Raw genomic sequence first — 112,443 nt, 5'->3', positions numbered from 1 at the left:
ACGACACCGAATATCCCGGCGGCCCGCCCAAGGCGCCGTACGACATCACCGGCTATACGCTCGCCTATCAGATGGGGATCGGCTTCGACCGCGTCCTCGACGGCTTCGATGCCCCGACCGAGCACGTGCCCGACTTGCTCACGCCGCCGCCGGGGCGGATCGTCGGATCGGGCGACGCCGGCTGGCTGGTCGGACATGAGACCAACAACGGCTTCATCCTGACCAACCGCCTGCTGAAGGCCGGTGTGCCCGTGCAGTGGCTGAAGGCGGAGACGACTATTGCCGGACGGACGCTGGCGCCCGGCGCGATCTTCGTGCCCGTAAGCCCCGCAGCGCGCGCGATCCTGACCCGTAGCGTCGCCGAGCTAGGCATCGATGCCTATGCCACCGGCAAAACCCCCGGCGCAGGGTCGATACCGCTCAAGCCGGTGCGTATCGGCCTGGTCGACCGCTACGGCGGCAACATGCAGGCGGGCTGGACCCGGTGGATCCTCGAACAGTTCGAATTTCCGTTCACCGTCGTCTATCCAAAGGAACTCGATGCGGGCGGGCTGAACGCCAAATATGATGTGCTGCTGTTCGCTGACGGCACGATGCCGCTGGTCCGCGGCGGCGGCTATCCCGGCGGCGGCCGGTCCGACATGCCCAAGCCGGCCGACATCCCCACGTCCTATCGCGACTGGCTGGGCGAGGTGACGACGGGGACCACTGTGCCGGCGATCCGGGCCTTTGCGGAAGGCGGCGGCACCGTGCTGACAGTCGGCAACGCCAACCGTCTGGCGACGCTGCTCGCGCCACAACTGCAACCCGCGCTGGTGACGAAGAAGGCCGACGGCACGCTGACGACGCTCGCCAAGACGGACTTCTACATCCCTGGCGCGATCGTCCAGGCGAGCGTCGATCCGCGCCAGCCGCTTGCCTATGGAATGACGCCCAAAGTCGACCTGTTCTTCGACGAGAGCCAGCCCTTCCGCCTCGACGGCGGCGCGGGCAACCGGGTGGCGTGGTTCGACAGCGCGAAGCCGCTGCGCAGCGGGTGGGCCGTCGGGCAGGAGAAGCTGCAAGGCACGATCGCGGTGGTGGACATCGATCTCGGCCGCGGCAAGCTGTTCGCGATGGGACCCGAAGTCACGCAACGGGCGCAACCCTATGCGACGTTCAAGCTGCTGTTCAACGGCCTGCTCTACGGCCCGGCGATCGCGGCGAGCCGATAGTCGCGGCGGAAACCTCGACGGGCGATCTGCTGTCGCGAACGGCGTCCGTTCGAGCTTACGCGCCGTTTCGGTCAGCTTTGGTCCGCCGTTCGTGCTAAGCGAAGTCGAAGCACATGGGTCTCATGCCCTTCGACTTCGCTCAGGGCGAACGAGAGTGAACCTCGCTCTAAAATCGCTGACGTCAGTTGGGGGACTTGTGCAAGCGGCTTGCGCCCATCCGCGACCGGGCGGCACCGATGCTGGCGAGCATCAGTTCATACTGATCGCCCGAGAAGCCGGCCCGGAAGAACGCCTTCACCTCATGCGCGGGAACGGCGAAGCCGCGATGCCAGCTCAAGACCGCCATGCGCCGCAGCGCCTCCAGCCGCGGGTCGGCGAGATGCGGGCTGCGCCTGGGCGTGCCGAAGACCTTGCCGAGGGCGAGCGCGAGCCGCCCCGGCTGGTCGAGCGACGATAGCCGGTCCCGCTGCGCGAGCGCGACGACCGACCATTCGAGGGCGCTGAGCGCGGCCGGTTCCGCCGCCGCGGCGTCCGGGCCACCGGCCCCGCAATAGGCGGCGAGTACGGGATCGCCCGAGAAATCGACATAGGCCATAACATGTCCTCCCTTGCTGTTGGGCACACAGTCGGCAGACGCGACAAGGCGTCCGCCGCGCCCCGAACGGGGCGTGACGCTGGTGCTGGGGCGCAGATCATCGACACCGGCGACGCAGGGTCGGGCGCGAGACGATCTCACCAATTCGATATTGGATACTCTGGTCCGCGGACCCGCCGGTTTACGGGGCGAGTACCAAGGTAAAATCAGGTTCGAGCATAGCGGCATCCTCGCGAAGGCCGAGGTGCCAAGGCGACACCCTCTTCTATACTGACTGGTATATTAACGGACGATCGGGTCGTCAACGACTTTCTATACCGTGCGGTAAATTATTTTATCGCCCCGGCCACATCAGCAGGCTGGTCTCGACCACGCGTTCGAGATCGGCCCGCGTCGCGCCCGATCCGGCCTGGACCGCCATGCCCTGCAGGATCGCGTAGAGGTAGCTGGTCAGCCCGGCGACATCGACGTGATCGGGCAGGTCCCCGTCCCGCTTGGCCCGTTCGAAGCGTTCGACGAGCGCCGCCTGCGACGACGCGCGACGCTCGATCACATCGGCCTTGATCGACGCGGCTTCCGCCCCGCAGGCGGTCGCGCTGATGACGCCCAGGCACCCCTTCGGATCGCAATTGCTCATCTGCGCATCGATCGCGCCGCGCATGAAATATTCGGCGACTGCCCGCGCGGTCGGCTGTTCGAGCGCCGCGCGCGTGTAGTGGAGCTTCTCCGCTTCGTAGAGGTCGAGCGCCTTGTGAAACAGCGCCTCCTTGTTGCCGAACGCCGCATAGAGGCTGGGTTTGGAAATCCCCATCGCCTCGGTCAGGTCGGCCATCGACGCCCCTTCATAGCCCTTGGACCAGAAGACGCCCAGGGCCGCCGCGAGCGCACGATCGGTGCAGAATTCGCGCGGACGCCCTTTGACGGCGGGTGCTGCATCAACTTCCATAACGACCGGTATTTAATCCTGACCACTACAGAAGCAAGGGGTTAGCCGGTCAGGTCGCCGCTTGAGAGCACCGTGAGAACCTCGCGATCGGGATTTGCGCTGCCCTGTCGCGGCTATGCCCGCGCGATCGTTTCAACCCAGCTTCCGATCTGCGACTGCTCCATATCGGTCGTATTGAACACGACGATCGTTTCGCTCCTTGCGAGCCGGTGCGCGATGTGTGTGCGATACGCCTGCACCTTTCCGGTTTCCCACGCCCATGGCTCACCCACGACCGGATGGATCCGTCCGCCTAGAACATATTCCTGTGCCGGCCATCGCACTTTCGCCAGCTCCGTTCGCGATGCCGGTTTCAGCAGCGGGCCGTGAAAGATGCCGTGCGCGGCGCGAACGGCGTCCCCCACCGTCCCGGCGACATTGCCCGACGCTGCCAGAAACGCGGGGACCGTCGCCATCTTGCGCACCGGCGGCGCGACAGCGCCATAGGCGGCTGCCAGATTCGGAACCATCCGCTGATCGGACTGAACGAAGCCGGCGCCGGACATGGCCAGGGGTCGCAGCACCAGTCGTCGCATGACAGCTGGAAACGCCTCTCCGGAGACTCGCTCCAGAATTTGCGCGACGATCGCCCAGTTGAGCGCCGCATAATCCCACCCGTCTCCCGGCTGGAAGGCCAAGTCGCCGCCCCCGAAGCGCGCCACGATGTCCGCCGTCGCTGCGGTGGACGTGCGCAGGTCCGGCTCGGAAGCAAGCTGGCGGCTAAGCAGATCGGGGATACCGCTCGTGTTCGACAGCAGATGGTGCACCAGCACGCGATTGCCGGTGTCGGCCCGGAATTGCGGCAGATAGGTCGCGATCGACGCATCCAGACGCAGTCGGCCCATCTCCACCAGCCGGAGCGCGGCAACGCTGGTCAGCCATTTCGACGCCGAGCCCCACCGGATGGCGGTCGCGGCCGAAAACGGCTGCCGTTCCTCGACATCGGCGAAACCGGCGGATCGGACATGCTCGATCCGACCGTTCCGCGCATAGGCGATGATGCCGTTGAAACCGGCCGGAAGCGCGATGCCGGCGATCGCATCGGCCTTGCCCCCGCCGATCCCTCGCGCCGACGCGGCCGAACCGACGGCCACCGCGGCTGAACTCACCAGAAAACTGCGTCGATCGATCATCAAGGGTCCCCTCCCGATGCTCGACTCTATCAGGCTTTCGCCGTTTCAAAATCCCGAACTTCGACCCCTATGCCTTTGCAGGATGGTCGGAACCCCCTCAGCGCTGCTTCTTGGTGATCGTCGCGGTGAAATCCGGATCCTTCTTCGCCACCCAATCCACGAACTTACGGATGTTCGGATTATCGAGCAGGCCCGTGACGTCCATGCCATGCCGCTGCAGTTCGGAATTGGTGAAATTGGCGATCAGCGTCTGCTGGCAGATCGGATGCATCGGCACGACGTCGCGGCCGCCGCGGCTCTTGGGCACGGGATGATGCCAGACGATGATCTTGCCGGTCGGTCGGCCGCACAGCCAGCACGGCACCGGTGCCGCCTCGGCATCGTCCTCCTTCGAAAGGTGATCATAGGGGTCTTGTTTTGAACGTCTGGCCATAGCTCGATCCAATCGCCGCGAGTGCCCGGCCCGTAGCAAAGCGGACGGCTGCAACCTAAGCAAAGCTGAAGAACCGCCACGTGAAGGGACGAGAGACATGACCGAGCCGTCGAAGCCCTGGGACGCCGCGCTGGTCCGGAGGTGGCTGGAACGACGCTACGCGGCGGCGCGGCTGGATCAGGCGGCGGCGGACAGGCGCGGCTATGATGCCCGCGACGACTTCGACAAGGCCGCTGCGGAAGAATGGGTCTGCCGCGCGCTGAAAAGCGACGACTGCACGAACGATCAAAACGCACTGGCTGCGCGTCTCAAGGCGCTGATCGGCCAGGACGACTATCCCGCGACCAGCCTGTACGACGATATCCGGTTCGAACGGCATGTGCGCAGCTATCTGCGGAAGCTGGCGAAGATGACGAAGGCGAACGAGGGCTTCGAAAAGACGTTGCGCTATCAGTGAAGCGGCGGCGGCGCGGATCGTGACGCTTCGCCGGCCAAGATCAGCGCCGCAACGGCGCATAGACCGGCCGACAGCAGGAACAGGCCGCTGTAGCCGAACGGTGGAATGATGCCGATGGCCAGCATCGGTACGATGATCGTCGGCAAGGTATTGGTCAGATTGAACCATCCGATGTGGCGGCCGTGGCGTCGTGGGTCGGGCAGGATACGCAGCGTCTGGCCGCTATGCAGGGCGAGGAATGCCGCGGACGCGGTGGCGAAGAGCAAATACGCGAGAACCGCCGCGACCCATCCCGTGGTCCCGGCCATTGCGGCCAGGCCGACGCCGGCACCGATCGCGCTGCCGGCCAGCATCCGCATCGGCCGGCCATGGCGGTCGATCCACCTGCCCAGGACAGTGGCGAGCACGGCCGCCGCGGTCAGGCCGAGTGCGAACAGGGTGGTCACCTGCGCGCCGGCTATTCTAGGTTCGACCGAGCGCAGCCAGAACAGCAGATAGCTCGACGGCCCGCCGGCCGCGACCTGTACCAACAGACGCGCGGCCCACATGCGGCGCGCGACCATAGCCGGCGGATGCGTGGTTTCAGGTGCCGGCGACTGCCCGGTCACTCGATCCGTCGATACCAGGATCGGCGCGATCATCGCCGCGGCAACCAGCGCGACCAGCCAGAGCCGATCGGCGACCTGCCCGTCCACGCCGGCCAGCAGCAGTCCCGACCACGCCCCCACGACCGGCGCAAGCGCGAGCCAGCCGCCTAGGCGCCCGGCCTGGTCCGGTGGCATGCGATCCGCCGCCCAGGCCGCCAGCGGAATCAGGATGCTGTTGAGGGCGACCTGCCACACCATCACGGTGACCAGCAGCATGGTGATATGATCGATCCTGCCCAGGACAGGCAACAGGCCGACGGTCGCCACCAGTCCGCCACCGATCCAGATCCGGCGGCGACGCGTCCAGTCGCTCGCCATGCCGACCGCGACCCCGCCGATACTCGCGGCAATCGATCCGGCGAGGAGGATCAGGCCGAGCCAGCGGACATCCTCGCCGCCCGCCAGCACCGACACCCGCCCCGGCAGGACCAGGACGAGGAACGGCGAATAGGCGATCACGCTGCCGGCGGTCGCGATGGCGTAGAGGATGAGGAACGACCGCGTGCGGGCGCTGGTTGCTGTCGCCGCCGCGTCCGTCATCGCCGATGTCCTCCCCTCGCCCGTTGGATCCGACTGACCGAAGGGCGGCATCGGCGTCAAGCGCGGTGGCGCGCGGCCGATCGACCGCGCGCCACCAGCCCAGCGGCTCAGAACGTCACGCGACCACGGATGCCGTAGCTGCGCGCGTCGTTCAGGAAGCGGATGTTCAGCGACGAGCCGACCAGCGCCTTCTGCGACACCTGCTCATCGAGGAAGTTGCTGGCCCAGGCCTCGATCCGGAACTTGTCGATCGTATAGCCCAGACCCAGGTTCAGCGTGACATAGCCCGGCTGGCGATCCGGGAAGCCCGCCGCCAGCGCCGACTGGCGCGTGCCGTTCAGGAACACGATGTCGTCTTCGTTGAACTGGGTCAGGAAGAACGACGAACGATAGTTGAGCAGCGCCTGCCAGTCGAGGCGGCCCGGGCCGGCATCGAACCATTGCGACAGGCGGGCGCTCAGGTTCATCTTCGACGCCAGCGGCAGGCGGTTGCCGACCAGGCTGACCAGCGGCGAATTGCCACCCGCGCTGTTGTCCTGCGCGCGCGCGTCGGCAACCGTGCCGGTCGTGATCTTCGTGTCGAGATAGGCCGCGTTCAGGTCGAGCGCATAATGGCCCGGCAACTTGATCCGCAGCTCCGCCTCCGCACCATAGATCCGCGAGGCGCCGATGTTGCGGTTGACCAGCGAATAGCCGTTGCAGACCGGCGGCGTCTGGGTGGTGTCGCGGTTGATACACGTCAGGTCCTGAAAGACCTGATCGTTATAGTCGTAGTAGAAGCCGGTCAGGTTGAAGATCGCGCGGCGGCCGAACAGGTCGAACGCGTTGCGGCTGCCCGCCTCGTAAACGATCAGGTCCTCGGGCTGGAACGCCTCCGGGATGGTTGATCCGTTGAAGCTGTCGTTGAACCCGCCCGACTTATGCCCGGTCGAGACCTTGGCATAGAGCATGTGATCGGCGGTCAGGTCGAATTCGATGCCGGCGCGCCAGTCGACGAAATTGAACTTCGCGCTGCCGGATTGCTGCCCCGGAATCGCCAGATTGGCATAGCTGAAACCGCCGTTGGTGTTTGACGGGTTGCGCGCCGGGCAGTTGACGAAGCCGTTGTCGATGTCGGGCCGGTCGATGCACGTGCCGTTCGGGTTGGTGCCATTGGCGATCGCACCGATCTGCTGGATCAGCGTGTCGCGCGCGCCCGGCGTCGCGATGCCTTCGATCAGGAACTGCGCGAGCTGGCGCGGCGTCGTCAGGCCGGTCACGTTGAAGTTCGGGCGATCGAGCAGCGCGGGCCGGAAGCCCTCGGTGCCCAGACGCGTGCCGAAGCAGCAGGCGTAATCCTCGCCGCCCAGCGTCAGCGCCCAGTTGCCGCCGATGCCGTAGCGTGATTTCTTCTCGTTGGTGTAGCGGATGCCGCCGATGACGCGCAGACGGTCGGTCACGTCATAGGTGCTGTCGAGATAGACGGCGTAGCTCTCGCCCTTGACGTCGGGCATCGTGAATTCGGTGCCCGAGTAACAGCAGTAACCACGATCGGCGAGCGCCAGATAGCCGACCTGCTGGTCTTCCTTGAAGTAGAAGCCACCGAGATTCCAGCGCAGCGACTGGTCGTTGTTAGCGAACAGGCGCAGTTCGTAGACTTGGCTCTGCGAGCGGGTCTGCCAGAAATTGCCCGAGAAATTGTCGTACAGTACGGTGTTCAGGTTGCGGCCCGGCCAGTCGGTGAAATCGCTCGACGCGTTGACTTGGTAGAAGTCGACCGAGCGGTAGCTGCCGGTCGCTTCGGCCGAGAAGGTGCCGAAATCATAGGCGATCTTGCCCTGAACGCCCCACAGCTCGTTGCTCATGTCGCCCTGCAGGCCGCGATAGACGACGCGGCGCAGGTCGAGGTCTTCGGGGCGCAGGCCGGTCGCCTGGACCGCAGCGAAGATGTTCGCGCCCGGATAGCCGGTGCCGGTCTCCTTGCCGTAATCACCGATGACCGACACGCTCAGCCGGTCGTTCGGCTGGAACAGCAGCGACACGCGGCCGGCGTAATTCTCTTCGAGGCCGGCGGGCTTCAGGTCGCGGGCCTGGGCGCCGGTCGACACGTTCTTGAAGCCATAGTCGCGGTTCACATAATAGCCGGCGACGCGCGCGGCGATCGTCTGCCCGAGCGGAATGTTGATCGCGCCTTCGGCAGCGTAGGAATTGCGGTTGCCGTACTCGGCCTGAGTATAGCCGCCCCACTGGCCCAGCCGCGGCTTGGCGGTGATGATGTTGAGCGTGCCGGCCAGCGCGTTGCGGCCGTAGAGCGTGCCCTGCGGCCCCTTGTTCACCTCGACCCGCTCCAAGTCGTAGAACATCAGGCCCAGGCCGCGCGGGCGCGGGATGTAGGTGCCGTTCAGGTGCGGCGCGGCGCCCGGATCGCCCAGTTCGGTATTGTTCGCCGAACCCACGCCACGGATGAAGATTTCGACATTGCCTTCCTGATTGGCGATGCTCAGCCCCGGCACCGCCGCCTGAAGCTGGCGCAGTTCGACGATGCCGTCTTGGCGCAGCTGGTCCGACGTCAGCGCCTGGACCACGCCCGACACGTCCTGCAGATTCTCTTCGCGCCGGTTCGCGGTCACCACGACTTCGGTGGTGTCCTGCGCGGCCGCCGGCTTGGTGTCCTCCGGCGGGGTCGTCGTCGCCTGGCTCTGCGCCATGGCCGGAACCGCCACCGTCGTCAGCAGCGCGGCCAGCGCCGCCCGCCCGAATGTCCCCTTGGTCATAGTCTCTCCTCCCTGATATTCTGGTTTATTTGCAAGCGAGCACCGGCCCCGACGGCGACGTGATGCGCGCCGAGGACAGGGTGATGTCGAGGGTGCCGGCGGTGGCGATCGCCAGCGGCTGCGTGACCGACTTCATGTCGACGCCCGCCTTTTCGAAGCAGCGCAGCGGCACGGCCAGCCGCGTCCAGCGCGGGTTGGCCGCCGCCTGGGTGAGCAGTGCGCGCAGCGGGAAGCCGCCGCTGCACCCCGCGCCGCACGCCATCAGCAGGCTGACGTCGGCGGTCGGCGCGGCATTGACCTTAAATTCCATTTCCAGCGCCAGTTCGCCGTTCGACTGGCGCGACAGGTCGACCGGCGCCTCGCCGGCGATCGCGGCCATCGCCAGCCCTGCGCCGGTCCAGCGGATACGGACCGAATCCTCCTGTGCGACACGGTCGGCGGCGCGCGCGTCGATCAGCGTCGGGCCCGGATTGGTCGACAGCTCGCCCGGCTTGCCGAGCAGCAGGCGGCGACCGGCGCCGGGCTTTCCGGCGGCGAAGACCGTGCCGATATCGGCGGCGGACGCGGTCGCGCGCACCTCCGGCAACGGCGCCAGATCGCCGCGGTCCGCGGTCGTCAGGCCGAAGCCGTAGGGGAACAGCGGGTCATACTTGGCGTCGCCCACATTGACCGCGGTCTGATCGCTCGCGCGTGGCCAGCTGTAGGGCAGCTTGCCGCGGAACTGGGCCTTGCCGAACAGCACATCGGCGACACCGCCGCCCTCCGAGCCCGGCAGCCACGCCGCGACGAAGGCGTCGGCCGCGTTCAGGAACGGGTTCACCCACATCGCGCGGCCCGACAGGAACACCGCGACCGTCGGCACGCCCGCCGCCTTCAGCGACTTCAGAAGCGCCAGGCTCTTCGCGTCGTCATAGCCGACGTCGGGGCGGTCGCCCTGGAACTCGGCATAGGGGTCTTCGCCGAATACGACGATCGCCGCGTCGGGCTTCTTGGCATAGCGGCCATCGACCGACAGCGTCGCGGTGCCGCCAGCGTCCTTCACGGCAGCGTCGATGCCCTGCCAGATCGATTCGGCGTTGGGGAAGTCGTCGGGCTTCGTCCCCGTGCCCTGCCAGCTGAGCGTCCAGCCGCCGGTCTGTTTGGTCAGATTGTCGGCGCCGTCGCCGGCGACCAGGATATTGGCACCCGGCCTCAACGGCAGGACACTGCCTGCATTCTTCAGCAGGACGAGCGATTCGCGCACCGCCTGACGCGCCACCGCGCGGTGCTCGGCACTGCCCAGCAGCTCGAACTTGCCGCCATAGGGGCGCGACGACGGCTTGCCCGCCTCGAACAGGCCCGCACGCAACTTCACGCGCAGAATGCGGCGCACCGCGTCGTCGAGCCGCGCCATCGGCAGCGTGCCCGCCTTCACCTGCGCGAGCGTGGCGTCGTACAGCGCCTTCCAGCTGTCGGGCGCCATGAACATGTCGAGCCCGGCGGCGATCGCAGGCGCGCAGGACGTCGGCGAACAGCCCGCGACCTGGCCATGGCCGTTCCAGTCGCCGACCAAGAAGCCGTCGAAGTTCCACCGCTCCTTCATCACGCCGGTCAGCAGCGAACGGTTGCCGTGCATCTTCGCGCCGTTCCAGCTGGAGAAGCTGACCATCACCGACTGCACGCCGGCATCGAGCGCGGGCAGGTACGGCGGGCTGAACAGCGTGCGCAGGCCGCTCTCGGAAATCTGGGTGTCGCCCTGGTCCTTGCCGCCGGTGGTGCCGCCGTCGCCTAAGAAATGCTTGGCGGTGGCGATGATGTGGGGGCCACGCAGCCAGTCGCGGTCCCCGACCTTGCCCTGCAATCCCTCGATCAGCGGACGGGCGTAGCTGCTGGCGATCTCCGGCGCCTCACCAAAGCCTTCGTAGGTGCGGCCCCAGCGGTCGTCCCGGACCACCGCCAGCGTCGGGGCGAAGGTCCAGTCGAGCCCGGTCACGCGCATCTCGATCGCGGTGACTTCGCCGATGCGGCGCAACAGCTCGGGATTGCGCGTCGCGCCCAAGGCGATGTTGTGCGGAAACAGCGTGGCGCCGACAACATTGTTGTGGCCGTGGACCGCGTCCGATCCCCACATCACGGGGATGCGCGGCAGCTTGCCGTTGGGCTTCATCGACGCGGCGTAATAGGCATCGGCCGCCGCCAGCCAGTCCTTCGCCGGCGCGTTGTATCGCCCGCCCGGATCAGAATTGCCGCCGTTCAGGACCGAACCCAGGTGATAGCGATACACGTCGTCGGGCGTCACGCTGGCGATGTCGCCCTGGACGATCTGGCCAACCTTCTGCTCCAGCGACATGGCGGCGATCAGTGTGTCGATCTGCGCTTCCAGCTTGGGATCGGCGGCAATCGACAGGACTCGTGCGGGCCAGCCGGCCGGCGTCGCGTCCTGTGCGTTGGCGATGGGGATGGCGGCGAGGCCGCTCAGCGACAGACCGAAGAGGAGGGACACGCGTAGTGACAAGATTTTCCGACGCGCCAACCGACCTCTCCCCTTACACACCGACAACGTTTACCGTTCGTCTGACAACGTTTACCGACGTCGGTCGACTTTAGTCAACCCGGTTGTTAGAGGTGGAAGCGCACGCAAGGTTGTAGCTGGGGGACGCCATCTCGAAACGGACGACCATCGTCGATATCGCGCGGCTGGCCGGGGTTTCGATCAAGACGGTGTCGCGCGCGCTGAACGACGAACCGCACGTCAGCGACACGGTGCGCCGCGCGGTGAAGGACGCGGCGGTCCGGCTCGACTATCACCCCAATATCGCCGCGCAGAGCCTGATCGCGAAGCGCAGCTACCTGATCGGGCTGACCTACGAGCGGCCCAGCCCCAGCTATGTCGTCGACCTGCAGAACGGCGCGCTGGAGCGGCTGGAGAACGAACGCTATCGCCTGGTCGTGCTGTCGTTTGGCCATGTCGCCAGCCGACCGGCGGATCTCGGCACCTTCCTGCTGCGCGCGGGACTGGACGGCGTGCTGCTCGCGCCCCCGGCGTGCGACCAGCCGATCGTGCTCGACCTACTGGACCGGCAGAAGCTGCCCTATGCCCGCATCACCCCGCACAGCATGCTAGATCGCGGGATCGTGGTGACGATGGACGAGGTCGCCGCGGCGAGGACGATCGCGGCGCATGTCCTGGAACAGGGACATCGCCGCATCGGCGTGATCCTGGGGGATCCGTCGCACGTCTCCAGCCACCAGCGGACCGAGGGCTATCGCCGCGCCTTTTTCGATGCCGGCGTTACGGTGGACGACGCGCTGATGGTGGCAGGCGACTATACCTATGAGACCGGCTATGCGGCGGCGCTCGACATGTTACGGCACTCTACCCGCCCGACCGCGATCCTGGCGCAGAACGACGACATGGCGGTCGGCGCGATCGCCGCCGCGCGCGACTTGGGGCTACAGGTGCCGCACGACGTGTCGATCGTCGGGTTCGACGATTCCGACGTGTCGCGCACCGCCTGGCCGCGGCTGACGACGATTCATCAGCCGGTACGCGAAATGGCCTGGGATGCCGCCGACCGACTGATCGCGGCGGTGGGGGATGGCGCAGACGCAGGGCGCCGTGACCATCCGCATCAACTGATCGTCCGCGCCTCGGTCACACCACCGCCCGCTATCGCTTGAGCGGCGGAACGGCGTTGCGGATCAGTTCGCGTGCGGCCTCGGGGTACCAATGCCCGGCCGGCGGCAGGCGCACGCCACGCTCGGGGTCCTCGAGCCCGGCCCCGCCGCGGCGGCACTCGCCATCGGATTCACCGGGAATCTTGATCCAAAGATAGGCGTCGACATAGGGGTCGTCACTCTTCAGCGTCGGCCGCCGACCGAGTCCGCGGCCTGGCGGATTGCACCAGACTTCGGCATCGGCATATTTTCCGGCGGGCGGCACCCAGCTGCCGCGCCCGTTGCGGCTCGTGTCGAGGATGGCGTGCTTCTGGTGCGCGGGATCGCGACGCAGCCCAGCGTCGGCGAACAGTCGGTCATAGGCGCGCAGGGTCCGCACGGTGGTCGCTTCCGCCGCCGGACACCGCTGCGGTGCGATACCCGCGCGTGATATCAGCGCGATGCAGTCGCTGACCGCACGTGCATAAGCCGCCAAGCGAGCGTCCGACTCGAAATTGGAGACGTTGAGGAAAAAGCCCGCGACCCGGCCGACATCCGCCCGAACCAGTCGCGCGGCGATTTCGCCCGGCGCCAGCCAGCTGCTGGTCGTCCCGTCCAGATAGATGCGCGCGCGCGGCAGTGCCGCCAGCACCGCCACGGCCGCGCGAACCTGCTCGAAACGCTCCGTGGCAGCAGCAGGATCGAGACCCATCGGACGACACCCCTCCAGCCCGCCATCGAGCCGGCGCATCCACGGAACGACACCCAGTCCGTCGGGTTCGAGCACGACGATCGCCGGCCGATCGCCGATCCCCGCAGCGAACCCCTTGATCCACGCCAGATACTGCGCCCCGCTTGCGGCGCCGCCCGCCGAATAAAGCGCGCAGTCACGGAACGGGATGTTGTAGGCGACCAGCACCGGTATCGCCCCGGCCGCCGCCGCCCGCGTCACCAGCGATCGCACACGCGCTTCGACCTCGGCCGGGGTACCATCGGTAAACCATGCCGCGGTCGGAATCGCCGCAAGACGCCTCGCATCGCTTGCGGTCTGCTTGTCCGACCGATCCGCGACGGCGGCGGTAACGCTGAGCGGATCCACGAACGGTGCCGATCGCTCCGTCGTCGCTGAGGCGACCATAGCCAGCAGAGCCATCACTGCGTATCGCATGCTCGATCCACCCGCCGTTCACGGCAAACCGCGTCGATGCCCGCCATGACGGAGTCTTACTACCAACGCGCGACGGTTGTCAGCAGCCCGCCCGCTGGTTTCTGCGACGATCGGGCGGCGTCACGTCACGGTCATGGCGATACGGTCGGGGGACGTGGAGGACGATCGCTTTGGGCGAGGCATCGCATCGCCCTATAACCCCTACCCTAACGGGCGGTGCATTTTGTCTGACAGTGCCCATTCCAGGATTGCCGCTGATCGGCGCCCGCGAGCTGCGGCGGCGAGGCATCCTGTCCGGATCAGGGCCCGGGAGAATGCCTCGCTTGATCGATTAGTGCTTACGCCGTCAGTCCTTTCGCGGTGTTCAGATGCGCCGTGACGGTTGGCACTAGATCCGCTGCAAATGCCTTGAGCGAGGGCGTGTCGCCCGAGGCTGCATAGGCTCTCAGTACATCCAGCGTTCGTTGGTGGCCCGACGCCTGCGCAGCAATATAGCCCTGATCGAAGGCCGACCCGTTCAGCGCCTTCATCTGGTTCAGCGTCTGTTGCTGCTCCGCGGTCAGCGTCGGATCGGGCGTAACGGCTGGTGACGCTTCGGCCGCCGCGGTCTTGAGCTTTGCGGTTGAGGCGGTGTGACCGTCGATCATCTTCTGCGCGAAGGATTTGATAGATGCCGACGCGCTCTTCGACAGCGCCAATTGCGACGTTGCGATTTCGAAGGCGTCGCTGGCGGCAGCCGCGTTAGCAAAGCTTTGCGCCGCTGTCATTGCCGGGGCGGCGGGCGGTAGGGCAACTTCTGATGTGTTGGCAGTTTGCACAGCCGTATTCGTCGCCGTGGTGTCCGCCCCCTTGCCGCACGCTGACAGTGCTAGGAAAGCGGTCGCAGTGATGATTGTCGTCCTGATGGTCATGGCAAATTTCCTCTGCGCGCGGTGATACGGCTACAGCGTATGCGCGCGGTCCCTGTTCCCCGCAGGGACACGAATGCGCGCCCGCTTCGTTACATAGCCTGCCGCAGCGGTGCGGCTGCTACTCAGGGACAGGCGCAATGGGTATCTTCGGAAATATCATGGACAAGATTTTCCGGCATAAGCAAACCGAGCCGGCGTCAGCGCCGACGGCCTCGACGCAGCAGATGCCGCAGCCGACGCCGGTTCCGGCCGCCCCCGCTTCAGAAGTAACTCCCGTTCCGCAGGCTGCTCCGGCCGCGACGCCCGGCGTAGATGTTGGCGCCGTCCTATCGGAAATGGCGGCGATGAAGAACGGCGGCGGGAATTACCAGACGTCCATCGTCGACCTCTTGAAGCTGCTTGATCTCGACTCGAGTCTCGCAGATCGCAAGGAGTTGGCCGAAGAGCTGAACGTGCATGTTGGTGAGGATGGAAGCGCGGAGCAGAACATCGCACTCCATAAGGCGGTGATGAATAAGCTTTCTGAAAATGGTGGCGTGGTTCCGGATAGCCTTCGTCAATAAACGCCGCAGACCGGCGGGCTGTCAGTCAACACGAACCGCTTTGTTAAAAGCGCGTCGCTCCGCGTCGAAGGGCGCAAACATGGTCGAGGATTGGGAAGCCGCTCTGGCCGACGTGGATGTTTCGGGAGCGAAGGGCATCCTTCGTGATCTTGCCTCGCTGCGCAAGCAGCTCGAAAAGGATACGCCAGACGCTGACCGGGTCCACGCCTTGCTGCACCATCTTGGCGCTGCCACGTCCAAAATCGCCGACAAGGCGGATAAGTCGCAGGAAAAGCTGAAAGCTCATGGCTAGGCACTGACGGACGCCGGCGAAGACCAGCCAGATGAAGAAGAGGATGTCGAAGCCGCAGCCGCCCCCAAGCGTGCTCGCAAGAAGTAAACAGGCGACCGGGTGCCTGCCTGGTATCCGGTCAAACCGGCGGCGGGCAGATAACAGCCTATTCGACCGGATCGAAGATAGTCCTCGCAAATTCGAAGCGCTGACAGTCGTAAGACAGCGCGATCGGCCAAGTGAACGTCGAGTTGGCGGCCTATGTCCAGTCGAGTTGCATTCCGCCTGACACTATCCTTGGATCACTTCCGGCGATGAATTGATGTGGCGAAAAGTGCTATCTGGATTGCGCGGACGAGGTATCGCATGGCCTTACAGGCCCTCCCCTGACGGCCGGGGCTTTTGGTCTGACGGGGCCCGCGGATCGAGTGACGCGGCTGAGAAAGTCGAGGAAGGTCGCCTTCTCGAAATCGGTGAAGCCGGTGAGCAGTTCGTCCTCATGCGAGTCCAGCCGCTGCGAGCAATCGTCGAGCAGGGCAGCGCCGCGCGGCGTGACGGTCAGCGTGAAAGCGCGGCGATCGATCGGATCGATGTCGCGCATGATCAGTCCGGCGTCGGTGAGTTCGGTGATGAACGCGACCATGTTCGCCGGCTTGATACCGAGCAGCCGACCGGCGGTGCCTTGATTGACCCCCGGGTTCGCTGCAACGACTGAAAGGATGCCGACCAGGATCTGCCGCATCCCGGTCCCCTCGACCGCATGCGTGAATTCGGCGGAAAAGACCGCGGCGGCGCGGCGAAGATTATAGCCGATGCGTTGGCTCACGACTCCGATGTCGTCGCTTGATCCTGCCATCACCATACACCCTATAGGCCCGGCCCTGCTACATAGAACCGAAGGTATATAGTTGAATTTACGCCGCGTCTATCGCACCAACCTGCCCGTCAGCGGTGAAAGACGTCGTACATACGGTCCAACGCCGCATCGAACAGCGGGCGCTCCTCCGCACTCAGCTGCGCCAGCACTTCGGCCTCGACGTCGAGCATGATCGCGAACAATTCGTCGAGGACCTTTTCGCCTGCAGGCTCGATCGTCAGTGAATGACGGCGGCGGTCGACGGTGGAGCGCGTCCGCCGTGCCCACCCCCGGCGTTCGAGGTCGTCGACAATCTGCACCGTGATAGATTTGTCGAGGCCAACCGTGCTCGACAGCTCCTGCTGCGAGATGCCGGGATTGGCTTCGATCAGCGCGAGCGATGAAAACAGACCGGCCCTGATACCATAGCCCGTCGTCGCCGCCGCGAAGCCCGCCGACAGCTGGTTCTGCACGCGGCGCATGCGAAAGCCGACATAATCGCCAAGCCGTCCGAGCCGAAGCCGACCGGGTGCGTCACCGTTGCCTGCTTTGCTGTCTTCGTTTTGCCCCGCCACTCGCCCCGCTTCCCGTGAAAATGAAGTTGTTGACAGATTGTTGATTTTATCTACTGTTTTGTCGAACAAGAGTAATAGACGGTCCGGTTCGCAGGCTGTCAATCGAAACGGAGGGGTCGTGTCCGACGCAATCGTCGATGCTGCGCCGGCGCAGGCTGACGAAGCGCCTGCGGCCCGCCCAACCGGCCCGGCAGGCAGGATCGCCTTTGCGATCGGCGTGATCGGCCTGCTGCTGGCAATGGCAGCGGACGGCATCGCCGTTCTGGGGCGGCACACCGGCTTTCCGCTGCTTGGCGCGATCGAGATCGTGCAGACCGCCATCGTCCTGATCGCCACGTCGGCGATGGTCAGCGTGACGCTGGCGCGTGGCCATGCCGCGGTCCACATCCTGACCGAGCGCCTGCGCCCGGCCTGGCGCCTGAGGTTCGCTACCCTGGCCAACGTGCTGGCGGCGGTCACCGTCGGATTGCTGGCGGCGGGATCCATCCTGCTGCTGGTTGACCTGTGGGGCGGGTTCGAGCGGTCGGAACTGCTGCACGTCCCTTTGCGCTGGCTGCGACTGCTGATGGTCGTCGCGCTACTGCTGGTGGCCGGCATCTTCGTCCGGCACGCGGTGACCGGAGCGTCGCATGACGCCTGAGCTGATCGGCCTGACCGGCATCCTGGGGCTGCTCGTCCTGCTGACGCTGGGCGTGCCGATTGGCGTCAGCCTGGCGCTGACCGGTATCGTCGGCATCGCGGTCATGATCTCCCCCGAAGCGGCGCTGGCGAAGGCGGGCGTCGTCGTGTTCGAGGTCGCGACGAAATACGAACTCGGCGTGCTGCCGCTGTTCCTGCTGATGGCGCATTTGTGCTTCGCGGCGGGCGCCAGCCGGGACTTTTTCGACGTGGCGGCGCGCTTTGTCGGGCATCGCCGCGGCGGGCTGGGGCTGGCGTCGATCGCGGGCTGTGCCGGGTTCGGCGCGATCAGCGGTTCCAGCCTGGCGACGGTGGCGACGGTCGGTTCGGCCGCGCTGCCGGAGATGCGGCGCGCTGGCTACAATCCCGGCTTCGCCGCCGGCGCACTGGCCGCGGGGGGCACGCTGGGGGCGCTGATCCCGCCGTCGGGAGCGCTGATCGTGTTCGGCATCATCGCCGAACAGTCGATCGGCAAGCTGTTCGTCGCCGCGGTCGTGCCGGGGTTCACCCAGGCACTGTTCTACATGATCGCCATTGCGATCCTGTGCGCGCTGCGCCCGGACCTCGGCCCGCCGTCGCAGCGAGTGCCATGGGCATATCGGATGCGCGGGCTGCTCGGGATCGCCGACGTCATCGCGCTGGTCGTCTTCGTCATCGGCGGGCTGATGATCGGCTGGTTCACGCCGACCGAGGCCGCTTCGGTCGGGGTCGTCGCCGCCTTCCTGCTGTGCGCGGTGCGCGGTGCCTTCAACCGTGCGGCGATCGGCGAGGCCTTTGCCAAGACGCTGTCGACGACAGGGATGATCTATCTGATCATCTTCGGCGCGATCCTGTTCGCGACGTTCATCAGCGTGACCGGCATCGCCGACCTGATGTCGCAGACGGTGCGCGACCTGCACGCGAGCCCCACGGTCGCGATCATCGCGATGGCGGTGCTACTGCTCGTGCTCGGCTCGTTCCTCGACGGCCTTGCGTTGATGCTGCTGACGACGCCCATCTTCCTGCCGATCGCGATCGAGCTCGGCTACAGCCCAATCTGGTTCGGCATCTTCTTGGTCCGCACGATGGAGATCGGCTTCGTCCATCCGCCGCTCGGCCTGAACGTCTATGTCATCCAGGCGATCGGGAAGGATATCCCGCTCGGCGCCATCTTCCGCGGCATCGTGCCGTTCCTAGTCGCCGATTTCGTCCACCTCGCCATGCTGATCGCCTTCCCGCTGGTCACGCTGTGGCTTCCCAGCGTGACCGCCGGCTGATGCGTATTCTCCCGATCCTCGCTGCCCTGCTGCTGGCCGGCTGCTCCGCCGCACCGGCGCCGACCGCCGACTATGTGCTGACCTACGCCAGCCCCTATCCGCCAAGTCATCCGTTCGGTCTGGCGGACCAGGAGTGGATGCGCTGGGTGACCGACAAAAGCGGAGGTCGGATCGCGTTCCGGCCCTATTGGTCGGGCGCGCTGCTGTCGTCGGACATGAGCATGGAGGAAATCCGCCACGGCATCGCCGACATCGGCCTGATCACACCGATCTATTCGCGCGGCGGCGCACATCTGCTGCGCGGTCAGGCGGCCTTCTACGGCGGCATTCGCGACATTCCGGATCAGGTCGCGGTCTACGACTGCCTCGCCGCGCGCTTCCCGCAGTTCGGTCGCGAGACCGAAGGGCTGCATGTGCTGGCGGTACAGGGCGGAAACTTTCCCGGCATCCTGACGCGCACCCGCCCGGTCCGCACCCTGGCGGACCTGCGAGGGCTGCGGCTGCGCGCACAGAGCGACGCAATCGACATTCTAAAACAGCTTGGCGCCGATCCGGTGAACATGCCGATGGGCGAGGTCTATTCGGCACTCGCCAAGGGCGTCATCGACGGCGTCGTCGCGCCCGCGGATACCATCCGCAGCCTACATTTCGCCGAAGTCGCTCGGCACTTCACCGCGCTGCGCTTCAGCCGCGGCGCCTACCCGGCCCGCGCGATGTCCGATCGCGCGTGGCGCCGCCTGCCGGCCGACCTGCAGGCGGTGCTGACCGCGGGCAAGCCGGTGTGGGAGGGCGCGCTAAACACGCAGTTGCTGAAGGCGGAGGCCGCCGGCGTCGACTATGGCAGGCGCGAAGGCATCCGCTTCTACGCCCTGCCGCCGCAGGAACAGCGCGCGTTCGACGTGCTGTATAACAAGGACGCCCGCGCGCAGGCCGTGCGTCTGCGATCCGTCGGCATCGACGCGCTCCCGATCTACGACGCCGCACAGCGCCTGATCGCGGCCGGTCCCATCCGATGTTCGAAGGAGGATGCGCGATGAGCGCCCCGCTCGCCGGCGTGAAGGTCGCCGACTTCTCCTGGGTCGGCGCCGGTCCGCGCGCCACCAAGGACCTCGCCGATCTGGGCGCCACCGTCATCAAGATCGAATCGCGCAAGCGCCTGGACCTCGGTCGGCTGAGCCCGCCGTTCGCCGGCGGCAAGCGCGATCCGGATGCGTCGACCTTCTTCGCGATCACCAATACCAGCAAGCAGGCCGTGACGATCAACCTGGGCGATCCGCGCGGGGTCGAGGTTGCCAAGCGGCTGGTCGCCTGGGCCGACATCGTCGTCGAGAATTTCAGCCACGGCTATATGGACCGCATCGGCCTGTCGTACGACACGCTGCGCGCGATCAGGCCCGACATCATCCAGGTCAGCGTCAGCGTCGCCGGTCGTTCCGGGCCGCTGGGTACGATGCGCGGCTATGGCAATTCGGCCGGCGCGCTGTCGGGGATGGCGGCGCTGTCCGGCTGGGACGATCGCGGGCCGCACATGCCGCCGTTCGCGTACGGCGACGTCGTCGCGCCGATGTTCGCGACCGTCGCGATACTTGCCGCGCTCGAGCATCGCCGTAGGACCGGCGAGGGACAGCATATCGATATCAGCCAGGTCGAGCCGCTGGTCCATGTCATGGCCGATGTCTTCGCCGAGCGTCAGGCCGGCCTGTTGCAGAAGCCCGGCAATCGCGACGCAGGGATGGCGCCGCACGGGGCCTTTCCGGCGCGCGGGCACGACCAATGGGTGGCAATCGCGGTCCGCGACGATGCCGACTGGGCGCGGCTGGCCGAGCTGGCGGCGATCGACGATCCCCGCTTCGCGACGCTCGCCGGGCGCAAGGGCGCGGAGGATGCGCTTGACGCCGCGCTGTCGGCATGGACGCGCGGGCAGGACAAGCATGTGCTGGCCGACCGCCTGTCCGCCGCCGGCATCCCGGCCGAGCCGGTCGCCGACGGACGCGATGTCTTTACCGATCCCGAACTGATCGCGCGTGGCCATTTCCAGCCAATCGTCCACACGAAACTCGGCGCCTGCGATATGCCGGCACCGCCGCTGCGCTTTTCGCAGAGCACGATCGCGGTAGGCCCGCCGCCCAACCTCGGCGAGCACAACCATGCCGTTTTCGTCGATCTGCTGGGAATGGACGCCGACGACGTCCGCGCTTTGATCGAAAGCGGAACTCTCGCATGACCGGCATGTTGTCCCACTTGGTCGTCGTCGATCTGACGACGGGTCTTGGCGAGATGGCCGGTCGGATGCTCGCCGAGCTTGGCGCCGATGTCGTCCGGCCGGTGCCGGGCACGCCCGCCTGGACGCATGGCAGCCGACCGGTGTCGGCGGCGGAAGCCGACGCCCTGCTCGTCCGCGCCGACATCCTGTTCCGCAACCCCGGTCGCGATCATGACGTGCTCGCCGCGGCCAATCCCGCGCTGATCGACGTCGTTGTCGCGCCTTTCCTGCCCGGCGGGCCGAACGACGACCGTCCGGAAACCGACCTGACGCTGATGGCGCGATCGGGGCTGATGACCATCGTCGGCGACCCCGACCGCGCACCGCTGACGCTGCCGGGACGGCAGGCCTATGCGCTTGGCGGCATCCAGGCGGTGATCGGTGCGCTGACCGCCCTGAACGCCCGGGCCTCCACGGGACGCGGGCAACTGGTCGAGGTTTCGGCCTATCAGGCGGCGGTGCTCGCCAATTATCGCGAGCCGCTGACCTATGGCTGGACGGGGCGCGTCGGCGGACGGACGGGCAATTTGCTGATCCGCGGGAAATCGGGTGTCCGCCAGATCTGGCCCTGTGCGGATGGGTGGGTAACCTGGGCGCTGGTCGACAATCCGCCGATGATGCGCGCCATGGTCAAGGCGCTGGGAGACTCCGCCGGGCCGCTCGGCTCGGTCGATTGGGACGCGGTGCTCGTCGCCGACGTGCCGCGTGAGACGTTGCTGGAGTGGGAGACGATCGTCGAGGCGTTCTTCCTGCGTCACACGCGCGCCGAGTTAGGCCGCCTGTCGACCGAAACCGGCTTGGGGCTGTCTTGGATCGACACGCCGGAGGATGCGCTGGAGAGCGCGCATCTGCGCGCGCGCGGCCTCTGGCGCGACGTCGATGGCGTGACGCTGCCGGGGCCCTTGTGGGTGTCGTCGCTCGGAGACGCCGCATGAGCGCGCTTAGCGGGCTGACCGTCGTCGATTTCAGCAAATTCCTGCCCGGTCCCTATTGCACGTGGTTGCTTGCCGAGCTCGGCGCCGAGGTGATCCGTATCGAGAACCCGCGCGAGCTGGCCAAGCAGCGCAAGGTGTTCGGCTGGGACAAATTGTCGGAGGAGGAGAACGCCCGGCTGCGCGCCTGCGACGTCTTCGCCCGCGGCAAGAAGAGTGTCCTGATCGACCCCGGCAGCGACGACGGACGCGCGGCGATCCACCAACTGATTGCCGGTGCCGACATTCTGGTCGAGGATTACCGACCCGGCGTGATGGCCGACATGGGCTATGGCTGGCCCGAAATGGCGGCGCTGAACCCGCGGCTCGTCTACTGTTCGGTCACGCTGTGCGGTCAGACCGGCCCCTATGCGCGCCGCCCCGGGCATGATCCGGTCGCGCTGGCGATCGCCGGGGCTCTATCGCGAATGGGTGAAGACCCCGAACGCCCCGCCTTCCCCGGCGTGCCGGTTGCCGACCTGCTGAGCGGATCGAATGCAGTGATCGGCATCCTCGCCGCACTGCTCGCCCGCACGACGTCGGGACACGGCCAGCATGTCGATATCGCGATGTCCGATGCTTCGCTGCCGCTGATCGCCAACGTCATCTCGCGCAATGTCGACCTGTCGCAAGCGCCGCCCAAGGGGATGCACCGGGCTGACAGCGGCATCTGGCGGACGGCGGACGATCTGTATGTCGTGACGACCGACATGGAGCCGCGCTACTGGCGGCTGTTCGTCGAGGCGATCGGCCTGTCCGAGCTGGCCGACCGCCAGATGGACCGCGCCGGTTGGGCCGAGATGAAGGCGCGCATCGCCGAGCGCATCGCAACCCGGCCGCGCGACGAATGGCTCGGCATCTTCGAGCGCGCCGACACGCAGTATGCGCCAATCCTGACCATCGCCGAAGCGCTCGATGATCCGCACAACGTGGCGCGCGGCATGGCGATCGATGTCGCACTACCCGGCGGCGGTACCGCCCGCCAGATCGGCAGCCCCGTGCGGCTGGGGGACGCCGCCCCTGCCCGCGCTGCCTCCGCACCCGGCGCCGACACCCGCACCGTCCTTGCCGCACTCGGCTATTCCGAGTCCCAGATCGCCGCCCTCGAAGGAACACTGTCGTGACCGAACCGCACCGCCAACGTCCGCTGGAGGGCCTGCGCGTAATCGACCTGACGCGGGCGCTGGCTGGCCCCTATGCGACGCTGCTGCTGGCCGGACTGGGCGCGGAGGTCATCAAGGTCGAGGATCCGCGCGGCGGCGATCTGGCGCGCGACAACAGCCCCTATGTCGGCCGCGACGGCATCTCGGTCGAAAAGGTGCATGACGACGACCTGTCGGTCTCCCACCTGACGCGCGCACGCGGCAAGCTGGGCGTGTCGCTAAACCTGAAAGCACCGGGGGCGACCGACGTCTTCCTCGATCTCGTGCGCAGCGCCGATATCGTCGTCGAGAATTTCACCGCCGGCACCGCCGATCGTCTGGGCATCGGCTATGCCGCGGCCAAAGCAGCCAACCCGCGCATCATCTATTGCTCGCTATCCGGCTTCGGCGCGACCGCGCCCGAGGGCGGCAAGGCAATGGATATCATCATTCAGGCGCTGTCGGGCGCGATGTATGCGAGCGGCGAGGCCGATGCGCCGCCGGTGCGGATCGGCATCCCGATCGCCGACATGCTGGCGCCCGTGTTCTCGGTCATCGGGATTTTGTCGGCGCTGGAACAGCGCCACCGCACCGGGGTCGGCCAGCATATCGACGTGTCGATGCTGGGCGCGCTGACCAGCTTCGTCGCGATCGAGAATTGGTCGGCGATGGCGGCGGCGGGCATGCAGGCCAGGACTGGGCTGACGGTGCAACGCCTGTCGCCGTTCGGCGTGTTCGAATGTCGCGACGGCTTCATCGCGCTCGTCGCGGTGCACGAGAAGCTGGCCCAGGGCCTCTTCCGCGCGATGAAGCGCCCCGACTTCGCCGACGACCCCCGCTTCGCCACCCGCGACGCGCGTGTGGCCAATGCCGCGCTGTTGGAGGCGAACATCACCGCATGGTCGTGCGGCCTGTCGGTCGTCGATGCGGTCGCGGCACTGGAGGCCGAGGGCGTTCCGGTGGCACCGGTGCGGCATCCCGACGAGGCTCTGCTAGACCGCCGCGTGATCGAGCGGCGCGAGGCGGTTCCGGTCGCGCACCCGTCCTACGAAGCCGACATCGACCTGCGGACGGCGGGCGTCCCGATCGTCTTTTCCGATGCCGATACCGGGTTCGACGATGTGCTGCCGATCCGCATCGGTGAGCATAACGATCGCGTGCTGGTCGACACGCTGGGCTATTCGCCCGACCGGATCGACGACCTGCGCGCACGTGGAGTGATCTGATGGCGGATGCGGCCGCGGCCCTCGCTCGACTCATCGCCGCCTGCGACGATCCCGGCGCCGTCGCCGAGACCCTGCGCGCGGGTGGCCGGCGCGTGGTTCGCGTGCTCGGGCAGGATGCACCCTATGCGCTGATCCGGGCGAGCGGGCTGACCCCGGTGCGCATGGTGCCGCGGCCGGGCGCGACGCCGCAGGCCGATGCGCTGGTCGGGGGCGGTGTACTCAGCCAGCGCGGCCGGTCGCTACTGCAGCAGATCGCCGCGGACACGAGCGGCGATCCGCTGGTCTTCACTCATGCCGACAGCGACCTGCCGCAGCTGTTCGCGACGATCCGCGATCTGATCCGCAACGGAGAGATGCAGGATCGGCCGATCCATATGCTCGATCTGGCGCATCTGCCGCGCGCGTCGAGCCGGACGTACAACCGCGCGCGGCTCGATCAGCTGGACGCCTGGCTCGAGCGCATTGGCGGACGGCGCGGAATCGACGGGCTGGCCGATCGAGCGGCGATCGAACGCGTCCGTCCCGCTCTGCTGGATGGGCTCACCGGCATCGCGCGAATCGCCGCCATCGGTGCCGCTTGTGCGCTAGAGCCCGAGCGATGGACCACGCTGGTCGATGCAGTGCGTCGCGACGACATGGCGGCGGGCACGACCGTCTTCGTCATAGGATCGCCGCAGTATTCGACCGCTCGCCAGCGTGACCTGACGGCGCGCGGCTTGGTCGCAGTCGGCGATGACCAGGATTGGGGCGATCCGTTTGTCGACCGCTGGGCCGACAGTCCTGCCACCTTCGACGCCCTTGCCGATCCGGCGCGGCTGAGCCCCCGGATGCTATTGCGCGCGCCTGATCGCCTGGCGCAGGTGGTGGCCCGGATGCGCGCGCTTGACGTTCGGCATGCCATCATTGTGGAGTCTGCTGGCGACGAGGCAGCGGCGTGGGATGCCGGCTATTTCGCGCGGGAGCTTGCTGCCCAGGGGTTCACGGTCGAGCGTGTCGGCACGGCGCCGCCGGCGGTCGCGCTGCCCGCCACGTCCCGCCCCGCCCCGCCGCCATCGGGCCGCCGCAGCCGCAAGTCGCTCGCGTCGCTCGCGAGCTTCGGCACTTATCAGCGCGAATGGTTCCAGCAGGTCCGCGCTGAGGTCGCCGCCGGGGCACCACTCGCGGTCGTCAACGCCAACTCTCCGCAGGAGGTGCTGCGCGCGATGGGCGTGCCGTTCGTCGTCAACCAATGGTGGGCGTCGATCGCAGCGGCGAAGCAGCAGTCGGGCCGCTACTTCGCGCTGCTGGCCGAACATGGCTATCCGAGCGATACCGAGGCCTATAGCGCGCAAGGCATCGCCGCCGCGTTCGACACCGACGCCAGCCAAGCGCCGTGGGGCGGCCTGCCGCGGCCGAGTTTCGTCCAGGCCGTGCTCGGCACCGATGCGACGCCGCGGATCTTCGACCATTGGGCGCGCGAGACCGGTGCTGACCTATTCCTGTTCGAGCGCAGCGTCGAATCGCGCATCGACTTTCCCATCGACTGGTGGGACAGCCTGCAGGACCGCTGGGATACGACGCTGGAGCCCGAGCGGATCGACCTGATGGTCGCCGAGCTGCGCGCCCTGATCGAGCGGATCGAGGCGGTCAGCGATCGCCGCTTCGACCCCGAACGGTTCGTGGAGATCCTCGACCTGGTTAACGAGCAGGAGGACTATTACCGCCGCACCCGCGACCTGATCGCGCGCGCGCACCCCGCTCCGGTGTCGATCAGCGACACGATGCCGGCGACGATGGTGCCACAGTGGCACCGCGGAACGATGTGGGCGCGCGACGCCGCCAAGGCATTCCACGACGAGGTGGCGGCGCGGCACACGGCCGGCGAGGCGGCGTGCCCGAATGAGCGCCTGCGGCTGATGTGGGTGGGTCGCGGCATGTGGAGCGACATGGGCTTCTACCAGCGCTGGGAGGAGAGCCACGGCGCGGTCTTCGTGTGGTCGATGTACCTGGCGCTCGCCGCCGACGGCTACATCCGCCGGTCCGCACCGGGGCAGGACCCGATGCGCGCGCTGGCTGCCCGGTTCGTCACCATGGGCGACGAATTGCGCATGCCGACCTGGGCCGGTGCCTGGCATGTGCGCGAGGCGGAGAGCCACGCGGTCGACGGTGCGATTGCGCTGTCGGATGCCGACCCGTTCGTGCTGCGCGCGCTGCGCCGGGCCGGCGTGCCGGTGCTCGCGCTGGATCTGGACAACTACAACCGCGAAGCCAGCGACGCTGCCGAGATCGATCGGCGGATCGAAGATTTCCTCGACGGCGACGTCACCCGATACCGCGCACGACGCTGAGCATTTGGTAGGGAGCGACCGGCCGGCCGCTCCCCACCGATGACGCGTCAGAACTTCGCCCGCAGCGACACGGCGAACTGCCGGCCGATGGGATTGGCGGCGGTCGCGTCATAGCCGCCGCTGCCGTTGCCCGATGGCGCCAGATTGACGAACGGCGGCTGCAGGTCGAACAGGTTGCGGACCTCTGCCCCCAGCGTCAGCCCGCCCAAGATCCCGCGCTTGTTGCTGCCACCCAGATCCCAGGCAATGCTCAGGTCGACCGGCGTATAGCTCTTGACCTGCTGCGGCACGGTCACGGCATTGTTCGTATAACCGCCGACATGCGTCGCCTGGACCTGGAGGCGAACCGGATCGAGATCCCACGCGATCGCCCCGCGCGCCTTGAATTTCAGCGGGAAGAAGATCGTGTTGCGACGATCGATCAGCGCAGCATTCTCTGTGATCGCGACTTCGTAGCGGGTCAGGTAGGTGCCGCTGAGATTGATCTGGAACCGGCCGAAATTGTCAGTCGGCAGCGTGTAATTGGCAACGAAGTCGATCCCTTCCGTCAGCGACTTGCCAAGGTTGTTGTTTCGGCCGTCGACGAACAGCGTGACGTTGGTCGGCAGCGCGCCGACGACGCCGATGCCCGAGGCGATCAGCTGCTGGACGCGGGTCGCGGCGTCAGCCCCGCGGGTGATGATGCCCAGGCCGGCGAACGATTGTTCGCGCGACAGGATGGCGAGGTCGGACAGATAGGCCTCGACCTGGTTTGTGTATTCGACGTTGAAATAGGTCAGGCTGAGCCGCAGCCGGCTGCCGATGTCGAGGTCGCCGCCCACCGACCACGTCGTCGCCTCCTCCGGCCGCAGCCCCAGGTTCTGCCCCGAAAGCGCGACGCCGACGATCGGCGAGCCGCCGGGGTTCTGGTAGGTCTGGACGAACAGATTGTTCGAATTGCCGTAGATCTGCGAGATGAGCGGCGCGCGGAACGACGTGCCGTAGCTGCCGCGCAGGGTCAGCCCATCGACCGGGGTCCAGTTGACGCCGAACTTCGGATTCGTCGTCTTGCCGACGTCGCTATACTTGTCGTAGCGGACCGCCGCATTCAGCACGAGCTTGCGGAAGCCGGGGATCGCATTCTCGCTGCCGAAGATCGGCAGGAGGACTTCGGCATAGCCTGAATCGACCCGCCGCGTGAAATAGCGGTAGGCAATCGGCGTCCCCACGACGCCGCGTGCCGAGCCGAGGATGGTCAGGATCTCTTGCCCCTCATAGCCCGCGGCCAGCTTCACGTCGCCTCCCGGCAGCGAAAGCAGAGTACCGTTCAGGCGCGCCTCGTATCCAGTAAAATGGTTGAGCGTTGGGGCGAAGAAGATGCTGTTGCTGATCAGCTGTCGCGTAGCTTCCGTCGTGCGGCCGAGACCATAGGGATCGAACGCCGTCGCCGGATTGCTGCTGGCCAGCGCGGCGTTGAGATTGGCGGTGGTCAGCCCGCGATAGGTATAGGATTGATCCTCGCCCTGACCGTAGCTGTAGATGCCCTCGGCCTCCCAATCGCCGAACAGCTTGACGCGCACGCCCGGCGAGATTTGCCAGTTCTCCGCGCTGCCCGGATTGCCGTTGATCGGCAGGTCGTTGATGAAGTTGTAGGCGATCGTATAGCTGGTGCCGGTGAACCCGGCCGGTCGCACGAAGAAGGCATTGGTCTGCGGCACCGTCAGCGTCGCGCTCTGCGAGGCCGGGTTGCGGAAGAAGGTACGGCGCGAGAAGAAGCCGTCCGCGAACAGTGTCACCCGGTCGCCCAATTCCTGGGTGACGGTCATGTTCGCCGAATCATACGCCTGCTTCGGAAACAGGTCCTGCCCGATCAGGTCGTTGCACAGATTGGCGGTGCCGGCGACCAGGCTGCCCGCGTTCGCCTGGGTCAGTCCGCCGGTGGGTATGGCATAGGTGGTGCCACCGGCGATGATGGTGCCAGGCGCGCAGCGGTTGACGCGGTAGTCGTTGCCGCCGGACGCGCGCTGATCGGAGGTAAAGAACGAGCGGTCGTCGCCGCTGAGGTTCGAGCGCTGGACATGTTCGAACGCCAGCATGATCTGCCCCTGGCTCCACTTGTGCCCGACCGCGACCCCGACCTGCCATTCGTGGAAGTCGTCGCCGAAGCCGTATCGGCCCGACGCCTCGACCCCGTCCAGCGAGCGACGGGGGATCAGGTTGACGACGCCTGCGACGGCGTCCGAGCCGTAAATGGCGGAGGCGCCGTCGGCCACGACCTCCACCCGCTCCAGGCCGAGTGTCGGGATGACCGACGGGTCGAGCGCGCGACTGTTGTTTACCGCGCGGTGGCCATCGATCAGGATCAGCGTCGCATAGGGGCCGATGCCGCGCAGGTTGACGCTGTTGCCATAGGTGATGTTGCCGTTGCCGCCCGACTGGCCGCGCGAATTCTCGCTGACGCCTAGGTCGAACACCTGCGGGATCTGCTTGATGAGGCGGTCCGTCGTCACCGCGCCCGAGGCGATGACGTCCTCGCGGCCGAGCGCGATCACCGTCGACCCGACCGGTGCCGCCCCGCGGACGCGGCTGCCCGTCACGATGACGTCGCCCTCGACCTGATCCTGCGTGATCGTCGAGGGGCCAGCTTCGGGCGTCTGCACGTCGGGTTCGCTGGCCGGCGTCGTCTGCTGCGCGAAGGCGGGCGGGGTCAGGCCAAGCAGGACCATGCCGGTGGTGGCCAATGCGGCGGTACGGATGCTCTTCATAAGTCGTCCTCCCCTGTTTTTATCGTTGGAATATCGGTGTCGCCTCGAACGGCAGGTCGATCCGGGAGCCGGCGGCGGTGCCGGTCATGATCGTGAATTCGGGCGCGGGGTTAGCGGCCAGCGCCTTCAGGTCGCGCTGGCGTGGGTCGGCGCCGGTCAACGTCACCCGAATGCGGTGCCCGGCGCCAAAGGTGTAGGCGCGCGGCGACAGGCTGAAGGCGAGTTCCGCCGACACGCCGGGCGTCATCGGCGCGACATCGGCGCGCAGGCCCGAATGATAGGGCAGATCGAGCTTGTCGTAGGGCGGTGTCGAAAGCTTGCGGTGCGACGCGGCCAGCCGGCCGTGCGCGATTACCCGCACCTTTCCATCAGGCGCGACGTCCTCGACATAGGCGAACAGGATCGCGTCGTGCCGATCGATCGCCGTTTGGATCCGGGCGATCGGATAGCCCTGCAACCGCGCCGGGACGGCGAGCGGCGGCGTCGTCCAGCTCGGTCCGAAGCCGGTCAGCGGGCGCGGCCAGAAGGGAAAATACTCGCCCGTCTCGACATCGTAGCGCACCCGGAAACGCCGCGTCGCCGCCGCTCGCGGGGCCTGCAGCGACGCGCCGGTGTCGGCGGCGAGGAACAGCGGCGTGCGCTGGATACCCACACCCGGCAACCTGTTCGCGCGCACCATCGCCCCGGCCGCGCCGTCCTCCCGCCACCAGGCATAGCGGGGCTCGCGGTCGATGCCGTTGTCGATCCCCTTCAGATACCGGTCGAAGAAGCGCCGCTGTTCGGCGGCGATGTCGAATTGGGCCGGCCCCTCGCAATGGCTGCCCGGCCCGAGGATCAGCTTGCCCGGGATGTTGCGCGCCGCGAGGATCATCTGCTCGGTCGGCTCATCCTCCCAATTGTTCCAGAAATACCAGGCGATCCGCGGGTCGCGCAGAGCCTTCAGGTGGGTGTAGGGGCCGACCTCTTCCCAAAAGCGCGTGCCGGTCAGCGGCGACACGCTGTCGCGGTACGGCATGCCAGCCCACAGCGCGGCCATCGGCGTGTTGCGTGCATGCTGCGAGACCGCCTGCTTCAGCAGGGCCCCGTCGCGATCGGCGTCGACGGGAACGCTGGCCGCATCGACTTCCAGCGGCTCGTCGGGGCGGGTGTTGAATTGCGCGGTCACCCCGCCGTTACGGACGAAGCTGTACTTGTCGAGGTCGGTGGCGGCGGTGAAGACCGCGCGCACCGCGGGCGGTCGCGTGCCCGCGATCAGCATCGTCGTACCGCCAAGGTAGGAGCAGCCGGTCAACCCGACCTTGCCGTTCGACCACGGCTGGCGTGCAATCCAGCCGACCAGGTCGTAGCCGTCGTTGGCCTCCGTCCGGTCGAGAAAGCCGCGGCGCGCCCCGAACGAAGCGCCCTTGCCGCGCACGTCGGCGATGACGACGGCATAGCCCTGCTGCACCAGCGCCGGAAAACCGAAGATCGCCTGATCGAAGGTCTGCGCGACGGCGCCGTCCTTCAGGTAGCGCGCGCGATAGGGGGTGAAGGCGAAGATGGTCGGGACGGGACCGGACTCGCCGGCCCGGCGATAGACGTTGACCGCCAGACGGGTCCCGTCGCGAACCGGAACGTAAAGGGAGTGACGCTCGACCGTGTGCGCGGCCGGCACGGGCGATTGCGCGACCGATGCACCCGCGGCGGCTGCCACGACGCCCGCAATCGCGACTGCGATTCCTCTCCTCACAGACCCTCCTTCCGGTGACCTATCGGTCATCTCAGATTGAGAGTGCGGCATTTACATCTATAATTCAACTGTTTTTATATAGATGATACGTTCTATCCGCGGAAAGACGCGGGCAAAAACATCACTTCGCTGTTGAAAATTCGGCGCCCGCGCTGAAGCCGGCGCCATCGCATCACCAAGAGTTGAGCGCTTGAAGGAGCAGCGGATCCGCGCGGCAGGCATAGGATGTGGCGGACTTCCGGTCGCCGCCGCGGAAGACCGCCGAATTGGGCGCGGCGCAGAGTGCCCGCGTCAGTGCCGGCTGGCCGTCTCGGTTGCGGGCACCGACGATCCGATCGGGCGCGTGCCCCTTTTCTACCCAACGGACGAGGGCCCAAAGCATGTCGCGCGTCGGGTCGCCGGGGTAGCTCGGTTGACCCGAAGCGCCGAAGCTGTCGACACCGGGACCACCGCTGCAATGATACATGCCGGGCACCATGAACAGGCGCACCGCCGCCGCCAATCGCTCCACGCCGCCGTTGGCGCGCGCGAGGTCGGCATAATAGTCGAGCGTCGGCCGGGCGATCACCGAGGGATCGGCCCATCCCTGATAGATGATCGCCTTCCCACCACGCGCGAGGAACGGCGCGATCCGGGTGCTGTCGGCTCGCAGGCCGGGCATGACGCGGTTGATCGCGGCAAGGTCGGCGGTTCGCCTGAACCCGTCCTCGTTCCACTGCGGATCGTCATAGACCGCATCGGCCCACATCGCGCGCAGCAGCGGCGACGGCGGCCCCGGTCGCGTGCGGACGCCGGGCAGCAGCCCGCGGTCCATCGGCCGCCCCTGCTCGTCAGGCATCGGCGCGACGATCCGCTCGAGCATGGCCAGCTTGGGGGCGTTCAGGCAGTCGGTCGTCTGTCCAGGCTTGCAGGCCAGATCCGCAGGCTTAAAGCGGCAGGCCAGCGGGTTCTCGACGATCCCGTCGACGACACCATCGGCCCGGTCGCAGGCCGCGGTGGCGTGCCGCTCGTACAGTGCCCAGTCGGCATCGCCGAGCGCACCTTCGGGATCACGCTTCTGCAACAGCGCGCTCCACATCATCCGAACCGAGACGAGCGGCATATACGGCCCGGGCGCACCGGCGATCACGCCGTCATAGTCGCCGGGATAGGCCTGCATTTCCTTCAGCGCCTGGCGACCGCCGCCCGAACAGCCGGTGAAATAGCTCCGCTTCGCGGGCCGGCCGTAGAAGCGGGCAACGATGGCCTTGGCGGCCTGCGCGGTCAGGTGGACGGCGCGATGTTCGTAGTCGACCCGGGCGCGCGAGTCGGCCATCCAGCGCGCCTGCGTCGCCTTATGCCCGGTATCGGTCGTGACGGTGGCAAAGCCCTCGGCCACGCGGCGGCTCATGTCGACGTAATTGTAGATGCCGGCATCGCCCCCGACCCCGGCACCGAGCAGCCGTCCATTCCAGGCCGTCGGCAACCAGAGCTCGAACCCGATGCGCCCATCGATCATGGCCTCCACCCGGCAGAGCGGCCGCGACACCGGCAGCGGGGCATAGGCGCGCTGGTCGACCGTCGGCATCCAGCCGGCGGCGTCGGCAACCGGCGTCGCGCGCACGATCGTCGCACCGCCCAGCTGGGCGCCAGCGAGAGTCGCGCACGCAGCGGCCGCCATCAGCAGCATCAGAACTTCACCTGCGCCGTGATCGCAAACACCCGTGGAATCGGATTGGCCGCTTGCGGATCATAGCCGAAGTTCGTGTCGACGAAGGGCGGGTCTTCGTTGAACAGGTTGCGGACGTCGGCACCGAGCGTAACGTTGCGCGTCAGTTCAAACCCGACCGACAGGTCGAAGGTGTCGTAGTTCGAGATGCGCTGCCGCGGCGTCACGGTGGTGTTGAAATAGCCGGCTAGATGATTCCACGTCAGTCGGCTGCGCAGTCCGCCCCATTGCAGGCCGACATCGGCCTGGCTGCGAAACTTCTGGGTAAAGCCGAAGGTATCGACGACGCTGATTAGGCCGGAGCCGGGCACGGCTTCGAACAGATAGTCGAGGATGTAACTGCCCTGGATGCCCGCATCCATCCGCACATCATTTATCGACCAATTGTAGTTGAGCGCGAAGTCGAGCCCGCGCAGCAGCGAGGTGCCGAGGTTCTGGCGGCGCCCATCGGCAATGAAGGTGACCTGGCTCTGATCGATCACCGCGTTGAGCGGCAGGCCCGAGCCCACCAGGCTGGCGATCGTCGCCGCGCTGGGATTGAACTGGACGAACTGCCGATAGATCGGATTGGTAAGCAGGCCGGGTGTGCCGCGCAGCGCCTGGATCTGGTCGGTATAATCGATACGGAAATAGCTGACCGAAGCGACCAGGCCGGGCACCTGCGGCGGCGCCGCCTCGACCGTGAACGACCAAGTCTTCGCCTTTTCGGGCTGCAGGTTCGGGTTGCCGCCGGCGATGCCGATGCCGATCTGGTTGCCGGTCGGTCCGGGCAAGGTATCAAAATACAGCCCGGCGCCGCCGCCGACGGTCGATACTTCGGTAAAGGTCGGGGCGCGGAACGAGGTGCCGTACGTGCCCTTCAGCGACAGGCCGCGGAACGGTTTGTAGGTGATGCCGATCTTGGGATTGGTCGTGCTGCCGAAGTCGCTGTACTTTTCGTAGCGGAGCGCGGCGCTGAGCGACAGCTGCTCCAGTCCGGGCGACGCGTTGGTAGCACCGACAATCGGCACGAACAGTTCGCCGAATACTGCGTCGACGTTGCGCTCCCCCGCGCTGCCGACCGCAACCGGTGCGGCCGACGTACCAGTCTGCAGGTCGGTGAAGGTATATTCGACACGGTGCTCGCCACCAACCGCCAAGCGGACGTTGCCGCCAGGTATGGCGAACAGCGTACCGTCGGCCTGCGCGTTGAAGACGTCCAGCCGCGTGCGTCCGGTAATGACGAACAGATTGTCGATCAGCCTCGCGTAGGTTGCCGGGTTGTTCGTGCCCCCGAAGACGTTGAGCGCCGTCGCAGGATTGGTGTCGCGCAGAGCCGCGGCGAGCGCGGCGGCATTGGCGCCATTTTGCCGACGATTGTCGACCTCCTCGCTTTCGCCGTGCGAATAATAGGCGGTGGCGCGGAAATCGCCGAACAAGTCGACCTCGACCCCGCCGACCGCATTCCACGTCTCGTTCCAGAAGCGCCGCTGAATCTGGCCGAATTCGGGATACAAGGAATAGGCGACGGTGACGCATCGCGTGCCAGTGGGAACGCCGGCACTGGCCGGGCACAGGCCGGGCGTCACACCCGGGGGCGCGACGTAGAAGGGGTTGGTGCTGGGCACCGCCGTGTTGATGTTGGCGATCAGCGGCAGAGTGCCCTCGCGCCGCGACCAGAAGCCATCGGCGAACAGCCGCACGCGGTCGCCGATCTGCTGGCTGACCGCGCCCGTCACGCTGAAGCGCTGCTGATCCGGAATGACCTCCAAATCCTTGTCGTAGAAGCAGCGATTGGCGGTTCCGGCGGCGAGGCTGCCGGCGGTGCCCGCGGTCACGCCGCCGGCGGGAATGGCATAGGTCACGCCATTCGCAGTGACCGTCCCCGGGTTGCAGGTCAGCACGCGCAGGTCGCGGCCCCCGCGCGGACGATTGTCGTTCTGATAGAAATCGAGGTCGGTGCCGAGCAGCGCGGAGTTATAGGTCCATTCGCCAGCCAGCATGGCATAGCCGCCCTTCCAACGCTTGCCGGCGATTGCAGAGGCCTGGCGTTCGTCATAATTGCCATCGGTGAACCCGTAGCGTCCGCGCACCTCGACCCCGTCGAAATCGCGGCGCAGGATCAGGTTGACGACGCCCGCCACAGCGTCCGAGCCATAGATGGCGGACGCGCCGTCGGCGATGACTTCGACCCGGCTGAGCGCGATCGAGGGCAGCACCGACGGATCGGTGAACTGGCCTTGCGTGCCCTGCGGGGGAAAACGCCGACCATCGTAGAGCAGCAGCGTCGCGTTGGTCGAAAGTCCGCGCAGGTTGATGCCGGCGCCACGGGTCGCGTTTGCCGCGCCATTCTGGGCCGATCCGCCTGCCCGGTTCGCGCCCAGCGACACCACCTGCGGCACGCGACGCAGCAGGTCGTTGGTGGATGTGACCGGTGTCTCGGCGATCTTCGACTGGTCGATCGCGATGACGCTCGACCCAACTGGTGCAATCCCGCGGATACGCGAGCCGGTGATGATGATGTCTTCGGGGCTGGCCTCCTCCTGCGGCACGTCCGCCGCGGTCGCCGGGACTGCCGGCTGCGCGTCGACCACGGGCTGCGCGGTCTGCGCTGTGGCGGCCGTCGCCGTGGCGAGCGCGAGCACGCCTGTCGCGGCGCTCAGAAGCAGTCGGGTGGGCGTCGTCGTCATGCTCAGGTCCTCTCTATGCCCGTCCCGCTTGTGTCCGCGGGTCCGGGGGTAAGTTGGTGATCAGTTGGCTTCGGCTCGCGCCGCTCGCACCGGCCTGGCCGCGAGCCGTGGCGCCACCGACAGCAGCACAATCGCAGCGATCAGAATGCCGGCCCCGATCAGCTCCGCCGGGCGCGGATATTTCAGCCCCCAGCCCCAGGCGAGGATCAGCGCAGCGCCGACACCAGCGACCAGGCTCGCGGCGCGTTCGAGGGGCACGCAATAGGCGTTCTCGCGCGGGTCGAGCAGGATGATGATCGCAAAGACCGAGACGACCGTCAGCGTCAGGCCGATCACGAACAGGGGCCAGATCACGGGATCGGTCCAGACGGACAGGAAGCCCCAGCTGAGCTCGCTCGACTGGCCGCCGATGCCGCTTGCCGAAACGATCGCCAGGAACAACACCGACAACGGCAGCGCCAGCACCTTCTCCTCGACGAAATACCGCCGCACGGACGCGGGATCGCCGCTCTTCGACACCTTGGTCATCACGACGAGGCGCAGGAAATAGCCCGCGGTGTAAAGCACGACCGTCAGGATCGCGATCGGCGGAAGCTTTAGCCCTCCGCGATCGCCGAGTGTCAGCATCAGCGCGCCCGCCACCATTGCGAGCGCCGTCCAACTCCACCAGCGCACGCGCCGGCCGAAGGCGAGGTCGACGAGCGGCGCAATGATTAGAATGTCGCCGCGCATCAGCAGCTGAATGAACGGGATACTGACGTTCGGGATCGTGAACGACAGGGGCACGGTGAACAGCACCAGCGCGGTGCCCAGCCCCGACAGCAACGTGTAGCGCGTCGGAATCGGCACGCGCGCGCCGGCGATCGTCACGCCGTGCGCATCGCGGTGCCAGCCGGACCACCAGATGAAGATATAGGTGAGTACGGTGCTGATGATCAGCGACGCCGGTAGCGTCTCCAGCCCCGTCAGCGGACGGCCGAGCCCGGGATGCGGCGTCGACGACAGCAGCTTCAGCAGGATCGCATTCGGTAGATAGGCGAGGAAATACAGGAGGACATAGCCCTCCAGCGGAAAGTCGCGCGCGCGCATCACGCCGCCGCCCCCGCCAGTTCGACCATGTCGTCCCTCACCACGTAGCGGGTGTCGAGCCCCGCCTCGCGCGTCACGGCGGTGACATAGTCGACGACCTTGCCGTAGTGGTGCGTGCCGGGCGGACAGAAGCGCGGCACCGCGTCGCGGTCGATGTAAAGTGGCAGGAAGCCTGCGCGGATGACCCGCCCGGCGGCGATCTCCAGCCGCGCGACCATCGACAGGCGCGATGCAGGCGGGAAATTGTACAGGCTGTCGAAATCCGGCTCCCAATCCTCCGCCAGGACCCTGATCTCGTTGAAGCTCTTCGACGCCGCGTGCGCTGCATCCATGCGCAGGTCGGTCGCGAAGTTGCAGAGCGAGTGGAACACGGGCTTGCCGTCGATCAGTTCGCAGCCCTTTAGAATATGCGCATGCCCGCCCAGGATCGCATCCGCGCCCGCCGCGATCGTCGCGCGCGCGACGCTGCGCTGATAGTCGGCGAGCGTCGCGCGGACGAAATGGATGCCCCAATGGTGCGACACGACGACGACGTCGTGGGTCGACTTGGCGGCCCGGACATCGGCCTCCATCGCCGCGAGATCCTCGCCATGCGGCCAGCTGTGGATGCGGGCGGGCGTGCCCGGTTGATCATGCTCGATCTGCTCGTAATGCGTAAAGGCGCGCATCGGGGCGCAGCCCGGACGCCGCTCGGTAGCCCAATAATCCTGCGGCAGGATCGAGGAATAGGCAAGGATCGCGACACGCGTGCCGTCGCCAAGCGTGATGCTGACAGGCGCGCGCGCCTCCGCGATCATGGCACCGGCACCGACGACCTGCATGCCCGTCCGCGTGATGTTCGCCCGCGTTTCGAGGAAGGCGTCGTTGCCCCAGTCGAGCACATGGTTGCCGGCCATCGAGATCACGTCGAAGCCCGCATCCGCCAGCGCATCCGCCCCGTCAGGCCGCGCGAGGACCGCGTGGCGCGCCTGGGGTGCGCGGACGCCGGACATCGCGAAACTCGTCTCCAACTGGCCGAAGACGATGTCGGCCGCCCGCAGCACGTCGCGGGTCTCGACGAAGCTTTCGGCGTAGTCGTCGCGATCCATCGCAAGATCGCCGGTTGCGAGCAGGACGTGCGTCATGCCGCGGTCTCGAAGCGGATCGGGACCGACAGCGCGCCGATCTCCGGAAAGCGGGTCGGCTGGGGTTCGCCGGCAAGTGCAAAGCCGGGGGCGGCCAACAGCTCCTCCACGGCGACGATCAGTTCCAGCCGCGCGAGTGCGGCACCCACGCACATGTGCGGGCCGCGACCAAAGGCGACCGAGTCCTTCATGTTGGGCCGATCGATCCGGAACCGGTCGGCGTCCGTGAACACGTCCTCGTCGCGGTTGGCGCTGGCATAGACCAGCGCGATCGGTTCACCGGCAGGGATGGTGCGCCCGCGGATCGTCACGTCCTCGACCGCCGTGCGCGCAAAGCCGCGGTACGGCGTGTAGAGGCGCAGGAACTCGTCCACCGCCGCCGGCACCAGTTCCGGGTCGCCGCGCAACTGCGCTTGGAGCGCCCGGTCGCGCGCCAGATGGACCACGATCGACCCGATCATCACGCTGGGTGCGATGATCCCGACGACCAGCACCTGCCGGATCGTACCGACGATCATCTCCTCGGGCAGCGGCTCGCCGTCGACGCGGGTCGCGAGCAGGGCGCTCGTCGCGTCCTCGTCCACAGACATCGGATTCGCCTTGCGATCCGCGACGATCGCGCGCGCCATGTCGTAGAGCCAGAGGCTCGATTCCTTCGTGGCCGCGATATCGTTCGACTGGACGGCGATGTTGTAGCGTTTGCCAACCGCGGTCAGGTCGCGAACCTGATCGGCGGTCAGGTTCATCCAGTGCGCGAAGGTCGCGATCGGCATATGCGCGGAGAAATCCGCGACCACATCGCCGCCGCCGGTCGCCACCATCTCGGCGAGCAGATCGCGGCAGATCGTACGGATCACCGGCCGCAGCCGCTCGACGCGGCGCTCACTTAGCAGTGGCGCCAAGGCCCGGCGGTACGGCGTGTGTTCGGGCGGATCGAGGTGCAGCGGCGGCCGGCGGCCGGTGAAGGCAACCTTCGGTATGACGTTCTGCTGCGACGTGATGAAGGTGCGCCAGTCGGCCGCCGCATTCGCCACGTCGTCATGCTTCATCAGCGCCCAGATTCCGCCCCATGCGTCGCTGTGCGCGACCGGGCAGGTCGCCCGCAGCCGCGCGTAATCGTCATGCGGACTGTCGAAGGTTTCTGAGACGAGCGGGTCGAAGTCATGACTCATAACAATCGAAGTATCGCTTTATGAAAGCGCTTGCAATGATGATCTTTGCCACGCCGGCGATCTTCGGCCTATCATCGATTATGACCATGCCGCGTGTGCCCCGCCTGGACGATGTCGCGACCCTAGCTGGCGTATCCCCGGCGACGGTCTCGCGCTTTCTGAACAACCCGCACATGGTGAAGACCGCGACCGCAGAGCGCATCCGGGCGGCGATCGAAGCGACAGGCTATGTCCCGAACATGACCGCCGGGGCACTGGCGACCAACCGCTCGCGCCTCATCGCCGCGCTGGTCCCCGACATCGCGCAATCGATCTTCAACGACACGGTCGAGGCGATGATCGACGAACTGTCCGCCGACGGAAACAGTGTCGTGCTGGCGCTGACCGGCGCCGACAACCGCCGGCTCGACCGCGAGATCAACGTCGCGCTGGCCCGCCGGGTCGACGCGATCATCCTGACCGGCATCGTCAGCGACCCCGAAGTGCGGGCGCGATTGCGGGCACAATCGGTCACCGTCATCGAGACCTGGGGCCTGCCCGACGACCCGATCGACGTGTCGGTCGGCTTCTCGCACCGCCAGGCCGGCGAGGAACTCGCGCGGTTCCTGCGAGGACGCGGCTACCGCCGACCGCACCTGGTCGTGCCGCGATCGACGCGATCGGAACGCCGGGCGAGCGGATTCATCGACCGCTGGATGCGTGAGGGCGGGCCAGAGCCGACGCGCCTGGACGTCAATGTTCCCAGTCACTTCGGGCAGGGCCGGCTGAGCTATCGCGCGCTCGCCGACCTGCCCGTACAGCCCGATGTCGTCGTCTGCGGGTCCGACTGGATCGCGCAGGGGCTGATCGTGGAGGCACAGGCGGCGGGGATTCGCGTGCCCGACCAGATCGCGGTCACCGGCTTCGGCAACCTGCGCCTTGCCGGCGACATGCGGCCGACGATCACCTCTGTCGACGTCGATGGCGGCCGGATCGCGCGCGAAGTCATCCGCGTCCTGCGGGCGCGCACTGCGGGCGAATCGTTCGACACCCGGATCGACGTGGGCTTCCGCATCATCGCGCGGGAGAGCGCATGAAAGGCCTTGCATAGCGTAGCCGGTCGCGTAGCTTTATCCCATAACAATATGGGAGAGCGACGATGCGAACACTGTTCTTTGCCCTGCTGGCCTGTACGGCCAGCGTCGTCGCGGCCCAGCAGCAGGCGCCCCGCGCCCCCTCCCCCGCCGATGCCGCGAGGGAAGCGGCCCCGCGCGCCGCGGCCGACAAACTACCCGACGCGGCCGGGACCGGCCCGTACAAGGCGATCAAGGAAGTCGATCCGACACTGCGGAACCATGTCGTCTATCGCCCCGCCGTATTGCCGCGCGACCGCAAGCTGGGTGTCATCCTGTGGGGCAACGGCGGCTGCCGCGAAGATGGGGCAAGTGCGCGCCAGCATCTGGGCGAACTGGCCAGCCACGGCTATCTCGTCATCGCCCCCGGCGCGATCTTGAGCGGGCCCGGCGCCCCGCCTCCGGTGCCGGAACCGACGGGCCTCTACATTCGCACCACCACCGCCGATGTAATGGCCGGACTCGACTGGGCTTTGGCGGAGAACGCACGTCGCGGAAGCCGCTATTTCGGACGGATCGACCCGGCGCTCATCGGGGTTGCAGGGCACAGCTGCGGCGGGTTGCAGGCGATCGAGGCGGCCGCCGATCCGCGGGTGAAGGCGGTAATCGTCCATAACAGCGGCGTCTTCGCCGACGGCAGCAATCCGATCCGCGGCCTAACCGTCGACAAGTCGATGCTGGCGAAATTCCACACGCCGGTGCTGTATATCCTGGGTGGGCCAACCGACGTCGCCTATCCCAACGGCACCGATGATTTCCGCCGGATCATGCATGTGCCGGCCATGCTGCTGAACCGCGACGTCGGCCATGGCGGCACGTTCCGCGAGCCGAACGGCGGCGCGGTGGCAATGGTGTCCGCGCGGTGGTTCGACTGGCAACTCCGCGGCGATCGGGCGGCGGCCAAGACGTTCGTCGGGCCGAGTTGCGGCGTGTGCACCGATCCGACGTGGACGGTCGAGCGCAAGCGGATCGGTTGACGCTGGTGCTTTAGCGGCACCGCCCGCCACGGACACACGGTCGCAGCATCGGCGGCGGCGTATGGTCCACGAAACCGGCCGGCCGCGCGGGCCAACGGCCTTGTGTCAACCGCGCGTCGAGATAGCGCAGGCTGGCGAGTACGGTCTGCGGGGCGAATGTGCAGTGCCCCGCTCCCCGCACCCACAGGCTGCGGACGTCGCCACGCGCCGCGTCGACATAGCCTCGCTGCAACGACGGGGATGTCAGGCCGTCGCCGACCGCCTGAACCGCGACGAGAGGCACCGTGGGCCGCGCGTTTGGCGTGTAATGGGCCATCATGTAGCGGACCGCCCTGGGCGTCGCGGCGATGCGCGGCGCCGCCTGCAACCGCGCCAGATCGGCATCGAGATCAAGATCCGCGGCACGATAGAGGGCTGCAACCATCTCGCGGCGCCCGGACAGCGCGAGCTGCTGGCGATAGTCGACGCCGACGTTCCACGAGAAGGCGCCCCCCGCCCGCGCCTGCTGATCCACCCGCGGCAGGAACACGCCCCGGACAAAGCTGCGCGCGATCTCGTCGGCCTGCGCTGCATAGTCGGTCGCCGCGGGCTCGGCCCGGTCCGGGCTGGTCCACCCGGGGATGCCCGCGAGCACGCCCGCCAGCGAGATCCGCGCCCGCCCCGACGGTGTTCCCGAGACTGCAGCCAGCGCGGTCGCGACGCGCTTGCCGTTCGCCATGTCGTCATCGACGTCGACAATCCGAATGCCTGCATCCGGGGCGATCAGCGTCCGAAAGGCGCTCGCTCCATCCAGCGCCATGTTCATCATGCCGAGCGCACCACCGATCGACGCGCACAGGGCGACGCCCCCGTCGATCGCTGCGGGACGCTGCTCGGCAAGCGCGGTCGTCACCAGTCCGCCCATCGAATAGCCCCAGGCGATCACTCGCCGCGGCTTGCCATAGCGGGCCGCAAAGGCCGCGATCGTCGCGCGCTGCGCCGGCACCGCCTCTGCCAGCGCCCAGCCGCCGCTGCCGTAATCGGATCCCGCGATGGCATAGCCCTCGGCCAACAGCGCCGTCTTCAGAGCGGCGGGAGCGCTCTCCGGCCGACCGGCTACCGGCGAATAGCCGCGGCTCCAGAGCAGCAACGTCCCGTTCCAGTTGGCGGGGCGTTCACCCTCCCACCGCATTCCGCCGGACCGGGCCGGCACCGGGGACGGCGCCCGTTGTGCCTCGACCGGCGCGACTGCCGCGATCACAAACATCAGGGATACCAAATGTCGCTTCATAGCCACCGGTCGCTTTCCGCTTGCTTTCCGTGATCCACAAATGAAAGCGTTTGCAAAATATGGAGACCGACGCAACCGCCCAGCCCGTGACACGCCGTATCGCCGAACATTTTGATGCGACCGGTTTCGACGATCTGCCGCAGGCCACTCGCCACGCGACGTGCCGGGCGCTAGTCGATGCCATGGGCGTCATGCTTGCGGCGACCGCGCTCGCGCCCGATGCGCAGCCGTTCCGGGACCAAGCCATCGCCGACGGCGGCGTGCCGGACGCTCGGCTGCTCGGCTGCGACACGCGGGTGCCGATGGCGGCCGCCGCGTTCGCGAACGGCGCGCTCGGCCATGCGCTCGATTTCGGCGACACGTTCGACGCCGGCCCCGCACACCCCAATGCCGCGCTGGTGCCTGCGCTGCTGGCGATCGCCGACGCGCATCCTACAATCAATCGCCGAGCGTTTCTGACCGCGATGGCGCTCGGCAGCGACCTGGCGTGCCGCATCAGTCTCGCTCCGGCGCGCCCGTTCGAGGACGGCGGCTGGTATCCGCCGCCGTTCGCCGGAATGATCGGCGCCGCGGCGGGATGCGCCAAGCTGCTCGGCCTCGACGCTGACGGCATCGTCCAGGCGATCGGCCTTGCCTTGTGCCAGGCAAGTTTTCCGGCCGAGATAAAGTTCGATGCGGACACCCGGCTGCGTGGCGTGCGGGAGGGGTTTGCCGCGCGTGCGGCCGTCAGCGGCGCGCTGCTCGCCCGGCGCGGCGTCCGTGCCTTCGCGGCCCCGCTGGAGGGCCGTGGCGGCTTCTTCGCGCTTCACGGCGGTGGTCTCCGCGCCGACGTGCTGCTCGCCGACATCGGCGCGCGCTTCCTGGGGGACGAGGTCAGCTTCAAGCCCTGGCCGGCCTGTCGCGGGACGCACGCCTATATCGAGGCGGCGCTTGCCCTCCGGTCGCGGATCGCGCTTGCCGACATCGCGCGGATCGAGGTGGAGATCGGCCCGGTGCAGGAGATGCTGGTCGAACCACGCGCCACGAAGGTCGCGCCGTCGAGCGCGATCGATGCCAAATTCTCGATCCCCTTCACCGTCGCCGCGGCGCTGGTCCACGGAACCGTGACGCTCGACACATTCGCTCCGGCGTCTCTGTCCGATCCGGAGGTTCGCGCCCTCGCCGATAAGGTCGTCCCGCTCCGAAATCCGGCCTGGGGGCGCGCGCAGGCTGCGAGCGGGAGCGTCACGATCGTGACGCAGGATGGCCAGCGGCTGCACCTCGCCATACCACAGGCTGCCGGCCACCCCGATCGCCCGATGTCGGACGACGACTTGCGCGCCAAATTCGTCGATTGCGCGACGCGGGCAGCGATGCCGCTGAGCCGGCCACAGGCCACGCGTCTTGCGGACACGATCCTGGCCGTCGATGGGAGTGCAGATTTCCTGACGTGGTAACCCAACTTCGTGCCGGTATGCGATCAGCGCGTCATCGAGTAGGGCCGCTCGGCCGGCGCGGTTGCCCAGCTTCGGTTCGGCGTCCGCGACATGCGGAATTCCAGCGTCCCGCCAGCCAGTAGTTCGTCGTGCCGGATGTAGCCGCGCTGAAGCGGTTGGCCGTTGAGACGCACCGATCCGACGTACCGATTGGCGTCGCCCAATCCGCGCGCGATGACGGTGAAGCGCTTCCCGCGCGGCAGGGTCAGCGTGGCGCGGTCGAGGAAGGGGCGGCCGATGACATATTCGTTCGTCCCCGGCGTGACCGGATAGAAACCGAGCGCGGTGAAGACCAGCCAGGCGGACATCTGCCCCAGATCGTCGTTGCCCGACAGCCCCTCGGGGATCGCCCTGTACTGGCTGTCGACGATCTGCTTCAGCCGCTCCTGTGTGCGCCAGGGCTGGCCCGCGTAGCTGTAGAGATAGGCGACGTGATGGCTCGGCTCGTTGCCGTGAATATACTGTCCGATCAGGCCGGCGATGTCTTCGGCATGGCTGTAGTCGAGCTTGGAATTGTCATAGTCGAACATGCGGTCGAGCTTGGCGACGACCGCCGCGTCGCCGCCCATCGCCCGGAACAGCGCGGCCTGATCGTGGGGGACGAACCAGCTATATTGCCACGCATTGCCTTCGGTATAGTCCGACCCGTAGTTGATCGCGGTCGGATCGAAGGGCACGCGCCAGCTGCCGTCGGCCTTGCGCGCGCGGAGAAAGCCGGTGTCTGCATCGAAGCTGTTGCGCCAGTTGCCAGCGCGCTTGTCGAAGGCAGCGGCGACGTCGCGTCGCCCCATCGCCGCCGCCATCCGCGCAATGGTCCAGTCGTCATAGGCATATTCGACTGTCTTGGACGCCGCTTCCGGCTCGCGGTCGATGGGCACGTACCCGCGCGTCATATACTCGCCGAGCCCGCCGTAGGGGGCATAGCTGGCGCTGGCGACCATGGAGTCCAGCGCGGCGTCGGCATCGAAGCCGCGGATACCCTTCAGATAAGCGTCGGCGATCACCGGCACCGCGTGATAGCCGATCATCGTCCAGGTTTCGCGTCCATGGAACTGCCAGACCGGCAGGATACCGTCGGGGCTGGCGGCGCGGCTGGCAACAAGCGAACGGACGATCTCGGCGTTGACCGCCTCCGGCTGCACCAGTGTCAGCAGCGGATGCTGCGCGCGGAACGTGTCCCACAGCGAAAAGGTCGAGCGGAAGGTGAAGCCGTCGGCACGGTGGATCTGATCGTCAGGCCCGCGATAGCGGCCGTCGCTGTCGCTCCACACGCTCGGTGCCAGCAGGCTGTGGTAGAGCGCGGTCGACACCATCCGGCGCATGGCTGGCTTGCCGGTCAGCTCGACGGCGCCCAGCGCCTGGCCCCAGGCGGCCTGGGTGCGGGCGTGAACCGCCTCGAAGTCGCCAGGCTCGCTTGCCAGATTGGCGACCGCGCCGGCCTCGTCCACGCCGGAGATCGCGACCTTCACTTCCAGCGGGCGGTCGAGCGGACCGAAGTCGAGCCGCGCGACGAGCGCCCGGCCCAGTCGCTCCGCCACCGCATCGCTACCACGGCCCGGCCCCTGAAAGCCTTTGTAGGCGACGTCGGTCTCGCGATTGTCTAGCGCGTGACCCGTGAGCGGCGCCGAGAAGCGCATCGCGAAGAAGAACTTCCGCCCCGGCGCCCATCCGCGAGTCTCGCGGAACCCGGTCAGTATGCCATCGGGTCGCAGGCGCAGCCCCGACCACAGGGTCTTGCCCGGGTAATTGTAGAGTGACGAGCGCAGGTCGAGGACGAGGTGGGCCGCCTTTCGAGCGGGAAAGCGATAGCGATGCACGCCGATCCGCGTCCCTGCGGTCAGCTCCGCCCGCACGCCCGGCCGGTCGAGCGTCACCGCGTAATAGCCCGGTCGCGCCACTTCGGTCGCATGGCGGAAGGCCGAGCGATAGCCCGGCGCCTCCGGTGTTCCGGCCTCCATCGGTACGACGTCGCCAGCGACCGGCATGACAAGCAGGTCGCCGAGATCCGAATGTCCCGCGCCCGAGAAATGGGTGTGGCTGAAGCCCTCGATCGTCGGGTCGTCGTAGCGATAGCCAGCGGCGTGGCGGTAGCATTCGCGAATTACGCAGCGCGTGTCGGTATCGGGCGACAGCTGCACCATACCGAACGGGGCGACGGCGCCGGGATAGGTATGCCCCTCCCCACCCGTACCGATGAAGGGATCGACATCGGCCATCGTCCCACGCTGCGTGGGCGCCGCGGCGGACAACAGCATCATGGCCGGGATAATCCACCGCATCGTATCCAGCCTCTCGCTATTTGGGCGGCATTGTCGCCGAGCCGGACGGCCGTGCCAACCCCGTCCGCGGGAGGGAGGTCGAGTTCCGGGATCAGGTCGCGGCGTTGGCGAGCACCGCGTCGAGCAGCCCCGGGAATCGGCGATCGAAGTCGTCACGGCGCAGCGTGTTGATCATCTCGCGCCCGGACTGCGTCGTCTCGATCAGGCCAGCAGATCGCAGCAACTTCAGGTGATTGGAAAGCGTGCTCTTCGGGATGCTGTCGCACGGTGCGGCATCGGTGCAGCTCAGCCGCTCGGTCGCGGCGAGCCGCGCGACCATGCCCAGCCGATTGGGATCGGCCAAGGCGTGGAGCGCCAGATCGAGCGGCACGTCCTCCAGCCGGGGATGGGTGAAGCGGGGCATGAAAGGCATATAGGCGTCTCGGCATAATTTAATAGTTCGGGAATATTGAACTGTTTAATCGATGCCCCATCTTTTGCCGGCTGACAGCGCACGACGCCGTGATCGCGGGCGAGATTTGGAGATTAGTCATGTCACTTAAGGGTAGGAAAGCGCTCGTCACCGGCGGATCGCGCGGAATCGGCTCGGCTATCGCCAGGCGGCTGGCGGCCGATGGCGCGACGGTGGCGATCACCTATGCCGGCAATACCGCGGCGGCCGACGCGACGGTCGCAGCGATCCGCGACGCGGGCGGCACCGCCTTCGCCGTGCAGGCCGACGCCGCCGATCCGGTGTCGCAGCGGGCCGGGGTCGAACAGGCCGCAGCGGCGCTCGGCGGGATCGATATCCTGGTCCACAATGCCGGTGTCGCCGAATTCTCGACGGTCGCGGATGATAGCGACGAGACCTACGACCGCCAGTTCGGCGTCAATGTGAAGGGCCTGCACGTCGGTACGCGCGCCGCGCTGCCGCACCTGAATGACGGCGGGCGGATCATCCTGATCGGCAGCATCTCGGGCGATAAGGCGTTTCCGGCAACCTCGGTCTACAGCGCGACGAAGGCGGCGGTGGCAGCCCTCGCCCGCGGTTGGGCCAAGGACCTCGCGCCGCGCAACATCCTTGTCAACACCGTGCAGCCCGGACCGATCGACACCGACATGAACCCCGCCGACAGCGAGTTCGCCCAGCAGATGATCGAAGCAATTCCGCTCGGCCGCTATGGCCGGGTCGAGGAGATCGCCGGTGCCGTAGCGTTCTTCGCGGGACCGGACGCCACCTATATCACCGGCACGACTCTGAATATCGATGGCGGTGCAGCGGCCTGATGCAAAGCAATCGCCGCTCACGGCAACCGTAAGCGGCGACACTGCTGGCTGTCAGGCGGTCTAAACTGGGCTGCTGTCAGCCTAAAGTAAGCTGCTCGACCCGCGCATAGACAGCCGACGCGTCGCCGTTCGAACCTGCAATGACATCCCCGAGTTTACCGTCGCCGAGAAGGGCTGGGATCTCGACTGAACGTCAGACCGATTGAAGGTGGCTGATTTTCGTCGCCAACGCGTGGGATGCACTTTGGGGCATTGGCTGCACGAACCCGCAAAAGGGGGCAGATCGTCCCGCAGGGACGCCTGCGAGAGTTTCGCGGCAGCCTGCAATGCGCCTGCTACTGCACAGGGCATTTAGCAGCCAGAAGCTCGTCAAGAACCTTTGATTGCGGCCATTCTCGCAGGTCAGGCGCCCGACATTTTGCCAAAACAGTTGGGCAAGAAAGATTGCTACTTTCGGCGGGCATTGGGTCATACTCGCGAGGTACGCCAGCACGCGGGATGATCGGCAGATAAACCGACGGCGACCCTGAAGTGGGCCGCAGCCCGTCGATCGCAGCGGAATGCTGCTGCATCATCTCCCGTACCGCGCCCTGAAGACGCAGTGAATCCCCGTACGGAAAACCGTATCGATGGTTATCAGCTGACTCTCTGCTGGAGAGATTTGTACGGAAGGACCGCGGAACTGCCCCATTTTTAGGGACTTCTCCAGTTACCGCAAAAACTTGCAAACTGGATGGCGGAGACGGAGACCGCCTTCGCTGCTTCGTAAGCTATTGATTTTACCAGATAAAGCACCAAAGCGTCGCCTCCATTCTTTCATGCGTTCTTATCGCACGAAAGGCACGACTTGGCGCAAAGCCAGCCAGTTGCCCACCTCTAGCAGTTAGCCGGCTTCGTCCAACCAACCTTCGACCGCTTCGTTAAACTTATCGACAATATCCGCTCGCCCGCAAAGGCTAGGCGTCGTCAGATAGCTATACGTTTGCGTCACCGCCCGGCGCAGTTCGTCCGCCGTCAGTTCCATCGCGAACACGTTGGCGAAGTCGTGAATATCGACAACGGCAATGTCGCGGCCATAGGGCGCAAGGAAGCGGATCATTTCGGCGGGTTCGGCAAGGTCGTCGTCGCGGTTCACGTTCGACGCTATGATGGTGTATTTGCGAAGGTTCGCACCGTCCATCTTCTTGCGGAAGTCGCCAACGCGGTTCTTCCAATCAGGGCGGACCGTCACTTCGTAAGCGCGCACAAGGTCGCCGTTCAGCAGTTCTTCAATGTCGCCCGCTGTCGTGTCGAAGCGGTCGGACGCATGAACGTGATGCGTCCGAATGTCGTAGCCGTATCGCTGGCGATGGACGAAGAGCAACGCTGCGATAAGGAATTGCTGAACGTTGCCTTCAGACGGAATGGCAATCAGCGAATAGAACAGCTTCCACGCACGGGCGTAGGTTAGCACGTCGTCGCCAACCGGCGGTAGCGGCGCGATGACCTTGCGGCTTTCGGCGAACCTTGCGGCCATATAGTCGGCGGATAGCTTGCGCTGTTCGGCGTCCAGGCCGGCGAGCGCGCGGGCAAAGGCGTCGAACCGCACGTCGTTCTGAAGGCGGGAATTGGTGACGTTGCCTTTCCAGCCAAGATTTTCGCCGAAGGCTGTAATGGCGTTGTGAAGCGTGATGCTGCGAAGGCCAAGTTGCGTCGCCAACCGCTTGTCGCCGTAGGTGCCGCGAATGCCGGTCGGAATCGAATTGCAATCCCATGCGGGATCTACCGTCGCATAAAAGACGAAGAACAGCGACGCTAAGCGAACGCTGTTGGACCCGTGGCCAAGCTGGCCGTCCATCGCCGCGCGCGCCGCAGCGGCGGGCAGGGCCGTTAGTTTTTCGCCTTCAATGAAGGCGTCCAGCCGTTCAAGCGCAACGTCAACCGCGCGTTCGACCAACACATTCCGGGGCATTACGCCGCCACCAACAGCGGCAATGAAGCTTCGGGCTGATAATGCGTCATCGGCGAAATCGTCGCGCCTTCAAGCTGGCATTGCAGTGCCACACCTAGCGCGTGGCCGAGCATCGGCGGAACGGCGTCGCCAACTTGGGTATATTGCGATGACCGCGAACCGGCGAACCACATATCGGCGGGGAAGGTTTGGATTAGCGCCGATTCTTCCAACGTCATCCGGCGCGCACCGGGAACCGTGCCGTCGCGTGGCGCGCCCCCTGCCATCAAGTGCACCGAATAGTCAGGCGCAATGTCCATCGTATCAATCCAATGCGTCTTATAGCCGCCCGCCGAAGCCAATATCGTATGGCATGGCGCGCTAAGGTCGATTGGTCGCCCGCCGCCGTTATAGACATGCCCGGCGTAGGGGCTTCGGCGCGGGTCCGGATACTTCGCATAGACGACCGGACAGTCTGGCGGTTCGCCAAGCGGCGACGCCTTGTCGATGACGCTGCCGGACGCGACGTGCGGTGTGTGGGCATCCGGTCCATGCGTCGGCTTCGGGAACCAAAACGCGCCCTTCTTCATGCCCACAATGATAAGGCGACGACGCTTTTGCGGAACACCGTAGTCTGCTGCCGATACGACGTGCCACGACACGTTGAAGCCTAACGCTTCAAATTCAGCCAACAGTTCGGCAAGGTATTGGACGCGGTTGCGCGTCGCCAAGCCCGGCACGTTTTCTGCCAAGAAAGCGGCGGGCTGAACTTCCTTCAGTGCACGCATAAATTCGGGGAACATGTTGCGGGGGTCGGCGGTGCCCTTCCGCAAGCCACCGGTTGAGAACGGCTGGCACGGTGGCCCGCCGAAGATTACGTCAACCTTGCCGCGATAGCGTTCGAACGAAATGCTGCGAATGTCCGACCGGAAATGTTCAGCGGTGGGCGTGTGAGCATCGTAAGTGGCAACGGCGTCTTTGCTTTTCTCGACGCATGCCACGGGCTCGATACCGGCGCGTTTCATGCCTATGGATAAGCCGCCAGGGCCGGAAAACAGATCGAGTGCCTTCATACGCCTAGCATGACCCGGCCGGCTCACATAGGCAAGTTTGTTCCGGCTTAGTTCCCAAAACTTAAGGCGCATAGCCGGGTTCAGCGGACGGGCTTCCGGATCGCAAGATTGGCGGAGACGGAGGGAGCCACACCAGAGACACTATCCAATTGTGATGGAACGAAATTTATCGCGGAGCGGCTAGCCCCGAGCCCCCGACCGTGCCCCCGGTTTCCAAGGAAGGAAGCTACCGCGCGAACACCGAGAGGGGTAGGCCGACCGTAGTCAGGCACGTCGCTGACCACAACCCGCGGGCATCGAATTGGGCGTCCGGAGGATCGTGCTTCGATCCAAATCGCTCCCGCTGGTCATCGGTCCATCGCCCGGTTCCAGAGCTTAGACTGCAACCTGAGCAGGGTGAACGTGCAGGCCGCGGCAACGGCGCCGCCGATGACGGCGCACACGGCCAGGCCGGAACCGGCGAGGTGCGCAACGAGCGCGGCCAAGACACCGCAGAGCGCGGCCTCGACCAGCGCAATGAGCGAGGCGTTCGTCAGCAGCGTCTGACCAGGAATCTTCACCCCGACCGCCGCCTCACCAGGATCCCCGGACTTCCGCGGCGCTCCGATCCGCTCCTCCAATGCCGGCGCGGCCTCTGCATAGAAGCGCATGACCTCCTCGGCCTGTTGCGCAAGCCGACTGTCCTCGACGCCAAGCTGCACGCACCGCAGGAACGTGACGAGGCCGACCATCAATAGCACGAGCAGCAGCAGGACCGCGAAGACCATGAAGACCGGACCGAAGTTCGTCGCCGGTGCGAGGAAGCCGAGCGCCACCAGCGCCATGGACGTTGCCTGCAGGAAGCTCGCCGATCGACCGGTGGTCTCGGTGATCGTGCCCATGCGCTGCGTCTGCAGCACGTAGTGCCGGCCAACACCTCGGTGACATCATGAAGCCGGCCGACCCGGCGAGCGCCGCGATCAGCGAAAGGCTGCGACATGTGCTCGACGCCGAAACCGACGCCGACCTCGAGGTCGAGGAGATGGTTCAGCGACTGCACGCGCGCCTTTTCGTTCGCGAGTTCGGCGGAAGGGCGCGCGAGAAGGGCGACGGCGCCCTCGACGACAGGCGTCTCGCCCGCGTCCGGGACTACGTGGAGGCGAACCTCACCAACCGTCTCGACCTCTCAGAGCTCGCCACGGTGGCCGCGCTCAGCCCGTTCCATTTCCATCGCAGCTTGGCGAATGCGACGGGATTCAGTCCGCACGTCCTCGTGGCGACGATGCGGGCTTCGCGAGCCCGGGCGATGATCCTGGCCGGAGCGCGACCACGCGACGCCGCGATGAGCGTCGGATTCGGCACCGTGCGCAGGATGCGACGCTGGATGCCGCTGCGCGTTACCGCTGCCAGTCAAGCGGACCCAGTCATGGACCTGCCGTGACCGCCGCGTCGCCATCGCCTGCCGGGCGGTCACCGGACGCTTAACGCGCGATCGCCTAATCCGATTCGAAAATGCAGCCACTCGTCAGACGGGCATGAGGAGGAGCATTGAAGACTTTCACCACCGCCGATGGGGCCTCCAAACTGAGATACCTGGAGTTCGCCGGTGACACCCCGCCGTTGCTGATGCTGCACGGGCTCGGCTGCTCATCCTCCCTCGAGTATCCGCACGTGGCGTGCGCGCCGGCACTGCACGGCCGCCACGTCATCCTGATCGACCTCCTAGGCCACGGCTACAGCGACCGCCCCGCCGCCTTCGGCTACGGCGTGCTCGACCATGCCGAGGTGATCCGCGACTTCGTCGAGGGCATCGGTCTCGGCCCAGTCGACATCTACGGCCACAGCATGGGCGGGTCTGTCGCGATCGACGCCGCCGGCCTGCTCGGTGACAGAGTGAGGCGCCTCATCCTGTCAGAAGCCAATCTCGACAGCGGCGGGGGCGAGTTCAGCCGACCGATCGCCGCCGCCAGCGAGGCGGACTACGTGGATGGCGGCCATCTGCGCGCATGCGAGGACGCGATGGCCGCCGGCGACGAGGGCTGGGCCGCAACGATGCGGGCGGCCTCGGCCGCGGCGGTGCACCGGGGCGCCTCCTCCCTAGTGGCAGGCGGGTCGCCCGACTGGCGCGCCGGCTTCCTGACGCACCCGGCCCGCAAGACGTTCGTCTTCGGCGAGCACAGCCTCCCGGATCCCGATGCGGACATGCTTAGATCGAATGGAGTCCAAGTGCTCGTGGTCCCGAACGCTGGACATTCGATGAGCCTCGAGAACCCTCACGGCCTCGCGGCGGCGATCGCGACCGGCCTGTTTCCCTAGGTCGACCGCGCCGCCGCCGGTGGGTGGTTCTGCTGGCTGGTCGGCTACTTTCGGTCGACGCGGGCGAAAGCATCGTCGTCGGATGCAAACCCGTCGACGACCTGGCTCCAGGCATCGTCCTCGGGGAACAGCGCCGACCGCACGTAAGCCCAGGTGGCCCGCTGAAGCTCGGCGACGCGCTCCGGATTCTCGTCGCTCGTCTCGTTAGCGTCCCAGCCCGAGATGCCACCGAAGATGTGCTCGGCCCCGAACACGGTCAGCAGCGTCTTTGGTGAGGGCGCCAGGTTGTAGGCATCGGCGCGCCAGTCCTTCCGTGTCGAGAAGTTCGGGTTGAAGTCCTTGTCGCCGGCGACGACCAGCACCGGCCGGGTCATCGTGCCGTAGTCGGTCTGGACGCTCTCGGGATAGTGCTCGCGCAGCCAGGGAGCGGCGCCCTCGGGGCCGCCGGCGGGGGCTATCGTGACGAACGCCGAGATCCGTGGTTCCGACAGGTCGACCTTCTCGCCGGTATGGATGTCGGTCACGGTCGCGCCGGCGAGCACGGCGGTGGTGTGGCCGCCCATCGAGTGCCCCACCACCGCCACGCGGTCGCGGTCAGTGCGGCCCGCCAATCCCGGGACGGCAGCCTCGATCTCGTCGAGGCGGTCGAGGATCGCGTGGAAGTCTAGGGGGCGGGAACGCCAGAACACGGCTCCCTCCGGACCCTTCGGATCCAGAGCAAGCGTCTTCGAATCCTGATGCGTCGCCTGGATGACGACGAAGCCGTGCGCGGCGTAGAATTCCACAAGCGGCCCGTATCCGCGAATAGACGACAGGAAGTTGGACGCACCGTGGCCGTGCGACAGCAGTAGGATGGGAAGATCGTCGCCGGTGGTAGGCATGGTGACCTTCACCTCGAGCGGAACCTGGCGTCCGGGCACGTCGAGGATGATCGGGCTGTAAGCGATGATCGGCGTCGCGTCGGGCAGCGGCTCGCGGTCGGGCTTGATTGTGGGTTCGGACATTTCGTTCTCCTTTGCCCGACCGATCTGGAAGCCGAAGTCCGTATCCGCTACGGTGCAAAGTCCGTAATTGTTTGCCGAAAGTCCCAATTGAGCGACCCGATCGCCCAGATCACCGAACTGCTCGAACCCGTCGCTAGTTTCACGAAGCTGGTGACCGCGGCGGGATCGTGGACCGTGCGGCGCGAGGAGGTCGAGCGTCCGTTCTACTGCGCGGCGCTTGACGGCAGCTTCCATCTCGCGGTGCCGGGACGGGAGCCCGTCACCATCGGCGAGGGGGATTTCCTGCTGCTGCCACTGGCGCGCCGGTTCGAGACGTTCAGTCTGGACCGCAAGCCGGGCGACCACCGCGAGACGATCCCCGTGTCCGCCGGGCCTGGCGCGGTCCGTGTCGGCGAGCAGACAGGCGAACCCGACGTCCGCCAGATCGTCGGGTACGGGGAATTCGGCTCGGAGAACGCGGCGCTCGTGGCGGCACTCCTCCCGCCGATCCTGATCGTTCGCGGCGAACCCAGGCTCACCGCGCTGGTGCGGCTGATCGACGGCGAGACGCGGGCGCAGCGTCCCGCGCGTGGCGAGGTCATGACGCACCTGCTGACGGTCGTGCTGATCGAGGCGCTCCGCTCGACGGGTGGCTCCCTCCCCACGCCGGGCCTGCTGAACGGGCTGGCCGACTCGCGCCTCGGGTCCGCGCTGCGCGCGATCCACGCCGATCCCGCACGGGCGTGGACGGTGACGCTGCTGGCATCCGAGGCGGGCCTCTCCAGGACCGCCTTCTTCACACGCTTCCAGAGGCAGGTCGGCATGAGCCCGATGCGCTACCTCCTGCACTGGCGGATGCTGCTGGCGCGGCGGCTCCTGGGCGACCACGGCGCCGCGGAGGTCGCCGCGAGGACGGGCTACAGCTCCTCCAGCACTTTCAGCACCGCCTTCTCGAAATACACCGGGCGATCGCCTTCGGCCTACCTGCGTTCGGTAAGGGCGACCGACGCCGCCCCGGCTGCGGGAGCTGGCACAGAGGGGCTGGTCTAACCTGCCGTCTATCCCATGGCCGCGATCCTCGGATCAGGCAGTCGGAACTGCATTGCGCGCGGACCAGAGCTGATCGGTGCGGACCATCTCGATGAGGTCGTCCGGGAAGCAGCGCTGCTGGAGCGCGAGCAGATCGTCGAAGCCGCCGTTCAGCCAAGTGTCGTATTCGTCCGGCATCAGCAGCACCGGCATCCGGTCGTGGACGGGGCGGATCGCCTCGTTGCAGTCGGTCATCGCGCCCGAGTAGACGTCGCCCCACTCGGCGCTCTTCCGCCAGAGCCCCCCCAGGCGAAAATCGGCTGGCCCTTCACGTTGAACCACGTGCGCGTCTTGGCACCCTTGGCCCCTTCCGCCTCGGCAAAGCCGGTCACGGGGATCAGGCAGCGCCATTCCGGTTTCCGGGCCAAGCCGACCCACATGTTCTTACGGAGATCGGCGATATTGTTGACGGGCTTCGGCTTCGACTCCGGCCTCATCGTCGCGAGCCGCAGCGGGAAGCCCCACGTCATCGACTGCAGGACGCGCCGACCAGCCTCCTCGCGCACAACCAGCCCAGGCGACCCGGGATAGCTCTCCTCGGGGGCGTTGAACTGCTGCACCGGGACCTCGACGCCGAAGTGCGCGGCGACCTCGGCGGCGCTCTTCCGGACGGTGTAGAGATTGCAGATGAAACGGCCCTCCACTTTCATGGCTCGATCAGCGTCCAGCCCCGATGTCCGATAGCTGACCTCACAATACCGAGGAATACGCCACACATGCAGACGAGTCAGCGCTTCCCCTGTTCGGCGAACCAGTCGGCATAGGGGGTGTTGCGCGCCAAGTGGCGGTTGAGGTCCGGCGCCCCGTCGTCCCACCAGACCGGGCCGCGCTCGCCCAACGCGTGCTTCGCAGCATCGACCGCGGCGTGGGCACGCTTCTCCGCGACGGCGTCGCCTTCGCGCCTCGCCGCGCCGACCGCGCGACGGGCGTCCATGAGTTCGTCGACCAGGCGCTGCCGCTCGGTCGCGCCAAGGCCCGGATCGGACATCCGCCACAGCCGGCCGCGGACGACGAAGTAGCGTCCATCAGGCGTTACTGGATTGCCGCCTGCCGCAGATCGGTCATCGGCCATCCGGAACAGCGCCGTTCGCGAGGCTTCGAAACGTCACCGACCAGCGCGTCTCGTCCATTTCCGCGATGCTATGCTCCCACTCGTGCCGGACCTCCCCAGCCATGTGGTAGATCGACCGCTGCGCGAGCGGCGCACTGGTGCGGAGGAAGCCGTCCGGTCGACGGCGCCGGAAACGCATCGTCGCCTCGGCTCCGAGCGAGATGCCGACCACATGCCCGAAGACCGGCCGGTCACGGTGCCAGCCTATGCCGGCGCCCGGATCGTATCGGATCAGCAGCGCCTGCTCGAGCGTGTCCTCGCCCAAGTCGGCAAACGATGCCGCCCGGCGTCGCAAGGGAAGCAACCATTTCGGAAGGGGCTCGCCTTCCGCAAGCGCGCCGCCGTCGAAGTCGTAGTGCCAGCCGAACGACCGCGTCACCCGCTTGCCGAGCCAGCCCTGGAAACGGAACGGGGACAGCGCCTCCGCATCGATCCGGGCGATGAGGTCGGCCTCCTCCTCACGGTCGACGATGTCCTCGCCGGACGAGAGGCCCGGGATGACGGGCGTGTCGAACAGGTCGGTGAAAAGCGTCGCCATGCCAGGGATCCAGAGCGCCGTTGACTAGATAAGGGCGAGCTGCGGCCGACCAGAAGGCGGCGGCGCGTCGCTCCGCCACCGGTCGGCGGTGTGCTCGACGATCATCCGGCATGCGTCCATCGGCGATCGGAACTGAAATCCGATCACGTCCTGGATCGAGCTCTGGAGCCACCGCTCGTGCTCATCGGCGGCCAGCAGTACCGGCATGCGGTCGTTGTAGGGCATCACGGCGTCGTTCGCGGTCATCGTCATTCCCGCGAACACCGGGCCGAACTCGGGCGTGTTACGGCAGAAGCCCGCCCAGGCGAGCAGCGGTTCCCCCTCCACCGAGAACCAGGTCCTCGTCTTCGAGCCCGCGTCGCCTGCCGGGTTGGCGAAGTGCGTGAGCGGGATGAGGCACCGGTATCGCGTATCGACCACCACCTTCTTCCACATCGGATTGGTCAGGTCGGCGAGCAGGCCCAGCCGCTGAGGCGGCTCGTTGCGGATCGCCATCTCGGTCGTGACGCGGGTGAAGCCCCACGTCATCTGCTTCAGAGCGCGACCGGCCGCCGACTGCATTACCGCGAGGCCCGGCCCACCCTCGACCGTCCGCGTCGGCACCACGGCATCCGTCGCCGGCGTCCCGAACAGCGCTCCGATCTCCGACATAGTGGCGGTGTTTGCGTAGAGCCGCGACATCGGCTCGAATCTCCTTGCTGGTCGAGTTGCTGGTCGAGCTTCATTAGCACGGAACATGACGGGAACAAAATCGAGACCTTCGGATGATCCGCGTCATCGACCGACGGACGATCAACCGCAGCATATCGGGTTGCGCACAGGCGAAGGCCGCCCCAACTGGGTCGGCATGGCAGAGCGCTCCGAGAAGACGCAGAAGGGCAACCCCCACGGCCTGACCGTCAGGCAGCACGTCTTCCCGCGCGCCAGCATCCTGAGGTTCGACGCCGGCGACGGCGTGGAGATCCTGGACATGAAGCGGGAAGTGCGTCGCCGGTCCAATGCCGACGATCCGCTGTTCTGCGCCGACCGCGCCTGGGGCCACGACCCCGAGGCGGGCTGGATGAAGGACAAGGAGGACGCCTTTCAGTCCCTGGCGACCGCGGTCCTCCTCGCTCCACCGGAAGCGTTCGACGACACTGAATCCGAGGTCATCGGCGAATTCTACGCCCTGTGGCAGGCCAGGGCCGAGCGCAGGCACCTTCCCACGCAGCGGATCGGCCCGAAGGAGGACTTCGTGCGGATGCGCCGCGACTACAGCCCCGACGAACTCGAGCAGCTGGAGAAGGCGGGGATCACGCCCTTCCGCGGCGACGGCTCACTCGCGATGAGCCACATCATGGGCCCGGTTATACGGCTGGCGATGGACAGGATCAGGCAGGGAATGGAAGGCCGGCGATGGCGGGTGGTGACGGCGGCGGATGGTGAATTCTGCGTGCCCGACGTGCCAGCGCACGGGATCATCCCGCTGTCGCCGTCGGTGGCCCTGCACAGCACGCGGGGCGGCGCCGTCTCGAAGAGCGACGTCGCGAAGATCAACGCGGCGATGGCGGAGCATTCGCGTGAATACCTGCTGGCATCCTCGCTCGCGAACTGCCCCGGTCTGGAGAAGTTGATTTCGACCGTGGCGGACTCGGCCGGCGCCGCTACCTGAAGTCTCGGGTCCGGACCTTGATCCCTTCCACCGGCTCGCCGGGCACGATGCCCGATCCCAGGCGCAGGTCCGGAATGTAGATGTCGCGCGGTCCCTTGCCGAGGGGACGCTCCGCCGGCTCGCGCGGGTCCGGCGACATCCCGTGCTTCACGACGTCGGCGCGGCTGACGCGGTAGACGTCGGCGACATCCGTCCTCCCGCCGACGCTGGCCAGCATCGAAGACATGTCGTCGAGCCTCCTGGCGATGATGTGGATCACGTCGCCCTCCCGCTGCACCTGTCCCCGCACACCCATCATCGAGGCGCCGAGAACCGTGCGGCGGTTCGCCTCGAATGTCTTGGTCCACACCACGAGGTTGGCGACGTCCGTCTCATCTTCCAATGTGATAAACATTACGCCCTTCGCGGAGCCCGGCTTCTGACGGACCAGCACGATCCCGGCGAGCTCGACGTAGCGCCCGTCCCTCACGCCACGCAGTTCCGCGCAGGTGATCATCCGGCGCGCCCTCAGCTCGTCGCGCAGGAACGCGAGCGGATGCGCGCGCAGGGACAGACCGGACGCGCGGTAGTCCTCGACCACCTCGGCCCCTTCACCCATCTCGGCCAGCTCGACCTGCGGCTCGACCGACTCGCGGCGCAGCAGCCCGTCGCGCTCGTCGGCGGCGGCGAACAGCGGCAATGGCGCGTCGCCCAAGCCCTTCACCTCCCACAGTCCCGAACGGCGGCTGGCCCCGATCGAGCCGAACCCGTCGGCGTCGCCGATCCGGTCGAGCGCGCCGCGTCCGACGCCGGCGCGGCGCTGGACCTCCTCGACCGAGCAATAGGGCTCGTCGCCCCGCGCGGCGGCGATGGCCGCGCCGTCCGCGTTGCTCAGATCCCGCGCCATGCGCAGCCCTAGCCGCACCGCCTTGTACCGTCCGTCGCTCTCCTCGAGCGTGCAGTCCCACCGGCTGGAGTTGACGTCGATCGGGCGCACCTCGACGCCGTGCGCCCTCGCGTCGCGGACGATCTGCGCCGGGGCGTAGAACCCCATCGGCTGCGCGTTGAGCAGCGCGGCGCAGAACGCGTCGGGGTGGTGGCACTTGATCCACGACGAGGCGTAGGCGATCAGCGCGAAGCTGGCCGCGTGGCTTTCCGGAAACCCGTATGAGCCGAAGCCCTCGATCTGGCTGAAGGTCTTCTCGGCGAAGGCGCGTTCGTATCCACGCGCGATCATCCCGTCGATCAGCTTGTCCTTGAAGTGGCTCACGCCACCGGTCAGCTTGAACGTCGCCATCGCGCGCCTGAGAAGGTCGGCCTCCGACGCCGAGAACCCCGCGCACTCGATCGCGACGCGCATCGCCTGTTCCTGGAAGAGCGGCACCCCGAGCGTCTTCTCCAGGACGCGCCGCAACTCCTCGGTCGGGTAGGTCACCTCCTCGAGTCCGGCCCGGCGGCGGCGATAGGGGTGCACCATGTCGCCCTGGATCGGCCCGGGCCGGACGATCGCCACCTGGATGACGAGGTCGTAGAACGTCGTCGGCGCCATAAGCGGGATCGACGCCATCTGCGCGCGGCTCTCGATCTGGAAAACGCCGAGCGTGTCGGCCTTGCGAATCATGGCGTAGGTCTCGGGATCCTCGGCCGGGATGCTCGCCAGATCGAGTTCGACCCCCTTGTCCCTCTCCATGAATTCGAAGGCGCGGCGCATGCAGCTGAGCATCCCCAGCGCCAGCACATCGACCTTCATGAAGCCGAGCGCGTCGATGTCGTCCTTGTCCCACTCGATGACCTGCCGGTCCTCCATCGCGGCAGGCTCGATCGGCACCAGCTCGTCGAGCCGGTCTCGCGTCAGCACGAAGCCGCCGGGATGCTGCGACAGGTGCCTCGGTGTGTTGATCAGCTGCCGTGCCAGCTCCAGCGTGAGCGTCAGCCGCCGGTCGCCGAGGTCCATGTTCAGCTCCTCGGCGTGCTTCTCCTCCACGCCCTCCCGGCTGAAGCTCCAGACCGACGACGACAGCCCGGCGGTCATGTCCTCGCTCAGCCCCAGCGCCTTGCCGACCTCGCGGACCGCGCCGCGGGCGCGGTAGCGGGTGACGACCGCCGTCAGCGCGGAGCGGGTCCGGCCGTAGGTCTCGTAGATCCACTGGATGACCTCCTCGCGGCGCTCGTGCTCGAAGTCGACGTCGATGTCCGGCGGCTCGCGCCGCTCCGCCGACACGAAGCGCTCGAACAGCAATTCGGACCGCACCGGGTCGATCGACGTGACGCCGAGCACGTAGCAGACGGCGCTGTTCGCCGCGGACCCGCGGCCCTGGCACAGGATGCCGCGGCGGCGCGCCTCGGCCACGATCGAGTGCACGGTCAGGAAGTAGGGCGCGTAGTCGAGTTCGCCGATCAGCCGAAGCTCGTGCTCGAGCTGGGTCCGGATCTTGCCGTCGATGCCGCCGGGATAGCGGACCGGTGCCTTCTCCCACGTCAGGCGCTCGAGCTCCTGCTGCGGGGTGCGGCCCGGCTCGGCGATCTCGTCGGGATACTGATACCTGAGCTCAGCCAGGCTGAACGCGCAGCGCGCCGCCATCTCGACGCTGCGCGCCACCGGCGACGCGTCCTTCAGGTAGCGCCGGAACAGCCGCTCCATCTCCTCCGCCGTCTTGAGATGGCGGTCGGCGAAGCGCTCGCGCCGGTCGCCGAGCTCGTCGATCGTGCACTTCTCGCGGATGCAGGTGACGACGTCCTGCAGGAGCCGGCGGTCGGGCGAATGGTAAAGCACGTCGTTGGTGGCGACGGTCGGAACGCGCGCGACCGCCGCGAGCGCCGCCAGGTCGCGCAGGCGGACCGCGTCGCGCGGGCGGCGGCGCACGGTCAGCGCCATGTAGGAGCGGTCGCCGAAGATGCGCCGCGTCCGGGCGAGCTGCTCCTCCGCCACCGCGTCCGCGCGGTCCGGCACGAGCAGGGCGATCAGCCCCTCGTTCCATTCCTCCACGTCGGCCCAGCCCAGGACGCAGCCGCCCTTTCCGCCGCGCGTCTTGCCCGCGCTCAGCAGGCGGCACATGCGGGCATAGGCCGCGCGGTCTGCCGGGTAGACGCACAGCGCCGTGCCGTCGGTCAGATCGAGGCGCGTCCCGACGATCGCGCGCACGCCAGTCGTCCTCTCGCCGTCCCAGGCGCGGACCATGCCGGCGACCGATCCGCGATCGACGACCCCGAGCGCGGGCAGCCCGAGCAGCGCGGCGGCGGCGAACAGCTCCTCGGGGCTCGACGCGCCGCGCAGGAAGCTGAAGTGCGTCGTGACCTGCATCTCGACATAGGCCGGCCCGCCGCCGCTCATGCGAACGCGCCGTGGATGAACCAGCGCATCGGGCCGGTCGACGGGTTCACCCCGTCCCCGAGGCGGAACAGCCAGTAGCGACCGCCCGTCGCGGTCTCGACCTGGTAGTAGTCGCGCACCGTATAGGGTCGCTCGCCCTCAACGCCTCCGTCGCGCCACCACTCGCCGTAAAGCCGCTCCGGGCCGTCGCCGCGCGTCACCGGGAAGCGCCGGCCGCGCCAGACGAACATGCGCGGGGCGTCGTCGGGCAGCAGCGCGATCACGTCGACCGGCTCGGGCCGCGCGAGCATGCGCGCGGGCCGCGGCAGGTCGTCATCCCAGGCGACGCCGCCCGGCACCGCGAGCGCGACTGGCCGATCGACCGAGCGCTCGGGCATCGCACCCGCGCGCGGCGCCGCGCGGTGGAGGCTGCCGCTGCCGAAGCGGTTGGACAGCGCGTCGACGAGCGACGCGAGGTCGGGACCCCGGCCCATGCCGGTCTCCAGCCCGTCGCGCTGGGAAGCGCCCATCGCCTCGGATAGCGGGACGATGAGCGTCATCGCCTCGATGCCTAGCCCCGGCTCGACCGTCTCGACCTTGGCGCGAAGCAGCTTGGCCATGTGCGAATCGTCGCGCGTCGGCGTCGCCGTGCCGACGCGGACCGCCTGCAAATGCCCATCGACGCGGTGGAAGAGGCAGTCGAGGCGGCGCGCCCCCCTGCCGACGCGGACCAACTGGCCGACGACGTCGGCCGCGAGGTCGCCGATCACCCGGCCGAAGGCCTCCGGCGTGGCGATCGGCTCCATGAACGCGCGTCGCGCTCGGGGAAGGTGCTCCGGGAAGATCGGCTCGATCGGCTCGGGCATGTTGCCAAGCGCCTGGTCGAGACGCCTGTGCAGGGCCCGCCCGAACCGCTTGGCGAGCGGCCCCCGCGGCGCGCCGATCAACTGCTCGATCCGGTCGAACCCGAGCTTGCGCAAGCCCTCCACCGTCGGCTGCTCGAGCCTGAGCGACGACACCGGCAACAATGCGATCGCCTTGCGGTGCTCACCCGGCTCGACCGTCACCGGCCGCCCCGCCGGCACGTGGCGCGCGACCGCATGTGCGCAGCCCGCCGTATCGGCGACCGCGATCTGGACCGTGAGGCCGAATGCGGACGCGCGGCGATGCAGATCCTTCAGCAAAGCGCGCTCGGTCGAGAACAACGACGCGCAGCCGGTGACGTCGATCCACAGGCCGTCGGGCGGATCGGGCGCCACAAGCGGCGAATAGCGCGACCCCGCCCACAGCGCGAGACGGCGCAGGCCGTCCGCGTCCGCCTCGGGTTCGGCATCGACGACCTGAAGCCCCGGCGCGAGCATCCGCGCCTTCGTCACCGTCATGCCCGGCGCCGCCCCGAGCGCGCGCGCGGCCGCGTCGACCGCAGCTATCACGCGGCGGCCGTGGACCGGGATCGCGGTCGCGAGCGGACCGACCGCGGGCGCGCCGGCCTCAGGCCGCGACTTGGCGGCCGTCCTGCGCAACCGGTCGGTCGACCACGTCGGCAGGAAGACCGATGCGACCCTTCTCATCGCACCCCTCCACGATCCAGGCGTGCGGGTTCCCGCCGCGCGCGCGTTCGAGCTCCACCCGCCAGCGCGGACGTCCGAGGCTGGGGATGCCGAGGTCCTGGCTCGGCACGGCCGTGATCCGCCACCGCGTGACCGCCGCCGTCCCCTCGGCCGCCTGATCCATCCTCGACGACCGGCGGAAGACGAACGCCGCGACGCCCGATGCCTCGGCCGCAAGCTGCAGCCGCTTCGACGCGGTGGTCGAGTATCTGCCGATCTCGCCGACGACGCCCGCGAGGCCGGCGTGGTGCAACGACTCCTCCATCGCCAGCAGCACGTTCGCGTCACTCCCGGCCTCGACGTGGATCACCCGGTCGGGGTGGAGTCCAGCCAGGTGGAGCGCCGGCGCGAACAGGTCGCGCCACCTCAGGCACCAGAGCACCGGACCCTCGATGCGGGCGAGGATCCCGGCTAGGAAGATGGTGGCGCTGGCGTCGTCGGCGATGTCGGGACCGCCAGCCACCTCATGCAGCGCGCCCGTGGCGATCCCGCCTCCCGGAAGACGCGAATCGAGCGCATCCACGCCGAATGGGATAGCGCCGTGCCGGGCGCCCGTGCCCTCGATCCGCGCGATGCGCGCACGCAGATCTTCGAGGACGACGGACTGGAGCATGGCACTGATGGACTCGCGAGGGCGGGGATTCGTTCCTTATTTGTTCTTCTCGTCCAAGCCTTGTCAATTAATCTGTGGCGTCGTGCATCATTACCCAACGCGCGGGCTGCCGCGCCGACCCAGAGGCGAGGGTGAGATCGCATGTGGTCGGCGCCGAGGCCGGGACGCGGACGCAGCGCCGGGCGCCGGCGTGCAAAGAGCGATGCGAGGGCCGAGCAATGAATTGATGCCGCTTTGTCCGCCACCGGGAGGCGGATCGTCAGTCGACGCTTGATACCTTCACGTCCGAAACCTTGACGCTGCCGCCAGCCGCATTGAGATTGAGACCGACCGCGGTCATCGGGGCTGTGATCAGTTCGGACATCGTCGCGGCCCCGTCGTTTAGGAAGAGTTCGACGGAGCCTGCATCGACGAACAGGCTTAGCTTGACCGTGCCGGCGGAAAAGTCGCAGGCCACACTCCGGTTTGCGCGCCAGGCGTCGCTGTTGGGAGCGTTTGGACCGCTCGTGTCGCGCTTGATGAACGCGGCATTGTCGCGCAGGGCAAGGCCCGCCTGCGTGAAGTAGCCGTCGCCGCCGCGGACCGAGAGCCAGAGGCCGGTTGGCCACGCCGATCCGACCCGCGTCAGCGTCAGGTCGATGCGGCAGGCGACGGCGCCGGCGCCAGCCGGCCATGAATAATCGGTGCCCTCGCTGATCGTCTGGTCCGAGCCCGATACGGTCCTAGTGAACACCGAGCTTTGAGAAGCGAGCGGTGTGCTCAGCAGCCTTGGAGTTCCGTCGACGATCTTGAGCCGCAACTGGCGGACGATGCTCTGCTGGCCGCGGTAGCCGTAGGTCGTGGTAAGCTGGTTGGCGTAGGCCCAGTTGCTCATCCACCCGATCGCAAAGGCCGACGCGAGCGGATCGGCTGCCTGCGGATCGGCCCAGACGACCGTTGCGTAGAAATCGGCTCCGCCATCCAGCCATCGGCCGGTGGGGGACATTGCGGTGAAGTTGGTTCCGTCGAAGTCGCCGACCCAGTAGTAGGTCCCGCCGGTGAAACCAGTCGCGTTGCCGTCGCCACCGACGAGCAGCACCCACTTGTCCGACGACGTCATCCCGTCCGCATTGTAGAGGTGTAATTTGAAGAGCTGCGAGCATTCCATGATGCCGCCGACGAGGCTGGACAAAAAGCCACTCGCATAGGTCCACCGCTTGAGATCCGGCGAGGTGTAGATGCCGATCTTGCCCTCCTCAGACAGGGTCAGGACCCAGCGGCCCGTTGGTTCGTGCCAGAACACGGAGGGATCGCGGAACGGCCTGTTGCCCGGGAAGTTGGGAAGGACGATTGCGTGGAAGGTGAAGGTGGCTCCGCCGTCCAGCGAATACCACAGCGCGCAGGACTGATTCTGCCCTGCGGCGTTGTCGGCGGGCATGGTGACGATGGCGATGAGGGCGCCTGCACCGAAGCCGGCGGTGTTCGCGGCATCGATGACGGTGCTACCTGTCCAGATGTCGCCTAGGGCATTCGTGTTGCGCGGTATCGAGACGCCGCGGTCCTGCCAGGTGACGAGGTCGCTTGAGGTCCAACGCCGCCACGCGGTGCCGCCGGCCGGATAGGTGGGATTGAACAGGGCCCACATGGTCCAACTGCCGCCCACGCGGATCGGACGCTGCGGATCGTTTATCCAGCCACCTTCCGGAGCGGCGATGTGGTATCGCGGACGTCCGTTGGCGGCCGAGGCGGTGTTGGTTGGAGTTGGAGTTGGGCTTGGCGTGCTCGGCGTCGGAGGGGGCGAAGCGGTAATGGTGCCGCCGGCGGAGGTGGATCCACACGAGCTTATCACGGGAAGGGCCGCGATCATGCCCAGCGCCCGGCGCCGGGTGTAGAAGGGGACGATGTCCATTGGTCGAGTTCCTTCCATTGTGTGACGGCGATGCGGCGGGCTGGCGCCCAGGGTCACGGGCGAGCGTCTGGCTCGCGTCGGAGTTGGGTTGACTGCGCAGGGATGGAAGCGAGGCGGACCGCATGGATGGCTGCTCGCCGCGCCATGCGGTCCGCGTCGTCCGGCTACATCTTGAAGCGGAGACCGAGGCTGTAGTAGCGACCCTCCACCCGCAGATCGCGACCGAAGTATTGGGTTTCGTTGTAGTAGCGGTAGTTGTTGAACGGCTCTCCCAGCAGATTGCTGGCGTTCGCCACGATCGTGATCCCCTTCATCGCTTCGTAGGACAACGAGAAGTCCAGGCGCGCCACCGGCCGCGAGATCTCACCGGCATACAGTTCCTCGTTGGCATTGCGATTGTAGCTGTTGATGAAGTTCGACCGGCGGTTGTAGGACAGCCGCGCCGAGAGGCCATTTCGTTCGTAGAAGGCGGTCAGGTTGTAAGCCCACTTCGACAGTCCGGGAATCCTTACCTGGCGCGCGCCCTCGCCAAGCACGGTCGGCAGTCCATTGGTGCCGTCGAGGTAGGTGACGTTCAATTGAGTGCCAAAGCCCGACAGAAAACCGGGCAGGAAGTCGAAGAACGTCTGAAACGAGGCCTCCGCGCCTTTAATCTTGCCCGCTCCGGCATTCTCGGGCCGGTTGATCTGTATGAGGCCGTAGACCGGATCCTGCACGTCGCGAGTGTAGTTGTTGATGAACCCGAACAGGTCGCGGTAGAACACGGCGACCGTCGCCGACCCGTTCTTGGAGAAATAGTATTCGAAGGTCGCGTCATAGTTGTCGGATGTCAGCGGCTTCAGATCTGGATTGCCGCCGCTCCCGAAGGCCGCGTAGCGGGGTGGCGATCCGTCGGGCCCTGGATTGTTGCGCGTGATGTTCAACGAGGGGTTGAGCTGACCGAACCCAGGTCGCGTGCGTGTCTGATTGAAGGCCAGGCGTAGCTGAAGTTCATTGGAGAAGCGGATTCTGGTCTGGATCGACGGCAGGACGTCGACGTAGTTCTGACGTGTGGTCTGCGCCACAGGCTGACCGTCGATGCGCGAGAAGCCCGAGTAGCGGCCGTCTGTGTTGACCACGCGCACGCCGAACGTTCCGTCGGCGCGCACCTCCCCACCCAGGTCAAAGTCAAACTTCCCTTGGGCATAACCGGCATAGCTTGCCTCGCGGGCGCGGAAGCCCCCGAACGGATCGTATGGGATCTCCTCGGTCGCGAACTTAGTGACCGCCTCACGGATTCCGAAGTCGTTGGGATAGAGCACCGTCAGTTGTTGAACTGTTCGAAGCGTGGCCTGGCGAAGCGCATCGACGTTGTCGCGGATCGACTGCCGCGGAGCGGCTAGCCAATTCTGAAAACGCTGCGGGTCTCCCCGAAAGCCGTCGCTGATGAGTTCGAGCGTGCCCGTCGGCAGGCTGTCCAGACGAAGTCCGGCGAACGCGGTGTATCCGTATCGATTGTTGTTCTGCACCGCCGCGGTGCGGTCGGTGGCTCGGATGCCGAATTGGAGGCGCGGCAACCAGGACCAGTCGGTTTCAAGGTCGAGGTCTAGCCGACCCTGCACCCCGTCGCCTTTCGTGACGAAGTCCCGCTGGAAGTAGCCCCGCCAGAGGGTGTTGGCCGGGTTGGAGATGTCATAGTTGCCGAGGTCGAACACGGCGGAGCCACGCACATCCCAGTCGACGTTGATCGTCGGAGCGGTCGCGAGCTGGGCGTCGACGCTGTCCTCCTTCGCCTTGTACTTCGAGTTCGTGTAGGCGAAGTCGCCGGAGAGGGTCGCCCTTCCGGTCTTCCACTTGAACCCCACGGCGCCCTGATAGGTGTCGGTGCTGTCGTCCTGCGTCGAGCGGAAGAACTCGGGCACGTAGCCCCCGGTCTTTGTGAAGCTCGCAGCCTTGTTCGGCTCGCCGGGCACAAGGACGACGTTGCTGATCGTCGGTAGTTGGCCGGCGGCGCTACGCCGCTCGAAGTTCACGTTGAACGCGTCGCGCAGGACGTCACCGCGATAGGCCTGCCAGAGGCCCTCCGCATACACTTCGAGATCGGCAGTCGGCTTCCACTGAACAGTGCCGTTGATCGCGGGACGATGGCGCACGCCCTTTTCGTAGAAGTTTCCGGCATTCGCCGGGAAACGGAAGTTGCCGACGCCGGGGGTGGTGACCGGGATGTCATCGCCCGGATCACCCTCGTTGAAGCCGCGTGGGCTGATGATGGCCGAATCGGCGTAGCGGTCGGCGTTGCGGTAGGTCGTCCGCACGTAGCTGAAGTTGATGAGCGCGCCGAGTTCGCCGATCGGCGTATCCCACCGCTTGGTAAGCAGGAGGTTGCCTGCCGGATCGAAGGATCGCGACTGGTCGTTGTAGGACGCGCGGATCTCGCCGGCGATCTCGGTATCGCGCACGTCGAACGGGCGGCGGGAGCGCAGGTTGATGAGGCCGGCCAGGCCGGGTTCGATTAGGTTCGACGTTCCGGACTTGTATACCTCCAGGCCGGCGGCGACGCCGGCCGGGAAGTCCTGCAGGTGGAGCACGCGGTCGTCCGCGGTGAAGAACTCGCGGCCGTTGAAGGTCGTGGCGACGTCGGGCAGGCCTCGCACCAACACCACGCCAGCCTCGTCGTTGTAACGCAGCACCTGGACGCCGGGCACTCGCGCTATCGCCTCCGCGGCGTTGTTGTCTGGCAGCTTGCCGATGTCTTCAGAGACGATCGCGTCGACGATCGCGTCGGAACTGCGCTTGATCGTCTGCGCGGAACCCAGCGAGGCGCGATAGCCCGTGACGACGATCTCGCGAGAAGTCGTGGCGTCGTCGTCGGTCGTCTGCGGATCCGCCGCCTCGTCTTGGGCGGGAGCGTCCTGCGCCGTGGCGGGCGCGGATGCACACAGCGCCGCCAAGGACGCCGTTACGAGTAGCAGTGCGTTTCTGGTCTTCATGGTATCCTCCCAATATCGTTGACTGTCGTCGCTTCTTTTGATCGTTACGGACGCACGACACCCTCGCGCCGCCGGTGGCGACGTCGTGGGTCGTCCATGGCTTTCCGGTGCGGCTGGGCCGCGTTAGGTCGAGGCTGGGTTCATCCGCCGGTTCCACTGTTCTGCAACGGCCAGGCCGTGAGGTTTGCGGTTGCGGTTCCGCCGCGGGCGCTCGCACTCCAGGAAAGCGGGCCGCCGCCACGGAAGAAGCGGTCGGTGATGGTCTGCTCGCCGCCGTTCACGAAGACCTCGACGATGGACTCGTCCACCAGGATCCGCAGTCGGACCTTGCCCTTGATCTCGACCGGAGCGACGTGCCGGTTGGCAAATCCGTCATGGAAGTGTGGGCCCGATCTCGTCCGGTCCACGAAAACCTCGTTCCCGGTGGGATTGACGCCCACGATTGTCTGCCAGCCCTGCCCGTCGGTCAGCGTGATCGCGATCTGCTCCGCATCGCCGACATCGAGGTCCATTTCGAGTTCCGCCTTACCGCCGTCCACGGGCAGTGGGATGGGCGCGTCGCCCAGCTTCAGCGCTGTCGGGCCTCGCGGTGCGCCGCGCAGGGCCTGCAGCTCCTGGACTGGAAGCTGGACGATGCGGTAGCCGTCGGCCGTGCGGCGCAGGGTGAGCGAGCGCGGCACGGTCATCAGGCCACGCGAAGGCCAGGTCGGGATTACCTCGGCGTATCGCCAGTCGTTGGCCCATCCAATCCAGATGCGGCGGGGATCGCGGCTGGGGAGGTCGTTGTAGGTGACCGCCGCGTAAAAGTCCGCGCCGTAGTCCATCCATCGCGTCTCGCCGCCCCAGCCGGGGGCTGGCGTGAACGTGCGGCCGTCGAAGCCGCCGACAAAATACTGTCCGCCCGAACCGCCACCGACGGCGTTGTCGCCCAGATTGACCGACAGCACCCACTTGCGCTCGCCCTTGGCGCCGCCCTCGACGGGCATCTCGAACAGGTCGGGACATTCCCAGTTCCTGCCTCGGGCGCCGGCGGGGCCGAAGCTGCTGGCGAAGGTCCACTGCTTCAGGTCGGTCGAGGTGAAGATGACTGCCCGGTTCTCGAGCGCCATGACGGCGATCATCACCCAGCGCTTGGTGGCCTCGTGCCAGAACACCTTGGGATCGCGGAATTCGGCCGAGCCGACGCTGAGGACCTCACCGTGCACGATCCAGGTGCGTCCGCGGTCGTTGCTGTATGCGACGTATTGCGACTGCAGCTTCGCCTTCGGGTTGTGTCCGGTGAAGACGGCGACGAGCGGAGGCTTGCCGCCCCGGCCGAAGCCACTGGTATTCTTCCAGTCTACCACAGCGCTGCCGGAGAAGGCCATGACATCCCGAGTCTCCGGGATTGCAATCGGCAGCTCCTGCCAGTGAATCAGGTCGCGGCTGACCGCGTGTCCCCAGTTCATGTGACCCCAGCGGTCGCCATGTGGGTTGTATTGGTAGAACAGATGGTATTCGCCATCGTAGTATACGAGCCCGTTCGGGTCGTTCATCCAGTTCCGCGCGGGAGCAAAGTGATAGCCTGGACGTTCGTCCGCGCGCTGCGCCGCCACTGGGGTGGTGAGCGCGAGTGCGGCCGCCACCGAGATCGCTGCCTTCATCATGCCTTGGTGCCTCCCAGGTCCATGTCCTCCAGCGCGATCCCGTTGGTCTCCGGCATGAATCTCCAGGCCCAGCCGAGCTGGAGGAGCATCATCGCGCCGAAGAAGGCGAAGACCCAGCCGCCGACGCTGGCGGCAAACACGGGGAACGCCCAGGTGATCAGCGCGGCCATGACCCAGTGGGTCGTGCTGCCGAGCGCCTGGCCCTTGCCGCGCACGGCGCTGGGAAAGACCTCGGAGATGAAGACCCAGATCACCGCGCCCTGCGACATCGCGAATGCTGCGATGAAGGCGAGCAGGCCGGCGAGGATGAGCGTCCCGTCCGGTGTGGCACTCTCGAGCTGCCAGCCGACCAGTCCAAGCGAGGCAGCACATACGACCGAGCCGATGAACAGGAGCGGGCGTCGGCCGAAGCGGTCGATGAGGAACAGGGCGAGGATCGTGAAGACGAGGTTGGTCCCGCCGACCGCGATCGACTGCAGGAGGGCGCTGTCCGATGGGGCGCCAGCGAGCTCGAAGATGCGGGGGGCGTAGTACAGCAGCGCGTTGATGCCTGACAGCTGGTTGAACATCGCGATCGCGATGGCGCAGGCAACCGGGACCGCGTGCTGCCGCTGGAACAGGCGCGGGGTGCCACCAGCCTCCTCGCGGACCTCCGCCTGCTCGATGCGGAACAGTTCTGCGGTGGGATCTACGAATCCGAGACGCCGCATGACGGCCTCCGCTAGAAGCCGGCGCCCCTTGATCGCAAGCCAGCGTGGGCTTTCGGGCAGCACAACCGTCACTGCTAGGAAGACAACGGAAGGGATCGCGACGATCCCGAACATCCACCGCCAGGCCAGATCCGGCGGCACCAATCCGGCGATCACGTAATTTGAAAGGAAGGCCAGCAGGATACCGAGCACGATGTTCAGCTGGTTGAGGGCGACGAGACGACCGCGGAAGCGGGCCGGCGAGACCTCCGCGATGTATATGGGCGTCACCACCGACGCGGCCCCGATGGCGATCCCGCCCAGGAAGCGGAAGGCTATCAAGAGGTTCCAGTCTGCCGCCAGGCCGGTGCCGAACGACGAAATGACGTAGGCGATCGCCACGCTCACCATGACCGACTTGCGTCCGAAGCGGTCGGCTGGCGCGCCGGCGACGAGCGAGCCGAGCACTGTTCCGATCAGTGCGGAGGCGACGGTGAAGCCGAGCATGGCGTCGGTGAGCGCGAACCGCGCCTGGAGTGCTTGCGTGGTTCCCGAGATCACCGCGGTGTCGAAGCCGAAGAGGAGACCGCCGAGCGCGGCGCCGGCCGCACTCAGGACGATCGCGGACGTGATCCGCGCGTCGTCGGCCGTAGCGGCGCCTACGGCGGAGTTTGTGGGGCTAAGCATGAGCTGCTTCCAAACTGGGTTGTGGCGGGTTGATGGTCGCGGTCCAGTGCATGGGCCACTGCCGGACCGCGGTCCGGTAGGCGAGCGCCAGCGCGCCTGTCAGTCCGGCAGATGCGCCGGCCGTAGGCGCGGCGATATACTCGTCCATGTCGAGCGCGCGCATGCTGGCGTCATAGCCGGCGAGTTTGGCGAGAAGGCTGCGGCGGACGCGCTCATACATCGTCGGCGACTGCATGACGCCGCCACCGAGGATGATGCGGTCCGGGCGCACGACGTAGGTCAGCGTGGCGCATAGGCCTGCGATGTAATGCGCCTCCATCTCCCATCCCGGATGGTCCGGGGGCAGCGTCTCGCCCGCAACGCCCCACCGGGCGGCAATCGCCGGACCACAGGCGAGCCCCTCGAGGCAGTCGCCATGATAGGGGCAGATGCCCGGGAACGCCTCGTCTCCTGGCGCGCGCGGCAACTTGATGTGACCGGCTTCCGGATGATTAGCGCCTCCGTGCGGAGAGCCGTCTATGAGAAGACCGACGCCGATCCCGGTGCCGACCGTGACGTAGCAGAACGTGTCCAGGCCCTGACCGCTGCCGAACAGCAACTCGCCCACTGCAGCGGCGTTCACGTCGGTGTCCAGCGCCATGGGCGCCCGGATAGTCCGCCGGAAGTGCCCGAGCAGGTCGATATTCTGCCAGCCTTTCTTGGGCGTCGAGGTGATCGTGCCGTAATCCGGCTTGGCCGGATTCAGCGAGAGCGGGCCGAAGCTGCCGATCGAGAAGGCCGAAAGCTGGCCGAGCCGCGCGATCTCGCGTGCGAAGAACACACTCGCCTCCCCCAAGGTCTCTTCGGGCGACGTCGTCGGTATGCGGGCCTCAGCGACGATGCGGCCTTCCCGATCCGCGATCCCGCAGATGAACTTCGTTCCGCCCGCCTCGATGGCTCCAAGAAGCATGTCTTCTGTCATGTTCGCCCAGGAAAAGTCGCCGGCGGCGAGAGCCGCCGGCGTCAGGAGGGAGCTCAGTCGGCGCACGGGTTCACGCCGCGCACGTCATTGCGCGAGCGGAACGTAACGGACGTGATTCTCTTGCTGGGACCTGCCATCATCAAACCCTCTCCCTTGGTACGTGCCGCGTTCTCACGGTCATCGATCGACTAAATCTATAAAAGTGATTTAGTCGGGTCAAGCAGAAAAGCCGATGGGCATGCTCGAAGAGCTTGCGATTTAAAAAGTCTTTTGATTTCAGAGACGAGACCGCGTTAGTCAGCCGGATGCCGCGGGCTTGAAAAGAGCGCTGAGATCCGGTGAGAAGCTCGCATGGAGCGGCAACAGGCCGGCTCCCACAGCCGCTGCCGCCGAACCGAGCCGACCGGTCCTCACGGCCGGGGCGAAGAAGTCCGGCGGGACGTTCCGACTGAGCCGGCGCTCGAGTGCTGCGGCGACACCGTCGATGACGGGCTGGGGCGCAGCGCCATCGATCACTACGGCTTCTAGGTCGAGGAGGCTGTTGGCGCCGATGACTGCGAAGCCGAGGGCATCGGCGCACCGCTCGATCCACGCCGCGAGATCCTGTTCCTTCGGATCCGCGGGCAGGGAGTAAAGCGACGCGTGATGGATGAGGTAGTCCTCGTGTCCGGCCGTCGGGACCGGCATGGAGGCCAGCGCGCCGGCATTTCCATGCCGTCCCTGCACTACCCGACCTGACAGCACGAGGCCGCCGCCGATGAAGGTGCCGAGGTTGACCGACAGGAAGTCTTGGAGGTTGATCCCTGCCCCGCACAGCAGCTGGGCGAGTGTCGCTGCGTTGCCGTCATTCTCGAAATGCGTCGGCCAGGCGATGCCGTCACTTAGTCGATGGGCAACGTCGGTCCCGCGCCACTCGCTGGCCTGGTCGACCGAGATGCCCAATTCCTCGCGCCATTCGCCGATGAACCAAGGCATGGCGATTCCGACGCCAAGGAACGTGTCCGAATTGAGTAGGGACTTCGTGGCTAGGTGTTCATGGAGGAAACCGTTCACCTCGTCGATGACGCGTGTGATCGAGGGGAATGCGCCATCGGGACGGTGGACCGCCTGGCGTTCGCCGTCGAAGTCGAGGAGCGCGATGGTAAGACCGCCGCGACCGACCTCCAGCCCGACTGTGTAACCCCGCTTCCCGTTAATCCGATAGATTATGGCGGGCTGACCCATGCCGCCGGTTCGCTTGCCCGACTGGATCAGCGTCCCACCGTCGGCGAGCTCGTCCACTATCCGAACTACGGCTTGGGGCGAGAGGCCGGTGACGCGCGAGAGGTCGGCCTTGGAAGCACCGTTGAGGCGGCGGACGGCTGAAAGGATAAGACGCTCGTTGTAGCGCCGCATTCCGCTGGCATTTGTTCCCTTACGCAAGCCATGCATAACCGCGTTCATCCTGCCCCCAGCCTCCGGAATACCAGTTACGCCGGACCGGCGTAGCGTGCCAACCGGAGACCCTGCGCAGCGTCCGATAATGCTTGCTCAGACGTTCTTATGAACAGACGGTGCTTGTCCGCAAGGCATCTATGAATGCGGCAAACCGCGCGCGAACATCTGGAACCTGTCCAACTGCCCTTGCCAGATCCGAATCTGCGAAGGCCTGCCATAGCGACAAGGGTGTTGCTCTTCGTCCAGCGCAAGAGCCTTCGACCAATGCGAGTGGAGTCCATGAGAGAACCGGAGCTGCAAGGAAGTCGGCGCGTGAATACTCTCGGGCCACCCATACGTCCGCGCGAAGCCTGGGCAGATCGTCCAGCAGGACGGCAAAGCAAGGGGGGCAGGCAGACGCACAGCCGAATTCTCCGACAACACATCTTCGCAGGGAGCGGCTTGCCGCTCAATGACGTGGCAGCGCTTTGCAATCGCATGGAGCCTGCTAGGCGAGATCTCCCGCTGACCGCTATCTGTGGAACTCCGGCCACTGCCTCGAAGCGAGGCTCGAACGCGCCAACTCGAGGACTAGGCCGCGCTCAGTAACGACGCTGACGAATCTGTGGCCGTCGTGCGAAACTGGTCTGCGAACGCGGTCACCAGGCGAGCGTTGCGACTGTCTGCACTGTGGTGGAGCTGGAAGCCAACCCGCCTCACGAGCATCCTTATTGTCGCATCGAGACGACGATGCCACGGCGGCGTCGGAAGCAACCCCTGCCGGCATGCATCCGGTTCAGTTCGCCGGCGGCCGCCACCGTCGCAGTTGTGTCTTCGCTTCGTAGGCGAGTGGGTTCGGATATGTAATCAGCTCGAAGATCGGGCCGAACGGAGCACGCACGAAGGCGACGCGTCCGCCGGGCCCGGCCTCGTCGTTCATGAGGTCCCACGGTTCGTTGAGGACCGTTCCGCCTGCCGCGCGTGCGCAGGCGCACTGCACGCGCGACGTAAGTTGCTTCGTCGGTCACCGGGCGGTCGCCGGAGGCTACTGCCCGTCCCCGGCGGGCGCCGAGGTCGGCCGCTGGAACTTCTTGCTCATGTGGCCGGCGCCCGTCTGGTCGCCGAGCTCGAAGCCCCAGTTGTAGCCGCCCTTCGGGTTCGCCTGCACGCGGATGGCGCGTTCGAGCGCCGCTCCGGCCCGCTCGATGTCGTCGGCGACGCCGCCGTCCTGTGCGAGGAGCAGCCGGTCGTAATCCTCCTGCGGGAACTTGGCGTCGATCGGCAGCCAGAGCGGCGCTTCGCCGCTTCCCGGCAGCTTGACGGCGAACTCGACGATCTCGCCGGAGTCCGGTCGGATCGCCGCCGCAACCCTCCCGCAGTCACTTCTCGAACACGGTCGTGCCGGGGCTGGCCTTGCCGTGCTTCGTCGTCACGTAGCGCCCGGTGCCGGCGCTCCGGTAGTGCCCGCCCGAGCTTCCGCTCTTGCCGGGCGCCTCCTTCACCGTCGTTCCCGGGTTCGCACGGCCGGCCGCACCGCTGACGTAGCGACCCGTGCCCGCACTCCTGTATCCACCGCCCTTCGCCATCGTTCGTCTCCTCGTTCAAGCCCGGACCGATTCGCGGCCCGCAGTCAGATCATCGCCGACGTGGGTGACGGAACTTGTCACCCGCCTGTTCAAGCCGCCAAGAGCTGCTGCGCCCACCGGTGCGCCCGCGCAGACGTCTCGAAGAAGAGCACGTCGTCCGTCGAGAGCCGGATTGCCTGCCGCGGCTCGACCGGCGTCCGCGCGCCGGCCCGGACGATCCAGAGCTGGCTGGTTGCGGGGCGGTTCGCCCTCGCGAGCAGGGTAGCGGTGTCGACCACCTCGGCATCGATGCCGAGGAGCTGCCCGTCGACGTCGACGATGTGGCGCAGTTCGATGTTCGAGATGTTCATGTCAGCGTCTCCCTGTTCGAGAAGGCCACACTCGCACGCGTGCGTGTCAGAACCTGTCACCCCCATATTCGCTTAGGATGCAGAGCGCGTTGACGAGCGCCATCTCCTCGACGGTTCGGCAAGGCGTCTCGAGCAGGAGCGGGCTGGCGAACACCATGGCGGCCGCTTGCGCGCGCGACACGGCGACGTTGATGCGGTTGATGGAGAACAGGAACGCGATGTCGCGCGGCAGCTCCTCGCCGCTCGAGGTCGTCATCGACACCAGGCAGACCGGTGCCTCCTGGCCTTGGAAGCGGTCGACGGTCCCGACCCGGACGGTCGCCGGCAACGCGGCGCGCAGCGCGTTCACCTGCGCGTTGTAGGGCGCGACGACGAGGACGTCGCCGTGGCCGACGACGCGCTCGGCCCCGTCGCGGTCGCGATAGGTCGAGCCGACGACATCGTCGATGCGCGCGCGAATGGCGGCGATCTCCTCCGGGCTGGTCTGCGAGCGGCCGAGGTGGGCGACCGCGCGCATGCCGGCACCGACCAGGTCTGATCCGTCGGCGGCGGTCAGCGTCTGCGTGCCGGCCGCCTCGTCGCTCTCGAGCCTGCCTTCGTAGACGGCGGCCGAGATGTAGCCGCAGACCTTCGGGTGCATCCGCCGGCTGACCGGCATGAAGATCCCGCGGTCGCCGGGCACGACCCGCGCGCCGTCGACGAGGTATTCCAGGGACGATCGGCCGCTGTCGCCGGGGTGGACCCCTTGCGTCGGCTGCGGCAGCTGCATCGGGTCGCCGACCAGCACGATGTTGCGCGCGGCGCGCGCCATGGCGAGGATGTTGGCGAGCGAGACCTGCCCCGCCTCGTCCACGACGAGATGCGAGAACGCGGGAGCGTCGTAGCGCGCGAAGTGCCAGGCGGTGGCGCCGACGACGTCCGCGGCCTCGATCTCGGGCGCGTCGTTGGCGGCGACCAGCGTGACGCCGGTGCGCTCGTCGTCGTCACCGTCCTCCGACGTCTTCTGGACGACGCGGCACGCGACCCCCTCCTTGCGGGCGCGTTCAGCCACGGCCGAGAGCAGGTTGCCGACCGCCTTGTGGCTGTTCGACGACACTGCGACGCGGTGCCCGGCCCGCACGAGGTCGACGATCGCGAGCGCGCTGACATAGGTCTTGCCGGTTCCCGGCGGCCCCTGGATCGCGAGTGTGGTTCCGTCCATCGCCGCGATCGCCGCGCTGGTCTCGGCGGACAGTTCGCCGTCCGGATCGACGACCTGGGCCCGTGTGCCGTCGCGGAAGAGCGGGGTCGCGCGGGCGAGCAGGTGCTCGACCGCTTGCATTCGTCCCGTGTCGGCGATGATCTCCTCGGTGACGGCGGCCAGCGCCGCGAGCAGCGCCTTCTTGTTGATCGGCTGCGGCGGGAGGAGGTCGAGCCGGTCGGGGAGCGGGCCCTTCTTCGTCGAGCGGCGGAGCGTCAGGGTGAGGGCGGCGGGATCGATCTCGCGCAGTACCGCGTCCTCGAGGCCCGCCGCCGGCTTGAGGCTCGGGCTCTTGCCGGCGCGCAGCTTCGTCTCCTGCGGCGGGAAGCGGTAGCTGCGTTCCCAGGACTGCGCCGTCACCTTCACCGGTTCGCCGACCGCCTCGCACAGCGCGACGCATTCGAGGTCGTCGACGAGTTCGGCGCTCTCCTGCGCGAGCCGGTCGAAGATGCCCCAGTAGGTCGGCTTGTCCTCGCGCTTGTAGAAGCGGCTGAGGTCGAGGAGCAGGTCGGCGACACGCTCGCCGAGCCGTGCGCGGACCGGTTCGAGCCTGATGCGCAGCGCCTCGAGTTCGGCATCCTCGTCATCCACGTTCGACAGCGTGCCCGCTTCCGGGACGTCGCCGAGCGTCGGCCACGGCATCGCCGCCGGGCGCACGTCGGCGACCAGCCAGTCGCGCAGCATCTGCGTCGATACGCAGTCGGTCCGGTTGTAGTCGTGGATGCGGTCGAGCAGCGTCTGGTCGGCCGTCTCGCGCCATTTCTCGTAGAACACGACGCTGGCGCCGGCGGTGGCTACGTCGGCGTCGCGCTTCTCCATGTAGAAGGCCTCGAGGTCCTTGATCGAGTAGCCTTTCTCGGAGGCGATCATCGCCCCGGACCCGACCTTGAAAAGGTCGACGAACCGTCGCTCGCGCTGGAGCTGGTCCATCGCGGCCTCGGCGACGCGGTGGTGCGCGGTGAGGCGTCGCAGCGCGGCGATCTCGTAGTTCGCGTAGTGGTAGACGTGCGCGCGCGGATGGCGGCGGAGGTGGTCGACGAGGAAGGCCAGCAGGTCCGCGACCGCGCGGCCCTCGGCGGCGCGGTCGTGCGCCCAGAACGCGCGGAAGGTCCACGCGCCGCCTTCGCGGAGCCAGAGGCCGTGCAGGTATTCGAGCCCGCCCGGATAGTAGGGGTCGCCCTCGATGTCGTAGAACACGTCACCGTCATCGGGCGCGGGGAGCATCCCGAACCCCTTCCCGGGCTCGGCGTCGCGCAGCTCGAACGCGGGCGGGCCGCCCGCGCGCCGCGCGGACTGCAGGCGTGCCTGCGCCGTCAGCCTGGTCTGGGTCTCGGGCGCCATCTTGGGCACGCGCTCATCGCGCCCCGCAAGTCCCGTCATCGTCGTGACGCCGGCGGCGTCGAGCTTCTGCCGCTGTGACCGGCTGATGCCGGCGACCAGCGCCAGGCTGTCCTCCCGTTCCCATTCGGCTCCGCACCGTTCGCGCCAGCGGCACAGGCCGCACGCGGCGACCGGTTCCGGGCGCGTTTCGGGACGCTCGGCAAGGAACGCCTCGAGCATCCGCCGCGCATGGCGCGCGTAGGCGGACACGTCCGCCAGCCGGACCGTGAAGCGGCTGCCGTCGCCCAGCTGCAGGTGCGCGGCCTCGGGCGCGACGCCCTGCACCTCCGACAACAGGTCGGAATAGAGGCACAGCTGGAGCACGTGCTTGGGATCGGGCTTGCGTTTGAGCTTCGTGTCGACGACCTCGTAGGACCAGGCGCCGAGGGCGGAGGGACTATCGACCCGCTCGAGGAAGTCCGAGTAGCCGCCCCAGGCTCCGCCGAGCAGCGCGCCCTGGAAGATCACGTCGGGACCTGCGGCCATGGCCTCGTGGGTCAACCGCACCGACTCCTCCAGCGCGAGGCCTTCCTTCGTGATCTCGACGATCGACTTGCCCGAGCGCTTCAGCTCCTCGAGGAAGGCGAGTTCGTGCGCGTCGCCCTGGCGCTGCAGCAGTTCCGCCTCCTCGCCGTCCTCGCAAGGGACGACATCGCCGATCTCGACGAGCCGAAGGTCGAGAGCGGACGCGTGGCGGCATCCCTTGAAGCGCATCAGGTCCGAGGCTGACAGGCGCAGTGCGCCATCGATGATTCGCATGACCTTCCCCTTTCCCCCGGACATGGCATATAGTGGGTGACAGAACTTGTCATGCTGGAGTCTGCCGGTGTCGTTCGTGAAGGCTCAGGAACTGGTGCGGCTCGCGATGATGGCGACGCGGCGGCGCGGTGTGTCGCTTGGGGACATCGCGGAGGAGTTCGTTTGCTCGCACCGTACTGCGCAGCGCATGACCGACGCGTTGGAGACGGCTTTCCCGCAGACCGTCCAGACGATCGACGATGATCGCCGCGCGCGGTGGACGGTGCCCGCCCGCGCCGTTGCGCCCCTGTTGACGCCGTCCGCCGAGGAGCTCGCCGCGCTGTCGACGGCCATCGCCGAGCTCGACGCGCAGGGCATGCCGACCGAGGCCGCGACCGCGCGGCGGCTGGAGCGCAAGGTGCGCGCGCTCATCCCGCCCGAGGCCGGCACCCGGCTCGCCGTCGACGAGGAGGCCCTGCTCGAGGCTCTCGGCCATGCGGCGCGGCCGGGCCCGCGCCCGGCGTCGAGCGGCAAGGTCGACGCTGCGATCTACGAGGCCCTGAAGGGTCCGTTCCTTCTGCGGATCATGTATCGCCGGCGGCTGCAGGACAGGCCGACCGAGCGGGTCGTGGCGCCGCACGGGTTGCTGCTTGGGGTGCGCCGCTACCTGGTCGCGCGCGACACCGCCAAGGTGAAGGGCGCGCGCCTGCAGCACTACCGCGTCGAGGAGATCCACGAGGCGCATGTGCTGGACGACAGCTTCGAGCTCGACCCCGGCTTCAGCATCCGCGAGCACGCCGAGCGGGGCTTTGGCTCGTTCGAGAGCGCGGCGGAGCATGGCGAGGTCGTGTGGCGCTTCAGGCCGGATGCGGCCGAGCAGGCGCGTCGGTTCGTGTTCCATCCGACCCAGACCGCCGAGGAGCTCGAGGACGGCTCGCTGCTCGTGCGGTTCGAGGCGTCGGGCCATCTGGAGATGTGCTGGCACCTGTATTCGTGGGGCGATGCGGTGGAGGTGTTGGCGCCCGAGCGGCTCGCGGCGATGGTCGGACGGCACCGGCGAAGCGACTTCGCCGCGCTTCCCTGAGATCGACCGCCTAAGCGTTGCGCGCCCGGCGCCGGAACGCGGTGGGCGTCTCGCCGAACATCCTGACGAAGGCCGTACCGAAATGCGATCCCCGCTCGTAGCCGCAGGCGTTTGCGATCCGGTTCACCGGCTCGTCTGTCGTGGCGAGCATCCGACGGCCCGCCTCCAGACGCAGGGCGAGCAGAAAGGCGAAGGGCGTCAGCCCGGTCCGCACCTTGAAACGCCGTGAGAAGTGGAACCGACTCATCCCGGCCTCGCGGGCGAGCAGTTCGAGCGTGAGCCGGCGGCCCAGGTTCGCGCTCATGAATTCGACCGCGCGCGACAGGCCGGGGTCGTCGGTGACGTCCGTCAGCACCGAGCGGTCGCCCATCGTCCAGGGATCGCGCATGGACGCGATGTGGGCGGCCAGCCATCGCGCGGCGGTCTCCGCATAGGTGTCCGGGGCGCGCTCGGACATCGCCTTGAGGAGCGAGGATCCCACGGTCGCGACGACCTGATCGCGGATCAGCGCCTGCTCCGGCCATCCAGGCGCTTCCCGTTCAGGAAGCCCGTTGCTCATCGCCGCGTCGCGGACGAGCTGGCGTGGTAGGAATATGTGCAGGATCTCCGTTCGAAGCCGCTGCCGCCGGCTGCTCCACCGCAACCGCTGGGCCTGGCCGCCGGGGACGAGGAGAGCCGAACCTGGCCGCAGGCTGACGCGCTTCCACAGTCCTTCGTGCAGCGTGTCGACGTCCAGTTCGCCTGTGATGAGCAAGGAGATCCTATGGTCGGTCGTGGCGCCGGTCTCGAACTCGCCGCCGCCGACGTCGCATCGGAAGAGTTCGAGCAGGAGCGAGTTCCAGCCGATGGCCGTGCTGCGCGAGAGGATCTCGCCCGGCGCGGCGTCGTTAGAGATTAGGCTGTTATGGTCGAAGCGGATGATTTCGGTCACACCGGATGGTCTTGTTGTCACCAATGGCGCCGATGTCGCGGCGCAGGCACGTAGCCGCCCGACCGGGCGACAGCCCGGCGCCGGCGATACGGCCTCCTCATGGGCTGGTCCGCAGGGTGGGCGCGGCTAAGAGCCCTGTTCCACCCTGCGGTCGTTTTCAGTTGCCGAGGAACGGGTTGATCGCGGCGAGGGTCGCGTCGAAGCGCCTCTCGGCTTCGGCGTCGCGCATGAACTCGACCCCTTCGACCAGGATCTCGCTCGGCGTCGGCACGCGCTGGAAGCGCTCGATGACCTGGTCGGCGAACGTGTCGAGCGGCATGAAGCGCTCGTTGTTCTCCTGGCCGGGCGTGAGCGTCGTCCGCACGGCGGGCGGGGCGAGTTCGATGACCTCCACCTTGTCCTTCAGCACTGCCCGGAGCGAGATCGTGTAGCTGTGGATCGCGGCCTTGATCGCGGAGTAGGTCGGTGCGATCACGAGCGGGACGAACGCCAGCCCCGAACTCACGTTGACGATCGCGGAATCCGGCGTGGCGACGAGATGCTCGATGAGCGCGTTCGTCAGGCGGATGGGGCCCAGCAGGTTGCTGGTGACCGAGGCCTCCGCGTCGCTCAGGTCGCGTTCCTTATCGAGCTCCATCTCCATCCGCATGATCCCGGCGTTGTTGATCAGCACGTTCAGCGCGGGGAAGTCGGCGACGACCTTCTTCGAGAAGGCGGCGATGCTGTCGACGTCGTCGGCGTCGAACTGGAGGGCGTGGATGTTCGGGCGGTCGCCGATCGCCTTCTCGAGCACGTCGAGGCGGCGGCCCGCGATGATCACGGTGTTGCCGAGGTCGTGGAAGCGGTGGGCGAGCGCCTCGCCGATGCCAGTCCCGCCACCGGTGATCAGGATGGTGTTGCCGGTCGTAAGCATGGGAAGTTCCTTTCGGTCGGTGTGGCGCCTTCGGGCGTCAGCTTTCTGGTGGGTCGGCGGCGTCCATCGCGCGGTCCAGGGCTGGGACCGGTTCGGGGTTGCTTCGCGTGGACGCCGCCGGGAGCGCGGCCGCCGGGGGATGGCGGCCGCGCCGTCTGAATTCGGGAGTTCAGAGTTTGCCCTCGCTGAGCATCTCGCGTGTCCGCTTGAGGGTGGAGATGAGGGCGGCCTTGTAGCCCTTGTCCTCGCTGTCGAACTGCGCCTGCTCGGCCTGTTCCTCGGGGCCGCCCGGCTGCTTGTCGCGCAGGCCGATGTAGCAGTAGAACTTGAGCTGCAGCTCGCCGTCCGCGTCCTCGAACAGCTCGTTGACGATGGCGCCCTCGCGCGGGCCGGTCACCTGAAAGAAGGTGACCTTGCTCTCGGGCTCGAGCACGATGATCTCGCGCAGGTTCGCCCCGGCGATGGTGGCGTCGCGGACGAAGTCCCGATCAAGATGATCGACTCGTGGGGCCGGAACGTGGCGGGCAAGCAGCATCCGGGCTTCTCGCCGATGGGGCCCTACATCGTGACCACCGACGAGATCCCGGACCCGCACGCGCTGCGCCTCACCACCAAGGTGAACGGCAAGGTTGTCCAGGACATCGGCACGGACGACCTGATCTTCACGGTCGCGAAATACGTCGCCTACATCTCGCAGTGGTACACGCTGCAGCCGGGCGACATCATCTCGACCGGCACCCCCGGAGGCGTCGGGATCGGTAAGAAGCCGCCGGTCTTCCTGAAGCCGGACGACGTCGTGGAGGTCTCGATCAGCGGGATCGGCACACTCTCCAACACCGTCGGAAGCCCCCGGTGACGGAGGCCGCGAGGGCACTTCCGCCCTTGCGGCGGCAACTACGCGACCAGAGCGCCTGCGCGCGAGGCGCGCACATGGCAGCCGCGCTGCCGGACTGGTTCTTCCTGGCCGTCGGCCGTTGCCCGGTCGGGGCCCTCGCCACCCAATTCATGTTCACCGCTCACCTGGAGAGTTGAAATGTCCGAAACGCTGGAAAAGACGAAGACCGAACCGACGCTCAAGCTGAAGTTCTACTCGCACGCCACGCTCGAGTGCGGCGACATCAAGCGCACCCGCGCCTTCTTCGACGAGTTCCTCGGGTTCGAGACGGTGCAGATGTCGCCCGCGTCCTTCTGGGCCAGGATGGGCGGCGACCAGGTGATCGTGGTCGTGAAGACGGCCGAGGCGTCGGGGGAGATGAACTTCCTCAACCACAACGGGCTCGACGTCTCGACCGACGCCGAGGTGGACGCCGCCTACGAGATGGTCCAGCGCGACGCCGAGAAGTGGGGCCTGCGCAAGATCACCAAGCCGACCGTCGTGCACGGCACCTACTGCTTCTACTTCTGGGACCTCGACGGCAACGCCTGGGAGATCCTCTCGAACCCGCGCTGAGGCTATCATTGGGACGCCCGCCCGCCTGCGGTCCACGTCGTCAGCGAATGTTCGTCAGTTGCGCTCGATCGACGCCCAGTCGAGCACAAGCCTGGACCCGTTCACGCGCGGGAGCGACTTCCGATCAATCAATCGCGCCGCGATCTCGTGGTCGGCGTTGATCTTCACGATCAGAACCTTGCTGAAGTTAGCGGAAGACGCGCTCCGCCCGCTGCCTGACCCTGTGCGCGGTCTCGATCGCGCCACGCGCCTCGACCTTGCGCAGCGCGGCCAAAAGCAGGCCCTCGTCGATCTGGTCGACGGGGAATGGGCCGATCGCCGGGAAGAGGTTGTGCTCCAGCGATTCGATCACGTCGTCGGCATGGACCGGCTTCCAGCGCGGCACCTGGCTCTCGTGCCATTCGCGGGCGAACTTCTCGAAGGTGTTCTGATGCCCGACCTTGCGGGAGTGGCGGGCGCGCTGGCGCTCCAACCCGGGATCCAGACCGTTCCTCAGCGCCTGCTTGGCATCGTCGCGCAACTCGCGCGCTCGCTTGAGGCCAACGTCCGGATAGGTGCCGAGCAGCAGCCGGCGCTCCTTGCCTCCGAAGCGGTATTTCAGCCGCCAGGTGCGGTGTCCGCTCGTCGAAACGAACAAATACAACCCGCCCGTGTCGGCCAGCTTGTAGTCGCGCTCGCCGGCCTTGGCGTGCTCGACCTTCTTCGGGTCCAGCGGCTTGCGCTGGGGCTTCTCCGCCTCGCCCGACATCAGTGCCCCCTCCGAGTTGAAACCCATGCCCCCGCAATGCCCCCACAGGAGTTGCGATTGCGTGAAGCCGGATGAGACGGGATGAGACGACTAACGCGCCGAATCACCTCGTGAGACGGCACCGTTGAGACGGGATGAGACAGGCTGAAGAACCTGCCTGGCGGAGACGGAGGGATTCGAACCCTCGGTACAGTTTCCCGTACGACGCTTTAGCAAAGCGTTGGTTTCAGCCACTCACCCACGTCTCCGGATGCGGCGGATGCGGGGCTATAGCGAGGGTCGGGAGGGGGATCAACCGCCTGATCGCATCAAATGCGGGCTCGGCTCGACGGCGAAATCGATTCGCTTCGTCGCAGCGTTCATTGCCGGGCAATCCAAGGCGGCGGATAGGTCGCGGCTTCAGGGTTGGGGAGCATATCGACATGACCGGGTTTGGCAGGTTCGCGCATCTGGTGGCGCTGGTCGCGGTCGCGGCGGCGCCAATGATGGCGCAGGCGCAGGTGCGCACGGTCGATCCCAACAGCGCGATCGACGCCGACCTGTCATCCCCGCCGCAGCGGTCGACGACGACCACCCAGCCCCTCCCGCCCCGCAACCAGCCGGCGCAGCCCGAAACCGTACCGCAGACGACGCAACAGCCCGCGATCCCGCCGGCCGAGCCCGCCCCCGCCGGCCCCGATCCGCTCGCGTCGCGCGCGGCGGCGGCGGAGGCGAGCGGGACGTACAAGCGCGACGACCTGCTCGCCGCGGCAGAAGGCGTGTTCGGCAAGGGCGCGGAAGGGCTGGCCGGCATCGTCGAGAAGATCCTGAAGGATCAGGGCGAACCCAACGCCTATATCGCCGGCCGCGAGGCGAGCGGCGCCTTCGTCGTCGGCGTCCGCTACGGCTCGGGCGTGATGACGCACCGGGTCGAGGGCACCCGCCAGGTGTTCTGGACCGGGCCGTCGCTGGGCTTCGACGTCGGCGGCGATGCGAGCAAGGTGTTCGTGCTGGTCTACAACCTCTACGATACGCAGGACCTGTTCCATCGCTTCCCGGCCGGCGAGGGACGCGTGTTCTTCGTCGGGGGGTTCGCGGCGACCTATCTGCGCCGCGGGAACACCGTGCTGATCCCGATTCGCCTCGGCGTCGGCTGGCGGCTGGGCGCGAACGTCGGCTATATGCGGTTCAGCGAGAAGTCGCGTTGGTTGCCGTTCTGACCCTTTAGCCGAACCGGCGCCGCGCGCCACGGCGCAAGCCGATTAGGGGCGGTTTCGACCAGCTTTGTTCAACCGTTCGTATTGAGCGAAGTCGAAGCACCTCGCGGAGAGCTGCCCTTCGACTTCGCTCAGGGCGAACGGGGCTGAACAAAGCTGATCGCTCCCGCCTCTAAGGTTGCAGCGACGATCGCCACAGCCGGCTGCCACGGTTACGAGCGCGACCACAGGTGTTTGCTATCCGCTGCGGCGTAGGTTGTGGCCAACGCGATCCGTTCAAGCCAACTTGCCGACACGGCACGGGAAGACGTCAGGGCCACAGGCATGTGCGCCGCCCCCGCGGCTACGGCTTTCGTTCCACGCGGCCCCCCGCGCTTCAGACGAAGGCAGGCGCCTTGCGCAAGTGCTGGTACGCCTCGACCACCGCCTGCAGTGCGGATTCGTGCGCGCGATCGCCGCCGTTGCGGTCGGGGTGGAATTTGCGGACCAGTTCCGAATAGCGGCTGCGCAAGGCAAAGCGATCGGCGTCGGGGGCAAGGCCCAGCACCTTGAGCGCCCGGCGATCGTCGCCCGACAGCGGCTTGCCGTCTGCGCGCCCCCTGGCCTCGGCCATCTTCTCCCGGAAGCGCGCGCCGAGCGCGTCGAGCGGATCGTCGAAGTCCGACCATTTCGGTGGCCGGTCGGCGCCCGAACTGGCGAAGGCGCGCGTCTCCCGCTCCCAGCCGGCATAGGGGCGCTGCGCGGCGTTGATCTGGTCCGGGGTCATGCCGTTGAAGAAGTTATAGCCGGCGTTGAACGCACGGACATGGTCGAGACACAGCCAGCGGAAAGCGGCCGGGCCATCGGCCGTCGCCCCCTGCCCCGCCGGTGCGCGGAATTCGCCGGGTTCGGGGCAGCCGGGCTCGGCACACAGCCGGCCGTTCGCCTCGACCCGCCCGTGAAACCGCGCTTTCGGTCGCTCCTTGCGCGGTTCTTCGTCGGCCACTCCCAACCCTTCCGAAAAACGGCTTATATAGGTGGCATGACCGACACCGCTACCGCACCGCTGGCCGATATCATCGCCGCCCGGCTGACCGAATCGCTCGCTCCGTCGCACCTCGTCGTCTCGAACGACAGCCACCTCCATGCCGGGCATATGGGCGACGACGGGACGGGCGAGAGCCATTTCACCGTCGAGGTCGAAAGCCCCGCCTTCACCGGATTGAACCGCGTCGCGCGTCAGCGGTTGGTGAACCGGGCGCTGGCCGATCTGCTGGCGACCCGCATCCATGCGCTGGCGATCCGCGCCCGTGCGCCGGGAGAGGGATAGATGGCCTATAATCTCTGGTACTGGCCTAGCATTCAGGGGCGCGGAGAGTTCGTGCGGCTGGCGCTGGAAGCGGCCGGTATCGACTATCGCGACTGCGCGCGCGAACTGGGGGCCGAGGCGCTGATGGCGGACATGGCGAAACACGCCCCCCGCGCGCCATTCGCCCCGCCCTATCTGGAGATCGACGGCCATGTGATCGCGCAGGTCGCCAACATCCTCGCGTTTCTGGGGACGCAGCACGACCTGGCGCCGACCAACCTGGCGGACCGTTACTGGATCCAGCAACTGCAGCTGACCGTCGCCGACGTCGTGGCGGAGGTGCACAACGTCCATCATCCGGTCGAGATGATGGCTTACTACGACGAGCAGAAGCCGGAGGCCGCCCGTGCCGCGGCGCAGTTCCGGAGCGAGCGCCTGCCGAAATTCCTGACCTATTTAGAGGATGCGGTTGCGGCCGGCGGCGACTGGACGATCGACGGGCGCTGGACCTATGTCGACACGTCGCTGTTCCAGCTGGTCGAGGGGCTGCGATATATGTTCCCGCGGCGGATGGCGGCGATCGCCGGGCAATATCCCAACCTGATCCGCATCCGCGACCAGGTCGCCGACCTGCCCGGCATCCGCGCCTATCTGAAAAGCGACCGCCGCCTGCCCTTCAACGAAGACGGCATTTTCCGCCACTATCCGGAGCTTGACGGCGAATGACCAACGACGATCTGTTCGACATCGTCCTGACCCCGGTCACCCATGACCTGGGCGGGTTCAAGGTCCACCGCACGCTGCCGGCCAAGGCGCGGACGATGGTGGGGCCGTTCCTGTTCTTCGACCAGATGGGGCCGGCGATCCTCGACGCCGGGACGGGCATCGACGTGCGCCCGCACCCGCATATCAATCTGGCGACCGTCACCTATCTGTTCGGCGGCGCGATCGACCACCGCGATTCGCTGGGGACGAAGGCGCGGATCGAGCCCGGCGCGGTCAATCTGATGACGGCAGGGCGCGGCATCGTCCATTCGGAACGCTCGCCGGGCGACGAACGCGCGAAGGGCCCGGAGCTGTCGGGCATCCAGACCTGGATCGCGCTGCCGGAACGGGTCGAGGAGATGGCCCCGGCGTTCGAGCATATCACCAAGGCCCAATTGCCGGTGATCGAGGACGGTTGCGCGACCGCGCGCGTCATCATGGGGTCGCTGTGGGGCCACAGTGCGCCGACGACGACCTATGCCGGCACGATCTATGCCGACATCCTGCTGGCGCCCGGCGGCAGCCTGCCGATCGATGCGGAGGCCGACGAGCGCGCACTTTACCTGTGCGACGGCGATGCCAGCGTCGAGGGCGTGCCGCTCGATCGCACGAACCTCTATGTCCTGCGCCCGGGTGTCGCCGCGACGCTCAGGAGTGAGCGCGGCGCGCGGGTGATGCTGTGCGGTGGCGAAGCGATGACGCCGCGGCATGTGTGGTGGAATTTCGTGTCCTCCAGCCGCGAACGGATCAACGAGGCGAAACGCGCGTGGAAGGCCGGGGAGTTTCCGGTGGTGCCGGGCGATTCGGAGGAGTTCATCCCGATCCCGGAAGTGCCGAAGACGGTGAGTTATCCGTGAGTGCATGACCATCGTTCCTGCGAAGGCGAAACTTGGGCAAAGACACCGTCATTCTGACGAAAGTCAGAATCCAGGGCCAAGCAAAACGAAGGCCTGAGCAGAGAAACCTGGATTCCGGCTTTCGCCGGAATGACGAGACGAGTTGAGAGGATTGCGCGTGACCGACGATCTCCAGCACATTCCCCTCCGCACCGGCGTCACGCTGGCGGTGGCGGTCGCGGGCGACCCCGCGAACCCGCCGGTCATCCTGCTCCACGGCTTTCCCGAATCGCACCGGACGTGGCGTGAGGTCATCCCCGACCTTGCCCGCGACCATTTCATGATTGCGCCCGACCAGCGCGGGTTCGCGGCATCGTCCAAGCCGGAAGGGGTGGAGAATTACGCCCCGGACCAGATCCTCGGCGACCTGATCGCACTCGCCGACCATTTCGGCATCGACCGCTTCACGCTCGTCGGACACGACTGGGGCGGGGCGATCGCGTGGATGGCGGCGTTGCAGCGGCCCGACCGCGTGGCGCGGCTGGTGATCGTCAATGCGCCGCACCCGTTCGTCTTCCAGCGCAGCCTGTTCGACGATGCCGACCAGCGCATGGCGAGCCAGTATATCACCGCGTTCCGGTCGCCGGGGATCGAAACGCACGTCGCGATGATCGGCATGGAGAGCTTCTTCGACAAGAGCTTTGCGCCGCATGTCGACATGACCAAGGTGACGGCACAGGAGCGCGCGAGGTACATCGCCGATTGGTCGCAGCCCGGTGCACTTGTGGCGATGCTCAACTGGTACCGGGCAAGCGCAGTCATCGTCCCGCCGCCGGGCGAGACGCCGGAGCGCCCCGCCTATCTCGACGCTCCCTTCCCGCCGATCACCCAGCCGACGCTGGTGATCTGGGGCCTGCGCGACACCGCGTTGCTGCCGGTGCAGCTTGAGGGGCTCGATGCGCTGGTGCCGGACCTGACGGTGACCAGAGTCGATGCCGGGCATTTCGTGCCGTGGGAGAATGCGCCGGCGGTCATCGCGGCGATGCGGGACTGGGGGATTTAGGCTCAACTTTCGCTCGTCATCAAGCGTCACAGTGCTGGACCGTTGAACTTTGGGAAACGTCATCCCGGACTCGATCCGGGATCCAGGGCCACGAGCGACACGACTGTTTGGCTCTGGATCCCGGATCAAGTCCGGGATGACGAAGAAGAACGGACTTGTTCTATCGACCGACTGACGATCTCCAGGCGAAAAGAGTTCAGACCGGCGCCACGCCGCTCAGGACATAATCGCTCGCCACTTCCGGCACTGCCAGCCCGTCGACCCACGCACCATGTGCATGGGCATGCGCGACGACCTCCATTCCCTGCCCGCCGGGCCAGCCGCGTACGCGGACCTCGTGCGCGGCGAGGTCGCGGTTGGGCTCCAGCATCACCCAGCCGAACGGCCGCTCCGCCGTCGCCCGCGCGCCGGCTGCGTGGATCGCATCGCGGATGCGGGCCTGTCGTTCGGACCCGAGATACTGCCAGACGACCGAATGGAGCACGACGCGGGTGACGCCCGCCGGCTGCGGTTCGGCCAGCCGCACATCCAGCCACTCGGCAGCATCGCCGCGGTCGAGCCGAACGCCCCGGTCGCGGACCATCGCGATCGCGCGGTCGAGGCGCGCCTGCCGCTCGGTCGCATCGATCCAGACATAGGCGGCGAGCCGATCCGCAGCGGCCGGATCGGTCAGGTCGATCGGCGCGACATCGACGCCGCGCACCGAGACGACCTCGACCGCGGCCTCGGGTGGAGGGTTCCCGCGCCATTCCGGACGGATGAGCACCGGCGACTGAGGTCCGACCGCGACGCCGCCCAGGTCGAAACGATAGCGATCGATCAGCAGGTTCAGCCCGGCACTCGATCCCAGCTCCAACAACTCGAACCGCGGGCCGTAGCGCTCGGCGAGATGCAGCAACCCCGTCATCAGCGCCGCCGACCGACCGGGTTCATTGGTCTGCGGCGGCCCGTCGAGCCACGGCAGCAGCGCCGCCTCATGCTCGACCAACGCCGCGCGGAGCCGGTCGATATCGCGATCGAACCCCACCGCGGCGCCCGCACGGTGCAGCGCATGCAATCCGCCGACCAGACGCAACGGCAGCGCATCGGCGATCGGATCGCCCGACCAGTCGAGCACGACGCGCCCGACCTGCGTGTCCCGGTCCAGCACGTCGGCCAGCCCGCGCGCGATCGCCGCCGTCTTCGGCGCATCCATCGCGTCGCAGAAGTCCGCCTGGCGTCGAAACGCCGTCCTCGCGCGTTCGGCCCTGTCCATACCCGCAATTGCGCCCCTCGCGGCGCCCAAGTAAAGCCCCCGCCATCATGGCCGATCCGATCGTCATCGCCGTCCCCAAGGGACGCATCCTCGAAGAGGCGCTGCCTCTGCTCGCGCGGGCGGGTATCGAGCCCGAAGCCGCCTTCTCGGACGAACACAGCCGGGCGCTGCGCTTCTCGACCAACCGCGGTGACATCGACCTGATCCGCGTCCGCGCGTTCGACGTCGCGACCTTCGTCGCGCACGGGGCGGCACAGCTCGGCATCGTCGGGTCGGACGTGCTGATGGAGTTCGACTATTCGGAACTCTACGCCCCCGTCGACCTCGGCATCGGCCACTGCCGCCTGTCGGTCGCCGAACCCGCGGCGATGGCCGAGCGCGACGACCCGCGCGGGTGGAGCCATGTGCGCATCGCGACGAAATATCCGAACGTGACCAAGGCGCATTTCGCGCGCCGCGACGTGGGCGCCGAGTGCGTCAAGCTGAACGGCGCGATGGAGCTGGCGCCGGTGCTGGGCCTCGCGCCGCGGATCGTCGACCTCGTCTCGTCGGGACGGACGCTGAAGGAGAATGGCCTGGTCGAGGTGGAAGTGATCACCGAAGTCACCAGCCGCCTGATCGTCAACCGCGCTGCGTTCAAGACGCGCGCCGAGATCGTGCCCCTGGTCGACGCGTTTCGGCGGGCGGTGACGCCGGAGCCGGCAGTCGAGGCCGAAGTCACGCCCGAACCCGCGCCCCTGCCCATCCCCAGCGCGGACGCTTACTGAGATGATCCGCCTCACCACCACCGACCCGCGCTTCGACGCCGACTTCGCCGCGCTGGTCAACGCCCGGCGCGAGGCCGATGCCGATGTCGCACGCGACGTGCAGACGATCGTCCGCGCCGTCCGCGACGAGGGCGATGCCGCGGTCGCGGCCTATACCAAGCGGCTCGACGGGCATGATCTGGCTGAAACCGGCTGGCGGATCGAGCGCGCCGATTTGCTCGCCGCCTATGAAGGACTGCCGCTCGACTTGCGCGCCGCACTGGAGCTCGCAGCCGAGCGGATCGCGGCCTATCACACCAAGCAAATTCCGGCCGACCGCGACGAAACCGACAGCGTTGGCGTTCGGCTGGGCGCGCGGTGGCGCGCGGTGGATGCGGCGGGCGTGTACGTCCCCGGCGGCCGTGCGGCCTATCCCAGCTCGGTTCTGATGAACGCGCTGCCGGCCAAAGCCGCCGGTGTCGAGCGGCTGGTGATGGTGACGCCGACGCCGAAGGGCCAGGTCAACCCGCTGGTGCTGGCCGCCGCGCATCTGGCCGGCGTCGATGAGGTATGGCGGATCGGCGGCGCGCAGGCGATCGCCGCGCTTGCTTATGGCACGGCGCGCATCAAGCCGGTCGACGTCGTCACCGGCCCCGGCAATGCCTGGGTCGCGGAAGCCAAGCGCCAGTTGTACGGCGTCGTCGGCATCGACATGGTCGCCGGCCCAAGCGAAATCGTCGTCATCGCCGACGGTGCCAACGATCCCGACTGGATCGCCGCCGACCTGCTCAGCCAGAGCGAGCATGACCCGACCAGCCAGTCGATCCTGTTCACCGACGACGCCCTGTTCGCCGATGCCGTGGCAGACGCGGTCGATCGCCAGATCGGCGAGTTGTCGACGCGAGACGTGTCACGCCAGGCATGGGATGCGAACGGCGCGATCGTCGTGGTCGGCACGCTCGACGAGGCGCTGCCGCTGGTCGACCGCTTGGCGCCCGAGCATCTGGAGATCGCCTGCGACGCCGACGTGGCGGAGGGGCTGTTCGACCGCGTGCGACATGCCGGCTCGGTTTTCCTCGGCCGGCACACGCCGGAAGCGGTCGGCGATTATGTCGCGGGGCCGAACCATGTCCTGCCGACCGGCCGCCGCGCGCGCTTCTCATCGGGGCTGTCGGTGCTCGACTTCATGAAACGGACCAGCTTCCTGGCGTGCGATGCGACCGCGCTGGCCGCGATCGGACCGGCGGCGGTGGCGCTGGCGGAGGCCGAAGGACTGCCGGCGCATGCGAGATCGGTGGCGTTGCGGCTGGGCGCCTGAACCCGCTTCCGCTCAGGAGCAATCCCGGGACGTCCCCTTTACCGTTCGTGCTGAGCTTGTCGAAGCACCGTACTTTGTGCCGCCAGCGCCGAACGTGAACTTCGAAGAACGGTGCTTCGACAAGCTCAGCACGAACGGATGTGTGGCAGGTTCAGCGCGCAGCGTGGACCTTTGCCCGCCGGACGGGTAGGGAGCCGCCCGTCATGACCAATCATTCGAACCCCCGTACCCGCGCGCGATCGACCGCGCGGGCCGCCGCGCGGCTTGGCGCGGTGCAGGCGCTGTATCAGCAGGACATGGAAGGCACGCCGCTGCGCCAGCTGCTGACCGAATTTCACCAGCATCGGCTGGGCGCGGTGCTCGAGGACGTCGAATATGCCGACGCCGATCCCGATTTCTTCGACGACATCGTGTCGGGCGTGGATGCACGGCGCGAGGAGATCGACCGGCTGATCACCGCAAAGCTGTCGACCGGCTGGAGCCTGGAGCGGCTCGACAAGCCGATGCGCGGCATCCTGCGCGCCGGCACCTACGAACTGCTCGCCCGCCACGACGTGCCGACGGCGGCGGTCATCAGCGAATATCTCGACGTCGCCGACGCCTTCTACGACAAGCGCGAAAAGGGCTTCGTCAACGGCCTGCTCGACGCGGTCGCGAAGGACGTGCGGAAGTAACGCGTTCGGTGCTCCCGCGCAGGCGGGAGCCCAGGGTTATTGAGGGCGCTGCTCCCGGCCCTAGGCTCCCGCCTGCGCGGGAACACCGCGACGCACGATCGCCGCCGCACCAGCCACGACCGCCGCATCCTCGATGAACCCGGTCGGCGTCTGGCCGTGGTAATTGATCGCGATCGCCCGCGCATACCAGCCGGGGAAGGATGCCACGACCGCGGTCAATCCGCCGACGGCCGCGCCGAGCCAGCGATCCTTCTTCGGTGACAGCGCCGCGCCGGCAATGGCGGCGGTGGTGAAGCGGCCGAGTAGGCCGATGGGCACGATCCGGTCAGGCGCGGTCGGCTGCTTGTCGCCGGCCATCTCGCCGATCGCGAGCGCTAAGGTGGCCGTGGCGACCAGCGGGTTGGCGAGCAGCTTCGGCGCGCCGTTGTCCTCAGCCAACTCGCCTCGCGCCGCGGCGATCGAAACGGCCGCGAGCGGCGTCATTGCGCGCTGACCGCCGACGAGGCCCATGAGGAAGGGTGCGAGCATGGTGTGACTCCGGGTAGTTAGGTCCGGATAACGCCGTCTGTCGAAGAGAGGTCCGCACCTTCCCCGACCCGTTCGTGCTGAGCGCAGTCGAAGCACCGTTCTTCGTGCCGCAAGGTCATAGCGGGCGTATCGCAGTACGGCCCTTCGACAAGCTCAGGGCGAACGGGATAGTAGGGGGCGGTGGGCTGTTACCGCGCCAGCGTCGGGAACGCCGCCTTGAACGCCGAGACCTTCGGCTTGTCCCACCGCACGATATAGCCGTGATTCGGATTCTTGCGCGCGAAGTCCTGGTGGTACGCCTCGGCCGGGAAGAATGGCCCGCTCTCCAACTTGGTCGCGATCGGCTTCCCGAACGCCTTGGTGCCCCCAAGCTGGCGGATATACGCTGCAGCGACCGCGCGCTGTTCGGGTGTCTGGGGGAAGATGGCGGAGCGGTAGCTCGGCCCCGAATCGGGATATTGCCCGTCGACCTGCGTCGGATCGTGCGCGACCGAGAAATAGATGCGCAGCAGCGTGCCGTAGCTGACGACGCGCGGGTCGTAGGTGATCTTCACCGCCTCGGCATGGCGGGTGCGCTCTGTCGACACGTCAGCATAGTTCGCCGTCTCGCGCGTGCCGCCGGCGTAGCCCGCGGTCACGTCGCGTACGCCCTTCACGCCCTGGAAAACCGCCTCCATGCCCCAGAAGCAACCGCCCGCGAGGACCGCCGTCTGCAGTCCCGGCTTGGCGGGAACATCCTGTGCAACCGCAGGAATGCGAACCGCGCGCTCGGCCTGGCCGGGCGTCGCGAGCAAGGCGGCGCCGGCGGCGAGCGCGGCTATGGAGAGGAGAAAGGTCTTCATGCCACCTTATCCGTCGAAGGCAGCGGAAAAAGATGCGTTCAGTGGGTGACGACCGACGCTGCGTGCGCCGCCGGGATGACCGATTCGTCGGCATGGACCGACGCGACCGACACCATCGCCACCGCGCCGAACGCGAAGCGCCGAGGAACAGGCGGAGGAAGCTGGGCTTGGTCTTGGTTGACATCACGAACATCCTTGGCGGCGCGCCTGTCCATCGGCGCACCCGATTGAAATCTTTTCCCGCTGACGAGGACCGCCAGATCGTTAGCACCGCGCTCCGATGCAAGGGTCTTGCACCGGTCGCGGTGAACGCCCCCTGATGAGGCCGTTCAGCTTTGCGTTAGGTTAATGGTCCGTCAGCGCAGGGCGGCGCAGGCTTCCTGGATACGCCGGCACGCCTCGGTCAGCGCAGCCTCCGACGTGGCATAGCTGATCCGCATCGCCGGGCTGAGACCGAACGCCGCACCATGGACCGCCGCGACGCGCGCGTCGTCGAGGAAATAGCCGATCAGGTCCTCGTCGGTTTCGATCTTCTTGCCCTTGGGCGTGGTCTTGCCCATCGTCCCCGACACGTCCGGATAGACATAGAAGGCGCCTTCCGGCTTCGGGCAGACGATCCCTTCAGCCTGGTTGAGCATGTCGACCACCAGATCGCGGCGCGTCTGGAACGCGGCGGCACGCTCCTTCAGGAAATCCTGCGGCCCGGTCAGTGCGGCGACTGCGGCGGCCTGGGCGATCGAGCAGGGGTTGCTGGTCGACTGCGACTGGAGCTTCGCCATCGCCTTGATCAGCCACGGCGCACCGGCCGCAAAGCCGATCCGCCAGCCGGTCATCGCATAGGCCTTGGAACAGCCGTTCACGGTCAGTGTGCGCTCGTACAGGTTCGGGCACACCTCCGCGATCGTGCGGAAGCGGAAGCCGTCGTAGACGATGTGTTCGTACATATCGTCGGCGAACACCCAGACGTGCGGATGACGCTCCAGCACGTCGCCCAGCGCCTTCAGCTCGGCCTCGCTATAGGCAGCGCCGGTCGGATTCGACGGCGAATTGAGCACGACCCACTTGGTCTTGGGCGTAATGGCAGCTTCGAGCTGTTCGGGACGCAGCTTGTAGCCCTGGTCGGCGCCCGCCGCGACGAACACGGGCGTCCCGCCCGCAAACTGGATGACGTCGGGGTAGCTGACCCAATAGGGCGCCGGCACGATCACTTCGTCGCCCGCGTCGATCGTCGCGACGAAGGCGTTGAACAGCGTGTGCTTGCCGCCAACGTTCACGGTGACCTGGTTGGGCGTATAGGTCAGATTGTTGTCGCGCGCGAACTTGGCGACGATCGCCGCCTTCAGCTCGGCCGTGCCGTCGACGTTGGTGTATTTGGTCTTGCCGTCGCGGATCGCCTGGATCGCGGCCTCTTTCACGAAGTCGGGCGTGTCGAAATCCGGCTCGCCCGCGCCAAGGCCAATCACATCGATACCCTGACGCTTCAACTCGAACACGCGGCTCGTCATGGCGAGCGTGGCGGAGGGCTGGATACGACCGAGCGCGGCGGAGGGCTGCATGGGACGGGGTCCGTTCGTGAGTTGGCGGTGGCGCCCCTTACTCCCCTGCGTGCTCTTTTCGCAATCGCAACATTTGTTATCGGTTGGTCGTCGCCACGATCGCGATCGCCCCGCTCGGCGACAGGACCAGCTCGACCGCCGCCGCCTCACGCAGGCGGAAGGTCGCAGCCTGAAGCTCGTTGCGCACGCCGTGACGGTCGAAGGGATAGCCGAGCAGCGTCGCCTCGTCCTTCAGGGTGGTCAGATGCGCCTCCAGATCGGCAAGGCCGACCATCGGGTCGAACGCCATTGTCGCGGACAGATCGCGCGGATGCGCAGCGGGCGGCGTGGCGTCGCTCATGCCATGATGCATGGCGCGGCGTGGAGACAGGAGCAACCCCGATATGGGACGAGTTGACCGGGGAGATGATGACGATCAAGGGTTTAGTGATGACTCAGCCTCCGCTCAAAGCCACGATCATCCCGGTCACGCCGCTGCAACAAAATTGCACGCTGTAAAGGGTGAGTAAGGGCAGCATGGCGAAGCTGCTATGCCCGGTCTAAATACCTCCATGAGATACCAAGAGATTGTCGAGGCGACCGCTGCCGCGAAGGCCCAACGAGCCGCAGAGAAAAAGGTCAAGGCGCGTCGAAAGTTCACCGATGCGCAGCGTGCTAAGTCGGACGCGGCGCAACGATATCAGGGCGAGCTTCGCGCGGCAAACGACGCCCAACGCGACGCACAGGCGAAGATGGGGCCTGCATGATGTTCGTCATTATGGCGAGCAGGATGGTTAAGCTGATATAAGATGCTCATGGCATCCAACCTGCCCATCTACACGGACACGATCAGTCAGCGCCGCTGGAAAGCCGCAATGATGGACTGGCTTGACGACTTCCGCTTCACGCACGCGATCACGCTGGTGTGGAACCGGAGCGTCGGGCTGGATCGGGCGCGTGAGGACTTAAAGCTGCTGATGCGCGAAGCCGATCAACGGCTGGTGAGTTCGCGGTTCAACAAGGTGCCGTCGCAGTATCGCACTAAGGCACTGTTCTGCTTCGAGGGACAGCGACACGATCATGTTCATGTCCACTCGATGTGGAAGGCCCCGCCGGGCAAGTGGTTTGCGCTGGGCAAGATGTTCCCGCGCAAGCGCGGCGGTCTCTGGAACGAGATCGTGCCGAGCGGCTCCTATGATGTCGAGGCTTGTAGCTGGCACGGCGGCAACGCCGAGATCACCGGCTACGCGCTAAAGCAACAGCATCGGTTCTCTGATCCGGCTCTCATGGTCTGGGCGGACGAGTTTCACCCCGCCCGTTGACCCCACCGCGAAATGACCGGATGCTGTGTCCAGTGGCGGTCAGATCGAGGCGGATATTGCAGATTCACTCAGCGGCTTGCCCATCTTTGGCTGGCCGCAAAGTGGAGTTTTGCCTTGTGCTAAATTCAAAATAATACGAAAAGCTAAAAGCTTTATTCGAAGTTTAGAATTAAGGGGTGCTTGACTTGGGTATTATAACCTTTGCTTTCATAGCATTTTGCATATTCATAGGTTGGCATTTTCGACAAGAAAAAGCTCCAACTACGCCTAAGCAAAAATTCCGCGGCGAACCCCGCGCCGTCGCAAGCGATCCGAACTGGAGCTTTTTCATTGAGCAACACTGCGAATCACCTGCTGAAGTAGCCTTCCTTCGTGCGATGGTTGATGCTTATGAACTAATTCCTGAAAATGGCTCTCTTTTAGGCAGAGGTATTAGGCTAGATTTTCAAGTAGAAGTAGGACGCTATCGTTTAGACTTTTTAGCAAACAAATGGCTTATCATTGAGATTGACGGCGCAGCATATCACTCGTCAGAGGGAGCAAAGGCCCGAGATTCAGCTAGGGATTCTTACTTCCGAGGACTTGGATATTCTGTTGTCCGCATTGCCGCTAAAACTGTTTTTAATCATCCCGAAGAAGCTGTTCGCTTAACCGATGAAGCGTTGCTGGCGGGCAAACCCATCCTCGAAGTGGTTCCACAAAAATCTGGCGCGCAGAAGCTAAAATCTACTGTAAATGCATTTGCAGATTTTGGAAAACGGGCCAGTGATCTAATTGATATTAGAAATTACATAGCTCCAGCGGAATTAGTATTTTTTGAGGAAAAAAAGACCATAGAATACGCCCTCGAGAGCGCCAAAATGCACGCATCACTGCAAACAATGGACCCGCAAGAGTTACACGATTTTAATGAGCACATGGATTTTCTTAACAAGGCGCTCGGCAACGCCACAACTCCTCGAGAGAATACTATTCCAGCTTTTGAAACGCCAAATCTAAGCGGAAACGAAGCCGTTGATAAAGAAGTGAGTGAAAAATATTATATACTGAAAAAAGAGAGAGATATATACTTTCAGCAAGTATTGAATAATCTAGAAAGCAATGAGAAATTAATTCCATATTTTAAGAAAAATTTGCAAAAAATTGGCAATCAACAACTCCATGACGAGATATTTAAAAACCTTCGTTCATGACAATAGTTTTAGAAACATAGAGGCATTATAATTATTTCATTTTTGTGCGAAGGCACAGTAACGTTTTACTGTCGGCTCAGAAATGTTAAACTGGCGAGCCGTCGCGCTGATGCTAGCCGAGTTAGCCCGCCTCCACGCGACCACATCGTCGCTTGACGCGGCCTTCGGACGCCCCAGAGACACCTTGCCGCGGTGCGTTCTGCCAGTGGTGCGCAGCGCCTCGCGCGCAGCGGCGCGACCGCTGTCACACCGCTCCTTGATTCGTTGCCGCTCCATGTCGGCCACCTGCGCCAGCACCGCAAGAATCAGTTCGCCTGCACCACGACCAATCTGGCCCAGCCCTCGCACCTCGACCAACACGCCCTTCGCTAGCAGGGCGCGCACGGTTGATTGAACATCGAGCGCGTCGCGACCAAGACGATCAACGGCGTAGACGCAGACCACATCACCGTCGCGCACGAAGTCGAGCAGTTGAGCGAATGCCGGTCGGTCCGCCGCCAGCACCGCGCCCGATATGCCCTCGTCGATGAACTCGCGCGCGAACCCGCCGCCCAGCGCCGACCGCTGCGCCTCCACAGACTGGTCAGAAGTTGACGAGCGGTAGTAAGCGATGCGGTTCATATGATGCCTCAGCATAGATCGTAAGATACGCAATTTTTATGATACAGGCTTGAATATACGTCAAGTTATCTTTTGATCTAATCGGAGACGGTCGATTGAGGGCGGCTCAAAGGTTACAAGTTTTGATCGAGACACTCACGCCTGCCGGTGCAAGCCCTTGTCCATTTTCCAGTTCGCGTCACCTCGTTGATAGATTTTGGCGAAGCGGTGCGTCACGGCACGGACGAGGTCGACGACTTTCTGATCGCTATGCTCCGCCAGTTCGTCTTCCTTCAGCGTGAGTGCGGCCTCTCCGCTGAGAACCGAGCCGGTCACGCCGATCTTCACCGTGACGATGTTGCCGATCAACCTCAGCGTGGTCACGCCTTCGGAACTGAAGCTCACGCTTTGGATAACGGTGTTAAAGGCCTGCAAGACTTTGCGTCGAAGATCGATGTCGTCGCGAAGCCGACCCCGCATGTCTTTCAGACGAGCTATGTGCTCCGCGGCGTTGGCGCGCCCCATCGCCGCGTCGCGCTGTTTTCTGAGTGCGCGGAGGTTTTCAGCGATGCGTTTCGCGGCAGCCTCGGCCGCGAGCGCCATCTCCACCGCCATGTCTGATCCCCGCGCTGCGAGGTTCAGAAGCCCCTTGGCCTTTTCCAACGCGACCAGATGAGCCGTTTCGCGCTCGGCGATGATGGTGTTAACGCGAGTGACCTCGCTCTTGTTCGCGAAGGCGTCGTCATCGACCGCGAGAGGCAGGACTTCGTCGAGCACGGTTGATTCGAGCGCACGATAGGGGAAGGCAACCGCATTGTCGCAAATGCCCCGGTCGCGTCCGCTGCACATAAGGTAACCTCGGCTGTTCGATCCAGCGATACGCATCGAACGACCGCACGACTCGCAGCGACACAGGCCCGACAGCAGGTTTGCGATGCGCTTGCTCTTGCCACCCCCATGCGTCGCCAGCCGCGTAGCAGCAGCGTCTCTGACCCGCTTGTAGAGGTCGTGTGGAATGATCGGCGGGTAAACCTTAATTGGTGCTCCGTCCGGCACCCATTTCCCGCCGTCCTTCCGGCGAGGCTGATGATAGCCAATGACCTCCATTCCCGAGAGGATGAGATCGACGCGCGACGCATACCAAGGCTTGCCAGTGTCGAACATCGGAATGCCTTCGAGATTAAGCAGGCGGGTGATGGTGTGAGCGCCGTGTCCAGTCTCGTCAGCGATCTCCCAAATTCGCCGCGCTTGAGCCGCAAGCCGCTCGACGATCTTGTTTTCGTCGCCGACACGCTCGACCCATGCGGGCTTGGCACCGGGGATCGCCCTTCCGTCAGCCTTGGAATGATCTCGGCGGATCGACCACGACGACGACGCACGGTCCTGACGCTTCTTTGCTTCCTTGTTGGCCGCTTCGGCCTTGACCGCGAGTTTCATCACATCGAGCAGTTCAATCTCCTGATACGCCTCCAAGTGATCTTGGTCGCAGGTATGAATCGACACTCCCGCTTGAAGGATACGGTTTACTAGCGCGAACGTGGCGGTTTGCCCTTGACGCGAGAGCCGGTCGATATTCTCGATTTGCAAGACCCAGCCGATCAACGCGCCCGAGTCGATCTCTTGGAGTAGTTCGCCCAAGCGGCCTTTGGTGATGTGGTGTCCGTGAAATCCTGAGCGTCCGTCGTCGAACACCTCGCGTTGGCAATCGTATCCCATGAGACCGGCTTCATCGCGCATCTTGCCGAACTGCCGGGTTCGCGAGTTTCCCCTCGCTTGTGATGGGTCGCTCACGCGTCCATACTGGATCGAGAAGGCATTGGTCTTCATGTTCATGACTTTACAGGCCGAGGACCCAGTGCGCGATATTCTTGAGCCGCCGTTGAAGGCGGTCATCATCCCGGTGACTGTATTAACCCAAAACTGCACCCTGTTCTGGTGCACCGCGACCAGGCGGGCGGCGGTGGTCGATCCGGGCGGCGACCTGCCACGGATCAAGGACGCCATCGCCCAGGCTGGTGTCACGGTCGAGAAGATCCTGATCACCCACGGCCATCTCGACCATTGCGGCGGCGCGGCGCAGCTGGCGCGCGACCTGTCGGTGCCGATCGAAGGACCGCACGAGGCCGACCGGTTCTGGATCGCGCGTCTGGACGACGATGCACGGACCTGGGGCGTGCCGGCGGAGGTATTCGAACCCGACCGCTGGCTCGACGAAGGGCAGCAGGTGACGGTCGGCGCGCTGACGCTCGACGTCTATCTCTGCCCCGGCCACACGCCCGGGCATGTCGTGTTCCACCACCCGGCATCGAAGCTGGCGATCGTCGGCGATGTCCTCTTCCAGGGATCGGTCGGGCGCACCGACTTTCCGATGAGCGACCCGCAGGCGCTGATCACGTCGATCGTCACCAAGCTGTGGCCGCTGGGTGACGACACCGTGTTCCTGCCCGGCCACGGCGCTGTCAGCAGTTTCGGCGCCGAGCGGGCGAACAATCCGTTCGTGGGGGACGCGGTGCTGCGGCGGTAAGTTTCTCTGTCATCCCGGGCTAGACCCGGGATCCAGGGTCACAAGCCACGTCGCCTGTGACCCTGGATGCCGGATCAAGTCTGGCATGACGATCGAAGATGCTCAGCCCTTCGTCGGGATATCCAAGACGATCGCCGCAGCCGGATTAGGCGCCGAAAACGCGACCCACGCACATTCGCCCGCCAGCAGCAGCAGGATGAGCAGCGTCAGGATCGCGCCCGCCATGCGCCCCGGCTTCCACCCGTCCATGCCGAAGACGTGAAGAATGCGCGCGACGACGAACGCCGCGCCATAACCCCAGGCCCACACGCTCGGCCCCTTGGCGAGTTCGAGCAGCGCGAGCAGGATCAGCACGAAGGGCGCATATTCGACGAAGTTCGCCTGCGCCCGCATCCGCGCGACCATCGCGGGATCGCCGCCGTCCCCCATCCAGATCTTGCGTCCGCGCCGCAACGCGCCGATTCGCATCGCCATCCAGACGCTGAGCACGGCACATGCCGCGGCGGTGGCGAGCGTTGCGGGCAAGACGATCGGCATGGTAATTCCCCCTTGGTCGGACGCCCGCCAGCGTGACGGCAACCGCGTCGGGTTGCAACAGCGCACAAAATCGCTATAGGCGCGCCTTCGCTTCGCGGGCAGAACCTGCGCTTGCTCGTTTCGGGCAGGCGCTGTAGCGCGTTCCGCGAGACCGATCATAGATTCGTATTTTAGAAGGTTGCCGACATGGCCGTCCCCAAGAGAAAGACCTCGCCGTCGCGGCGTGGCATGCGCCGCTCGCACGATGCGCTGTCGGTCGAAGCGTTCCAGGAATGCCCGAACTGCGGCGAACTGAAGCGCCCGCACAACCTGTGCAACGCCTGCGGCCACTATAACGGCCGCGAAGTCGTCTCGGTCGAGGGCTGAGCCCCTTTCACCTGACCAAAAGGGTAGCACCGTAATGTCCCCCGATGCGCGGATCGCCGTCGATGCGATGGGCGGCGACGAGGGGCTTGCGGTCATGCTGGCCGGCGTCGCGCTCGCGCGTCGCCGGTTCGACGACATGCGCTTCCTGCTGGTCGGTGACGAAGCCAGGATCCGTGAGGGTCTGGCCGCGCATCCGAACCTGACCGCCGCGTCGGAGATCGTCCACGCGCCCGACGTCATCCGCGGCGACGACAAGCCCAGCCAGGCGATCCGCCGTGCGAAGACGACGTCGATGGGCGTCGCGATCGATCTGGTGAAGCAGGGCCGGGCCGCCGCCGCCGTCTCGTCGGGCAACACCGGCGCGCTGATGGCGATGTCGAAGCTGTCGCTGCGCATGCTGCCGGGCATCGATCGCCCCGCCCTCGCCGCGATGCTGCCTAGCCTGGGCGACACCGACACGGTGATGCTCGACCTGGGGGCGAACACCGAATGCGACGCCCGCAACCTGGTCCAGTTCGCCGTCATGGGCGCGGCCTGGGCGCGCACGACGCTGGACCTCGAATCCCCCCGCGTCGCGCTGCTGAACATCGGCACCGAAGCGCTGAAGGGCACCGACGAGGTGCGCGAGGCGGCGGCGGCGTTGAAGGCGGCGACGCACTTGCCGATGACCTTTTCGGGTTTCATCGAAGGCGACCGCATTTCGCGCGGCAACGTCGACGTCGTCGTGTGCGACGGCTTCTCCGGCAACATCGCGCTGAAGACCGCGGAAGGCACCGCGCGCTTCGTCGGCGACTTGCTGAAACGCGCCTTCCGCAGTTCGGTGCGCTCGAAGATCGGCTTCCTCATCTCAAAGCCCGCGACGCAGTTGCTGCGCGACCACCTCGATCCCAACAATCACAATGGCGCGGTCTTCCTCGGGCTGAACGGGCTGGTCGTGAAGAGCCACGGCGGTGCGACCGAGCTCGGCGTCGCACACGCGATCGGCGTCGCCGCCAAGATGGTGCGCGACGACCTGCTCAACCGGATCAAGGACGATCTGGCCCATTTTGACGAGCAGGCGACGGCATGACGACCCGGGCGGTGATCCTCGGGACCGGATCGGCTCTCCCGACACGTCGCGTGTCGAATGCCGAACTGGCGCAGCAGGTCGATACTACCGACGAGTGGATCGTCGAGCGCACCGGCATCCGCTTTCGCCACATCGCCGGTCCGGACGAGACGACGTCGACGCTGGCGACCGATGCGGCGAAGGCGGCGCTCGCCGCCGCCGACCTGCGCGCGCAGGACATCGACCTGATCGTGCTGGCGACGGCGACGCCCGACCAGACCTTCCCCAGCACCGCGACCAAGGTGCAGGCCGCGCTTGGCATCGACGATTGCGTCGCCTTCGACGTCGCGGCAGTCTGTTCGGGCTTCCTCTACGCCGTGCAGGTCGCGGACAGCATGATCCGCGCGGGCGCGCATCGCAAGGCGCTGGTGATCGGTGCCGAAACGTTCAGCCGGCTGCTCGATTGGGAAGACCGCACCACCTGTGTGCTGTTCGGCGACGGCGCCGGCGCGATGGTGCTGGCGGCCGAGGAACAGCCGGGCGACGGCAGCGACCGCGGCATCCTGTCGACCAGGCTCCATGCCGACGGCCGCCACAACGAGCTGCTGTACGTGGATGGCGGTCCGTCGACCACTGGTACGGTCGGCAAACTGCGCATGAAGGGTCGCGAAGTCTTCCGCCACGCGGTCGTCAATCTGGCCGCGGTGATGGGGGAATCGCTGACCGCCGCCGGCCTGTCGTCAGAGGATGTCGACTGGGTCGTGCCGCATCAGGCCAATGCGCGCATCCTGGATGCCACGGCGCGGAAACTGGGGCTGCCGTCCGAAAAGGTCGTGATGACCGTCGACCAGCATGCCAACACCTCTGCGGCCTCGGTTCCTCTGGCACTCGATGTCGCCGTCCGCGATGGTCGCATTCAGCGCGGGGACCTGATCGTGCTGGAAGCCATGGGCGGCGGCTTCACGTGGGGCGCTGCCGTCGTCCGCTTCTGAAACCGATTTCGTCTACTCAAATTGGCGGACTTCGCCGTCTCGCGACGTATAAAATGGGTTAATGGCCGTGGCTGGCTTTTGCACCACTTCGTCCGTCATGGTATTGAAATGCTGCCTGCCGGTTACTGGGGGCGGGGCAACGGAGTAGGACGTTATGCAGGAAGCGGGGACGCTTACGCGCGCAGATCTTGCCGAAGCGCTGCATCATGAAATCGGCTTGTCGCGGGCGGATTCGTCGCAGTTCGTCGAACAGATTCTCGGCCATATGTGCGAAGCACTGGCCAATGGCGAGAATGTGAAGATTTCGGGTTTCGGCAGCTTCGTGCTGCGCGACAAGGGCGAGCGGGTCGGCCGCAATCCCAAGACCGGCGTCGAAGTGCCGATCGCGCCGCGGCGCGTACTGACCTTCCGGGCAAGCCAGATGATGCGCGATCGCATCGTGGCGGCAAGCTGATACGCACGATGGTCGCGCCGGAAAAGGCGGCGGCCGCGTTTCGGACGATCGGAGAACTGTCGCGGGAAACGGGCATCGCCCAGCATATCCTGCGCTATTGGGAAACGCGTTTTCCTCAGCTCCGTCCGCTACAGCGTGCCGGCAACCGCCGTTATTATCGCCCCGAGGATGTCGCGCTCGTGCGTCGCATCCAGACATTGTTGGAAGCGGAAGGATATACGATCCGCGGCGTGCAGAAGCTGCTCGCGGAAGAGGCACCGACCAGGCGCGGATCGCGCAAGGCGGTACTGACCGACATTCGCGACGGCCTCGCCGCCGCCCTGTCGGAGGACGATCGGTCGGATCGCGGACGGGAGTAACGCGACCGGGCAGGCGCCAAGGCATGGACACGCGGCACCGCCCATCCTGACTGGACCAATCGACGATGACACTCGACGGACGCGCCTCGCAGGCGTGCTGCCGACGATAGCTTGTGCCTTGGCGCGAGGCTTTCAACGGTGTTGAGCTACCCGATCCGTTCGCCCTGAGCGAAGTCGAAGGGCATGGGACTCATGTGCTTCGACTTCGCTCAGCACGAACGGTTGGGGTTAAGCCGGTTTAGCCGCTTGCTGCTCCAGCCCAAATCGTCATGTGCAACGGCGCACACTAAGCCGTTGCGGTCGAAGCCCCTCACGATCGTCCGTGCTCCAAGCGCTGCCGCTGAACCGTGCCGAGCGAGCGATTCAGCTCATCCCGGACCATCCCGTGCTCCGGCGCAGGCCGGAGTCTAGGGTCGGTTTCGATCAGCTTTGTTCAACCGTTCGTGCTGAGCGAAGTCGAAGCACCTTGCGGAGAGCAGTCCTTCGACTTCGCTCAGGGCGAACGGGAGTGAACAAAGCTGATCGCTCCCGCCTCTAGGCAATCGAAGTCCTGACGCCCGCCACCGCTCCAGCCTACGCCGGAGCACGAGTCCGCATCACGGCAGGTGAATCAGGCTCGCCGTCCACCGTTCGTGCCGGGCAAGTCGAAGCACGAATGTACGACGCCCCTTCGCCATCGCGCAGGGCGAACCGACCACGTTGGACGCGCGATGCCTTAATCCGCGCCCGGACCAAGCGCCGGGTCCAGGTCGCGAGGGCGGATGAAACGCGCGAGCGTTGCGCGATCGGCCCCGGCATCGCTCCAGCGGTCGATGTCGAACGCCATCTCTGCGAGGCTGGCGGTCGGAAATTTCTCCTCGACGTCGGCGCGGGCGGGATTGTCGCCAGCCAGCGGCACGAGGGTGAGGACCAACTCCTCCAGCCCCGGGTTATGGCCGACCAGCAGCAATCGGTCGACGCTGTCCGACTGTTCCTGAATGACGTCGACGAGCGAGGCGACGGAGGCGAGATAAAGGCGCTTGTCCCATTCGGGCTCGAGCGTCTGGCCATAGCCGCGGCCGATATGCTCCAGCGTCTCGACCACGCGCACCGCCGGCGAGGCGACGATGCGGTCGAAGGTCAGGCCCAGCGTCTTCCAGTGCCGCCCGACGACCTGCGCGGCGCGCTGGCCCTTGGCGTTCAGCGGGCGATCGAAGTCGCGCAGGGTGGGATCGTCCCAGCCGGACTTGGCGTGGCGGAGCAGCGTCAGCGTCTTCATGCTCCCGCCTTCTGCCGGATCGGCGCGACGGAAGGAAGCGCGCGCACGCGCTCGATCGCTTCGTCGAGGGTGATCCGGCGGATCGGGGTGCCGTCGGGGAAGGCGGACAACAGGCGCGAGGGCATCGCCGCGCTCAGCAGGACGAACGCGCCCGAATCGTCGGCGCGACGGATCAATCGCCCGAAGGCCTGAGCGAGTCGCGCACGGACGATGCGATCGTCATAGGCGCTACCCCCGCCCGCCATCCGTCGCGCGGCGTGAAGGACGCTCGGCTTGGGCCAGGGCACGCCCTCCATCACCACCAGCCGCAGCGATCGGCCGGGTACGTCGACGCCGTCCCTCAGCGCATCGGTCCCGAGCAGCGACGCGCGCGGATCGTCGCGGAAGATGTCGACCAGGGTGCCGGTATCGATCGGATCGACATGCTGCGCCGCGAGCGGCAGCCCCTCACGCGCCAGTCGGTCGGCGATGCGGGCATGGACGCCCCGCAAGCGCCGGATCGCGGTGAACAGGCCCAGCGTCCCGCCTTCAGCCGCCAGGATCAACCGCGCATAGGCATTGGCCAGGCCGGGCAGGTCGCCGCGCTTCACATCCGTCACGATCAGCACTTCGGCGCGCGACGCATAGTCGAACGGACTCTGCGCCGCGAAGTGGATGGCCGAGCCCTCCAGATGCACTGCGCCGCTGCGCGCGTCCGCGACATCCCAATCGCCCCCGGCCCGCAACGTCGCGGAGGTGATGACCGCCCCGTGCGCCTGCTTCAGCACCGTCTCGGCGAAGGGGCGCGACGGGTCGAGCCAGTGCCGGTGCAGCCCGACGTCCCACTCCCGCCCCTCCGCCCGGTCGACCGCCAGCCAGTCGACGAAATCGGGATCGGCCGGCCCGCCGATGCGCGCGATCAGCGCCAGCCAGGCGCCGACCGTCTCCGCGCGCCAGCCGAGCGAGGCGATCGCGCCTTCGATGCGCGCGCGCGCCGGACCGTCCATCCAGTCGGGTGCCTCCGCCAGCACCGCCTCCAGCCGCCGGCCGAGCGCGACCAGCGGACGGACCAGGGCATCGAGCGCAGCCCCCGCCGGACCGGCGGCATCGACCAGCGCGGCGTCGGGCTCGGCCAGCTCGGTCTCCAGCGCATAGCCCGCGTCGTCGTCCTTGGCGGCGCGGGCGTAGACCAGCCCACGGACGGCACCGAGCAGCGCCTCGACCGGGCCGAACGGCGCGCCTTCCTGCAATCGCGCGAGCCAGCCGTCGGACGGCAGCGCCCGCGCCGCCTCGACCGCTTGCGTGATCGCGCGGCCGCCTTCTTCGTCATAGCTGGCGACGTCGCTCAATCGTGCGGCAAGCCCCCGGCGGCGGCCACGCGCGGTGCCTTCGGGGCCGGTCACCCAACGCCGGATCTCGATCGCCTCGGCGCCGGTCAGGGCCGCCGCGAACATCGAATCGGCCGCTTCGAACAGGTGGTGGCCTTCGTCGAACACATAACGCGTTGGCCGCGTCGCCGTTTCCCGCCCGCGCGCGGCGTTGACCATCACCAGCGCATGGTTGGCGATGACGATGTTCGCGTTGGCCGACGCCCGCGCGGCGCGTTCGATGAAGCATTTCCGATAATGCGGGCAACCGGCGTAGATGCACTCGCCGCGCCGGTCGGTCAGCGCGGTCGATCCGTTGCGGCGGAACAAGGTCGGCAGCCAGCCGGGCAGATCGCCGCCGACCATATCGCCATCCGCGCTATACGCCGCCCAGCGCGCGACCAGTTGCGCAAGGATCGCCGCGCGGCCCTGGAAGCCGCCTTGCAGCGCGTCCTCCAGGTTCAGCAGGCACAGGTAATTTTCCCGCCCCTTGCGCGTGACGACGCGCGCACGGCGTTCGGCGGGGTCGGGATAGAGGCGTGCGGTTTCGTGCCCCAGCTGGCGTTGCAGCGCCTTGGTGAAGGTCGAAACCCACACCGCGCCGTCCGCCGCCTCGGTCCACAGCGAGGCCGGCGCGAGATAGCCGAGCGTCTTGCCGATCCCCGTTCCCGCCTCCGCGAGCACCAGGTTCGGCGTATCGCGCATCCGGCGGGGGGCAAAGGCCTGCGCGGCGGTGGCGGCAAAGCGGCGCTGGCCCTCACGCGTCTCGGCCGCCGTTCCTGTCAGGCGGGCGAGGCGATCGGCGACCGCATCGTCCGCCAGCGTCACCGTGCGTGGCGCAGGGCGCGGCGCGCCCTCCTCCCATTCGGGCAGGCGCGAGAACAGCCAGCGCTCGCCGCCTTGCGGTTTCGACAGGCACGCCGTCACCTGTGGCGCCCACGGCCAGCGCAGGCGGAACAGCGTCTGCGCCGCGGTCCAGGCGCCCTCGCGCTCCGGCCAGTCACCGTCCAGCGTCGCCAGCATCGCCGCCGCCGCCTCGCGCAGGAAGGGCGCGACCGCATCGTCGCTGGCGGGCGGGGTGAGCCCGAGCGCAGCAGCCAGCCCCTTGGGCGTCGGTACCGCGAAGCGCGCCGGGTAGACGAAGGCGAACAGCTCCAGCAGGTCGAGCCCGGACAGCTCGGCATAGCCCAGCCGCTGCCCCGCGATCGAGGCGCCGAGCAGGATGACCGGCGTATCCGCAGCGATGCGGATCGCCTCCCCCCGCCCGACCGCACGGCACCCGTCGCCATCGGCGATCCAGATGCCGCCATGGCTGGCGTGAAGGGCGGGGTGGGGGAGCATTTCGATGGCTTACGGCGGTCGGAACGAAATGGAAACGTGAGAGGCAGGAGAAGAAGGATTTTTTGGGTGCCCTGCGGGCACAAGGCGCGAAGGCGCTAAGGGGGCTGGACCGCTTGGCTGCGAAGCAGCCTCTATCGAGCGTTTGAAATGTCTTCCGATCGCGAGCGTCAATTACACCATCTTCGCGCCTTTGCGCCTTCTGCCCGCAGGGCACGCCGAAAATCACTTCTTCTTTTCGTTTCGGAAACGCTATCGTCGGCCCATGATCCTCCTCGCCCTCCTCCTCGCAGCCCCGCAGGCAACCGATCCGGCGATCGCCGCCCGCGTCCAACGTGTCCTCAAACAGGCGCCGGTGCTCGACGGACACAACGACCTGCCCTGGGAAATCCGCGAGCGGCACGAGGCCAAGGTTGAGTCGATCGACCTGACGCAGAACACCGCTGCCCTGCCCTTCCCGATGCAGACCGACATTCCCCGCCTGAAGAAGGGCGGCGTCGGGGGGCAATTCTGGTCGGTCTATATTCCCGCCAGCGTCACCGGCCCGCGCGCGGTCGAGATGACGATCGAGCAGATCGACATCGCCCGCCGCTTCGTCGCCGCCAACCCGCAAGCCTTCCGCATGGCCAAGACCGCCGACGAGGCTCGCGCGGCGATGAAGGCGGGGCGGATCGCGTCGCTGATCGGGATCGAGGGCGGGCATCAGATCGACGGGCGGCTGTCGGTGCTGCGTCAGATGCGCGAACTGGGCGTCGGCTATATGACGCTGACCCATGGCAAGAGCCTGGACTGGGCCGACAGCGCGACCGATGCGCCGCGCGCCAACGGCCTCAGCGATTTCGGGCGCAAGGTCGTGATGGAGATGAACCGCATCGGCATGCTGGTCGACGTCAGCCATGTGTCCGACGCGACGATGGCCGCGGCGCTGGACGTGACCAAGGCGCCGGTCATCGCCTCCCACTCCTCCGCCCGCGCGCTGGCCGACCGGACGCGCAACATTCCCGACGCGTTGCTCACGCGAATCGGTGCGAACGGCGGCGTGGTGATGGTCAACTTCTACCCCGCCTTCCTGTCGAAGGCCTGGAGCGACTGGGACCGTGCGCGGTCGGACTATGCCAGGTCGGTCGGGGTGCCCGCGGATGCCTATGGCGCGAAATCGCCCGGCCCGCTGATCGAATGGGACCGCAGCCACCCGATGCCGCGGGTCGATGCATCGACCGTCGCCGATCATATCGAGCATGTCGCGAAGGTCGCGGGCAAGGGCAGCGTTGGCCTCGGCAGCGATTACGACGGCATCGGTGGCACCGGGCCGGAGGGGATGACGGGCGTCGACGGCTATCCGCTGGTGCTGGCCGAACTGGCGCGGCGCGGGTGGAGCGACGCGGATCTGGCCGGGCTGACGTCGGGCAACATCCTGCGGGTCATCGAGCGGGCCGAGGCGGTGGCGACGTCGATGAAGGACATGAAGCCGATCGACGCCATCGAGCCCGATTAAGGCGGAGCGGGCAAAAGGAAGAATAAAGTGTTCGGTGTGCCCTGCGGGCACAAGGCGCAAAGGCGCTAAGCGGTCTGAACTGCTTGGCTGCGTAGCAGCCCTTATATCGAGCGTTCGAGCTGTCTTCCGATCGCGAGCGTCGGGCCAAGCATCTTCGCGCCTTCGCGCCTTGCGCCCCGCAGGGGCGCCCGAACCACCTTTCTTCTTCTAGAGCGTGATGACATGGTTTTGCCCCGTCGAGACGGAGCCGAATTTTGTTCGTGGATAGGAGCGAGGAAGGAACGGGGCTTTGCCCCCGTGACTGACGAGGGACGACGCCACGGGCGAAATTCGGCCCGCCGCTCCGCGGTTGCCCTGAGCCGTCCGCCGGACGTCGTCGCAACGCTTGCACGGGCCACCAGCCCGCGCTGCGCGTTGCTCCTCGCCGACGAACGGCTCAGGGCAATCTCGACGGGTCAAAACCATGTCATCACGCTCTAAAACCCGCTCAGAAAACTCGCGACATTCGCGCCCAGCGCATCGACCGCATAGCCGCCCTCCATCAACGTCACGACCGGCCACCCGCACGCAGCGATATCGCGCGCCAGCACAGCATAGTCTGCCGTCGTAAGCGCGAATTTGCTGATCGGATCGCCCTCCCACGTATCCGCGCCGAAGCTGACGACCAGCAGGTCCGGCGCGAACCGCGCGATCGCTTCGAGCGCCTGCCCCTGCGCGCGGCGGAAGCCCTCCAGCCGCGTTCCCTGCGGCAGCGGCAGGTTCAGCGTCGTGCCTTCGCCTGCCGCCTCGCCCACTTCATCGGTGTGGCCCCAGTAGAAGGGGAAGTCGGTCGCCGGATCGGCATGGAGCGAGGCGTAGAACACGTCGCCGCGATCCCAGAAGATGTCCTGCGTGCCGTTACCGTGGTGATAGTCGATGTCGAGGATCGCCACCCGCGCGCACCCCGCATCCCGCGCCGCCTGCGCCGCGATGGCGGCGGTGTTGAGGTGGCAGTAGCCGCCGGCATAGTCCGCCCCGGCATGATGCCCCGGTGGCCGGCACAGCGCGAAAGCCTTGCCTCCGGCCAGCACCGCCCCGGTCGCCGCGAGCGCGGTCTGCGCGTTCCAATAGGCCGAGGTCCAGGTGTCGGCGGTCAGCGGCGTTACCGCGTCCATCGTATAGCGCCCGGCCAGCGCATCGATCCGGTCGAGCCGCACGTCGCGCCGCCTGACCACCGGCCAGGCATAGGCGATGACGTCCCCCGCCCGCCCCGCCGCGACCCAGCGGTCGTACGCAGTCTTCAGGAAATCGATGTAGCCGGCGTCATGGACGCGCAGGATCGGCGCCTCGCCCGCGTCCGCCGGGGCCTCCACGGGTCCGAGCGCGGCCAGGATCGCATCGACCCGCTCGGGCACTTCGGCATAGGGCGTCCAGCCGCCGTTGTGGAACTCGCGCGCGGGCGCATGGGCGCGCTGACGAGGGTCGAAGAACAAACGCATGCTCACCTCCGGGCC

102 protein-coding genes, 1 tRNA gene and 2 pseudogenes (2 of these 105 running past the window's edge) are annotated in these 112,443 nt (G+C 66.7%); 42 read left to right on the top strand and 63 right to left on the bottom strand.

Translation table 11 applies throughout. The features are described from left to right. Positions 1–1,214 carry the 3' portion of a hypothetical protein gene (locus ACFSC3_RS10035; RefSeq protein ID WP_380940266.1) on the top strand. 25 nt of this gene lie to the left of the window's left edge, so only the last 1,214 of its 1,239 coding nucleotides appear in the window; the start codon falls outside the window, past its left edge; the stop codon is at positions 1,212–1,214. 181 nt (positions 1,215–1,395) lie between these two features. On the opposite strand, the gene ACFSC3_RS10030 is transcribed toward ACFSC3_RS10035, so the two are convergent. The 4 genes from ACFSC3_RS10030 to ACFSC3_RS10015 all read right to left on the bottom strand — a co-directional run bounded on the left by ACFSC3_RS10030 (position 1,396) and on the right by ACFSC3_RS10015 (position 4,360). Continuing rightward, positions 1,396–1,809, bottom strand: coding sequence for a hypothetical protein (locus tag ACFSC3_RS10030; RefSeq protein ID WP_380940265.1), 414 nt, complete (start codon positions 1,807–1,809; stop codon positions 1,396–1,398). Between the two features lie 334 nt (positions 1,810–2,143). Then, entirely contained in the window at positions 2,144–2,755 is a 612-nt protein-coding gene (locus tag ACFSC3_RS10025) for a TetR/AcrR family transcriptional regulator (protein ID WP_380940264.1), read from the bottom strand. Between the two features lie 113 nt (positions 2,756–2,868). Then, positions 2,869–3,927: a serine hydrolase domain-containing protein gene (locus ACFSC3_RS10020; protein WP_380940263.1), complete on the bottom strand. Its 1,059-nt coding sequence runs from the start codon at positions 3,925–3,927 to the stop codon at positions 2,869–2,871. Between the two features lie 97 nt (positions 3,928–4,024). Further along, the gene (locus ACFSC3_RS10015; RefSeq protein WP_380940262.1) at positions 4,025–4,360 is read right to left on the bottom strand and encodes a hypothetical protein; all 336 of its coding nucleotides are present in this window, start codon (positions 4,358–4,360) and stop codon (positions 4,025–4,027) included. Between the two features lie 97 nt (positions 4,361–4,457). Here ACFSC3_RS10015 and ACFSC3_RS10010 point away from each other — a divergent pair, with 97 nt between their 5' ends. Next, positions 4,458–4,817, top strand: a complete 360-nt coding sequence (locus ACFSC3_RS10010; protein ID WP_380940261.1) for a hypothetical protein — start codon at positions 4,458–4,460, stop codon at positions 4,815–4,817. On the opposite strand, the gene ACFSC3_RS10005 is transcribed toward ACFSC3_RS10010, so the two are convergent. The 3 genes from ACFSC3_RS10005 to ACFSC3_RS09995 form a co-directional block, all read right to left on the bottom strand. Next, positions 4,811–6,004 carry an MFS transporter gene (locus tag ACFSC3_RS10005; protein ID WP_380940260.1) on the bottom strand — a complete coding sequence of 398 codons (1,194 nt, stop codon included), beginning with the start codon at positions 6,002–6,004 and terminating at the stop codon, positions 4,811–4,813. The genes ACFSC3_RS10010 and ACFSC3_RS10005 overlap by 7 nt on opposite strands. Positions 6,005–6,111: 107 nt before the next feature. Next, positions 6,112–8,757, bottom strand: a complete 2,646-nt coding sequence (locus ACFSC3_RS10000; RefSeq protein WP_380940259.1) for a TonB-dependent receptor — start codon at positions 8,755–8,757, stop codon at positions 6,112–6,114. A gap of 25 nt (positions 8,758–8,782) precedes the next feature. Beyond that, positions 8,783–11,239: a glycoside hydrolase family 3 protein gene (locus ACFSC3_RS09995; protein WP_380940258.1), complete on the bottom strand. Its 2,457-nt coding sequence runs from the start codon at positions 11,237–11,239 to the stop codon at positions 8,783–8,785. A 146-nt stretch (positions 11,240–11,385) separates the two neighbouring features. Between ACFSC3_RS09995 and ACFSC3_RS09990 the strand changes: the two genes are divergently transcribed. Next, on the top strand, positions 11,386–12,417 hold the full coding sequence (locus ACFSC3_RS09990) for a LacI family DNA-binding transcriptional regulator (protein ID WP_380940904.1): 1,032 nt from the start codon (positions 11,386–11,388) through the stop codon (positions 12,415–12,417). On the opposite strand, the gene ACFSC3_RS09985 is transcribed toward ACFSC3_RS09990, so the two are convergent. Further along, positions 12,407–13,546: a glycoside hydrolase family 6 protein gene (locus tag ACFSC3_RS09985; RefSeq protein WP_380940257.1), complete on the bottom strand. Its 1,140-nt coding sequence runs from the start codon at positions 13,544–13,546 to the stop codon at positions 12,407–12,409. The genes ACFSC3_RS09990 and ACFSC3_RS09985 overlap by 11 nt on opposite strands. 353 nt (positions 13,547–13,899) lie before the next feature. Next, positions 13,900–14,472: a DUF4142 domain-containing protein gene (locus ACFSC3_RS09980; RefSeq protein ID WP_380940256.1), complete on the bottom strand. Its 573-nt coding sequence runs from the start codon at positions 14,470–14,472 to the stop codon at positions 13,900–13,902. Positions 14,473–14,609: 137 nt separating this feature from the next. On the opposite strand from ACFSC3_RS09980, the gene ACFSC3_RS09975 reads away from it, so the two are divergent. Beyond that, a complete protein-coding gene (locus tag ACFSC3_RS09975) occupies positions 14,610–15,035 on the top strand; it encodes a DUF3597 domain-containing protein (RefSeq protein WP_380940255.1) in 426 nt (141 codons plus the stop codon). Between the two features lie 79 nt (positions 15,036–15,114). Beyond that, entirely contained in the window at positions 15,115–15,327 is a 213-nt protein-coding gene (locus ACFSC3_RS09970) for a hypothetical protein (RefSeq protein ID WP_380940254.1), read from the top strand. Positions 15,328–15,643: 316 nt separating this feature from the next. On the opposite strand, the gene ACFSC3_RS09965 is transcribed toward ACFSC3_RS09970, so the two are convergent. Together ACFSC3_RS09965 and ACFSC3_RS09960 are read right to left on the bottom strand one after the other, a co-directional pair. After that, positions 15,644–16,132 carry a MarR family winged helix-turn-helix transcriptional regulator gene (locus tag ACFSC3_RS09965; RefSeq protein ID WP_380940253.1) on the bottom strand — a complete coding sequence of 163 codons (489 nt, stop codon included), beginning with the start codon at positions 16,130–16,132 and terminating at the stop codon, positions 15,644–15,646. Positions 16,133–16,251: 119 nt separating this feature from the next. Beyond that, positions 16,252–16,806 (bottom strand): MarR family winged helix-turn-helix transcriptional regulator, encoded by a 555-nt coding sequence (locus ACFSC3_RS09960; RefSeq protein ID WP_380940252.1) that lies wholly within the window; start codon positions 16,804–16,806, stop codon positions 16,252–16,254. Positions 16,807–16,855: 49 nt separating this feature from the next. On the opposite strand from ACFSC3_RS09960, the gene ACFSC3_RS09955 reads away from it, so the two are divergent. Genes ACFSC3_RS09955 through ACFSC3_RS09920 form a run of 8 tightly spaced genes read left to right on the top strand, consistent with a single transcriptional unit; the run spans position 16,856 to position 26,600 of the window. Beyond that, positions 16,856–17,377 (top strand): TRAP transporter small permease, encoded by a 522-nt coding sequence (locus tag ACFSC3_RS09955; protein WP_380940251.1) that lies wholly within the window; start codon positions 16,856–16,858, stop codon positions 17,375–17,377. Then, positions 17,367–18,671, top strand: coding sequence for a TRAP transporter large permease (locus ACFSC3_RS09950; RefSeq protein WP_380940250.1), 1,305 nt, complete (start codon positions 17,367–17,369; stop codon positions 18,669–18,671). The genes ACFSC3_RS09955 and ACFSC3_RS09950 overlap by 11 nt, the downstream gene beginning before the upstream one ends. Continuing rightward, positions 18,671–19,708: a TRAP transporter substrate-binding protein DctP gene (gene dctP / locus ACFSC3_RS09945; RefSeq protein WP_380940249.1), complete on the top strand. Its 1,038-nt coding sequence runs from the start codon at positions 18,671–18,673 to the stop codon at positions 19,706–19,708. Before ACFSC3_RS09950 ends, dctP begins: the two co-directional genes overlap by 1 nt. Then, the gene (locus tag ACFSC3_RS09940) at positions 19,705–20,895 is read left to right on the top strand and encodes a CaiB/BaiF CoA transferase family protein (RefSeq protein WP_380940248.1); all 1,191 of its coding nucleotides are present in this window, start codon (positions 19,705–19,707) and stop codon (positions 20,893–20,895) included. Before dctP ends, ACFSC3_RS09940 begins: the two co-directional genes overlap by 4 nt. Next, entirely contained in the window at positions 20,892–21,869 is a 978-nt protein-coding gene (locus ACFSC3_RS09935) for a CoA transferase (protein WP_380940247.1), read from the top strand. Before ACFSC3_RS09940 ends, ACFSC3_RS09935 begins: the two co-directional genes overlap by 4 nt. Next, positions 21,866–23,029 (top strand): CaiB/BaiF CoA transferase family protein, encoded by a 1,164-nt coding sequence (locus ACFSC3_RS09930; protein ID WP_380940246.1) that lies wholly within the window; start codon positions 21,866–21,868, stop codon positions 23,027–23,029. The genes ACFSC3_RS09935 and ACFSC3_RS09930 overlap by 4 nt, the downstream gene beginning before the upstream one ends. Further along, on the top strand, positions 23,026–24,273 hold the full coding sequence (locus tag ACFSC3_RS09925; RefSeq protein WP_380940245.1) for a CaiB/BaiF CoA transferase family protein: 1,248 nt from the start codon (positions 23,026–23,028) through the stop codon (positions 24,271–24,273). Before ACFSC3_RS09930 ends, ACFSC3_RS09925 begins: the two co-directional genes overlap by 4 nt. Beyond that, positions 24,273–26,600: a 2-hydroxyacyl-CoA dehydratase gene (locus tag ACFSC3_RS09920; RefSeq protein ID WP_380940244.1), complete on the top strand. Its 2,328-nt coding sequence runs from the start codon at positions 24,273–24,275 to the stop codon at positions 26,598–26,600. Before ACFSC3_RS09925 ends, ACFSC3_RS09920 begins: the two co-directional genes overlap by 1 nt. Positions 26,601–26,647: 47 nt before the next feature. On the opposite strand, the gene ACFSC3_RS09915 is transcribed toward ACFSC3_RS09920, so the two are convergent. The 7 genes from ACFSC3_RS09915 to ACFSC3_RS09885 all read right to left on the bottom strand — a co-directional run bounded on the left by ACFSC3_RS09915 (position 26,648) and on the right by ACFSC3_RS09885 (position 38,835). After that, positions 26,648–29,344 carry a TonB-dependent receptor domain-containing protein gene (locus ACFSC3_RS09915; RefSeq protein WP_380940243.1) on the bottom strand — a complete coding sequence of 899 codons (2,697 nt, stop codon included), beginning with the start codon at positions 29,342–29,344 and terminating at the stop codon, positions 26,648–26,650. A 19-nt stretch (positions 29,345–29,363) separates the two neighbouring features. Further along, the gene (locus tag ACFSC3_RS09910) at positions 29,364–31,073 is read right to left on the bottom strand and encodes a CocE/NonD family hydrolase (RefSeq protein WP_380940242.1); all 1,710 of its coding nucleotides are present in this window, start codon (positions 31,071–31,073) and stop codon (positions 29,364–29,366) included. A 172-nt stretch (positions 31,074–31,245) separates the two neighbouring features. After that, complete coding sequence (locus tag ACFSC3_RS09905) at positions 31,246–32,742, bottom strand: tannase/feruloyl esterase family alpha/beta hydrolase (RefSeq protein WP_380940241.1); 1,497 nt, start codon at positions 32,740–32,742, stop codon at positions 31,246–31,248. Then, positions 32,742–35,450: a TonB-dependent receptor gene (locus ACFSC3_RS09900; protein WP_380940240.1), complete on the bottom strand. Its 2,709-nt coding sequence runs from the start codon at positions 35,448–35,450 to the stop codon at positions 32,742–32,744. The genes ACFSC3_RS09905 and ACFSC3_RS09900 overlap by 1 nt, the downstream gene beginning before the upstream one ends. A gap of 60 nt (positions 35,451–35,510) precedes the next feature. Then, positions 35,511–36,539: a hypothetical protein gene (locus ACFSC3_RS09895; protein WP_380940903.1), complete on the bottom strand. Its 1,029-nt coding sequence runs from the start codon at positions 36,537–36,539 to the stop codon at positions 35,511–35,513. Then, the gene (locus tag ACFSC3_RS09890) at positions 36,539–37,663 is read right to left on the bottom strand and encodes a CapA family protein (RefSeq protein ID WP_380940239.1); all 1,125 of its coding nucleotides are present in this window, start codon (positions 37,661–37,663) and stop codon (positions 36,539–36,541) included. Before ACFSC3_RS09890 ends, ACFSC3_RS09895 begins: the two co-directional genes overlap by 1 nt. Further along, the gene (locus ACFSC3_RS09885) at positions 37,660–38,835 is read right to left on the bottom strand and encodes a cytochrome P450 (RefSeq protein ID WP_380940238.1); all 1,176 of its coding nucleotides are present in this window, start codon (positions 38,833–38,835) and stop codon (positions 37,660–37,662) included. Before ACFSC3_RS09885 ends, ACFSC3_RS09890 begins: the two co-directional genes overlap by 4 nt. An 80-nt stretch (positions 38,836–38,915) precedes the next feature. Here ACFSC3_RS09885 and ACFSC3_RS09880 point away from each other — a divergent pair, with 80 nt between their 5' ends. Both ACFSC3_RS09880 and ACFSC3_RS09875 read left to right on the top strand, forming a co-directional pair. Then, the gene (locus ACFSC3_RS09880; protein ID WP_380940237.1) at positions 38,916–39,911 is read left to right on the top strand and encodes a LacI family DNA-binding transcriptional regulator; all 996 of its coding nucleotides are present in this window, start codon (positions 38,916–38,918) and stop codon (positions 39,909–39,911) included. A gap of 62 nt (positions 39,912–39,973) precedes the next feature. Further along, the gene (locus tag ACFSC3_RS09875; protein WP_380940236.1) at positions 39,974–40,924 is read left to right on the top strand and encodes an alpha/beta hydrolase; all 951 of its coding nucleotides are present in this window, start codon (positions 39,974–39,976) and stop codon (positions 40,922–40,924) included. 10 nt (positions 40,925–40,934) lie between these two features. On the opposite strand, the gene ACFSC3_RS09870 is transcribed toward ACFSC3_RS09875, so the two are convergent. After that, a complete protein-coding gene (locus tag ACFSC3_RS09870; protein ID WP_380940235.1) occupies positions 40,935–42,170 on the bottom strand; it encodes an alpha/beta hydrolase family protein in 1,236 nt (411 codons plus the stop codon). An 83-nt stretch (positions 42,171–42,253) separates the two neighbouring features. Between ACFSC3_RS09870 and ACFSC3_RS09865 the strand changes: the two genes are divergently transcribed. Continuing rightward, positions 42,254–43,630 (top strand): MmgE/PrpD family protein, encoded by a 1,377-nt coding sequence (locus ACFSC3_RS09865; RefSeq protein WP_380940234.1) that lies wholly within the window; start codon positions 42,254–42,256, stop codon positions 43,628–43,630. Between the two features lie 23 nt (positions 43,631–43,653). Here the strand turns inward: ACFSC3_RS09865 and ACFSC3_RS09860 are convergent, their stop codons facing one another. Beyond that, positions 43,654–45,927 (bottom strand): GH92 family glycosyl hydrolase, encoded by a 2,274-nt coding sequence (locus ACFSC3_RS09860; protein WP_380940902.1) that lies wholly within the window; start codon positions 45,925–45,927, stop codon positions 43,654–43,656. 112 nt (positions 45,928–46,039) lie between these two features. Then, positions 46,040–46,351 (bottom strand): ArsR/SmtB family transcription factor, encoded by a 312-nt coding sequence (locus tag ACFSC3_RS09855; RefSeq protein WP_380940233.1) that lies wholly within the window; start codon positions 46,349–46,351, stop codon positions 46,040–46,042. A gap of 128 nt (positions 46,352–46,479) precedes the next feature. Between ACFSC3_RS09855 and ACFSC3_RS09850 the strand changes: the two genes are divergently transcribed. Beyond that, positions 46,480–47,214 (top strand): SDR family NAD(P)-dependent oxidoreductase, encoded by a 735-nt coding sequence (locus tag ACFSC3_RS09850; RefSeq protein WP_380940232.1) that lies wholly within the window; start codon positions 46,480–46,482, stop codon positions 47,212–47,214. Between the two features lie 883 nt (positions 47,215–48,097). On the opposite strand, the gene ACFSC3_RS09845 is transcribed toward ACFSC3_RS09850, so the two are convergent. The 3 genes from ACFSC3_RS09845 to ACFSC3_RS09835 form a co-directional block, all read right to left on the bottom strand. Beyond that, a complete protein-coding gene (locus tag ACFSC3_RS09845; protein WP_380940231.1) occupies positions 48,098–49,150 on the bottom strand; it encodes a hypothetical protein in 1,053 nt (350 codons plus the stop codon). A 14-nt stretch (positions 49,151–49,164) separates the two neighbouring features. Further along, positions 49,165–50,217, bottom strand: coding sequence for a DNA cytosine methyltransferase (locus ACFSC3_RS09840; RefSeq protein WP_380940230.1), 1,053 nt, complete (start codon positions 50,215–50,217; stop codon positions 49,165–49,167). Between the two features lie 347 nt (positions 50,218–50,564). Beyond that, positions 50,565–51,098 (bottom strand): hypothetical protein, encoded by a 534-nt coding sequence (locus ACFSC3_RS09835; protein ID WP_380940229.1) that lies wholly within the window; start codon positions 51,096–51,098, stop codon positions 50,565–50,567. 47 nt (positions 51,099–51,145) lie between these two features. Here ACFSC3_RS09835 and ACFSC3_RS09830 point away from each other — a divergent pair, with 47 nt between their 5' ends. Both ACFSC3_RS09830 and ACFSC3_RS09825 read left to right on the top strand, forming a co-directional pair. Next, positions 51,146–51,637: a helix-turn-helix domain-containing protein gene (locus ACFSC3_RS09830; protein ID WP_380940228.1), complete on the top strand. Its 492-nt coding sequence runs from the start codon at positions 51,146–51,148 to the stop codon at positions 51,635–51,637. A gap of 107 nt (positions 51,638–51,744) precedes the next feature. Next, positions 51,745–52,512: an alpha/beta fold hydrolase gene (locus ACFSC3_RS09825; RefSeq protein ID WP_380940227.1), complete on the top strand. Its 768-nt coding sequence runs from the start codon at positions 51,745–51,747 to the stop codon at positions 52,510–52,512. Between the two features lie 44 nt (positions 52,513–52,556). Here ACFSC3_RS09825 and ACFSC3_RS09820 read toward each other — a convergent pair whose 3' ends face one another. Continuing rightward, positions 52,557–53,516, bottom strand: coding sequence for an alpha/beta hydrolase family protein (locus tag ACFSC3_RS09820; protein ID WP_380940226.1), 960 nt, complete (start codon positions 53,514–53,516; stop codon positions 52,557–52,559). A gap of 87 nt (positions 53,517–53,603) precedes the next feature. Here ACFSC3_RS09820 and ACFSC3_RS09815 point away from each other — a divergent pair, with 87 nt between their 5' ends. Next, complete coding sequence (locus ACFSC3_RS09815; protein WP_380940225.1) at positions 53,604–54,545, top strand: AraC family transcriptional regulator; 942 nt, start codon at positions 53,604–53,606, stop codon at positions 54,543–54,545. A 33-nt stretch (positions 54,546–54,578) separates the two neighbouring features. Here the strand turns inward: ACFSC3_RS09815 and ACFSC3_RS09810 are convergent. The 4 genes and pseudogenes from ACFSC3_RS09810 to ACFSC3_RS09795 form a co-directional block, all read right to left on the bottom strand. After that, a pseudogene (locus ACFSC3_RS09810) lies at positions 54,579–55,234 on the bottom strand (SOS response-associated peptidase). A 77-nt stretch (positions 55,235–55,311) separates the two neighbouring features. Beyond that, positions 55,312–55,656 (bottom strand): hypothetical protein, encoded by a 345-nt coding sequence (locus ACFSC3_RS09805; protein WP_380940224.1) that lies wholly within the window; start codon positions 55,654–55,656, stop codon positions 55,312–55,314. Next, positions 55,646–56,233 (bottom strand): alpha-ketoglutarate-dependent dioxygenase AlkB, encoded by a 588-nt coding sequence (locus tag ACFSC3_RS09800; protein ID WP_380940223.1) that lies wholly within the window; start codon positions 56,231–56,233, stop codon positions 55,646–55,648. Before ACFSC3_RS09800 ends, ACFSC3_RS09805 begins: the two co-directional genes overlap by 11 nt. Before the next feature lie 24 nt (positions 56,234–56,257). Beyond that, positions 56,258–56,914 carry an SOS response-associated peptidase family protein gene (locus ACFSC3_RS09795; protein ID WP_380940222.1) on the bottom strand — a complete coding sequence of 219 codons (657 nt, stop codon included), beginning with the start codon at positions 56,912–56,914 and terminating at the stop codon, positions 56,258–56,260. A 166-nt stretch (positions 56,915–57,080) separates the two neighbouring features. Here ACFSC3_RS09795 and ACFSC3_RS09790 point away from each other — a divergent pair, with 166 nt between their 5' ends. Further along, positions 57,081–57,884: a hypothetical protein gene (locus ACFSC3_RS09790; RefSeq protein WP_380940221.1), complete on the top strand. Its 804-nt coding sequence runs from the start codon at positions 57,081–57,083 to the stop codon at positions 57,882–57,884. Here ACFSC3_RS09790 and ACFSC3_RS09785 read toward each other — a convergent pair. The 15 genes and pseudogenes from ACFSC3_RS09785 to ACFSC3_RS09715 form a co-directional block, all read right to left on the bottom strand. Beyond that, on the bottom strand, positions 57,877–61,194 hold the full coding sequence (locus tag ACFSC3_RS09785) for an error-prone DNA polymerase (protein ID WP_380940220.1): 3,318 nt from the start codon (positions 61,192–61,194) through the stop codon (positions 57,877–57,879). The two genes, ACFSC3_RS09790 and ACFSC3_RS09785, sit on opposite strands and share 8 nt — an antisense overlap. Then, entirely contained in the window at positions 61,191–62,744 is a 1,554-nt protein-coding gene (locus ACFSC3_RS09780) for a DUF6504 family protein (protein WP_380940219.1), read from the bottom strand. Before ACFSC3_RS09780 ends, ACFSC3_RS09785 begins: the two co-directional genes overlap by 4 nt. After that, the gene (locus ACFSC3_RS09775; protein ID WP_380940218.1) at positions 62,665–63,396 is read right to left on the bottom strand and encodes an ImuA family protein; all 732 of its coding nucleotides are present in this window, start codon (positions 63,394–63,396) and stop codon (positions 62,665–62,667) included. The genes ACFSC3_RS09780 and ACFSC3_RS09775 overlap by 80 nt, the downstream gene beginning before the upstream one ends. Before the next feature lie 259 nt (positions 63,397–63,655). Next, positions 63,656–65,284, bottom strand: a complete 1,629-nt coding sequence (locus ACFSC3_RS09770) for a glycoside hydrolase family 32 protein (RefSeq protein WP_380940217.1) — start codon at positions 65,282–65,284, stop codon at positions 63,656–63,658. 164 nt (positions 65,285–65,448) lie between these two features. Beyond that, on the bottom strand, positions 65,449–68,253 hold the full coding sequence (locus tag ACFSC3_RS09765; protein WP_380940216.1) for a TonB-dependent receptor: 2,805 nt from the start codon (positions 68,251–68,253) through the stop codon (positions 65,449–65,451). Between the two features lie 140 nt (positions 68,254–68,393). After that, positions 68,394–69,899 carry a glycoside hydrolase family 32 protein gene (locus tag ACFSC3_RS09760; protein WP_380940215.1) on the bottom strand — a complete coding sequence of 502 codons (1,506 nt, stop codon included), beginning with the start codon at positions 69,897–69,899 and terminating at the stop codon, positions 68,394–68,396. Next, entirely contained in the window at positions 69,896–71,275 is a 1,380-nt protein-coding gene (locus ACFSC3_RS09755) for a sugar porter family MFS transporter (protein ID WP_380940214.1), read from the bottom strand. Before ACFSC3_RS09755 ends, ACFSC3_RS09760 begins: the two co-directional genes overlap by 4 nt. Further along, positions 71,268–72,302, bottom strand: coding sequence for an ROK family protein (locus ACFSC3_RS09750; protein ID WP_380940213.1), 1,035 nt, complete (start codon positions 72,300–72,302; stop codon positions 71,268–71,270). The genes ACFSC3_RS09755 and ACFSC3_RS09750 overlap by 8 nt, the downstream gene beginning before the upstream one ends. A gap of 231 nt (positions 72,303–72,533) precedes the next feature. Beyond that, positions 72,534–73,679: an ROK family transcriptional regulator gene (locus tag ACFSC3_RS09745; RefSeq protein WP_380940212.1), complete on the bottom strand. Its 1,146-nt coding sequence runs from the start codon at positions 73,677–73,679 to the stop codon at positions 72,534–72,536. A 769-nt stretch (positions 73,680–74,448) separates the two neighbouring features. After that, positions 74,449–74,592, bottom strand: coding sequence for a hypothetical protein (locus tag ACFSC3_RS09740; protein WP_380940211.1), 144 nt, complete (start codon positions 74,590–74,592; stop codon positions 74,449–74,451). A gap of 105 nt (positions 74,593–74,697) precedes the next feature. Further along, positions 74,698–74,820, bottom strand: a complete 123-nt coding sequence (locus ACFSC3_RS09735; protein WP_380940210.1) for a hypothetical protein — start codon at positions 74,818–74,820, stop codon at positions 74,698–74,700. Positions 74,821–74,823: 3 nt separating this feature from the next. After that, positions 74,824–74,988: pseudogene (gene rmuC, locus ACFSC3_RS09730) on the bottom strand (DNA recombination protein RmuC); the annotation flags it as partial. 43 nt (positions 74,989–75,031) lie between these two features. Then, positions 75,032–75,238, bottom strand: coding sequence for a hypothetical protein (locus tag ACFSC3_RS09725; RefSeq protein ID WP_380940209.1), 207 nt, complete (start codon positions 75,236–75,238; stop codon positions 75,032–75,034). A gap of 89 nt (positions 75,239–75,327) precedes the next feature. Continuing rightward, positions 75,328–75,588, bottom strand: a complete 261-nt coding sequence (locus tag ACFSC3_RS09720; RefSeq protein WP_380940208.1) for a hypothetical protein — start codon at positions 75,586–75,588, stop codon at positions 75,328–75,330. Positions 75,589–75,634: 46 nt separating this feature from the next. Further along, positions 75,635–78,967, bottom strand: coding sequence for a TM0106 family RecB-like putative nuclease (locus ACFSC3_RS09715; protein ID WP_380940207.1), 3,333 nt, complete (start codon positions 78,965–78,967; stop codon positions 75,635–75,637). Between the two features lie 67 nt (positions 78,968–79,034). On the opposite strand from ACFSC3_RS09715, the gene ACFSC3_RS09710 reads away from it, so the two are divergent. Then, positions 79,035–80,030, top strand: coding sequence for a helix-turn-helix transcriptional regulator (locus ACFSC3_RS09710; RefSeq protein ID WP_380940206.1), 996 nt, complete (start codon positions 79,035–79,037; stop codon positions 80,028–80,030). A 10-nt stretch (positions 80,031–80,040) separates the two neighbouring features. Here the strand turns inward: ACFSC3_RS09710 and ACFSC3_RS09705 are convergent, their stop codons facing one another. From ACFSC3_RS09705 to ACFSC3_RS09695, 3 genes are all read right to left on the bottom strand, one after another. Then, positions 80,041–80,961, bottom strand: a complete 921-nt coding sequence (locus ACFSC3_RS09705) for a helix-turn-helix domain-containing protein (RefSeq protein WP_380940205.1) — start codon at positions 80,959–80,961, stop codon at positions 80,041–80,043. A gap of 157 nt (positions 80,962–81,118) precedes the next feature. Further along, a complete protein-coding gene (locus tag ACFSC3_RS09700; protein ID WP_380940204.1) occupies positions 81,119–81,874 on the bottom strand; it encodes an SDR family oxidoreductase in 756 nt (251 codons plus the stop codon). Positions 81,875–82,043: 169 nt separating this feature from the next. Further along, entirely contained in the window at positions 82,044–82,409 is a 366-nt protein-coding gene (locus ACFSC3_RS09695; protein WP_380940203.1) for an AtaL-like protein, read from the bottom strand. Between ACFSC3_RS09695 and ACFSC3_RS09690 the strand changes: the two genes are divergently transcribed. Both ACFSC3_RS09690 and ACFSC3_RS09685 read left to right on the top strand, forming a co-directional pair. After that, on the top strand, positions 82,392–82,730 hold the full coding sequence (locus tag ACFSC3_RS09690) for a fumarylacetoacetate hydrolase family protein (RefSeq protein ID WP_380940202.1): 339 nt from the start codon (positions 82,392–82,394) through the stop codon (positions 82,728–82,730). The two genes, ACFSC3_RS09695 and ACFSC3_RS09690, sit on opposite strands and share 18 nt — an antisense overlap. Before the next feature lie 177 nt (positions 82,731–82,907). Then, positions 82,908–83,324, top strand: coding sequence for a VOC family protein (locus ACFSC3_RS09685; protein ID WP_380940201.1), 417 nt, complete (start codon positions 82,908–82,910; stop codon positions 83,322–83,324). Between the two features lie 187 nt (positions 83,325–83,511). Here ACFSC3_RS09685 and ACFSC3_RS09680 read toward each other — a convergent pair whose 3' ends face one another. Next, positions 83,512–84,072 (bottom strand): tyrosine-type recombinase/integrase, encoded by a 561-nt coding sequence (locus ACFSC3_RS09680; protein ID WP_380940200.1) that lies wholly within the window; start codon positions 84,070–84,072, stop codon positions 83,512–83,514. A gap of 158 nt (positions 84,073–84,230) precedes the next feature. After that, positions 84,231–84,320: transfer RNA gene (locus ACFSC3_RS09675), tRNA-Ser, on the bottom strand. A 174-nt stretch (positions 84,321–84,494) separates the two neighbouring features. Here ACFSC3_RS09675 and ACFSC3_RS09670 point away from each other — a divergent pair. Continuing rightward, the gene (locus tag ACFSC3_RS09670; protein WP_380940199.1) at positions 84,495–85,271 is read left to right on the top strand and encodes a DUF1134 domain-containing protein; all 777 of its coding nucleotides are present in this window, start codon (positions 84,495–84,497) and stop codon (positions 85,269–85,271) included. 373 nt (positions 85,272–85,644) lie between these two features. On the opposite strand, the gene ACFSC3_RS09665 is transcribed toward ACFSC3_RS09670, so the two are convergent. After that, on the bottom strand, positions 85,645–86,253 hold the full coding sequence (locus tag ACFSC3_RS09665) for a J domain-containing protein (RefSeq protein WP_380940198.1): 609 nt from the start codon (positions 86,251–86,253) through the stop codon (positions 85,645–85,647). Positions 86,254–86,289: 36 nt separating this feature from the next. Between ACFSC3_RS09665 and ACFSC3_RS09660 the strand changes: the two genes are divergently transcribed. The 4 genes from ACFSC3_RS09660 (at position 86,290) to ACFSC3_RS09645 (ending at position 89,220) form a co-directional block, all read left to right on the top strand. Beyond that, the gene (locus tag ACFSC3_RS09660; RefSeq protein WP_380940197.1) at positions 86,290–86,577 is read left to right on the top strand and encodes a BolA family protein; all 288 of its coding nucleotides are present in this window, start codon (positions 86,290–86,292) and stop codon (positions 86,575–86,577) included. Then, positions 86,578–87,282: a glutathione S-transferase gene (locus ACFSC3_RS09655; RefSeq protein WP_380940196.1), complete on the top strand. Its 705-nt coding sequence runs from the start codon at positions 86,578–86,580 to the stop codon at positions 87,280–87,282. It begins immediately after the preceding gene. Next, positions 87,279–88,178, top strand: a complete 900-nt coding sequence (locus ACFSC3_RS09650) for a pirin family protein (RefSeq protein WP_380940195.1) — start codon at positions 87,279–87,281, stop codon at positions 88,176–88,178. Before ACFSC3_RS09655 ends, ACFSC3_RS09650 begins: the two co-directional genes overlap by 4 nt. 157 nt (positions 88,179–88,335) lie before the next feature. Continuing rightward, the gene (locus ACFSC3_RS09645) at positions 88,336–89,220 is read left to right on the top strand and encodes an alpha/beta fold hydrolase (RefSeq protein ID WP_380940194.1); all 885 of its coding nucleotides are present in this window, start codon (positions 88,336–88,338) and stop codon (positions 89,218–89,220) included. Between the two features lie 196 nt (positions 89,221–89,416). Here ACFSC3_RS09645 and ACFSC3_RS09640 read toward each other — a convergent pair whose 3' ends face one another. Then, positions 89,417–90,475: a DUF2332 domain-containing protein gene (locus ACFSC3_RS09640; RefSeq protein WP_380940193.1), complete on the bottom strand. Its 1,059-nt coding sequence runs from the start codon at positions 90,473–90,475 to the stop codon at positions 89,417–89,419. 47 nt (positions 90,476–90,522) lie between these two features. Here ACFSC3_RS09640 and hisG point away from each other — a divergent pair, with 47 nt between their 5' ends. From hisG to nusB, 3 genes are all read left to right on the top strand, one after another. Further along, positions 90,523–91,242: an ATP phosphoribosyltransferase gene (gene hisG / locus ACFSC3_RS09635; protein ID WP_380940192.1), complete on the top strand. Its 720-nt coding sequence runs from the start codon at positions 90,523–90,525 to the stop codon at positions 91,240–91,242. 1 nt (position 91,243) lies between these two features. After that, entirely contained in the window at positions 91,244–92,539 is a 1,296-nt protein-coding gene (hisD, locus tag ACFSC3_RS09630) for a histidinol dehydrogenase (RefSeq protein ID WP_380940191.1), read from the top strand. 203 nt (positions 92,540–92,742) lie between these two features. Continuing rightward, positions 92,743–93,213: a transcription antitermination factor NusB gene (nusB, locus tag ACFSC3_RS09625; RefSeq protein ID WP_380940190.1), complete on the top strand. Its 471-nt coding sequence runs from the start codon at positions 92,743–92,745 to the stop codon at positions 93,211–93,213. 60 nt (positions 93,214–93,273) lie between these two features. Here nusB and ACFSC3_RS09620 read toward each other — a convergent pair whose 3' ends face one another. The 5 genes from ACFSC3_RS09620 to ACFSC3_RS09600 form a co-directional block, all read right to left on the bottom strand. Continuing rightward, complete coding sequence (locus ACFSC3_RS09620; protein ID WP_380940189.1) at positions 93,274–93,741, bottom strand: DUF4126 family protein; 468 nt, start codon at positions 93,739–93,741, stop codon at positions 93,274–93,276. Between the two features lie 188 nt (positions 93,742–93,929). Further along, entirely contained in the window at positions 93,930–94,583 is a 654-nt protein-coding gene (gene msrA / locus ACFSC3_RS09615) for a peptide-methionine (S)-S-oxide reductase MsrA (RefSeq protein WP_380940188.1), read from the bottom strand. 38 nt (positions 94,584–94,621) lie between these two features. Further along, positions 94,622–94,798, bottom strand: a complete 177-nt coding sequence (locus ACFSC3_RS09610) for a hypothetical protein (RefSeq protein WP_380940187.1) — start codon at positions 94,796–94,798, stop codon at positions 94,622–94,624. Positions 94,799–94,939: 141 nt separating this feature from the next. Further along, positions 94,940–96,139 carry a pyridoxal phosphate-dependent aminotransferase gene (locus tag ACFSC3_RS09605; RefSeq protein ID WP_380940186.1) on the bottom strand — a complete coding sequence of 400 codons (1,200 nt, stop codon included), beginning with the start codon at positions 96,137–96,139 and terminating at the stop codon, positions 94,940–94,942. A gap of 76 nt (positions 96,140–96,215) precedes the next feature. Further along, positions 96,216–96,479: an aminotransferase class IV gene (locus tag ACFSC3_RS09600; protein ID WP_380940185.1), complete on the bottom strand. Its 264-nt coding sequence runs from the start codon at positions 96,477–96,479 to the stop codon at positions 96,216–96,218. A 190-nt stretch (positions 96,480–96,669) separates the two neighbouring features. Between ACFSC3_RS09600 and ACFSC3_RS09595 the strand changes: the two genes are divergently transcribed. The 3 genes from ACFSC3_RS09595 (at position 96,670) to ACFSC3_RS09585 (ending at position 98,633) form a co-directional block, all read left to right on the top strand. Next, entirely contained in the window at positions 96,670–96,885 is a 216-nt protein-coding gene (locus ACFSC3_RS09595; protein ID WP_380940184.1) for a hypothetical protein, read from the top strand. Between the two features lie 48 nt (positions 96,886–96,933). Next, positions 96,934–97,440, top strand: a complete 507-nt coding sequence (locus ACFSC3_RS09590) for a hypothetical protein (protein WP_380940183.1) — start codon at positions 96,934–96,936, stop codon at positions 97,438–97,440. A gap of 185 nt (positions 97,441–97,625) precedes the next feature. Continuing rightward, the gene (locus ACFSC3_RS09585; RefSeq protein ID WP_380940182.1) at positions 97,626–98,633 is read left to right on the top strand and encodes an endonuclease domain-containing protein; all 1,008 of its coding nucleotides are present in this window, start codon (positions 97,626–97,628) and stop codon (positions 98,631–98,633) included. Between the two features lie 36 nt (positions 98,634–98,669). On the opposite strand, the gene ACFSC3_RS09580 is transcribed toward ACFSC3_RS09585, so the two are convergent. Both ACFSC3_RS09580 and ACFSC3_RS09575 read right to left on the bottom strand, forming a co-directional pair. Then, on the bottom strand, positions 98,670–99,254 hold the full coding sequence (locus ACFSC3_RS09580; protein WP_380940181.1) for a recombinase family protein: 585 nt from the start codon (positions 99,252–99,254) through the stop codon (positions 98,670–98,672). A 135-nt stretch (positions 99,255–99,389) separates the two neighbouring features. Further along, positions 99,390–101,060: a recombinase zinc beta ribbon domain-containing protein gene (locus ACFSC3_RS09575; protein WP_380940180.1), complete on the bottom strand. Its 1,671-nt coding sequence runs from the start codon at positions 101,058–101,060 to the stop codon at positions 99,390–99,392. Between the two features lie 37 nt (positions 101,061–101,097). Here ACFSC3_RS09575 and ACFSC3_RS09570 point away from each other — a divergent pair, with 37 nt between their 5' ends. After that, the gene (locus tag ACFSC3_RS09570; RefSeq protein WP_380940901.1) at positions 101,098–101,757 is read left to right on the top strand and encodes an MBL fold metallo-hydrolase; all 660 of its coding nucleotides are present in this window, start codon (positions 101,098–101,100) and stop codon (positions 101,755–101,757) included. A gap of 102 nt (positions 101,758–101,859) precedes the next feature. On the opposite strand, the gene ACFSC3_RS09565 is transcribed toward ACFSC3_RS09570, so the two are convergent. Then, positions 101,860–102,294 (bottom strand): MAPEG family protein, encoded by a 435-nt coding sequence (locus ACFSC3_RS09565; RefSeq protein ID WP_380940179.1) that lies wholly within the window; start codon positions 102,292–102,294, stop codon positions 101,860–101,862. 186 nt (positions 102,295–102,480) lie between these two features. Between ACFSC3_RS09565 and rpmF the strand changes: the two genes are divergently transcribed. The 5 genes from rpmF (at position 102,481) to ACFSC3_RS09540 (ending at position 105,513) form a co-directional block, all read left to right on the top strand. Further along, positions 102,481–102,660 (top strand): 50S ribosomal protein L32, encoded by a 180-nt coding sequence (rpmF, locus tag ACFSC3_RS09560; protein ID WP_056422835.1) that lies wholly within the window; start codon positions 102,481–102,483, stop codon positions 102,658–102,660. Positions 102,661–102,694: 34 nt separating this feature from the next. Next, positions 102,695–103,729 carry a phosphate acyltransferase PlsX gene (gene plsX / locus ACFSC3_RS09555; protein WP_380940178.1) on the top strand — a complete coding sequence of 345 codons (1,035 nt, stop codon included), beginning with the start codon at positions 102,695–102,697 and terminating at the stop codon, positions 103,727–103,729. Further along, entirely contained in the window at positions 103,726–104,700 is a 975-nt protein-coding gene (locus tag ACFSC3_RS09550; RefSeq protein ID WP_380940177.1) for a beta-ketoacyl-ACP synthase III, read from the top strand. The genes plsX and ACFSC3_RS09550 overlap by 4 nt, the downstream gene beginning before the upstream one ends. 154 nt (positions 104,701–104,854) lie before the next feature. After that, positions 104,855–105,154 carry an integration host factor subunit alpha gene (locus ACFSC3_RS09545; RefSeq protein WP_380940176.1) on the top strand — a complete coding sequence of 100 codons (300 nt, stop codon included), beginning with the start codon at positions 104,855–104,857 and terminating at the stop codon, positions 105,152–105,154. An 8-nt stretch (positions 105,155–105,162) separates the two neighbouring features. Next, on the top strand, positions 105,163–105,513 hold the full coding sequence (locus tag ACFSC3_RS09540) for a MerR family transcriptional regulator (protein WP_380940175.1): 351 nt from the start codon (positions 105,163–105,165) through the stop codon (positions 105,511–105,513). A gap of 715 nt (positions 105,514–106,228) precedes the next feature. Here the strand turns inward: ACFSC3_RS09540 and ACFSC3_RS09535 are convergent. Then, positions 106,229–106,771, bottom strand: coding sequence for a SixA phosphatase family protein (locus tag ACFSC3_RS09535; protein ID WP_380940174.1), 543 nt, complete (start codon positions 106,769–106,771; stop codon positions 106,229–106,231). Continuing rightward, entirely contained in the window at positions 106,768–109,458 is a 2,691-nt protein-coding gene (locus tag ACFSC3_RS09530; RefSeq protein WP_380940173.1) for an ATP-dependent DNA helicase, read from the bottom strand. The genes ACFSC3_RS09535 and ACFSC3_RS09530 overlap by 4 nt, the downstream gene beginning before the upstream one ends. A 262-nt stretch (positions 109,459–109,720) precedes the next feature. Between ACFSC3_RS09530 and ACFSC3_RS09525 the strand changes: the two genes are divergently transcribed. Beyond that, positions 109,721–110,950 (top strand): dipeptidase, encoded by a 1,230-nt coding sequence (locus ACFSC3_RS09525; protein ID WP_380940172.1) that lies wholly within the window; start codon positions 109,721–109,723, stop codon positions 110,948–110,950. Between the two features lie 476 nt (positions 110,951–111,426). On the opposite strand, the gene ACFSC3_RS09520 is transcribed toward ACFSC3_RS09525, so the two are convergent. Both ACFSC3_RS09520 and nhaA read right to left on the bottom strand, forming a co-directional pair. Next, positions 111,427–112,428, bottom strand: coding sequence for a histone deacetylase family protein (locus tag ACFSC3_RS09520; RefSeq protein WP_380940171.1), 1,002 nt, complete (start codon positions 112,426–112,428; stop codon positions 111,427–111,429). Between the two features lie 2 nt (positions 112,429–112,430). Beyond that, positions 112,431–112,443, bottom strand: partial view of a Na+/H+ antiporter NhaA gene (nhaA, locus tag ACFSC3_RS09515; protein WP_380940170.1) — the final stretch only. 1,160 nt of this gene lie beyond the right edge of the window; only the last 13 of its 1,173 coding nucleotides appear in the window; its start codon lies beyond the right edge, outside the window — the gene reads right to left on this strand; it ends in the stop codon at positions 112,431–112,433.

This window comes from Sphingomonas floccifaciens, assembly GCF_042681125.1.
Lineage (GTDB): Bacteria > Pseudomonadota > Alphaproteobacteria > Sphingomonadales > Sphingomonadaceae > Sphingomonas > Sphingomonas floccifaciens.
This window is presented reverse-complemented; position numbering and strand designations above follow the sequence as displayed.

What these genes read in the sequence shown, in the direction of transcription:
- ACFSC3_RS10030 (WP_380940265.1), bottom strand. Translation starts at nt 1,809, where the DNA reads ATGGCCTATGTCGATTTCTCGGGCGATCCCGTACTCGCCGCCTATTGC.
- ACFSC3_RS10025 (WP_380940264.1), bottom strand. Translation starts at nt 2,755, where the DNA reads ATGGAAGTTGATGCAGCACCCGCCGTCAAAGGGCGTCCGCGCGAATTC.
- ACFSC3_RS10020 (WP_380940263.1), bottom strand. Translation starts at nt 3,927, where the DNA reads ATGATCGATCGACGCAGTTTTCTGGTGAGTTCAGCCGCGGTGGCCGTC.
- ACFSC3_RS10015 (WP_380940262.1), bottom strand. Translation starts at nt 4,360, where the DNA reads ATGGCCAGACGTTCAAAACAAGACCCCTATGATCACCTTTCGAAGGAG.
- ACFSC3_RS10010 (WP_380940261.1), top strand. Translation starts at nt 4,458, where the DNA reads ATGACCGAGCCGTCGAAGCCCTGGGACGCCGCGCTGGTCCGGAGGTGG.
- ACFSC3_RS10005 (WP_380940260.1), bottom strand. Translation starts at nt 6,004, where the DNA reads ATGACGGACGCGGCGGCGACAGCAACCAGCGCCCGCACGCGGTCGTTC.
- ACFSC3_RS10000 (WP_380940259.1), bottom strand. Translation starts at nt 8,757, where the DNA reads ATGACCAAGGGGACATTCGGGCGGGCGGCGCTGGCCGCGCTGCTGACG.
- ACFSC3_RS09985 (WP_380940257.1), bottom strand. Translation starts at nt 13,546, where the DNA reads ATGGCTCTGCTGGCTATGGTCGCCTCAGCGACGACGGAGCGATCGGCA.
- ACFSC3_RS09980 (WP_380940256.1), bottom strand. Translation starts at nt 14,472, where the DNA reads ATGACCATCAGGACGACAATCATCACTGCGACCGCTTTCCTAGCACTG.
- ACFSC3_RS09975 (WP_380940255.1), top strand. Translation starts at nt 14,610, where the DNA reads ATGGGTATCTTCGGAAATATCATGGACAAGATTTTCCGGCATAAGCAA.
- ACFSC3_RS09970 (WP_380940254.1), top strand. Translation starts at nt 15,115, where the DNA reads ATGGTCGAGGATTGGGAAGCCGCTCTGGCCGACGTGGATGTTTCGGGA.
- ACFSC3_RS09950 (WP_380940250.1), top strand. Translation starts at nt 17,367, where the DNA reads ATGACGCCTGAGCTGATCGGCCTGACCGGCATCCTGGGGCTGCTCGTC.
- dctP (WP_380940249.1), top strand. Translation starts at nt 18,671, where the DNA reads ATGCGTATTCTCCCGATCCTCGCTGCCCTGCTGCTGGCCGGCTGCTCC.
- ACFSC3_RS09940 (WP_380940248.1), top strand. Translation starts at nt 19,705, where the DNA reads ATGAGCGCCCCGCTCGCCGGCGTGAAGGTCGCCGACTTCTCCTGGGTC.
- ACFSC3_RS09935 (WP_380940247.1), top strand. Translation starts at nt 20,892, where the DNA reads ATGACCGGCATGTTGTCCCACTTGGTCGTCGTCGATCTGACGACGGGT.
- ACFSC3_RS09930 (WP_380940246.1), top strand. Translation starts at nt 21,866, where the DNA reads ATGAGCGCGCTTAGCGGGCTGACCGTCGTCGATTTCAGCAAATTCCTG.
- ACFSC3_RS09920 (WP_380940244.1), top strand. Translation starts at nt 24,273, where the DNA reads ATGGCGGATGCGGCCGCGGCCCTCGCTCGACTCATCGCCGCCTGCGAC.
- ACFSC3_RS09915 (WP_380940243.1), bottom strand. Translation starts at nt 29,344, where the DNA reads ATGAAGAGCATCCGTACCGCCGCATTGGCCACCACCGGCATGGTCCTG.
- ACFSC3_RS09905 (WP_380940241.1), bottom strand. Translation starts at nt 32,742, where the DNA reads ATGCTGCTGATGGCGGCCGCTGCGTGCGCGACTCTCGCTGGCGCCCAG.
- ACFSC3_RS09900 (WP_380940240.1), bottom strand. Translation starts at nt 35,450, where the DNA reads ATGACGACGACGCCCACCCGACTGCTTCTGAGCGCCGCGACAGGCGTG.
- ACFSC3_RS09895 (WP_380940903.1), bottom strand. Translation starts at nt 36,539, where the DNA reads ATGCGCGCGCGCGACTTTCCGCTGGAGGGCTATGTCCTCCTGTATTTC.
- ACFSC3_RS09890 (WP_380940239.1), bottom strand. Translation starts at nt 37,663, where the DNA reads ATGACGCACGTCCTGCTCGCAACCGGCGATCTTGCGATGGATCGCGAC.
- ACFSC3_RS09885 (WP_380940238.1), bottom strand. Translation starts at nt 38,835, where the DNA reads ATGAGTCATGACTTCGACCCGCTCGTCTCAGAAACCTTCGACAGTCCG.
- ACFSC3_RS09880 (WP_380940237.1), top strand. Translation starts at nt 38,916, where the DNA reads ATGACCATGCCGCGTGTGCCCCGCCTGGACGATGTCGCGACCCTAGCT.
- ACFSC3_RS09875 (WP_380940236.1), top strand. Translation starts at nt 39,974, where the DNA reads ATGCGAACACTGTTCTTTGCCCTGCTGGCCTGTACGGCCAGCGTCGTC.
- ACFSC3_RS09870 (WP_380940235.1), bottom strand. Translation starts at nt 42,170, where the DNA reads ATGTTTGTGATCGCGGCAGTCGCGCCGGTCGAGGCACAACGGGCGCCG.
- ACFSC3_RS09865 (WP_380940234.1), top strand. Translation starts at nt 42,254, where the DNA reads ATGGAGACCGACGCAACCGCCCAGCCCGTGACACGCCGTATCGCCGAA.
- ACFSC3_RS09860 (WP_380940902.1), bottom strand. Translation starts at nt 45,927, where the DNA reads ATGATGCTGTTGTCCGCCGCGGCGCCCACGCAGCGTGGGACGATGGCC.
- ACFSC3_RS09855 (WP_380940233.1), bottom strand. Translation starts at nt 46,351, where the DNA reads ATGCCCCGCTTCACCCATCCCCGGCTGGAGGACGTGCCGCTCGATCTG.
- ACFSC3_RS09850 (WP_380940232.1), top strand. Translation starts at nt 46,480, where the DNA reads ATGTCACTTAAGGGTAGGAAAGCGCTCGTCACCGGCGGATCGCGCGGA.
- ACFSC3_RS09840 (WP_380940230.1), bottom strand. Translation starts at nt 50,217, where the DNA reads ATGAAGGCACTCGATCTGTTTTCCGGCCCTGGCGGCTTATCCATAGGC.
- ACFSC3_RS09835 (WP_380940229.1), bottom strand. Translation starts at nt 51,098, where the DNA reads ATGGGCACGATCACCGAGACCACCGGTCGATCGGCGAGCTTCCTGCAG.
- ACFSC3_RS09830 (WP_380940228.1), top strand. Translation starts at nt 51,146, where the DNA reads ATGAAGCCGGCCGACCCGGCGAGCGCCGCGATCAGCGAAAGGCTGCGA.
- ACFSC3_RS09820 (WP_380940226.1), bottom strand. Translation starts at nt 53,516, where the DNA reads ATGTCCGAACCCACAATCAAGCCCGACCGCGAGCCGCTGCCCGACGCG.
- ACFSC3_RS09805 (WP_380940224.1), bottom strand. Translation starts at nt 55,656, where the DNA reads ATGGCCGATGACCGATCTGCGGCAGGCGGCAATCCAGTAACGCCTGAT.
- ACFSC3_RS09800 (WP_380940223.1), bottom strand. Translation starts at nt 56,233, where the DNA reads ATGGCGACGCTTTTCACCGACCTGTTCGACACGCCCGTCATCCCGGGC.
- ACFSC3_RS09795 (WP_380940222.1), bottom strand. Translation starts at nt 56,914, where the DNA reads ATGTCGCGGCTCTACGCAAACACCGCCACTATGTCGGAGATCGGAGCG.
- ACFSC3_RS09790 (WP_380940221.1), top strand. Translation starts at nt 57,081, where the DNA reads ATGGCAGAGCGCTCCGAGAAGACGCAGAAGGGCAACCCCCACGGCCTG.
- ACFSC3_RS09785 (WP_380940220.1), bottom strand. Translation starts at nt 61,194, where the DNA reads ATGAGCGGCGGCGGGCCGGCCTATGTCGAGATGCAGGTCACGACGCAC.
- ACFSC3_RS09780 (WP_380940219.1), bottom strand. Translation starts at nt 62,744, where the DNA reads ATGAGAAGGGTCGCATCGGTCTTCCTGCCGACGTGGTCGACCGACCGG.
- ACFSC3_RS09775 (WP_380940218.1), bottom strand. Translation starts at nt 63,396, where the DNA reads ATGCTCCAGTCCGTCGTCCTCGAAGATCTGCGTGCGCGCATCGCGCGG.
- ACFSC3_RS09770 (WP_380940217.1), bottom strand. Translation starts at nt 65,284, where the DNA reads ATGGACATCGTCCCCTTCTACACCCGGCGCCGGGCGCTGGGCATGATC.
- ACFSC3_RS09765 (WP_380940216.1), bottom strand. Translation starts at nt 68,253, where the DNA reads ATGAAGACCAGAAACGCACTGCTACTCGTAACGGCGTCCTTGGCGGCG.
- ACFSC3_RS09760 (WP_380940215.1), bottom strand. Translation starts at nt 69,899, where the DNA reads ATGATGAAGGCAGCGATCTCGGTGGCGGCCGCACTCGCGCTCACCACC.
- ACFSC3_RS09755 (WP_380940214.1), bottom strand. Translation starts at nt 71,275, where the DNA reads ATGCTTAGCCCCACAAACTCCGCCGTAGGCGCCGCTACGGCCGACGAC.
- ACFSC3_RS09745 (WP_380940212.1), bottom strand. Translation starts at nt 73,679, where the DNA reads ATGAACGCGGTTATGCATGGCTTGCGTAAGGGAACAAATGCCAGCGGA.
- ACFSC3_RS09740 (WP_380940211.1), bottom strand. Translation starts at nt 74,592, where the DNA reads ATGAACGACGAGGCCGGGCCCGGCGGACGCGTCGCCTTCGTGCGTGCT.
- ACFSC3_RS09725 (WP_380940209.1), bottom strand. Translation starts at nt 75,238, where the DNA reads ATGGCGAAGGGCGGTGGATACAGGAGTGCGGGCACGGGTCGCTACGTC.
- ACFSC3_RS09720 (WP_380940208.1), bottom strand. Translation starts at nt 75,588, where the DNA reads ATGAACATCTCGAACATCGAACTGCGCCACATCGTCGACGTCGACGGG.
- ACFSC3_RS09715 (WP_380940207.1), bottom strand. Translation starts at nt 78,967, where the DNA reads ATGCGAATCATCGATGGCGCACTGCGCCTGTCAGCCTCGGACCTGATG.
- ACFSC3_RS09700 (WP_380940204.1), bottom strand. Translation starts at nt 81,874, where the DNA reads ATGCTTACGACCGGCAACACCATCCTGATCACCGGTGGCGGGACTGGC.
- ACFSC3_RS09695 (WP_380940203.1), bottom strand. Translation starts at nt 82,409, where the DNA reads ATGCTGCTTGCCCGCCACGTTCCGGCCCCACGAGTCGATCATCTTGAT.
- ACFSC3_RS09685 (WP_380940201.1), top strand. Translation starts at nt 82,908, where the DNA reads ATGTCCGAAACGCTGGAAAAGACGAAGACCGAACCGACGCTCAAGCTG.
- ACFSC3_RS09680 (WP_380940200.1), bottom strand. Translation starts at nt 84,072, where the DNA reads ATGTCGGGCGAGGCGGAGAAGCCCCAGCGCAAGCCGCTGGACCCGAAG.
- ACFSC3_RS09670 (WP_380940199.1), top strand. Translation starts at nt 84,495, where the DNA reads ATGACCGGGTTTGGCAGGTTCGCGCATCTGGTGGCGCTGGTCGCGGTC.
- ACFSC3_RS09660 (WP_380940197.1), top strand. Translation starts at nt 86,290, where the DNA reads ATGACCGACACCGCTACCGCACCGCTGGCCGATATCATCGCCGCCCGG.
- ACFSC3_RS09655 (WP_380940196.1), top strand. Translation starts at nt 86,578, where the DNA reads ATGGCCTATAATCTCTGGTACTGGCCTAGCATTCAGGGGCGCGGAGAG.
- ACFSC3_RS09650 (WP_380940195.1), top strand. Translation starts at nt 87,279, where the DNA reads ATGACCAACGACGATCTGTTCGACATCGTCCTGACCCCGGTCACCCAT.
- ACFSC3_RS09640 (WP_380940193.1), bottom strand. Translation starts at nt 90,475, where the DNA reads ATGGACAGGGCCGAACGCGCGAGGACGGCGTTTCGACGCCAGGCGGAC.
- hisG (WP_380940192.1), top strand. Translation starts at nt 90,523, where the DNA reads ATGGCCGATCCGATCGTCATCGCCGTCCCCAAGGGACGCATCCTCGAA.
- hisD (WP_380940191.1), top strand. Translation starts at nt 91,244, where the DNA reads ATGATCCGCCTCACCACCACCGACCCGCGCTTCGACGCCGACTTCGCC.
- nusB (WP_380940190.1), top strand. Translation starts at nt 92,743, where the DNA reads ATGACCAATCATTCGAACCCCCGTACCCGCGCGCGATCGACCGCGCGG.
- ACFSC3_RS09620 (WP_380940189.1), bottom strand. Translation starts at nt 93,741, where the DNA reads ATGCTCGCACCCTTCCTCATGGGCCTCGTCGGCGGTCAGCGCGCAATG.
- msrA (WP_380940188.1), bottom strand. Translation starts at nt 94,583, where the DNA reads ATGAAGACCTTTCTCCTCTCCATAGCCGCGCTCGCCGCCGGCGCCGCC.
- ACFSC3_RS09610 (WP_380940187.1), bottom strand. Translation starts at nt 94,798, where the DNA reads ATGGACAGGCGCGCCGCCAAGGATGTTCGTGATGTCAACCAAGACCAA.
- ACFSC3_RS09605 (WP_380940186.1), bottom strand. Translation starts at nt 96,139, where the DNA reads ATGCAGCCCTCCGCCGCGCTCGGTCGTATCCAGCCCTCCGCCACGCTC.
- ACFSC3_RS09600 (WP_380940185.1), bottom strand. Translation starts at nt 96,479, where the DNA reads ATGAGCGACGCCACGCCGCCCGCTGCGCATCCGCGCGATCTGTCCGCG.
- ACFSC3_RS09595 (WP_380940184.1), top strand. Translation starts at nt 96,670, where the DNA reads ATGCCCGGTCTAAATACCTCCATGAGATACCAAGAGATTGTCGAGGCG.
- ACFSC3_RS09590 (WP_380940183.1), top strand. Translation starts at nt 96,934, where the DNA reads ATGGCATCCAACCTGCCCATCTACACGGACACGATCAGTCAGCGCCGC.
- ACFSC3_RS09580 (WP_380940181.1), bottom strand. Translation starts at nt 99,254, where the DNA reads ATGAACCGCATCGCTTACTACCGCTCGTCAACTTCTGACCAGTCTGTG.
- ACFSC3_RS09575 (WP_380940180.1), bottom strand. Translation starts at nt 101,060, where the DNA reads ATGAAGACCAATGCCTTCTCGATCCAGTATGGACGCGTGAGCGACCCA.
- ACFSC3_RS09565 (WP_380940179.1), bottom strand. Translation starts at nt 102,294, where the DNA reads ATGCCGATCGTCTTGCCCGCAACGCTCGCCACCGCCGCGGCATGTGCC.
- rpmF (WP_056422835.1), top strand. Translation starts at nt 102,481, where the DNA reads ATGGCCGTCCCCAAGAGAAAGACCTCGCCGTCGCGGCGTGGCATGCGC.
- plsX (WP_380940178.1), top strand. Translation starts at nt 102,695, where the DNA reads ATGTCCCCCGATGCGCGGATCGCCGTCGATGCGATGGGCGGCGACGAG.
- ACFSC3_RS09550 (WP_380940177.1), top strand. Translation starts at nt 103,726, where the DNA reads ATGACGACCCGGGCGGTGATCCTCGGGACCGGATCGGCTCTCCCGACA.
- ACFSC3_RS09545 (WP_380940176.1), top strand. Translation starts at nt 104,855, where the DNA reads ATGCAGGAAGCGGGGACGCTTACGCGCGCAGATCTTGCCGAAGCGCTG.
- ACFSC3_RS09540 (WP_380940175.1), top strand. Translation starts at nt 105,163, where the DNA reads ATGGTCGCGCCGGAAAAGGCGGCGGCCGCGTTTCGGACGATCGGAGAA.
- ACFSC3_RS09535 (WP_380940174.1), bottom strand. Translation starts at nt 106,771, where the DNA reads ATGAAGACGCTGACGCTGCTCCGCCACGCCAAGTCCGGCTGGGACGAT.
- ACFSC3_RS09530 (WP_380940173.1), bottom strand. Translation starts at nt 109,458, where the DNA reads ATGCTCCCCCACCCCGCCCTTCACGCCAGCCATGGCGGCATCTGGATC.
- ACFSC3_RS09525 (WP_380940172.1), top strand. Translation starts at nt 109,721, where the DNA reads ATGATCCTCCTCGCCCTCCTCCTCGCAGCCCCGCAGGCAACCGATCCG.
- ACFSC3_RS09520 (WP_380940171.1), bottom strand. Translation starts at nt 112,428, where the DNA reads ATGCGTTTGTTCTTCGACCCTCGTCAGCGCGCCCATGCGCCCGCGCGC.